Raw genomic sequence first — 110,297 nt, 5'->3', positions numbered from 1 at the left:
GGCGGCGGCCTTCGGCGCGGCTTTGCGCTGCGGCACGTCCTGCCAGATGCCGGCGGCGAAGCCGGTGCCGACGCCCTCGAAGAAGTCGCGCATGGCATCGAAGCGGGGCTTGTTGGCGAGCGCCGCGTTGATCACGCGGGCGAGCGAGCCGGCGCCCGCCACGCCCATCAAGGGCCGGGCCGAGATCAGGTTGGTGAAGTAGAGGGCCGGCGTGCCGCGCTCCTTGGCGTGCTGCACCACCGGCGTCGTGCCGACGGCGAGGTCCGGCCGGAACTCGTGGAAGGCGGCGAGATCGTCTTCGAGCGAGGCGCGGTAGCGGATCGTGACGCCGCGCTCCTCCAGCCACACCCGATCCGGCTCGGACCAGGGCGTGCGCGGACAGGCGGTGCCGACGTATGGAACCTCGGCTCCGCTCTCGACGAGCAGGCGGGCGACCAGAAGCTCCGAGCCCTCGTAGCCCGAAAGGGTGATGCGGCCCTCGATCGGCATCGCCGAGAGCGCGCCGCGGATCGCAGGCAGGATGCGGTTCTGTGCGGCGGCGATCGTCTCAGCCGGCACGTCGCAGGCGCGGCCGATGGCGGACAGCCACTCGGCGGTGCCGTCGTGGCCGACCGGGGCGGAGCCGACGATCGCGCGGCCAGCCGCCTCGAACTCGCGGATGCTGGCCGTGTAGAACGGATGGATCGCCGCGACCGCGGTGGCGTCCAGCGCCGCGTAGAGTTCGCGCCATTCGCGCGTCGGCACCACCGGGCCGGCCGACAGGCCGAGCGGCTCGAGCAGCGCGCCGATCACCACCGGATCGGCTGGGAACATCTCGCCGAGCAGCGCGACGCTCGGACGCTCGGAGCGGCCGCCGCGGGGCGCCTGGACCGGGCCCTGCTCGGCCTCGGAGCGGGCGAACTTGAGCATCGCGCCGGCCAGCACGTCCTTGGCTTCGGCATGGGTCGGCACGCCGAAGCCCGGCACGTCGATGCCGATGATGCGAACGCCGTCGATCTCCTTCGGCAGGAGGCGCAGCGGGACGCCGGAGGCGGTGGGCACGCAGAGATTGATGACGACGACGGCGTCGCAGTCTTCCGGCTTGGCGGAGGCGTGGACCGCCTCGCGAATGTCCTCGAACAGCTTGCCGGTGACCAGCGTCTCGGAATTGAACGGGACGTAGCCGACGGAGCGGCGCGCACCGTAGAAATGCGAGGTGAAGGTCAGCCCGTAGACGCAGCAGGCCGAGCCCGACAGGATCGTTGCGGTACGGCGCATCCGCAGGCCGACGCGCAAGCTACCGAAGGCCGGGCACATGCTCTGCGGCTGGTCGTGGGGACCGGCCGGATAGTCCTGGCGCAGCTGCTCCAGAGTCTCGGACATGCCGGCGGCCTCGGCGGCGGCCCGCATCGCGTCCTTGCCGGCGTGGCAGCCGAGGCCGTCACCCTTGGTGGCTTCGACGTTGACCGGTTCCGCCGGTTTGCGGGCGCGCAAGGCGCCGATGTCGAGGGAGACGGCCATGCCTCAGACCTCGTCGTAGACGACTTCGAGGGACGGCTTGGTGAGCGTCGAGACCCCGCACATGTCCTCGATGGTGGCGGGCACCAGCACGTAGTCCCGGCCGGTGGTCTCGCTGGAGAACAGGCCGAGCAGGCCGTCCTGGCTGAGCGGCGTCGGGCGGTGCGGCGCGGCGTCCGTCACGTTCTGCGCCAGCTCGGCGAAGAGCGAACCCCACTGCCCGTCCGGCTTGCCGATGATCTCGTAGTTCGCGCTCTTGCGGCGAATGTCCTCGTTGGCCGGGATCGAGGCCAGCACCGGGATGCCGGCTGCGTCGGCGAAGGCCTGCGCCTCGCCGGTGCCGTCGTCCTTGTTGATGACGAGGCCGCCGACGCCGACGTTGCCGCCCATCTTGCGGAAGTATTCGACCGCCGAGCAGACGTTGTTGGCGACGTAGAGCGATTGCAGGTCGTTCGAGCCGACGACGATGACCTTCTGGCACATGTCGCGGGCGATCGGCAGGCCGAAGCCGCCGCAGACCACGTCGCCGAGGAAGTCGAGCAGGACGTAGTCGAAGCCCCATTCGTGGAAGCCGAGCTTCTCCAACAGCTCGAAGCCGTGGATGATGCCGCGTCCGCCGCAGCCGCGCCCGACCTCGGGGCCACCGAGCTCCATCGCATAGACGCCGTCGCGCTTGAAGCAGACGTCGCCGATGGCGACCGCCTCGCCCGCGAGCTTCTTGCGGGTCGAAGTCTCGATGATGGTCGGGCAGGCCCGGCCGCCGAAGAGGAGCGAGGTGGTGTCGCTCTTCGGATCGCAGCCGATCAGCAGCACCTTCTTGCCCTGCTGGGCCATCATGTAGCTGAGGTTGGCCAGCGTGAACGACTTGCCGATGCCGCCCTTGCCGTAGATCGCGATGATCTGCGTCTCGCGGTTGACCGGGCCGGTGGCGACCGGATCCGGCTCGCGGGCCGCTTCCTCGCGCAGCTTCTCCGCGGCGTTCAGCGACGCCTTGTTGAGCTGGACATTCATGCGCAGGCCCTCCAGTCGAGGATCATCTTGAGGCAGGCCGGGTCCGTGAAGGCGGTGCGATAGGCCTCCTCGGCGCTCGCCGCGGGGAGGCGGTGAGTGACCAGCCCATCGAGCGACAGGCCGCCGCCGCGCACGAGCGCCGTCACCGCGGCGAGGTCGTCCGGTCGCCACTCGGCCGAGACCCGGATGCGGGCCTCGCGCAGGAAGGCGGGTGGGAAGGCGAAGGAGAGCGGCGCCTCGTAGAAGCCCGCGAGCACGATCTCGCCCTGGGGCGCGAGGCGGCCGATCAACGTGTCGAGGAGGTCCGCGCTCCCGCTCACGTCGGTGATGGTGGCGTAGCCGCGGGTGGTGTCGGCCTCGGGATCGATCACCGGATAGCCGAAGCTGCCGACCCGGCGGACGGGATCGCGCTCCCACACCACCGGCTGGCCGCCGGCCAGCACGGTCAGCCGGGCGAGCAGACGCCCGAGCACGCCGTGACCGACGATGAGGCTGACGGAGCCCGGCGTGACGCCGGACAGCGCGTGGTAGGCGGTGGCCGCGAGCGCGATCAGGCAGGCCCGGTCGCCGAGGGCGGCATCGACCGGCACGAGGCGCGCGGCCGGGACCACGAGATGGGAGGCGGCGCCGCCGAACAGGCCGCGCACCTCGCCGAAGCAGCGGGCGCCGGGCACGAACACGGTCTGGCCGATCTCGACCCCGCAGTCCGGACCGGCCTCGACGACGGTGCCGACGGACTCGTAGCCGGGAACGAGGGGGTAGCCCATGCCGGGAAAGCTCGGCATCCGGCCCGACCATAGCAGACGCTCGGTGCCGGTGCTGATGCCGCTCCACGAGACGGCGACCACGGCGTCGCAACTGGCGGCGGGCGTCAGCGCGAGGCGGCTGAGCGCCAAGTGCTCCGGTCGCTGGAGGACGACGGCCAAAGCGTCCATGTCCCTGCCTCCGCCCTTGTTGTTGCGACTCCCTCCGGTGGGGGAAGCCTTAAGTGTCATCCTAGACTGACACTCAGGTGCGTCAAGCGGAGTTTACACTTTAAGCCCGCTTTGCCGTGATCAGTCGTGCGAGAAGCGGTCTGCGGGTCCGGCGCTCGCGGATGTCGGAAAAGCCGGCGCTGGCGAGCATGGCGGAGAGTTCCGCGGCGGTGCGCGGACGCCCGCTGCCCATGGCCATGAGATAGAAGCCGAAATAGGCATCGCCGATGGGCTCGGCGGCCGGCGTGCCGGCCATGGGCTCGGCGATGGCGATGAGGCCGCCGGGGGGAAGCGCTGCGTGGACGGCGCGCAGCAGCGACTCGATCACGGTATCGTCATGGTCGTGGACGACCCGCACCAGCGAGATCGCGTCGGCGCCTTCGGGCAGAGCATCATCGCGAAAACTGCTGCCGTGACAGGTGACGCGGGCGCCCAGCCCGGCCGATTCGAAGCGGTCGCGGGCGCGCTCGGCCACCGGGGGAAGGTCGAGCAGGCGCAGCGACAGGTGCGAATGGCGCCGGGCGGCCTCCGAAAGGAACACGCCCTCCCCGCCCCCGATATCCATGAGGCAGGCGCGGTCGGAGAGCGGCAGCGCGTCGAGCACGTCGCCCGCGATCATCGCCTGGGAGGCGGCCATCAGCCCGCTATAGGCGGCGACCGAATCAGGGGCGACCGGCGCCCCACTTTCGGCATAGGGCCAGTAGCCCGAGAGCCGGGTGCGGTCGGGCTTTTCGCGTAGCAATGCGACCGGGTCGGCGAGGTCGGCGTAGAGCATGGCGTGGTGCTCGACCATGGCCGAGATCGACGGGTTGCCGATCATCGCGGCCCCGAGGTCGGCGAGGCCGAATCGCCCGTCGGGCAGGCGGGTCAGCAGGTCGAGCGAGGCGGCGGCCTTGAGAAGCGTGAGGGCGCGCTCGGACGGCAGGTCGAGCCGCCGCGCAATGGCCTCCGGCGCCAGCGGGCCGGTCTCGAGCAGGCGAAACAGTTCGAGCCGCACGCAGGCGAACAGAACCTGCGCGTAGACGAAGCCGGCGCAGAGATCGAAAAGAGCCCGGGTGTTGCGCCGGGCGATGCCGCGGGTGAGCGGGAAGCCGGCGGCCCAGCGCTGGAAGGCCGGGCTCGCCACCGTGCCGTTGCGGAAGGTGAGCCAGCGCTCGCGCCAGCCGCGGCGGCGGGGTGCCGTCCGCGGCTCGGTTTCCGTCATCGCGACCGGCACGGGGCGTCCTCAGACCAGGGCCGGGCGGAGCGAGGCTGGCAGAAACAACCGGCTCTGCGCCTCGATCTCGGCGCGGATCGTCTCCAGGCCCGGACAGCTCGGAATCACCTCGATCGCCTCGCGGGTGAGGCGCTTCAGCCGGTCGAGCGCGCCGCCCATGCCGAGCAGGGCCGCGGCGTTGGGGCGCCCGAGGGTGGCGTCGCGGCCGGCCGGCTTGCCGATCTCCTCCTGGCGGCAAGCGACGTCGCGCAGGTCGTCGGCGACCTGATAGGCCTCGCCGAGGCACTCGCCGAGCAGCCGCCACGGCAGCGGCGCGGCGCCCGCGGCAGCGGCCCCCGCCACGGTCGCGGCGGCGAAGAGCGCGCCGGTCTTGGCCTGCTGGTAGGCGCTCAGATCGACATGCGCCTCCGATTCCCAGGCCTGCCCGGCGACGATGCCCATCGGCGAGCCGGCGGCACGCGCCACGAGGCCGACCAAAGCCGCGAGCCGCTCCGGCCGGCGGGCGGCGCCGCGGGCCAGGGTCTCGAAGGCGGCGACGATCAGCGCGTCGCCGGTCAGCACCGCGAGCGGCACCCCGAAGGCGGCGTGAACCGACGGCTTCTGGCGGCGGGTCTCCGCGTCGTCGAAGCAGGGCAGGTCGTCGTGGACGAGGCTCGCGCAGTGGAGCAACTCGATCGCGGCCGCCGCCGCGTCGGACGCCGCCGGGTCGTCGTCGCCGCAGGCGAGCGCGACCGCGAGGCACAGGCGCGGGCGGATGCGGTGGCCCCCGGGGAAGACCGCGTAGCGGATCGCCTCCGCGAGTTGGGGCGGCGCGCCGGGCGCCTCCAGATGCGAGACCGCCACATCGAGCGCCGTTTCGATCCGCCTGCCGACATCCATGGCGCTCTCTCCCTATGTCAAGTCATGTTGTCTCTTGATCTGTCATTCCAGATTGACACTTTCCGTTTCCCGGATCAACGCTGATTGGGGCAGACATGAGGGTTTCGTGGCGGAGAAACGCGTCATCGTCGTCGGCGCCGGCATCGGCGGCCTCTCCGCCGCCCTGACGCTCGCCGCGCGCGGCCTCGACGTGACGGTGCTGGAGCGCGCCGACAGTGTGGGCGGCAAGATGCGGGCGTTGCCGGTGGGCGATGCTGCGATCGAGGCGGGCCCCACCGTCTTCACCATGCGCTGGGTATTCGACGAGCTTTTCTCCGACGCGGGCGCTTCGCTCGAATCGGAGGTGCGGCTGCGGGCGGCCTCGTTGCTGGCGCGCCATGCCTGGACGGCGAACGAACGGCTCGACCTGTTCGCCGACATCGATGCCTCGGCGCAGGCCATCGCCGCCTTCGCCGGCTTGCGCGAGGCCGACGGCTACCGGCGCTTCTGCGCGCGGGCCGCGGAGGTCTACCGCACGCTGGAAGGGCCGTTCATCCGCTCGGACCGGCCGAACCCGGTCGAACTCGGCAAGCGCGTCGGGCTCACCGGAATCGGCGATCTCTGGCGCATCCAGCCCTTCGCGACGCTGTGGTCGGCGCTCGGCGAGTATTTTCGCGATCCGCGGCTGCGCCAGCTGTTCGGGCGATACGCCACCTATTGCGGCGCCTCGCCCTTCGCCGCGCCCGCCACTCTGATGCTGGTGGCCCATGTCGAGCAGGCGGGCGTCTGGACCGTCGAGGGCGGCTTGAGCCGGCTCGCCCGCGCGGTGGCCGATCTGGCCGAGCGGCGCGGGGCACGCATCCGCACCGGCGCGCATGTCGACCGCATCCTGATCGAGCGGGGCCGCATCGCGGGCGTGCAACTCGCCGACGGCGAGCGGATCGCGGCGGATGCGGTGGTCGCGGGCGGCGACGTGGCGGCGCTGGGCGCAGGCCTCCTCGGACCGGACGCGGCGCGCGAGGGCGACCGGGTGCCGGCCCGCGAGCGCTCGCTCTCGGCGGTGACGTTCTGCCTGAACGCGCGGACGCGGGGCTTCCCGCTCGCCCATCACAGCGTGTTCTTCTCGTCCGACTACCGCGCCGAGTTCGACGCGATCCTGCGCGGGCGGCGGCTGCCGCCGGACCCGACCGTCTATGTCTGCGCGCAGGACCGGGACGATGCGGGCGCCGGCCCCGATGGCCCCGAGCGCCTGCTCGTCCTCGTCAACGCGCCCGCCGACGGCGAGCGCCGCTTCACGCCTCAGGAGATCGCCGCATGCGAGACGAGCTGGACGAAGAGACTCGCGGCCTGCGGGCTGACGCTGGAGCCGGCCTCACCGGCCGCGGTGACGACGCCGGAGGAGTTCGCAGGGTTGTTTCCGGGGACGGGGGGAGCGCTCTACGGCCGGGCCTCGCACGGTTGGACGGCGACCTTCAAGCGGCCGGGGGCGCGCACGCGGGTGCCGGGGCTCTACCTCGCGGGGGGGAGCGTGCATCCGGGGCCGGGGGTGCCGATGGCGGCGCAATCCGGCCGGCTCGCGGCGGCGGCACTGATCGCGGACCTCGCTTCGACGCCGACGTGGCGCGGGGCGGCTATGTCTGGTGGTACGTCGATGCGCTGAGCGAGGATGGGCGCCACGGGCTCACCGTCATCGCCTTCATCGGCAGCGTGTTTTCGCCTTACTACTTCTTGAACGCGAAGCAGGATCCGTTCAACCACTGCGCCGTCAACGTCGTGCTCTACGGCGCCGACAAGCGCTTCACCATGACGGAGCGCAACGCCCGCTCGCTGAGCCGCGACGCCACCTCCATCGCCATCGGCCCGTCCTCGCTCGACTGGGACGGCAGCGTAATGACGATCCGCCTCGACGAGCGCGGCGCGCCGATCCCGCGGGCGCTGCGCGGCACCGTCCGGGTGCGCATGCGCGCGATCACGGCCCAGCCCTTCACCCTCGATGCCCACGGCCTGCACCGCTGGTGGCCGATGGCGCCGTCCTGCGAGGTCGAGGCCGCCTTCACTGCCCCCGATCTGACGTGGCGCGGCAACGGCTATTTCGACACCAACGACGGCGACGGGCGCCTGGAGGATTCCTTTTCGGATTGGACGTGGTGCCGCGCCACGCTGAAACGCGGCTCGGCGATTCTTTACGACGTCCGCCGCAAGGACGGCAGCGGCCAGAACCTGACGCTCCGCTTCGATTCCGACGGCAGCCGTCGCGAGATGCGCCCGCCGCTCGCCGCCGAGCTGCCGAAGACGCGCTTCTGGAAGATGCCGCGCTCGACCCGCAGCGACGACGGGCGGGCCGAGGTGGTCGAGACCTTCGAGGACACGCCCTTCTACGCCCGCTCGCTGCTGGCCTCGACCCTCGACGGCGAGGCGGTGCGGCCGGTGCACGAGAGCCTGTCGCTCGGGCGGTTCCGCAATCCGGCGGTGCAGTTCATGCTGCCGTTCCGGATGCCGCGGCGGATCTAGAGCATCGTCCTAGATATAGGATTCAGAACGATGCTCGACTGCGGGGATTGAGGCCGGTTGGATCGATCGACACTCGACCCGTCAGACCGATAGTCCGGCCGGCTCAAACAAAAAATCGTCCACCGAGGGGATCGTCACGGCGAGGCTCGCGCCGCCGCCGTAGCTCGCCTTGGACAGGCGCCATGGGCGCTCGGAACGGGCGCGGATCGCCTCGGACGGGCGAAGGCGGCGTAAGCTCCCGTCCTCGTCCATCTCCTCGATGGTGAGGAAGCCGTAGACCTGGAGCCGGGAGGCGATCAATTTGGTCTCGCGGTCGCCCGCGGGCACCCGCAGGCTGCCGGTGGCGTAGACCGCGTCCATCAAGCTGCGCTGGTCCGCCCGCGAGCGGCTGCGCGGCCCGGCCTCGCCGCCGAAGGCCGCCGGGCGCACCGGCGCCGACCGGCGGAAGGGAATGACGTTGTCCGTGCCCGCAACGCTACGCATACGCGAAAAGCCTCTCGTCGCCGCAAACCCCCGGCCGGGGCGCTCTCGAGGCGCCTTGCCGGCCGGTGCGCAGCATTCGACGAAACGGCTTAATACCGGCTTAGCCATACCCAACCGGCGGATGGCCGGAAGCGTCCCGAAAAGGGCCGGGGTCAGCGCAGCGCGACGGCGAAGGCCCCCTCGGTCTTGGCGCGGACCTCGTCCTCGCTGACGCCGTCGGCGAGTTCCACCAGCGTCATGCCGCCCTCGCCCTTCTTGTCGATGGTGAAGACGCCGAGATCGGTGATCACCATGTCGACCACCTGCGTGCCGGTGAGCGGCAGGTCGCAGGCCTTGAGGAGTTTCGCGCTTTCGGTGCCGTCCTTGTTCTTGGCGACGTGCTCCATCACCACGACGACCTTCTTGACGCCGGCGACGAGGTCCATGGCGCCGCCCATGCCCTTCACCATCTTGCCGGGGATCATCCAGTTGGCGAGGTCGCCGTTCTCGGCCACCTGCATGGCGCCGAGGATCGACAGGTCGATGTGCCCGCCGCGGATCATCCCGAACGAGTCGGCCGAGGAGAAGTAGCTTGTGGTCGGCAGCGCCGTGATGGTCTGCTTGCCCGCGTTGATGAGGTCGGGGTCCTCCTCGCCCTCGTAGGGGAACGGGCCCATGCCGAGCATGCCGTTCTCGGACTGCAGCTGCACCGACATGCCGTCGGGGATGTAGTTCGACACCAGCGTCGGGATGCCGATGCCGAGATTCACATAGAAGCCGTCTTCCAGCTCCTTCGCGGCGCGCTCCGCCATCTGCTCGCGGGTCCAGGCCATTCTTTCGGTCTTTCCTCGTTGGCACCATCGGGGCGACGCGCCCGGCCATCAGGGGGCTTGCGTCGCGCTTCATGGCCTCGCGGCCGAATCCTCAAAAAGAATCAGATCTGGCCGCCGCCTGCGGCCGCCGCGGCTTCCGGCTCCTTGCGCTTGCGCACGGTGCGCTGCTCGATGCGCTTCTCGCGGGTCGGCACGTGGATGATGCGGCCGATGAAGATGCCCGGCGTGTGGATGTGGTCGGGGTCGATCTCGCTCGGCTGGACGAGGTGTTCGACCTGCGCGACCGTCACCTCGGCGGCGGTGGCCATCATCGGATTGAAGTTGCGGGCGGTCTTCCGGTAGACGAGATTGCCCTCGGTATCGCCCTTCCAGGCATGGACGATGGCCAGATCCGCGAACAGGCCGCGCTCCATCACGTAGTGCTCGCCGTCGAACTCGCGCACCTCCTTGCCCTCGGCGACCTTGGTGCCGACGCCGGTCTTGGTGAAGAAGGCCGGGATGCCCGCGCCCCCGGCGCGGATGCGCTCGGCCAGCGTCCCCTGCGGGTTGAACTCGATCTCCAGCTCGCCGCCGAGATACTGCCGGGCGAATTCCTTGTTCTCGCCGACATAGGACGAGATCATCTTGGCGACCTGACGGGTCTCGAGCAGCTTGCCGAGGCCCACGCCGTCGATGCCGGCATTGTTGGAGACGACGGTCAGGCCCTTCACGCCGGATTCCCGGATCGCGTCGATCAATTCGTCGGGGATGCCGCACAGGCCGAAGCCGCCGCACATGACCGTCATGTCGTCGCGCAGGAGGCCGGCCAGGGCCGCCTTCGGGTCCGGATGTACCTTCTTCATCGAAACCGTCCTTCCGTCGTCGCTCGGCGTGTTTCGCCCGCGTTCCGGAGGCGCTCGAACCCGCGCGGTCATGTCCCCGCAGCGGGTTGGGCCCCCGGTCGGTGCATATCGGGGGATGTGCACTGCAACAGGGCGTTCGTCAAACCGCCGACGCAATTGCCGGCAACAGACGGCGGCGGGGGCGCCCGAAGAGGTGTCAGGAAGCACTGCATATCGGTTCCGTGCCGTCGCACGGCGAGAGACAACCTGCTGACGAGCCGCTAGAAGTTCGTCCCTGATGCATTGTCCGCGAGGGCGCGGCGGGTGCAATTCGGGAGACGCCTTCGGGCGGGCGACAGCCCACTCGCCGATCCGGTCCAGGCCGCTTCCGATTCGTTTCCTCCCCAACCGGAGTGCCATGTCGCCGCGCCGCACCCTCTCCGCTCTCGGCCTTGGCTTCGTCGCCGCGGGGCTGATCGCCGCCTGCCTGCCCTGGACCGTCGAGGCGCCGGGCGTGGCCCGGTTCGTCGGACGCGGCCTCCAAGAAAGCTGGGGCGTGTCGCTGAGCGCGGGCGGCGCCACCGAGATCGTGCTGCTGCCGCTGCCCCGGATCACCTTCGCCGACGTGCGCCTGACCGAGGGCGCACCCTCCGGCCCCGTCCTCGCGACGGGCGGGCGGCTCGCGTTGCAACTCGACACCGCCGCCCTTCTCACCGGCCGCGTCGCGGTCGAGTCGCTGATTCTCGACGGCGCCGAGATTCGGCTGCCCGAGAATGCCGACGACACCCGTTGGAGCACCGCCGCCGAGCGGCTGGCCGGGGGACTCGCCGAGAACGGCGCCCATCCCCGCCGCCTCGTCCTGACCCGTGCCACCGTGACCGGGCGCGATCCCCGCGACGGCACCCGGCAGACCGCCCGCGACGTCGAGCTGACGGTGGCGTGGCGCACCAACCTCGCTTTTTCCGGCGGCCTGACGTGGAACGGGGCGCGGATGCAGTTCGCGCTCTCCGAGCTTCAGCCGCGGGCGCTGGTCGCCGGGCAGACCAGCCCGTTCTCGGCCCATCTCTCCTGGCCCGTCGGCTCGTTCACGGCCGAGGGCAGCGGCAGCCTCGGTGAGGACGGTCTCAAGGCGATCGGCAGCGGGGCCCTGCGCATCCGCTCGCTCGCCCGGACCCTGGCGTGGATCGGCGGCGACGTCGCCCTGGCGCCGCTTGCCGAGGACCTCACGGTGGAGGGCGCCTTCGAGGCCGCCTCTCGCGAGGTGCAGTTCCCGCGGGTCAGGGTGACGACCGGCGGCAACGTGCTCGAAGGCGCGGGCTCGGCGGATTTCGGTCCCGGCCGCAACGCCGTGCAGGCGACACTGGCCGCCGACAACCTCAACCTCTCGCCGCTGCTGGCCGGCCTCATGCGGCTGACCGGCTTCGACAATGGTGCCGACCCGCAGGCGTGGCGTGCCCAGTCGATCGCGCTGGCTCCGCTCACCAGCGGCGACCTCGACCTACGCATCTCCGCCGCCAACGCCCGAATCGGCCCGCTTCCGATCGCCGACCTCGCCTGCGGCGTGATGGTGCGCGAGAGCGGGATCGAGGCTTCGCTCGGCCGGGCGTCCGTCCGCGGCGGCACGGTGAAGGGCCGGGTCGTGCTCGTTTCCGACGAGGGCGACCGCGCCACCACCCGCGTGAAGGCGCAGGGACAGGTCGAGGGCGTCGATCTCGGCGCCCTGATGAGCGATCTCGGCGGCGACCCCTGGGTCCAGGGCGCCACCCGCGGCAGCCTCGTGCTGGAGGGGACGGGCCGCGACGCCGGCAGCCTCGCCGGCAGCGTGGCCGGCCGCGTCGCGCTGCGCAGCGAGGACGGCGCCATCACCGGGCTCGACCTCGCCGATATGCTCCAGCGCAGCGGCGCCGTCACGCAAGGGACCCTCGCCCGCCGCAACGGCCGCACGCCCTACGAGCACGCCGCCCTGTCGCTGCTGTTCTCCGACGGCATCGGCGAGGTGGTGGAGGGCAGCTTCGCCGGCCGCGGCCTGACCGCCTCGCTCAGCGGCCGCCTCGACCTCGCCCGCCGCCGCGTCGAGGCCCAGGCGGAGGTGGCGCCACGGGCCGGGACCGAGGGCGCGGCGCGCAACGCCGCCTCCTTCGCGCTGACCGGCCCATGGGACGCGGTCAGCGTCGGCCCCGCCATGCTGGCCCGCGCCGCCGAGAACGCCGACCGCTTCCGCCGCCCCGGCGCCGACCTGCCGCTCGGGATCAGGGCCTACGCGCCGGCTACGGCGCAGTGATTGTTTGGTATTCGGCTCAGACGGCCTGACTGATCGCCCTGTCATTGCGAGGCGTCGGACGGCCATCGCCTTCAGCAAGCCGTTGACGGGTTTATGAATTCCCGTTCGCCGTCCCGGTCTGCGACCCACCCTTGGCCTTGTCGAACGCCTTGCGGATCAGGTCGCTGCCGACTTCCATCGCGGCGTCCATCGCCCGCTGGGTCAACGTGCCCGCGGCCACCGATTCGCCCGCGTAGAGCGGCTGTTCCAGCGCCAGCGTGTCGCCGCGGGTGACGCGCAGGCGGGCGACCTCGCGGCCCTGCTCCACGGGGGCCGCGAGCGGGCCCTGGTAGACGACGCGGGCCGAGACCTTTTCGGATGAACCGCGCGGCAGCAAGAGCCGCACCGGCCTGTTGGCGACGACCGGCACCGAGCCCTTCTCGCCGCCGAAGACGGAAACCTCGGCCACCGTCTCGCCCTGCGCGAAAACCTGGCGCGGCTCGAAGGCGCGGAAGCCCCACTCCATCAGCTTGCGGGTCTCCGCCGCGCGGTCGCGGGCAGTCTTGAGGCCTGAGACCACCATGATCAGGCGCTGGCCGTTCTGCACCGCCGAGCCGGTCAGGGCGTAGCCGGATTCCTCCAAATAGCCGGTCTTGAGGCCGTCGGCGCCGATGTCCAGCGTGAGCAGCGGGTTGCGGTTCTGCTGCTTGATCTTGTTCCAGGTGAATTCGCGCTCGGAATAGATCTTGTAGTATTCCGGGTAGGTGTCGATCAGGTGCTGGGCGAGCTTCGCCATGTCGCGGGCGGTGACCTTCTGGTCCGGCGCCGAGTATCCGGTGGCGTTGCGGAAGGTCGAGCGCACCATGCCGATCTCCTTGGCGCGGCGGTTCATGATGCCGGCAAACGCCTCCTCGGTGCCGGCCATGTTCTCCGCGATGGTGATCGCCGCGTCGTTGCCCGACTGGACGACGAGGCCGCGCAGCAGGTCCGACAGCTTGATGCGGCTGTTAACCTGGGCGAACATCGACGAGCCGCCGCCGCCCGCGCCGCCGCGGCGCCACGCGTCCTCGGTCACCGTGAATTCGGTGTCCATGGTGAGCCGGCCCTCCTTGAGGGCGCCGAACACGATCTCCGCCGTCATCAGCTTGGCCATGCTGGCTGGGGAGAAGAGTTCGTCGGCGGACTTCTCGAACAGGACCGAGCCGGATTCGGCATCGACCAGGATCGCGTGCGGCGCCGCCGTCTGGAAGCTCTGGGCACGGGCCGCCTGCGTGGCGAAGACGCCCGCCAGAACCAGGGCCAGCAGGGCCGGCACCGCGCGAAACGCCGTCCGGATTTCTCGCCTACGCATGTTCGCCTCTCACGGACCCGTCCCGGATGCACCGGAACCGGACCCTTTCAACAAGCGTGACCATACCTTGGTTCGATGACGATTTCGAAGGGCAAAAGCGCGCGCCGACCCGACCGGGAACCCGGCTGTCCTCAGCTCCTGCCTCGCCTGTTCGCAGAACCCCGCGATCCGCTATGAAGCTCGTGGATTTCCACAGCTTTTCTCGACAGCCCGCGCCGCTCCCGGCGTGGCGGATCGTGCCGCTCGCCGGCACGTTCGACGTCGTCTGCGAAGACGCCCGCAGCGCCTGGACGACCCGCACGCTCGACGCGCGCGCGTTGAAGCTCGGGCCCGGCCGCACGCTGTCGGGCGGCACCGATCGGCGCCCGGGCTCTGCCGGGGCCTGTGCACCGACCGCATCCGTCGCCTCACCGACGTCCGGAGCGGCCAGCGCATCGAGGCCGGCATCCCCGACTGGCTGCCGGCCCGCGCCGAGGCGCGACGGCGGTTGAGCCAGCTCCGCGGCGCCCGCCGGGCGGCCCGAGACCCCCGCTCTCCACCGAAAATCGGCCCCGGCTCGGCTCGCAGGCGAGGCGGAGGTTCGGTATAGCCGTGCGATGGAACTGATCGCCACCACCCAGGCCCTCGCCGAGACCTGCACCCGCCTCGCCGCTCAGCCGTTCGTCACGGTCGATACGGAATTCATGCGGGAGACGACCTATTACCCGAAACTCTGCCTGATCCAGATGGCGGGGCCGGACGGCACGGCCTGCCTCGTCGATCCGCTGGCCCAGGGCCTCGACCTCAAGCCCTTCCTCGACCTGATGGCCGACGAGGGCGTGGTGAAGGTGTTCCACTCGGCCCGCCAGGACCTCGAAATCATCTGGCTGATGGGCGGGCTGCTGCCGCATCCGTTCTTCGACACGCAGGTCGCCGCGATGGTCTGCGGCTACGGCGATTCCGTCTCCTACGAGCAACTCGTCAACGACGTCGCCAAGGCCCGCATCGACAAGTCGTCCCGCTTCACCGACTGGTCGCGCCGCCCGCTCTCGGAGGCGCAGCTCGCCTACGCGCTCTCCGACGTGACCCACCTCGTCACGATCTATCAGGTGCTCGCCGCCGAGCTGCTGCGCACCGACCGCGGCCTGTGGCTCGACGAGGAGATGGCGGTGCTGACCTCGCCGGAGACCTACCGGGCCGATCCGGCCTTCGCCTGGAAGCGCCTGTCAGGCCGCATGCGCAAGCCGCGGGAGATCGCGGTGCTGATGGAGGTGGCGGAATGGCGCGAGGCCGAGGCGCAGAGCCGCAACGTGCCGCGCGGGCGCATCCTCAAGGACGAGGCGGTGATCGACATCGCCACCGCCGGCCCCCGCAACGTCGAGGCGCTGGGGCGGCTCCGAACGATCCCCGCGGGCTTCGAGCGCTCGCGCACCGGCGGCGAGATCCTGGCCGCGGTCGAGCGGGCCTTTGCCCGCGACCCGTCGCAGATCGCGGCGCCCGATCGCGCCCGGACGCGGGGCGGCAACAACGGCGCGCTCGTCGATCTGCTCAAGGTGCTCTTGAAGGCGGTGGCCGAGGCCGAGGGCGTGGCTCCGAAGATCATCGCCACCGTCGATGACCTCGAAGCGCTGGCCGAAGACGGCGCCGACGACCTCGCGGTGCTCCAGGGTTGGCGCCGCGGCCTGTTCGGCGAGAAGGCGCTGGCGCTGAAGGCCGGACGCATGGCGCTCTCGGTCGAGCGCGGGCGCGTCGTGGTGCGGGACGTGCCTGCCGCCTAGGCCTCGCCCCGTCACGGAGGTGTCAACGGCGCAGGACATTCACCGAAAAGCCCTCGGGCAGCCCCCCAACCCCTTGGCGGGGCTGGTTCGATGCCGTAACTCGGGATCAAGAGGCAATCTTCCTTGCCTCTTGATCCCGTTTTGCGTAGCGGCACGCACCCATGTTCGAGCCGAACGAAGTCCTGCAGGTCGCAAGCGGACGCGGTACGGTCTCGGCCGAGGGCGTGGCGACGGCAAAAGTGCGCTACAAGCTGGTGATCGAGCGCCGGTCCGGCGCGGTGACCGCGCACGGCACGCTCACCGGCACCTATGCGGGCCTGCGCCCGATCTGGCTCGTGCCGGACTCGGTGCTGACCCTCAAGAACGGGCGCACGGTGGCGATCTCGGTCACCGACCTCGTCGGCGACACCGCCGAGTTCGAGGCGACGGAGCCGGTGCCGCTCGGTTGAGTTTCTGTCGACGACCCCATCCCATCCTACCCATCCCCTCAGGATGAGGGGATGGGTAGGATGGGCCGGTGAAACAGCCTCCGAGCCTTTGCGAGGGAGCCGTCCTCCACCGATGACGGACTACGCCCTACCCTACCGCCCGCCCTACGACTGGCCGCGCCTCGCGGCCTTTCTGGCGGACCACGCGAGCCCCGGCGTCGAGATGGTGGCGGGCGGCGTCTACAGCCGGACGTTCCGGTTCGGTGACAGGCTCGGCACCTTGAGCGTCGCCCCTTCCCGTCAGGACCCATCGTTACACGTCCGCCTCCGCGCGCCGGAGCTGGATGACGCCGCGCGCGATGCGGTGCTGGCGCGGCTTGGAGCGATGTTCGACACCGATGCCGACCCGGCCACCGTCTCCGCCGGCCTGAGCGACGACCGCTTCATGGCCGACCTCGTTCGGCGGCGGCCGGGGCTGCGGATGCCCGGCGCGTTCGATCCGTTTGAACTCACGGTGCGGGCGATCCTCGGGCAGCAGGTCTCGGTCGCGGCGGCGACCCGGCTCGCCGGACGCCTCGTCGCCGCCTTCGGCATGCCGCTGCCCGAGGATGCGACCGCGCCCGGCCTCACCCACGCCTTCCCCGAGCCGGCCCAACTCGTCGAGGCGGACGTGTCGCTGATCCTCAACATGCCGCGCGCCCGCGGCCGGGCGATCCAGGGCCTCGCCGCCGCTGTCCTCGCTGCGCCCGACCTGTTCGCGCCGGGGCCCGACCTCGAGACGAGCGTGGCGCGGCTGACGGCGGTGCCCGGCATCGGCCCGTGGACCGCGCATTACGTCGCCATGCGGGCGCTGGGGCAAGCGGACGCCTTCCCGCCCGCCGACATCGGCCTGATGCGCGCCCTCGATTCCGGCACCGGTCGCCCGAGTCGTGCCGGGCTGCTGGCGCGCGCCGAGGCGTGGCGCCCGTGGCGGGCCTACGCCGCGCTCCATCTGTGGGCCGAGGATGCGGATCGCCGCGGTGTAACGGCCCCGCCGATCTGATGTTTTTGAATGGTTTAGCGTGAATGGCGCGTCCTCGCGCCCGATCGGGAACGGCCCCGGTTAACGCGCCGTTTACCATGGACCGGGCATATTCTGCCGAGTGCAGGAGGAGCCATGACCCGACGAGCCGGCCGTAGTTTCGATGTCCTCAGCGAGGCGCAACTGGTGGCGGGTCGCACCGCCGGCCGCCGCGTCACGCCGCAACTGCTCACCCCCGCGGAAAATCCGCGGCCGATCGCGCAACTCCTCGACACGATCCAGCACGTCGCCGAGGCGGCGACCGGGGAGCGCAGCTTCCTGCACGTCCCGCCGACCGGGCGGCGCTGAGCCGATTCCCGTGGCGGTCCTCGTCTTCACCCGGCTACAGGACCACCCGCGGGAGACCTATTTCGCCACCAGCGGCGCGCTCATCGTCGGGCGCATCGACTGCATCAGCGCCACGCCCGGCGCCGAGCAATGGTCCTGGGGGATGAACCTCGACATCGGCGGCCTGCCGTTCCGCCGCGGCGGCGTCGCCGCGGATCGACCGAGCGCGGTCGCGGCGCTGAACGAGGCCTGGGGCGACTGGAAGACCTGGGCGGGCCTGCGCGACCTCGACGCCCTGGAGCCGTGACCACCGCTCAGTCCAGCCCGAGCATCAGCCCCAGGTTCTGCACCGCCGCGCCGGAGGCACCCTTGCCGAGGTTGTCGAGTCTGGCGACGAGTACGGCCTGGCGGTGGCTGTCGGAGCCGAACACCCGCAGTTCCAGACGGTCGGTATCGTTCAGCGCCTCGGGCTCGATCCGCTCGCGGTGGGCGCCGTCCTCGGCGCCGGGCACCACCCGCACCTGATCGGAGCCGGCGTACCACGCGCTCAGCGCGGCCTCCAGGTCGCCCAGCGCCGGATGGGCGGGGAGCGCGTCGAGGTGGAGCGGGATGCTGACCAGCATGCCCTGGCGGAAATTGCCGACGGAGGGGATGAAGATCGGCCGACACGTCAGGCCGGCATAGGTCTGCAACTCGGGCAGATGCTTGTGACTGAGGCCGAGGCCGTACAGCTCGAAGGCCGGGGCGCGGCCGGCCTCGTAGGCCTCGATCATGCCTTTGCCGCCGCCGCTATAGCCGCTCACCGCGTTGACGCTGATCGCCGTATCCGGCGCGATCAGCCCGGCCTCGACCAGCGGGCGTAAGAGGGCGATGGCCCCGGTCGGGTAGCAACCGGGGTTGGCGACCCGGCGGGCGGCACGGATGAGGCCGGCCTGATCGCGGGTCAGCTCGGCGAAGCCGTAGGCCCAGCCCTCGGCGACGCGGTGGGCCGTGCTGGCATCGAGCAGCTTCGGGCCACCATTGGGGAGCGAGTCGGCGAGCCGCGCGGTCTCGCGCGAGGCGTCGTCGGGCAGGCACAAGACGGCCAGATCGACCGCTTCGAGGATCGCCCGCTTGGCGTTCGGGTCTTTCCGCTGCTCGTGTGGGATGCTGACGAGGGCGACGCGGCCGTCGCGCTCCAGGCGCTCGCGGATGCCGAGACCGGTCGTGCCGGCCTCGCCGTCGATGAACACCTTCGGCTTGCTCGCCTGCGACATCGCGATCCTCGCTCGGCCGGAGGTCCGGCCGCCTCATCTACTGGCCGCGCAGGTGGAAGCTCTGCGCGTGCCTGTCAACGCCTGTGATGTCCGGCCTGTCCACTGCCGCGGAGGGGCGGACCCGGAACCGTCCCTACGGCCTCCTGTTGACAGCCGAATGTCGATGATCCGACCCGGAGACCGAAGATGGCCGAGAGCGCGAAGAAAACCGACCCGAAGCTGTGGGACAAGGTGAAGAAGGAGGTCACGAAATCCTCCAAGGGCGGCAAGCCCGGCCAGTGGTCGGCCCGCAAGGCGCAGATGGCGACTTCCGAATACAAGAAGGAGGGCGGCGGCTACGAGGGCAAGAAGGCCGACGACAACAGCCTCAAGCAGTGGACCGACGAGGAGTGGGGCACGAAGTCGGGCAAGGAATCGGGCAAGACCGGCGAGCGCTACCTGCCCAAGAAGGCTCGCGAGAAGCTCACCGATTCCGAATACAAGCGATCGACCGAGAAGAAGCGCGCCGACGGCGCCAAGGGCCAGCAGCACTCGAAGCAGCCGGCGGACGTTGCCAAGAAGGCAGCCTCGGCACGCAAGACCGGCGGCAAGTCCGGGAACACAGCCGACCGCGGCGGAACGACCAAGGCGGAGCTGATGGAGCGGGCGCGCAAGCAGGACATCGCCGGTCGCTCGAAGATGAGCAAGGACGAACTGGAGCGCGCTCTGTCGGCTTGATGCCTTAAAGGCCCGCGGCTGCCTTCAGGGCGGCGTTGATGCGCTCCTGCCAGCCCGGGCCATCCTTCTGGAAATGCTCCAGCACGGCCCGATCAACGCGCAGGGTCACGGACTCGCGAGCGCCGGGGATCGCCGCCGGTGCGGCGGGGGCCGGGGGCGCCTCCGGGGTTTTGCGGGTCACGGCCTTGAACGCCGCCTCGGCGGCCTGACGCGGGTCGCTCGGGCGGCGGCTGCGGTCCATCGCCATGGCTCTAGCTCGCAACCTTCTTGCGGCTGCGCTTGGGCGGCGGCGGCGGCTCGGCGGCCTTGGCGGCGGCCTCCTCGGCCTCCTTGGCGAGGCGAAGCGCCCGAAGGCGCACGGTGCGTTCGTCCACAGCCTTGACGGAAGCGAGGTGCTCGGCCATCGCCTGCGCCCCTTCGCGCGCCATGCGCTCGGACCGCTCCGCGCGCTCGGCGGCGCGGGTCTTGGCGTCTGTGTCGTCGCTCATGAAAGGGTCTTTCGATGAGGGTCGTGCCGCGTGAAGCATCGGCAGGCGGCGGCCCGGCGGGAGTCACCACGCCACGGGCGGCAGCGGTCCGCGGACAGGATCGTCGGGACGCTCAACGGATTAGCACGAAAGCAGCGGGGAAGACCAATTCGCCCGGCGCGGGGCGGGTTATCCCCTGAAGATCGGCCCGCGGCGGTAGCGGATACGCAGAACAGAGGGGTGAGCGATGCCTCAGCGCGACTGGACAAGTGCCGACATCCCCCCGCAGGCGGGTCGCGTCGCACTGGTGACGGGGGCGAGTTCCGGCATCGGCTACGAGACCGCCCTGGCGCTGGCCGGCGCGGGCGCGCGGGTGCTGCTGGCGGTGCGCGACCCCGCCAAGGGCGCGCGCGTCGCGGCGGCGATCGTCCGGATTCATCCCGGCGCCGACCTCACGGTCCGCGAAATCGACACCGCCCGGCTCGCCAGCGTGCGGGCCTGCGCCGAGGCCCTGCGTGACGACGGCGAGACCATCGACCTCCTGGTCCTCAACGCCGGCATCGCTGCGGTGCCGACGCGCGAGGAGAGCGTGGACGGCTTCGAGCGCCAGCTCGCCACGAATTATCTCGGCCACTTCGCCCTCACCGGCCTGCTGCTGCCGGCACTTGGCCTCTCCCCCGAGACCCGCATCGTCGCGGTGGCGAGCCTCGCCCACCGCAGCGGAACGATCCGCTTCGACGACCCGCATTGGCGCGAGGGCTACGGCCCGCAGAAGGCCTACCGCCAGACCAAGCTCGCGATGCTGATGTTCGCCCTCGAAATGGAGCGGCGCCTGCGCCGCGCGGGCCGGCCGGAGCGGGCGCTCGCTGCCCATCCGGGGTTGGCGCTCACCGACGTGTTTCGCCGCGGCGACCGGGCCGGAACGATCCAGCGGATGGCGGGGCGAGTGCTGTTCTCCCTCGTCGGCCAGCCGGCGGCGCGCGGCGCCCTTCCGACGCTCTACGCCGCCACCGCGCCGGAGGCCCGCGGCGGCGGTTACTACGGTCCCGACGGACTCTGGGAGGCGCGCGGCGCCCCGAAGCCCGCCCGCATCTTACCGCATGCCAGCGACGAAACGGATGCCGCGCGGCTCTGGGCGATGTCGGAGGCGATGACGGGGATGCGGTTCGAGCTGTGAGTTCGGCGGCGATGTCGCGATTACGCCGCAAAATTGAATTGGGCGCTATTTAATTGCCCGCACATGACGCGCGCGGGCACCCGTTGCGTCGGCCAGGATGCGCTCGCAGGGATCGCCCATGCCCCGATACTTCTTCAACGTTCAGGACGGCACGAACCTCCACGACGACGATGGCACCGACCTGCCCGATCTCGAAACGGCCCGGTGCATGGCGATCCGCTATGCCGGCGCCCTGCTGGAGGAATGCGGCCACCGCCTCGGCTTCGGCGAATCCTGGCACCTGGAAGCGACCGACGAGGCCCGGCGCGTGCTGTTCCACCTCGATTTCCGTGTCCGCACGACGACATGATCCGGTGCCGCCTGTGGGCGCTGTCCGATCCGGCTTCTCAAGGCTGAGGCGATCGCGCAATCTGATGACGGATCAAGGCCTGCGCCGCGATCCTGCAGTCGAGTATCCTCCTTCAAACGCTTCATGTCCGTGACCTCCGACCGAATCGTGCAGCCCCTCATCCGCAGATTGAAGAGCACGGCAGAACCCTCGGACGAGGTGATCCGTGCGTTGAGCGAGTTGCCGTTCACGCTGAAGAGCTACGAGCCGGGCCAGGACATCATCCGCGACGGCGACCGGCCCGGGCACTGCGCCGCTTTGGTCGAGGGGTGGCTGTGCCGCTTCAAGCTCCTGCCCGGCGGCGGGCGCCAGATCATCGCCTTCCACGTCGCGGGCGACATGCCGGACCTGCAGAGCCTCCATCTCGGGGTGATGGATCACAGCCTCGCCGCTGTGACGCCCTGCACGGTGGCGATGATCCCGCACGAGGCCCTGCGCGATCAGACCGCCCGCCTGCCCGACCTCGCCGCCGTGCTGTGGCGCGAGACGATGATCGACGCGGCTCTTTTTCGCGGCTGGGTCACCGCCATGGGCCGGCGATCGGCCTATGGCCGGACCGCGCACCTGTTCTGCGAGCTGCATCTGCGCCAGCGCGCGGTGGGGCTGGCGGAATCGAGACACTCGCCGATGCCGCTGCGGCAGACCGACCTCGCCGACGCGATGGGCCTCACCTCGGTCCATATCACCCGGACGCTCGGCGCCCTGCGCCGGGCCGGCCTCATCACCCTCCAGAACCGTACGCTGACGATCCATGACTGGGACGGCCTGTGCGCGGCGGCGGAGTTCGACCCGAGTTATCTGCATTTGGGGGAGGCGGCCGGCTGAGGCTCGGCCGCCCTCCGGGAGGTCTACAGCGGCTCCGAACCGCGGGCCATGGCGGCGATGCCGGTGCGGGAGATCTCGACGAGGCCGATCACCGTAAGGAGCCGGATGAACCGGTCGATCTCCTCGGTCGAGCCGGTCAGCTCGAACACGAAGGAATTGAGCGTCGCGTCGAGCGTCCGGGCGCCGAAGGCGGCGGCTAGGCGCAGCGCCTCGCTGCGGTGCTCGCCGAGGCCGACGACCTTCACGAGGCATAGCTCGCGCTCCAGCGCCTGACCCTGAAGCGTCAGATCGACGACGCGGTGGACCGGCACGAGCCGGTCGAGCTGCGCCTTGATCTGATCGATCACCGCATTCGTGCCGGTGGTCACGATGGTGATGCGCGAGATGTGGCGCGCCTCCTCCGTCTCGGAGACGGTGAGGCTCTCGATGTTGTAGCCGCGGCCCGAGAACAGGCCGGCGATGCGGGCGAGCGCGCCGGGCTCGTTGTCCACGATCACCGCGAGCGTGTGGCGGTTGACCGGCTCGATCCGGGTGGGCTCGGGGTAATGGGTGTTCATGGCGTTCATCGGGGCGTTCCTCGTCTTCTCTCTTTGCTCCGGCCTCAAGCGCCGGCGGCCGCCCCCGCGGCCTTGATGCTGGACCCGCCTCCCGGCGGCGTGATACCGGCCCCGCCATGGATCGGCGCCAGCGTGTCTTGAACCTCGTCCTGCCGCGCGGACGAACCGGCGTCGAGATCGGCCCCCTCGCCCACCCGCTCATCCTCAAGAGCGACGGCGACGTGCTCTATGCCGATCACATGCCGACCGATGCCCTGCGGCACCACTACCGCCAGCACCCGACCCTCGGCCCGTCGGGCATCGACGGCATCGTCCCCGTGGACATCGTGCTCGGCGAGGGCGGCCTGCCGCGGGCGTTGGGGAACCGCGGCCCGGTCGATTACATCGTCGCCTCGCACGTCGTCGAGCACATCCCCGACCCACTCGGCTGGTTGGCGGAGGCCGCGACCACCCTGCGCGAGGGCGGCGTGTTCTGCCTGGTCGTGCCGGACAAGCGCTTCACCTTCGACCACTTCCGCACCCCCACCAGCGTCGGCGCGCTCATCGCCGCGCGTCTGGCGGGCCTGCGCCAGCCGCCGCTGTCGATCGTCTACGAGCACTTCGCCCGCGCCTGCGCGATCGATCGCACGGCGGTGTGGCAGGGGCGTCCGGTCGCGATGCGGCCGCTGACCGGCGGCCCGGCCGCGGCGTTCGAGGCCGTGGAACGGATCGCGCGGGACGGCAGCTACACCGACGTCCACTGCTCGGTCTTCACGCCGTTCGGCTTCGCCGCCGTGCTGGAAGAGGTGCTGAGCCTCGGCCTGCTGCCGTTCGAATGCGCGGCTTTGGAGCCGACGCGGGCGCGGGAGGACGAGTTCTTCGTGCTCCTGCGCAAGCGCTCCGAGATGGCGCCGATGGAGCGCGCGGCTTCCGTGCCGCGGCTCGACCCGCGCCGGCACGACGCGCTGCCGAAGCCGCGGCTCGGCGCCCGCCTCGCCGCGGCCCTCGGGCGGCGCGGGACGCCCTGAGGCGTCCCGCCGGGACAAGCCGTGCATGGCCGGCGCCCTCGTACGCGAGGGACCGGATCAGACCAGCATCTTGCCCTCGGCCGAGATGACGTCGCCGAGCTCGACCCCGGTCTCGCCGAGGTAGTCCGACAGCAGCATCTCGTTGTGCGCCTTGCCCGACGGGATCATCGGGAAGCAGTTCTCGGTCTTGTCCACGACGCAGTCGAAGATGACCGGCCCGTCGTAGTCGAGCATCTCCTTGATCGCCGCGTCGAGCTCGCCCGGCTTCTCGCAGCGGATGCCCTTGGCGCCGTAGGCCTCGGCCAGCTTGACGAAGTCCGGCAGGCTCTCCGAGTAGCTCTGCGAGTAGCGCGAGCCGTGCAGCAGCTCCTGCCACTGCCGCACCATGCCCATGTACTCGTTGTTCAGGATGAAGATCTTGACCGGCAGGCGGTACTGAACGGCCGTGGACATCTCCTGCATGTTCATCAGGATCGACGCCTCGCCCGCGATGTCGATCACGAGCCCGTCCGGGTTGGCGAGCTGCGTGCCGATGGCGGCGGGCAGGCCGTAGCCCATGGTGCCGAGGCCGCCGGAGGTCATCCAACGGTTCGGCTCCTCGAACTTGAAGTACTGCGCCGCCCACATCTGATGCTGGCCGACTTCCGTCGTGACGAAGGTCTTGCGACCCTTGCACGCCTCGTAGAGCCGCTGCACCGCGTATTGCGGCTTGATGATCGTGCCCGACGGCCAGTAGGCGAGGCAGTCGCGCGACTTCCAGCGGCTGATCTTGTTGAACCAGTCCTCCATGCGGCCCTTTTCGGGCTGCCTGGGCAGGGCACGCCACTGCGTCAGCATCTCCTCCAGCACCGCGGCGCAATCGCCGAGGATGCCGACATCGACCTTGACGACCTTGTTGATCGAGGAGGCATCGACGTCGATGTGGATCTTCTTCGAGTGCGGCGAGAAGGCGTCGAGGCGGCCGGTGATGCGGTCGTCGAAGCGGGCGCCGACGCAGATCATCACGTCGCAATCGTGCATCGCGAGGTTGGCCTCGTAGGTGCCGTGCATGCCCAGCATCCCGAGGAACTTGTCGTCGGAGGCCGGGAAGGCACCGAGACCCATCAGGGTCGAGGTGACGGGGAAGCCCGTCTCGGCGACCAGCTCGCGCAGCAGCTTCGAGGCGTGCGGCCCCGAATTGATGACGCCGCCGCCGGTGTAGAAGACCGGACGGCGCGCCGACGCCATCAGCTCGACCGCGGCGCGGATCTTTTCCGCGTCACCCTTCACGGGCGGGTTGTAGGTCTTGTGGCCGTTGTCGCTCGGGCGGCTGTAGACGCCCTTGGCGAACTGGATGTCCTTGGGAAGGTCGACGACGACCGGGCCCGGCCGACCGTGGCTCGCGACGTAGAACGCCTCGTGCAGGATGCGCGGCAGGTCCTCGATCGATTTGACGAGGTAATTGTGCTTCGTGCAGTGCCGGGTGATGCCGACCGTGTCGCATTCCTGGAACGCGTCGGAGCCGATCAGGTGCGTCGGCACCTGACCCGTGACGGCGACGAGCGGGATCGAATCCAGCATCGCGTCGGTGAGGCCGGTGACGATGTTGGTGGCGCCCGGCCCTGACGTGACGAGGACGACGCCGACCTTGCCCGACGAGCGGGCATAGCCTTCGGCGGCGTGGACCGCGCCCTGCTCGTGCCGCACGAGCACGTGGTTGATCGTGGTCTCGTCGAAGAGCGCGTCGTAGATCGGGAGCACCGCGCCGCCCGGATAGCCGAACAGGGTGTCCACACCCTGATCCTGGAACGCCCGGATGACCATCTGGGCTCCGGTCATGACCTCGCCGCTCATCGACTCCTCCATCAATCCGTTTTTTGTGACGCTGTCTGCATGTCTCGGGGCGTAAGGGTTTCGGCAACAAAAAAGGGCCCCGAAGGGACCCTGCATGCGCCACCGACCGGGTCTTCCGGGCCTGCGATCAGGCCCGCCCGTTCCGTGGCGCTTCCGTTACGATAAGACCCGTGCGCATCGTCGATTCCGTTGCCGGTTGTCTCGCGAAGTGAGGCGGGCGGATTAAGCGATGTGGGCGTCCGCGTCAATCGACTTCATCTGTTTTTGGATGAGATCAATTCGACTCCTCACCGTCATTCCGGGGCCGCGAAGCGGAAACCGGAATCCACCCGTGATGCGCGGCACTACACAGCGTCGCAGCCAGTCGTGGATTGCACGCCTCCGACGCGCCCCTTCGGATTCGGGTTCGCTTCGCGCCCCGGAATGACGGCAGTGAAATGTGGAACAGGCACAGCATGACGCGTCGCTTGCCCTACGGCGCCGTCCTTGCGAGCGTTTCCCGCATGACGACGTTCCGCCCTACCCTCTCGGCCTTCCAGGCCTTCGTCCTGTCGCTGGCGATCATCGCGCCGACGCTCGCCATGGCCTTCAACGTGCCGCTGGCCGCGCAGGCCGCGGGGCAGGCCGCACCGCTCGCCTTCCTCGTCGGCGGGGCCGCGATGGCGCTGATCGGGCTGTCCTTCGTCGCCTTCAGCCGGCGCATCGCCAGCGCGGGCTCGGCCGCCGCCTATGTGAGCGCGGTGCTCGGCGACCGGCTCGGCTTCCTCGCCGGCTGGGGGCTGCTGCTGGCCTACCTCGCCTTCCTAGCCTCGGCGACGGCGCTGGTCGGCGGCTTCCTGTCGGTGGCGCTGGCGCATCTCGGCCTCGACCATCCCCGCCTCTGGCTCGTCCTCGCCTTCCTCGGCGGGCTTGGCGTTATCGGGCTCGGCGGGCGCGAGATCCGGCTCGCCACCACGGTGTTGCTCGTCATCGAGGCGCTGGCCGTGCTGGCGATCGTGGCGCTCGCCGTCGTCATCCTCGCCCAAGTGCCGCTCGACACCGCGCCGCTGCGGCCCGATCCGGAGCGGGGCCTGTCGGGGCTCGGCTACGGCATGGTCTTCGCCGTGCTCTCGCTCGCGGGCTTCGAGGGTGCGGCGACCGTCGCCGAGGAGACGCGCGACCCGCACCGGGCGATCCCCGTCGCGATCCTCGGCTCGCTGGCGGTGGCGACGCTGCTCTACGGCCTCGTCTCCTACGCGCAGGTTCTCGGCTACGGCCTCGACCGGACCGCGGAGCTGGCCCGCGACCCGGCGCCGCTCGACACGCTCGCGATCCGCTACGTCTCGCGCGGCTACGGCATCTTCCTCGATGTGGCTGCCGGCATCAGCTCGCTCGCCTGCGCGCTCGGCACCGCGGCGGCGGCCGCCCGCGTCCTCTACGCGCTGGGCTCGCGCGGGATCGGCACCACCTTCGCCCGGCTCGATCCGGCGCACGGCGTCCCGGCCCGCGCGCTCCGCTTCGTCGGCGGGCTGACGCTGGCCGTGCTCGTCGGTTTCGGCGCCTGGACGAGCCCGCGCGCCTTCAGCGAGGCTTTCGCCACCGTCGCGACGCTGGCGCTGATCCTCGTCTATATGGGGGTCGGCCTCGCCCAAGCGGTGTTCGCCGCCCGGACTAAGGCCTGGGGCTGGTGTGTGATCGGACTCAGTGGGAGCCTGATGCTCGCGTGGCCGCTGTTCAACAGCCTCTATCCCCTCCCCGGCTGGCCCGGCCCGCTCTGGCCGCTCGTCGTGCTCGCCTGGATGGCCATGGGCGTCGCGCTGCTGCGCTTCCATCCGGCCCTGGCTCGGAAATCGCTTCGGCGTCCCTGACGGCGAAGTTTTCCAGCCTTTTCGGGAACGGGCCGGTCCCACCCCCGTTCTGCCGGTCAAGTTCGTCCGACCCTCCACCCCGACGAGGACCACCCACCGGCATGTGCGGAATCTGCGGAGAGATCAGCCTCGGTGGCGCGGCCGATGCCGGCGCGGTGCGGGCGATGATGGCGGTTCTGAGCCCGCGCGGGCCGGACGCCTCCGGCATCCACGGCCAGGGCGCGGTGGTGTTCGGCCATTGCAGGCTCAAGATCATCGACCTGTCGGAGGCCGGTCAGCAGCCGATGGTCGATCCGGAACTCGGGCTCACGGTCGTCTTCAACGGCTGCATCTACAATTACAAGGATCTGCGCGCCGAGCTGGAGGGGAAGGGCTACCGCTTCTTCTCCACCAGCGACACCGAAGTCGTGCTGAAATCCTACCATGCCTGGGGCAAGGATTGCGTGAAGCGCTTCCTCGGCATGTTCGCCTTCGCGGTGCACGAGCGCGATTCCGGCCGCGTCGTGCTCGCCCGCGACCGGCTCGGCATCAAGCCGCTCTACTACGCGGAGAAGGGCAAGCGCTTCCGCTTCGCCTCCTCGCTCCCCGCCCTGCTCGCGGCGGGCGACGTGGACACCTCGATCGATGGCGAGGCTCTGCATCACTACATGAGCTGGCACGCGGGCGTGCCGGCGCCTCTGACGATCCTCAAAGGCATCCGAAAGATTCACCCGGCGACGATTCTGACGCTGGAGCCGGACGGAACGCGTAAGAAGGAGACCTACTGGTCGCTCGTCATCGGCCCGCGCGACGACGATCGCGGCATGAGCGAGGCCGATTGGCGCGAGGCCGTTCTCGATTCGCTGGGTCAGGCGGTTGCCCGCCGCCAGATCGCCGACGTGCCGACCGGCGTGCTGCTTTCGGGCGGCCTCGATTCCTCGGTCATCGTCGCGCTGCTCGCCCGCAACGGTCAGAAGGGCCTCAAAACCTTCTCGGTCGGGTTCGACGCGGTGAACGGCGTCGAGGGCGACGAGTTCAAGTATTCCGACATCATCGCCGAGGAGTTCGAGACCGACCACGCCAAGCTCGTGGTCGACGGCTCGAAGACGTTGGAGGCCCTGCCGCTCGCCATCCACGCCATGGCCGAGCCGCAGATGAGCCACGACGCGGTGGCCTTCCTGCTGCTGTCGCAGGAGGTTGCCAAGCACGTGAAGGTGATCCAGAGCGGCCAGGGCGCCGACGAGGTGTTCGGCGGCTATCACTGGTATCCCAAGTTGATGGGCTCGACCGATCCGGTCGCCGACTACGCCCGTGCCTACCACGACCGCGACCATGCGGAGATGCGGGAGGCGCTCGCGCCCGACCTGATCGGCGCCGATTACAGCCGCGACTACCTCGCCCGCTTCTTCGGCGATTCGAAGAGCGCCAGCGCCATCGACAAGACGCTGGAACTCGACCAGCAGATCATGCTGGTGGACGACCCCGTGAAGCGCGTGGACAACATGACCATGGCCTGCGGCTTGGAAGCGCGCGTGCCGTTCCTCGACCACGAACTGGTCGAACTCGCCGCCCGCATCCCGGCCGAGCTGAAGGTGCGCAATGGCGGAAAGTACATCCTCAAGGAAGCCGCCCGTCAGGTCGTACCGGCGGCGGTGATCGACCGGCCGAAGGGGTACTTCCCGGTCCCGGCGCTCAAGCACATCCGCGGCCCGTTCATGGATTTCGTGCGCGACGTGCTCGACAAGCCGGTGGCGCGCGAGCGGGGGCTGTTCAACCGCGCTTACGTCGACAAGCTGCTCGCCGATCCCGACGGGACGCTGACGCCGAAGGGCAATTCCAAGCTGTGGCAGGTGGCGCTGCTGGAGGCGTGGCTTCAGTCGCACGGGGTCTGACGGCGGCTGGAACGACATCACGTCCACCCACCCCCTGGTCCCGAGGTGCCCGCGCAGCGGGCCTCGAAGGAGGGCTCCATCCGGGCGCGCGATCCCTGGAGCCTTCCTTCGAGACCTCCGCTCCGCTGCCGCACCTCAGGATGAGTCGAGTGGGTAGGACGAGGTGGGGTGCCATAAGGCATCCCGCCGCCACCGAATTGCGCTCAAGGTGACGCGGATTCTCCACGATCATCGTCGATGCGCCGGTGACGAGAAACGCTCACGGGCTGGAGCACCGAATCGATGTGTCGCTGGATCGCCTATCGAGGCCGCACGATCCCGCTGGAGCACTACATCACCGAGCCGGCGCATTCGCTGGTCTCGCAGAGCATCAAGGCGCTCGAATCGACCGCCGCGACCAACGGCGACGGCTTCGGCCTCGGCTGGTACGGCGACCATCCCGAGCCCGGCCGGTTCCGCGAGGTCCAGCCGGCGTGGTCGGACGAGAACCTGCGCTACCTCTGCCGCCACCTCCACTCGCACCTGTTCTTCGCCCATGTGCGGGCGGCGACCGGCACGCCGATCACCCGGCCGAACTGCCATCCCTTCGCCTGCGGCCCGTGGCTGTTCATGCACAACGGCTATATCGGCGACTGGGCGCGGCTGCGCCGCCCGATCGAGGCGCTGATCCCGGACGAGCTGTACCCGTCCCGCTCCGGCACCACCGATTCCGAGGCTCTTTTTCTGGCGATCCTCGGGCAGGGGCTGATGGCGTCGCCCAAGCCCCGCGACCCCATCACCGCCACCGCCCGCGCCCTGGCACGGGTCACCGACCTCGTCGGCGGCATTGATGACGGCCATCCGTTCCGCTTTACCGCGGCGCTGGCCGACGGGCGCGACCTCTACGCCTTCCGCTATGCGGCCAACGATGCGGCCAACAGCATGTACTACCGCCAGTCGGCGGACGGCGTGGTCGTGGTCTCCGAGCCCCTCGACAAGGAGCACGAGAGCTGGACCCCGGTGCCCGACAACAGCGTCGTCGTCGCGCGCCGGGACGAGCCGGTGGAGGTGATTTCGCTGAAGGAGTTCGGGCTGGCCCGACGCTCCGGCCTGCCGCGGCTGCAATTGCCGATGAGCGCCTGACAGGCTCGACGCCCGTCATTCCGGGCCGCCGCAGGCGGACCCGGAATGACGGTTGGAGTTGTCCGAGGCTACGTTACGAAACCCAGGCCTGATTGCCCACCGCCGACAGCGTCATGCTGTCGGAGCCGATATCGGCGGCACTGTAGCCGAGGATCTGCGCGAGTTGTTCGCGGGCGCGCCAGACCCGGCTCTTCACCGTGCCGATCCGGCAGTTCATCACCGTCGCGGCCTCCTCGTAGCTGAGGTTCTCGATGGCCACGAGAATCAGTGCCTGCCGCATCGGAAGCGGCAGCTTGGTCAGCGCCATCTGCGCATCGAGGAGATCGACGTGGCCGGACTGCTCGGGGGCCGCCGCCAGCCGGTCGGCGTAATCGCCGTCGCTGTCGGCGATCTCGCGCACCTCCTTGCGGTGGCGCGAGTAGAACGCGTTGCGCATGATGGTGAACAGCCACGCGCCGAGATTGGTGCCGACGGTGAAGCGCGCCCGACTGCGCCACGCCCGCAGGAAGGTGTCCTGCACGAGATCGTCGGCGGCGGACGGGTTCTTGGTCAGCGACATCGCGAAGTTGTAGAGCCGCGGCGTCATCGCGATGATTTCGCCGCGGAACGATTCCTCGTCGCGGCCCTCCTGCGCGACCAGCACGGTCTCGAGCTTGGCAAGCAACTCGTCGAACCGGCTCGGACCGGCCGCCGGGCTGCCCGGCATTCGGGCATAGGCTTCGGCGAGCAGGGTGCCGAGTCGGTGCTGGACGTCGAGGGCGATGACGGGCGGCTCGCCCATCGAAAGGGTGGCTTCGGCCAGGGCAGTCTTAGGCATCAGGTCCTGTGGCAGTCACGGACATGTGCAAGGGCGCACGCCCCCGCTGCCACTTTTGTCCTGCGAATGCTCTGAGCCTGCGCCAACATAGATTATGGTTTCAACGCTTCCGCCCCACGTTCCCGGCGGTCTTCGCTGAGTCCTGCGACATCGCGTACCAAGATAATCTCTTCCGCGCTGCTTGATCCGATCCGAATTGAGGCCAGCCTAATATTTGTTAGTCGTGGTCGAACGATTTTCGCACCGCACCGTTGTCGGCGGACGGCCGGACCGTCGCGAGTCTGGAGTCGCTGAAAACCCATGAGCTGGCCGCTGCGCGTCGTCGTCATGTCCGGAATCGCGGCCGGAGCCGTCCTCGCCGTCGGAGCGCTCAGCCGCTTCAGCTACGCGCCGATGCCGGACGAAGCCGACGTGCTCAACCGCGATCGCTACGCCCTCACCACCGCCTACGACGTGCTCGGACGCCGCGTCCTGACGGAGGAAGCCGAGCGGATGAAGGCGACGCCGGAGGGCCGGGCCGCGCTCTCGCCCGAGAAGGGCGCCGTCGCCATCGATGCGGCGCTGGTGAAGCGCGGGCGCGAGGCCTTCTACAAGGAGACCTTCGGCAACGAGGTGTTTCTATCGGACGTGATGGGCATGCTCGACGGTGGCGTGGGCCCGTTCGAGGTCGCCCGCGCGGTGATCGCACTGGGCGGCGGCGCGACGACCAACCTCAAGGTCCGCATGAGCCGCGACATGACCGTCGGCGATCGGACATGGCGCAAGGGCGAGGAGGTGCCGACCGGCCTCGACGTCGCCAAGGGCTCGCCCGCGATCATCGGCATCCGCACCTTCTACGACCGCGGAAGCTTGCGGATGGGCATCACCTGCGCGCTCTGCCACGCGGCGGTCGATCCGGCGTCCGGCAAGGTGGTGGAGGGCGCGCCCAACACCGACCTCAACGCCGGCCTCCTGATGGCGCTATCGAAGAACGCCGGCGCCTACTTCATGCACGGCACCATGGACCTCGCGGCCCATCCGGGCGACCCGGCCCGCACGGTGACGCAAACCGACGACGCGAAGGCTGCGCTGCCCGACCCCCAAACCTTCGAGGCGGCCGCCAAGGTGCAGGTGGCGAGCTGGCCGCCGGGCAGCTTCGATTCGTCGGCCGACCGCATCACCAATCCGACCTCGATCCCGTCGAGCTTTTCCGCCTATGGGGAGCCCTATAGCTGGAGCGGGCGCGAGGCGGTCGGGCCGTTCAAGGGCCTGTCCTCGCTCAACAACAACGTCCACGCCGCCAATTCCGACACGACGCAGCAGGCGGCCGCCGCCAGGACGCTGTTCGGGCTCGATCCGGAACTCTACCTCGGCATCATCCTCCAGGGCGCGGCGCGCGACGCCTTCCGCTACGACCCCGCCGGCGGCAAGCGCCCGACCGAGGTGCTGGCGGCCTCCGACCCGACGCCGGAATCGCCCGGCCTCAACCGTTACGCGGTGCTCCCGAGCTTCCCCGCCACCAACTACATGACCGACAATGGCCTGTTCGCCTCGGTCCTCGGCGAGCCGGCCAACCACGCCAACAACGCCATGTCGGCCTTCCAGAATCTTTTGCGCGCGCCCGACGCCACGCCCGCCGATGCCGCGATCCTGAAGACCGGACGAGCGGTATTCGAGCGCGCGGGCTGCGCCGGCTGCCATGCGGGCCCGGCACTCACCAACAACCGCATCGTGCCGGCCGAAGAGATCGGCACGGAGCCGACGCGGGCCAAGGCGGGCGCGAAGATGGAGGCGCGACTCGCACGGCCCGCGATGTTCGCCACCGACACGCCGTTCCCGCTGCCCACCGACCGGAAGATCGTGCCGATCCCGATCGAAGGCGATGCGCTCGCGCAGGTGAAACTCGGCTGGGCGCATGCCGGCACCAATGGCGGCTACAAGGTGCCGAACCTCGTCGGGCTGGCCTGGACCGCGCCCTACCTGCATGATTCCGGCGTTGCGGTCGGCGCGGATGCATCCCGTCAACTCGGCGTGCCCGGCACCGTCGATGCCGGCGTCGCGCCCGATCCGGGCAACAGCCTGCGCGCCTTGGTGGACCGCGATCTCCGCACCAAGGTGGTCGCGGCCAATGCCGGCTCCGACAAGACCCGCACCGCCCGCGTGACCGGCGAGGGCCACGCCGTCTGGGCCGATCGGCAGGCCGGATTCTCCGATGCGGACCAGACGGCGCTCGTCGCCTACCTGCTCTCGGTCGATCGCCTGACCGAATCCGTGCCGACACCCTGACCGCGCCGCGCCCGCAGCATCAGCACCCGCGCGGCCTCCGCGAAGGCAGCGACCCAGACTTCCGGGTCGTGATGCAGGCGACCCGCTCGCACGGGGCGCTTCGTCCGCGGCGGCATCGGGATGTGCAGGAACACGACCGGACGATTTTGGGCCAGCGCGCGGAAATACGACGCGTTGCACAGGTAGCGCCCGGCATCGCGCGAGGCGGCGACGGCGAGCCCGGCCCGCTCCAGCGCCACCCACACAGGCTCCGCCGCCGGGCTGCATCGCAGGGCCGGCGCCCCCGGCTCGAAGGCGAGGCGGCGTGAGACCTTTCCGGTCGCATCGGGAAACAGCCGGCTGACGCGGTTCACCGCGCGCGTCTCGACGCAGACCTGTCGCCGGCTCGCTGCGACGCCAATCATCAGCAAAGCCGGCGGATTCTTTGCCAGCGCCGGAGCCAGCTGCGTGTCGAGGGCAGCGTAGCGGGTGTCGAGCACGAGGCAGTCCGGCGCATGCCCGAGAATGCGCCGCAGGTGCGGCGACGCCGCGAGCCGCCGCGCCACGCGGGCGCTCGGGTTGTCGGGGACGCGGGGGAAAGGGCCGAAGCCGGTGATCAGCAGGCGGGCCAACCGCGGCTCCTCTGACGATCACCGAGACGACAATCCGAAGTCCGCTCGACCCCACCCCTCCCCCTCATCCTGAGGTGCCGGAGCGCAGCGAAGGCCTCGAAGGAGGGTTCCAGAAATTGCGCGATCCGCTGGAGCCCTCCTTCGAGGCTGCTTCGCAGCACCTCAGGATGAGGGGCGTGGATGGGAGGGGCGTCGCTGACGCCTCAGTGCATCGTCAACGTCGTGAGCCGCTTCGCGCCCGCATGCTGGTGCAGGAAGGCGCTCATCTCGGCGAGCACAGGCGCCTTGCGGCGGAAGGTGACCGAGAGGGAGAGCAGCGTGTCCGAATGGTCGAGGCCGGGATAGACCCGCTCCTGCACCGGCACGCGGGCGGTGCGCAGGCGGGCCGCGAGGCTCTCGGTGTTGCGCGGGCGGACCACGGTGTCGGCATCGCCGGTCGCCAGGAAGGTCGGCGGCGAGTGCGGGCCGGCGTAGTTGACCGGCTGGGTCGCGGGCGCGTCGGGGGCCTGCCCGAACACGTCGATCGAGGTCTTCTGGTCGAAGGGCAGGAAGTCGTAGGGGCCGGACAGGCCTGCCACCGCCCGGATCGAGCGCGGATCGACGCCGGCCCGGCGCAGGTATTCGGGGTTCAGCCCGAGCATGGCGGCGTTGTAGGCGCCCGCCGAGTGGCCCGCGAGCACGATGCGGTGCGCGTCGCCGCCGTAGCCCGCGATGTTGTTGCGCACCCAGGCGATGGCCGCCGCGCCGTCTTCCAAGAAGTCGGGGAAGCGCACCTTCGGATAGAGCCGGTAATCCGGCAGCACCGTCACGAAGCCCTGCGCGGCGAGCGCCTGGGCGGCGAAGGCGTAATCCGCCTTGCTGCCGCTGTCCCACGAGCCGCCGTAGAAGAACACCAGCACCGGCGCCCGGTCGTGGGGGACGCTCGGCACGAACACGTCGAGGCGCTGGCGCGGGTCCTCGCCGTAGGCGGCGTCTTTGAGGACGAGCCGCCCGCCCTTGTCGCGCGGGCCCAGCGCATCGAACAGCGCCAGCGGCGAGCAGCCGCTCAGGCCCACTATGGTGAGCCCCAGGCAGATCAGCGAGACGAGGGAGACGAACGCTTTGATCATGTCGTCCTTGGATTGACGTGTCGCACGCGGCGGATTCATGGCGCGTTGGCGGCGAAAGACGATTGGCGCGAAAAAGTGGAGCCTCACGTGCGCAACACGATGCAGGCCCCGCCGACGCTGCGGATCTTCTGGCAGACGGCGTCGGCCGCCCCGCGGCTCTCGGCGGGGATGCGCACGCGGTAGAAGGCGCGGGTGCCGCGGAAGCGCAGGCGCGTTCCGATGATCATCGGCCGCACCTCGCCGATCACGCCGGCATAGCTGGAACGGGCCCGCTGAAAGCTCGCCAGCGCCAGCGACTTGGAGAAGTTGCCGGCGAGCTGGATGCCCCACGGGGCCGCCGGGCCGCCCTCGACGGGCAGCGCGAAGCGGTCGCCGCGCGACGGAATGCGAAGCGCCGCCGTGACCTGAAGGCAGTTCTGGGTCTCGGCCTCCGGCGCGGGCGGTTTTTCCGTTTTCTTCTCGTCCTTCTTGGCGTCGCTATCCGGCAGTTCGACCGTGGCGTTGGGGCGCCAATCCTCCGCCGGGCGGCCGGTGATGGCGATGACGTAGGCCCGCGTCTCGGCCGGCAAGCCGCCGGAGCCCGCGAGCCAATTCGTGACCCGCCCCGGCCCGCCATTGTAGGCGGCGGCTGCCAGCCCGAGATTGCCGAATTGGCGCTTCAGGTCGGACAGGAAATGCGCGGCATGCGGAATGGCCTGCTCGGGATCGAACGGATCGGTCAGCCCGCGCTCCCGGGCCGTACCCGGCATGAACTGCGCTACGCCCTGAGCCCCCGCGGGGCTGACGACACCGACGCGAAAACTGCTCTCGCGCCAGATCAGCCGGGTCAGGAACGGCACCGGCAGGTTCTGCGCCTTGGCCGAGCCTTCGATCAGACGGCACAGCGCCTGCTCCACCGTCTCGCTCTCCGGCGAGGCCACGGCGAAGGCGGGGCCGGCGAGCGCGAGAAGCGCGACGAAGGCCGATAAGAGGGGGGTGAGGACGCGGGACACGCGGGCCCATGTAGGACAGCGCGGGCCCATGCGTAGCCGATCGCGGTGCATTGCACACAAGCTTCGCCGCGCTTGCGGCGTCCCGCGCGATTCGCGTGTCCGGCCTCGCGCGCTATAACCCCTCCCGACACGCACCTACGCCAGAGGCAAAGGGGCGGTCCGCCTGTTTCCGCCGGGGCCCGATGAGCGACACCCTTCTGACCGTCGAGGACCTCTCGGTCGCCTTCCGCACCCGCGAGGGCGAGACGCTGGCCGTGGACCGCGTGTCGTTTTCCATTGGTAAAAGCGAGACGCTGGCGCTGGTCGGCGAATCCGGCTCGGGCAAGTCGGTCACGGCGTTGTCGATCCTGCGCCTCCTCGACGGGGCGGCGCATCATCCGGGTGGACGGATCGTCTTCAAGGGCCGCGACCTCCTGACCCTGCCCGAGAAGGAACTCCGAAAAGTGCGCGGCGCGGACATCACCATGGTGTTCCAGGAGCCGATGACCTCGCTCAACCCGCTCCACACCATTCAGCGGCAGATCGGCGAGGTGCTGGAGATTCACCGGGGGTTGAGAGGCAAACCAGCGCGCAAAAGAATCCTCGAATTGCTCGATCTCGTCGGCATCCGCGACGCCGAGCGGCGGCTCGGCGCCTATCCGCACGAACTCTCCGGCGGCCAGCGCCAGCGCGTCATGATCGCCATGGCGCTCGCCTGCGAGCCCGACCTGCTGGTCGCCGACGAGCCGACGACGGCGCTCGACGTGACGGTGCAGGCCCAGATCCTGGCGCTGCTCGCCGACCTGCAGAAGCGCCTCGGGATGGCGATCCTGTTCATCACCCACGATCTCGGCATCGTGCGGCGGCTCGCGGGCGAGGTCTGCGTGATGCTGCGCGGGCGCATCGTCGAGGCGGGGCCGGTGGCGACGGTCTTCACCCGGCCGCAGCACGAATACACCCGCCGGCTTCTCGATTCCGAGCCCTCGGGCCGGGCCAACCCGGTCGATCCGAAGGCCGAATGGATGGTCGAGGCTGGGCCGCTCAAGGTGTGGTTCCCGCTGAAGGAGGGCCTGCTCCGGCGCACGGTCGGCCACGTCAAGGCGGTCGATGGCGTCAAGCTCCTGGTGCGGGCGGGCGAGACGGTCGGCGTCGTCGGCGAGTCGGGCTCGGGCAAGACCACCCTCGGCCTCGCCCTGCTGCGCCTGACCTCGTCGGAGGGGCCAATCGTCTTCCTCGGCAAGCGAATCGAGGAATACGGCGCGGCGGCGATGCGCCCCCTGCGCAAGGACATGCAGGTGGTCTTCCAGGACCCCTACGGCTCGCTCTCGCCGCGGATGTCGGTGGGCGACATCGTCGCCGAGGGGCTGGAGGTGCAGGGGCAGGTGAAATCGGCGGCCGAGCGCCGCAGCTTGGTCGCCAAGGCGCTCACCGATGTCGGGCTCGATCCGGCGGCGATGGACCGCTACCCGCACGAATTCTCCGGCGGCCAGCGCCAGCGCATCGCCATCGCCCGCGCCATCGTGCTGAACCCGCGCTTCGTCGTCCTCGACGAGCCGACCTCGGCGCTCGACCGCTCGGTGCAGGCGCAGATCGTGACGCTGCTGCGCGACCTCCAGCGCGAGCGGGGTCTGGCCTACCTGTTCATCAGCCACGACCTGAAGGTGGTTCGCGCCCTGTCGAACTACGTGCTTGTCATGCAGCACGGGCAGGTGGTGGAGGAGGGGCCCGCCGACCGGATCTTCGAGGCGCCCCAGACCGAATACACCCGCACCCTGTTCGCGGCGGCGTTCGAACTGGACGCCGCGACGACGGCCGAGCCGGTCCCGGCCTGAGCATGGCCCGGGCCCTCCTCATCGTCCTCGATTCCGTCGGCATCGGCGGCGCCCCGGACGCCGCCCGCTACGGTGACACCGGTTCCGACACCGTCGGCCACATCGCCGAAGCCTGCGCCGACGGACGCGGCGACCGGCCGGGCCTGCGCGCCGGACGTTTACGCCTGCCGAACCTCACGGCTTTGGGCCTCGGACTCGCCTGCGAAGGCGCCACCGGCCGGGTGCCGCCGGGTCTCGCGCCAGTCGGCGCAGTGCGGGCGCTCTGGGGCCATGCCGTCGAGACCGCCGCCGGCAAGGACACGCCGTCCGGCCATTGGGAGATCGCGGGCGTGCCGGTGCGGGAGGCTTGGGGCCACTTCCCCGACACCCGACCGGCCTTCCCGCCGGAATTGGTCGCGGCGCTCGTCGCGGAAGCCGGCCTTCCCGGCTTCCTCGGCGACCGGCACGCATCCGGCACCACCGTCATCGACGAACTCGGCGCCGAGCATGTCCGCACGGGCAAGCCGATCGCCTACACCTCCGCCGACAGCGTCTTTCAGATCGCCGCCCACGAGGAGGTTTTCGGGCTGGGGCGTCTCTACGAGACCTGCCGCATCGCCCGCCGGCTCTGCGACCCGTACCGGATCGGCCGCGTCATTGCCCGGCCCTTCCTCGGTGACGCCAAGACCGGTTTCCGCCGCACGGGACGCCGCAAGGATTTTTCCGTCGCGCCCCCGGCCGACACCCTGCTGGATGTCGCACTAGCCGCGGGTCGAAAAGTCGCCAGCGTCGGCAAGATCGGCGACATCTTCGCCCACCGCGCGACCGGTGAAGAGATCATGCCCGGCGGTAACGCCGCCTGCCTCGACGCGGCGCTCGCGGCCTTCGCTGCGTTGCCCGCGGGTGGCCTCGTCTTCCTCAACCTCGTGGATTTCGACACCGAGCACGGCCACCGCCGCGACGTGCCGGGCTACGCCGCCGAGTTGGAAGCCTTCGACGCCCGCCTTCCCGACATCCACGCGGCGCTCGAACCCGGCGATCTCGCCATCGTCACCGCCGACCACGGCAACGACCCCACTTGGCACGGCACCGAGCATACCCGCGAGCAGGTGCCGGTCTTAGGCTTCGGGCCTGGGATCGCGCCGGGCTCGCTCGGCCGACGCGAGACGTTTGCGGATATCGGCGCCTCGGTCGCGGCGCATCTCGGGCTGCCGCCGCTCCGGGCCGGCAAGGCTTGGTGGTGAGCGATCTCCGCTGAAGTGATCGCGTCGGTCGCCAACTCGCCTCTCCTCCCCCTCGTGGGGAGGAGCCGGAGGTGGGGGTGGTTCAGGATGGATCGCCGAGCTTCATCCGGCACCACCCCCACCCCGGACCCCTCCCCACGAGGGGGAGGGGACAGGCGCTCTCAGGCCTCGTCCTGATCCTCGTCCTCGTCGTCGATATCGACGAGGAACACGATGTCGGCCTCGTCCTCTTCGTCGTCGGACTCGTCGTTCGCGTGCTGCGGATCGGGCTCGAACTCGCCCTCACCCTGGTCGGCGGCGATGGCCTCGTCGAACTCCTCGATCTCGTCCTGGCTCGCCGCGCGCACCTTCAGTTCCGAGGTGCCGTTCCAGATCGGCTTGCTGTCGACGGTGAGGGTGCGGATGTCCTCCTTGAAGCCGTCGCAGGTGAAGAGGTCGCGGGCGGTCGCCTCGTCGCCGTTGATGACCGCGATCGCCGTGCCGTCGATCTCGAGCGTGAACATGGGCTTGCCTCTCTGGATGGAGCCGCCGGCTTGTAGGCCGAGCGCACCGGATTCGTCGATTGGCGGAAGCGCGTTTTATTGGTTGCTTCCCCGGCCGATGGCGCGCTTCACGACGGCCTGAACGTCCTTGTTCGTCAAGAAGAGGTCGTGGTTGAACAGGCCGCCGCCGTAATCGGAGGCGTCGGCGACGCGTACGCCGAGCGCCTCCAACCGCTCGCGGTCGGCCGCGCCCGCGCGCACGATGCCGCCCGCGATGGCGCCGGAGAGTTCGAGCGCCCGGTCGTTGGTGGCCGAGATCACGGTGATGCGCTTGGCGTCGGGGCCGAGCCGCTCGACGCCGTTGGTGAAGAGGTCGATGTCGATGTCGGGCGCCGCCAGCACCACAGCGCCGATCCGCGCGACCGCCGCCTCGCCGGCCTCGGCGCGCAGCATCCTGAGGGTCTCCAAGGTCAGCAGCGTGCCCATGGAATGGGCGACGATGTGGATGCGCCCGCCGCTCGGCGAGGTGGCGAAGGCCTTGAGCAGGTCCTGGAACGCATCGCGCGACCACAACGCGCTCTCGCGGTCGTAGCCGTAATCGAAGGTCGCAGCGGCCGAGGGCCACGTGAACAGAGCCGAGGCGCCGGAAAAGCGCACGCCGTCGGACAGCCGCGCGGCGCTGATCGCCGCCGACTCGAAGGTCTCGCGGTAGCCGTGGACGTAGATCAGCACGTCGCGGCCGAAGGTGGCCTGGGCGAAGGCCCCGGCCGCCGCCGGACCGGTCGTCACGTCGCCGACCGAGCGCACGCCCCAATCGCCCGAGACGACCGCCGAGACCTTGCCGATCAGCGAGCGGTCGGGCGCCGACATGCGGGCTTCGGTGAAGCTCAAGCCCCGACCGCGGTCGGAGCCGAAGAACGGCGCCCGCGGCGGGTTGCCGACCGGCTTGCGGGTGGTGGCGACCAGCAGCACCGGGCTGACGTCGAGCGCCGATTGCGTCTCCGCGACCGTGCCGGTGGCGAGCCCGTCCATCACGCATCCCGACAGGGCAGGCGCGAGGCCCGCGGCTGTCGCGAGGCTCAGGAAGGAACGGCGGGTCGCGTCGGATGTCATTGCGTGGTTCGTCCCCGGCAAGGCGGCGGGTTTCGCGCACGATCTTGGCCTTGGCGGGGCAGGAACGCGCTTCCCCTCTCGACGCCCGCTCGCGCGCCCGGCATGAAAGACGGCATGAGCGCCGTCCTTCCCGATATCGAGAAACTCCGCGAACGCCTGCTCGCGGGCGACCGCGCCGCGCTCGCCCGTTCGATCACGCTCGCCGAATCCCGCCGGGCCGATCACCGCGCGGCGGTGCGCGACCTGATCGACGCGGTGCTGCCGCAGACCGGCCGGGCGATCCGCGTCGGCATCACCGGCGTGCCCGGCGTCGGCAAGTCCACCACCATCGACGCGCTCGGCTCGCTGCTGACGGAGGCCGGGCACAAGGTGGCGGTGCTCGCCGTTGATCCGTCCTCGACCCGCACCGGCGGCTCGATCCTCGGCGACAAGACCCGGATGGCGCGGCTCTCGCACGACCGCAACGCCTTCATCCGGCCCTCGCCCTCCTCGGGCACGCTGGGCGGCGTCGCCGCCAAGACCCGCGAGACGATGCTGTTGTGCGAGGCGGCGGGCTTCGACGTGATCCTCGTCGAGACCGTCGGCGTCGGCCAGTCGGAGACGGCGGTGGCCGACCTCACCGATTTCTTCCTCGTGCTGATGCTGCCGGGCGCCGGCGACGAGTTGCAGGGCATCAAGAAGGGCATTTTGGAACTCGCCGACATGATCGCGGTCAACAAGGCCGACGACGGCGAGGGCGAGCGCCGGGCGAGCGCCGCGGCCTCCGAGTACCGTGCCGCGCTCCACATCCTGACGCCGGCCTCGTCCACGTGGACGCCGCCGGTGGTCACGATCTCAGGGCTTCACGGCAAGGGGCTCGACGCCCTGTGGTCGAAGATCGAGGACCACCGCCAGAAACTCACCGCGACCGGCGAGATCGAGAAGAAGCGCCGCGAGCAGGACGTGAAATGGATGTGGGCGCTCGTCCACGAGCGCCTGCACCAGCGCCTCGTCGGCACCGCGGAGGTGCGCAGGGCGACCGCGGAGGCCGAGAAATCGGTGGCCTCGGGCGAGCACTCGCCCGCCGCCGGGGCGCAGGCGATTGCGGAATTGATCGGGTTGTGACGGCGGCGGGCGGTCTCACGCCTCCGGGATCGGCCGCGGTCGCCGGTCCAGCCCGATGGCCACGAAGGTGAACAGGCCCTCCGTCACCTTCATCGTGGTCTCGCCCTCGCGCTCGCGCCGCCAGACCTCGACCTGGATCGCCATGGAGCTGCGCCCGGTGCGCACGATCCAGGCGTAGAGGCTCACCTCGTCGCCGACGAAGACCGGGCGGTGGAACGTCATCGCCTCCACCGAGATCGTGGCGCAGCGCCCCCGTGCCCGGCGGGCCGCGACGTTGCCCGCCGCCAGATCCATCTGCGCCATCAGCCAGCCGCCGAAGATGTCGCCCGCCGGATTGGTGTCGGCGGGCATCGCGATGGTGCGGATCACCGGCGGGCCGTGCTCGGTCGGCGGGTTGAGCGTATCGTTCGTCATCACAGGCTCTGGACGGGAGCATCGGCCCGAAAGGTGGGAACCGGCTTTCGGTAAAAGCCGATGCGGCACAAGAACCTATCGCACCATGCTGGATACGATATCCAGCATGGTGCGATAGGCGTCGTCGGGAAAAGCGTAGCAGTTCCTGTGCCTTCCATCATCCGCCCCGTCGATCGCTCGAATGCGAGCGAAGCCGTTAACCGATCTTTAACCTTCCGATTGCCCCTGCCCGCCGCCTGTGAGAGCTTATTAACGTGAGCTTAAGAGTTCGGGTCGGGTCATGCGTAACGAGTTCGCCCAGCGCCGCTTTTCCACCCTCCGCCGCGCCGTGATGGCCGGCCTCGCCCTGGCGGCGGGCCTCGGGGCCACCGGGGCCATGGCCCAGGCGCTGCCGGCGATGGGCCTCTCGGCGGTGACCACGGGCGCGGCCCGTCCGATCGCCGCCTGGGCCGAGTTCTGCGAGCGCTACCCCGGCGAATGCACCGTCGATCGCACCGAGGGCGCCTCGCTCACCCTCACCCCGGCGATCTGGCAGACGATCAACACGGTCAACCGCCGCATCAACCGGGCCGTCGAGGCGGTGACCGATCAGGAGCATTGGCGCTCCGCCGACCGTTGGGACCTCGCCGAGGACGGCCGGGGCGATTGCGAGGACTTCCAGCTCCTCAAGCGCCGCCTGCTGGTCCAGGCCGGCCTGCCCCGCCGGGCCCTGCGGATGACCGTCGTCATCGACGAGAAGGGCGAGGGTCACGCCGTCCTGACCGTCGTGACCAACCGCGGCGACCTCATCCTCGACAACAAGACGAGCGCGGTCCTGCCCTGGACCCAGACCGGCTACACCTTCGTCAAGCGCGAGAGCCAGGACGCCGTGGGCTGGGTGGCGCTGGGCCGCGACGCCTCGCCGGTCACCGCCGCCAACCGCTGAAAATTTATAGTCCCGCTTCGGGACCGGTTGGCCGGCACGCGCGTTATCCGGTCTTAACGGGTCGGCGGCGAAGGTTGACGGAAGGTTTTCGCCCTCGCCGCATGGCGCCGAAAACCCTGGTCCCGCCTACGGTTCGCCTATGCGTCGCGTCCTCCCCCTGATCGCCCTCGCCCTCCTTGCCGCCCCCGCCCGGGCCGACGAGAGCGCCGGCACGCGCCACACCGCCTGGCAAGCCTGCCTCGACGAGGCCTTCGCCGAGCAGGCCCGGACGACGAGCCGCAGCTACGCCGCGACCAAGGCGGTCTCGCACTGCCGCGAACCGGAGGCGGCCTATCTCGCCGCCCTGTCCACCTCGCCGATGCTCGACGGCGAGGATGTCTCCCGGATGCGCCCGGCCTTGATCGCGCGGGCGCGCGAACGGCTGATCGGGTTGCCGCGTCTGAGCGCCCTGTAGGCTTTTCAGGCGCCGATCCATCCTTCTCCCTCATCCTGAGGCGCGGAGCGAAGCGGAGCCTCGAAGGAGGCCCCCAGGAATCGTGCGGGTTCTGGAGCCATCCTTCGAGGCTGCTGCGCAGCATCTCAGGATGAGGGGATTGGGTGGGACGACGGTCCCCCCGAAAAGAATTCAGGCGAGCATGTACGCCAGGAGCGAGCGCAGCTGCGCCGGCTTGATCGGCTTGTGGACCAGTTCCGCCCCGTGCGAGCGTGCGTGCCGCTCGATGTCGGCGCTGTGGTCGGCGGTAGTGAGGATGACGGGGGTGACCCAGCCCTTGTTGCGGCGCAGGTAATCGACCACGTCGAAGCCGCAGGCGCCGTGGTCGAGATGGTAGTCGATCACCATCACGTCGGGCCGCCCCAGCCCCTCCCCCAGTGCCGTCACGACGCCCGCGAGGTCGGCGAAGGTGCGTACCTCAGCGTCCCAGTTGCGCAGGAGGCGTTGCAGGGCTTCCGCGGTCGAGGCGTCGTTCTCGATCACCAGCACGCGGGCGCCGGTCAGCGTCGTGGCGAGCGGCGCGAGGCGGGGCTGCACGTCGGGGCGCCCCGCCGCCACCGGCAGGGTCAGGCTGACGCGGGTTCCGTGGCCGGTGCGGGATTCGAGCGCCACGGTATGGCCCAGCGTCGAGGCCATGCGCTGGACGATCGACAGGCCGAGCCCGAGGCCGACGCCGCCATCCTCCCCCTCGCGCGTGCCGCGGTAGAATTCCTCGAACACAAGCGCGCGCTCATGCTCGGGGATGCCGCGACCGGTATCGACCACGTCGATGCGGCAGAGTTTCGGCCCGCGGCGGCGAGCGGCGATCAGCACGCCGCCGCGCTCGGTGTAGCGGATCGCGTTGGAGACGAGGTTCTGCAGGATGCGCTGCATCAGCACGCCGTCGGTCTCGACCCCGAGGTCGTCGCAGCGGGTGACGAGGCGCAGTTCCTTTCGCTCGGCGAAGGGGCGGAAGCTCGCCTCGATTCCGGCCACGAGGTCGGAGAGCCGCACCGGCTTGACCACGGGGCGGACCACCCCGGCATCGAGCTTCGAGATGTCGATCAGCGCCTTGATCAGGTCCTCGATCGTCTCCAGCCCGCGCTCGACCTGTCGGGCAATGGTCTGCGCCTCGGGGCCGGCGGCGAGGTCGGTGAGCGCCGAGAGCGAGAGCCGGGCGGCGTTGAGGGGCTGGAGCAGGTCGTGGCTCGCGGCGGCCAGGAAACGCGTCTTCGAGCGGTTGGCGGTCTCTGCCTCCTCTTTCGCCCCCTGCAACGCCTCGTTCGAGCGTTCCAGGCTGTGCATCAGCGCGGTCAGCTCCTCGGTGCGGGCGCGGACGCGGCCTTCCAGCATGATCGCGGTCTGGAACAGCGAGTAGGCGCCGCCCTGCTGGTCCATGGTCCGCTCGACATGGGCCATCAGCGCGGCGTTGATGCGCTCGAGCTTGGCCACCCGCCGGCTCAGCGACTCGACGGTGTCGGGCTCCGAGGGCGGCTCCATCCAGAGCGTCGGCCGGTTCATGCTCCGACTCTCATGGGGTCTCGGCCCGGCCGATCGCGATGCCTGTAAACGTCTGGTTGAGATGCATCGAGCGGTACTGCTCGCCGTAGGTCTCGAACCCGACGACGCCGTAGCGGCGATAGAGGTCGGCGATGCGGTGGCGCACCTGCCGGCTCTCGGCATCGAGGCGGCGAAACACGCAGTCGAAGCCGATGACGAGATCGAGCCCACCGAGCGCCACGTCGAGGGCGTCGAGTTCGGCCCGCGTCGCCTCGACGATGTCGCGGGGTTGCGCGAGCGTCATCACCACGCCCTCGCCGATGGCGCAGAAGAAGGTCAGCGAGCCGTCCGGCTCGACCCGGCTGATCGAGCGGCAGTAATACTCGCCGCCGATCTTCACCGCGAGCGGGTAGGCCGCGAAGCTCATCGGCGTCAGGCGCTCGGGATCGAGCCCGACCGCCATGGCGTATTCCCGCGCCGCCGGTTCGGCGTTGAGTTCGTAGACGCGCCGCTCCTCCTCGCGGGCGGCGGTGACGACGAAGCGGCGGCTCGTCGGCTCGAAGTTGTCGCTCTTGAAGATGCGGATCGGGAAATCGGTCTCGACCAGCAAGATGATCGCGGCATCGCGATGCGCCTGGCCGTCGTGGATCAGCACCGTCGAGGCGAAGGCGAGGTCGTCGCCGGCCGAGCCGCCGATCAGCGGAATGCCGTCGAGCGCCCAGGCCACCGCCGAGACCACGGTCTCCTCGGCGTTCGACAGCGCGTCGATCATCGAGATCGCGAAGCGGTGGCCGGTGCCGCCGTCCGTGCGCCCCTGGTCGAGCAGGCGGCGAAGGCCCCGCACGGTCGAGGCCGCGCCCTCGACGTCGAGCCGGGCGATCCGGGTCAGCACTCCGGCGACGATGCGAAACCCCCGGCGGGGAAAGGCGATGGCGACGAGGCCGCGGTCGATCGGACCGGCGGGGCTGATCCCGCCCGAGGTGGTGCAGCCGCTCACCCCCACGCCGGGGAAACTCGCCGCGAGTGCCGCCGTCAGCATGTCGGTGTCGTAGGCCGGCGAGAAGAACACGATGATGTGACCGACGCCGTCGCGCTCGATCGCGCCGGCGAGCGCCGCTACGGCCTCCTCGGCCCCGGCCGCATCGGTCCAGGCGGTCTGTATTCCGCACAGATGCCGACGCATCTGCGTGCCCTGCACCACCGCGTCCCTCCCTCGAACGGGTCTGTTCCGGTGGCCCGGCCGCCCTTGCTCTTGAGGAAACAACTATGTGCGCGACGTCCCGCGCCTGCAATGGGACATCTCGGCAAAACTGGGGGCCCGCCCGGCCAATCGAAGGATCGGTCGGAGAATACGCTGGCGGCGGCGTTACCGCGCCGGTCACCATAGATGTCCGGCGCCTGTACCGGTCAGGGCCGGATTAAGTCCGTCTTAGGACCTTTGACGATTGGTTATGGGCTGGGCAGGAGCAGCGCATGGCTGACAAACGCAAGGCCAGTTGGGGCAGCGGGGAGCTGTACGACCTCCTGTGCCTGATGATGCTCGGCACCTGCGTCTGGGTGCTCGGCGTGCAGCTCGGCGCCTTCCGCTGGGTCGATCGCATCATCCTCGACCACAATCTCTCCGACGTGTTCAAGCTCGGCTTCTTCATGGGGATGGGCGCCGTCGCGGCGAGCGTCTCGAAGTCGATCCGGCTGTTGAAGGCGATGCGCGAGCGCGACGCCGCCGAGGCGCAGGCCGCCGAGACCGCCCGGCACGATCCGCTCACGGGATTGGCCAACCGCCGCCTGTTCACCGAGCGCCTGGAGGAACGCCGCGCGGCGGGCTCGACCGGGCGCCTCGCGGTGCTCGTGATCGATCTCGACCGGTTCAAGCCGGTCAACGAACTCTACGGTTACGAGGCCGGCAACGCCGTGCTGCGCGCGGTCGGCGAGCGGTTGGGCCGTACGCTGCCCGAAGGCAGCACCGTGGCGCGCCTCGACGGCGACGAGTTCGCCGCCCTGGTCGAGACCGGCACCGGCGGCGAGGGTCTGGCCCGCCTCGCGCAGGGCGTGATCACGGCGCTCTCCGCCCCGGTCGCGTGGCACGGCCACGAGATCAAGGTCGGCGCCACCGTCGGCATCGCCGCCGCCGACGCCGACGACGGCACTGCGGGAGCGGTGCTGCACGCCGCCGACCTCGCCATGGTCCAGGGCAAGCGCGACGGGCGCGGCACCTACCGGGTGTTCGAGTCCGCCATGGACGAGGCGCTCAAGGCCCGCGCCCGGCTGGAGGCGGATCTGCGCGTTGCGATCGATACCGGGCAGATCGAGCCCTACTACCAGCCGGTCGTGGCGCTGCCCGGCCAGACCGTCACCGGGTTCGAGGTCCTGGCCCGCTGGCGCCATCCCGAGCAGGGCCTGTTGATGCCCTCGACCTTCATCCCGGTCGCGGAAGAGACCGGGATGATCGGCGACCTCAGCTACCTGATCCTGCGCCGCGCTTGCCTCGACGCCCGCGCGTGGCCGGCTCACCTGCAACTCGCCGTCAACATCGCGCCCCAGCAGTTCCAGGATTCCGATCTGGCGCTGCGCATCCTGGCGATCCTGACCGAGACCGGCTTCCAGGCCCACCGCTTGGAGGTCGAGATCACCGAGACCGCGATCGTGCAGGATCTGGAGGCGACCCGCGCGACGCTCGGGGCGTTGCAGACGCTCGGCGTGCGCGTCGCCCTCGACGATTTCGGCACGGGCTATTCCAGCCTCTACCACCTGCGGGAACTCCGCTTCGACAAGCTGAAGATCGACCGCTCCTACGTGAACTCCATCGCCGAGGGCGACGAGCGGGCCAAGTTGGTCGACGCGATCATCAAGCTCGGCTCCAGCCTCGGCCTCGTCACCACGGCGGAGGGCATCGAGACCGAGACCAGCGTCGATTGGCTGGCGAGCCAGGGCTGCGATTACGGCCAGGGCTACCTGTTCGGGAAGCCGATGCCGCGGGCCGAGATCGAGCGCCGGCTCGTGGAAGGTCTGCTCGACACCGGCCCGGCCGCGCCGAAGCCGGAGATCGGCCCGCGCACGGTCCTCACCGAGAAGGCCGCCTAAACGGATCGGATTTTTTTAGCCGATCCCGTCGAATCGCTTCGGCTTGCCGCCCCTCCCCGTCGCCGCCAGGCGAAGACGAAGCGATCCAGGGCGCGACCTTTTAGAGAGAAGCGAGAGCGCGCCGACGACGCGGTTCCCCGCGTCTCTGTCGGACACTGCGGGACGGCTCGAGCGCTCACGCCGCTCCATGACCGGATGGAGCGAAGACCGATCGCATGCCGCTCACACCGGCCCGAGATCGCGAGCGAGCCGGTCGTGCGCCTGATCGAGGCGATCCCGCACCGTCTCCACCGCGCAATCGACGATCGCCGCCGCGGCTTCTAGGGACAGGCCCTCGACGGTCACCAGCAGCAGCGTCTCGCGTTGGGCGTGGCTGAGCCGGTCCACCGCGTCCCGCACCGCGCTCCGCTCGGGTGAGCCGCCCTCCCCCGCATCCGCGTCGCCGGACTCCGGTGTGGGCTCGGCGGCGCCGCGCCGCCGCTCGTGCAGGTAGGTCCGGCGGAGCACCGCGAACAGCCACGCGGCGAGCGCCGGGCCGCCGGGCAGATGCTCCCGCTTCTCCCAGGCCTTGAGCAGGGTGGTCTGGACGAGGTCGTCCGCCTCGATCCGATCGCAGGAGAGCGAGGCGGCGTAGCGGCGCAGTCGCGGCACGAGGTCGATCAGGTCAGCCCGGATGGTGGCCCGGACCGGACGTTCGACCGCGGCGGCGTCGAGGGCCGCCGTGAGCCGCGCCAGCATCCGCCCGAGGCGGGTGTCCAGGGCTGGTGCGACCGTGGCGGGGTAGCCGTCGCGCAACCGATCGACCAGCCGGGCCCGATCGTCCGCTTCGTCCGAAGTCTGAAATGACGGCATCCGTCGCCTCGTAGGAAGGCGTTTTGCTGGAACGGTTGGCAGGATCGGCAAGCCCCCGCTTTATCATTGATCGATCACGAGCACGTCAATGATACGAATATACCAGTGAGGGATCCGAAAATGATGGAACCGGCTCGTGCGCAACCCGTTTTTGCACCGCCATCAAAGGGATGGCATGTGACGCGAAAGGGTGGTTCCGGCCGTGACCGCGGGTGTCGACAGGCATGAACTGAGGCAGATCATCGCCGGATTGAGCGAGGGTGTGATCCTGGTCGAGCCCGACCAGTCCATCGCCTACGCCAACGCGGCGGCGCTCGCCATGCACGGAGCCGAGAGCCTGGAAGAGCTCGGGCCGACGGTCGATGCCTACCGCGAGCGCTTCGCCCTGCGCTACCGCAACAACAAGACGCCCAACCACTACCCGATCGAGCGGGTGGTCGATGGCGAGAGCTTCCACGACGTCATCGTCGAGGTGAGCCGCACCGACCGGCCCGACGTCGAGTTCGTCCATTCCCTGCGCAGCATCGTGGCGACCGATCGCGAGGGCAAGCCGAGCTGCCTCGCGCTGATCCTCAAAGACGTGTCCGACCAGTTCGAGGCCGAGGAGCGCTTCGAGGCGACCTTCAACGCCAACCCGGCCCCCGCCGTCATCACCCGGCTGTCGGACCTGCGCCACGTCAAGGTCAATATCGGCTTCCTCGAGATGACCGGCTTCACCCGCGACGCGGTGCTGGGGCGCAGCGTCTACGAGGTCGACGTGCTGGCGGGCGCCCGCAGCCGCGAGCTGGCGATTTCCCGGCTCAACGAGGGCGGCACCATCCCGCAGATGGAGGCCTGCCTCGAAACGCCCGACGGAGGCACCCGCTTCGTCATCGTCGCCGGCCAGCCCATGGCGATGGGCGACGAACCCTGCATGCTCTTCACCTTCGCCGACCTCGAACTGCGCAAGAAGGCCGAGACGGCGCTCCGCCAGAGCGAGGAGCGGTTCGCCAAGGCGTTCCGCCTCACCCCCGTGCCGACCCTGCTGGTGAGGGCCGACGGCCACGCCATCACCGGAATCAACGAGGCCTTCGCGCGCGTCTTCGGCTTCGAGGAGGAGCAGGTGGTCGGTCGTACGCTGGACGAGACCGGCCTCTGGGTCTCGGCCGAGCAGCGCGAGCGGTTCGAGACGGCGCTGGCGCGCAACGGCTGCGTCCTCGGCATCGAAGCCTGCCTGCGCCACGCCCGGGCGTCGAACCTCGACTGCATGGTTTCCGCCGAGCGCGTGAGCATCAACGACGACGCGTTCGTGTTGCTCGTTCTGCAGGACATCACCGAGCGCAAGCATACCGAGCGCGAGCTGTTCGACGCGATCGAGGCGGTGATGGCCGACACCTCGTGGTTCAGCCGCGGCCTGATCGAGAAGCTGGCCAACCTCCGCCGCCCCGGCCGCGACGACGGCGACGGCTCGGTGCCGAACCTGACCGTCCGCGAGCGCCAGATCCTCAACCTAATCTGCGCCGGGCTCGACGACGACGCCATCGCGAAGAAGCTCGGCTTGTCGCGCAACACCGTGCGCAACCACGGCGCCGCGCTCTACCGCAAGCTCGGCGTCCATCGCCGCACCGAGGCGGTGGTCTGGGGCCGCGAGAACGGCTTTCCGATCACCGCATCCGGTCCATAAATACCGACATACCGGTACTTTTGAACTATTGATCCGGCGAAGCTGGTGCACATCTCGAAGTCGGTTCGAGGGCTTTCCAAGCCGAGGGATGTCCAGAAAACGGAGATCTCCGACCCAGACTTCGCATTCCACTTCCGCCGACGCCCTCAAGGGCTCGACGAAGGAGGCCATCGGCAAACTCACCGGTAAGGACCGGGTCGAGGCCGAGGGCCGGCGTCAGACGCGCAAGGCGACACCGCCCAAGGGCTTCAAGCCCCGCGCCGACTGAGCGAACCCGGCGCCCCCTGGCGCCGGTCCATCCCAAAGATCATCCGAGGAGATTCACATGGTCGATACCGACAGGATCACGGGCGCCGCGCAGGAGCTCGGCGGCAAGATTCAGGGCGCCGTCGGCGACCTGACCGGCCGCAAGGGCGAATCGGTCGAGGGCCGCGTGCGCGAGGCCCAGGGCACCGCCGAGAACCTCTACGGCCAGGCCAAGGACGGTGTCCGCCACGCCGCCGACCGGGCCCACGACTACGCCGACGACGCCTACGACTACGCTGAGGACGCCTACGGGCGCGGCGCGCGCTCCCTGCGCCGGGGCACCCGCGAGGTCAGCCAGCAGGTCGCCGAGTACCCGCTCGCCTCGCTGCTGATCGCCGGCTTCGTCGGCTTCGGCATCAGCCTGCTCGTCAACGCCAACCGCGACTGAGCGGCCTCTTCACCTTCCCACCACCGACGACCAACCCACCGGAGTGACAGCGTGACCACCATCAAACCCGCAACCGCACCCCTCGCGGCGGACGCACAGGCCGACACCCGTGCCGTCCTTCTCAACACCGTGTCGTGGGGCGCCATCTTCGCGGGCGCCGTCACGGCCCTCGTGACGCAGGTCGTCGTCAACCTGATCGGCGTCGGCACCGGCCTTTCCGCGGTCGGTCCCGTCGCCGCCGACAACCCCTCCGCCTCGACCGTCTCCCTCGGGGCCGGGCTGTGGTTCGTCGGCTCCGGCATCGTCGCCTCGCTCGTCGGCGGCCTCATTGCCGGCCGCCTCTCCGGCAAGCCGCTGCCCGGCGCGGCCGCTCTGCACGGCCTCGTCTCCTGGGCGGTGACGACCCTCGTCGTGCTCTACCTGCTGACCTCCGCGGCGACCGGGCTCGTCGGCGGCGCGCTCGGTACGGTCTCGGGCGCGCTCGGCGGCGCGGGCAACCTCGTCGGCGGCACGATCCAGACGGCGGCGCAGGCCGCGGCCCCGTCGCTGTCGAAGATCTCCAACCCGCTCGACGGCATCGAGCAGAAGGTCCGCGAGCAGTCCGCCGGCCAGGACCCGCAGGCCGCCCGTGACGCCGCGGTGGCGGCGGTGCGCGCCGTGCTGACCGGTGATGCCGCCCAGAAGGAACAGGCCAAGAACCGCGCCGCCGACGCGCTGGCCAAGGCGCAGGGCATCTCGCCGGATCAGGCCAAGGCCCAGATCGACGACTACCAGAAGCAGTACGAGCAGGCCGTCGCCACTGCCAAGAAGAAGGCCGAGGAGACCGCCGTCACCGCCAAGTCGGCCGCGACCCAGGGCGCCTTCTACGCTGCCCTGGCCCTCGTCCTCGGCGCGCTCGCCGGCTTCCTCGGCGGTCGCCTCGGCGCCCCGAAGCCCGTCACGTTGGTCGGCGCCTACGACGCCCGCCGCACCTAAAACCGCCTCTCGGCTCCCGCCTCCGGGCGGGGGCCTCACCCGACCGGCGACAGCCGGCCATCGACGACAAAGGAGACCATCAGATGAGCAGCACCACCGACAAGCTGAAGGGTCTGGCGAACGAGACCGTGGGCAACATCAAGCAGGGCGTGGGCAACGTCACCGGCAACGACAAGCTCGTCGCCGAGGGCAAGGCCCAGGAGTTGAAGGGCGAGACCCAGAAGACGGTCGGCGAGGCCAAGGACGGCGTGAAGAACGTCGCCGACAAGATCACCGGCCGCTGAGCGACCTCGAACGCGACGGCGGGGCCGTGCGGCCCCGTCCCTCTCACTTTCGACAGGAGTCCCTCATGAACCGCGACCATTTCCGCGGCGCCTCCCGCCACATCAAGGGCCGTGCCCAGACCACTGTGGGCGGCCTCACCGGAGACCCCGCCCGCCAGATCCGCGGCGCCGTCAACCAGATCGCCGGCGGCGCGCAATACGCTTACGGCCGTGCCCGCGACCGGGCCGAGGACATCGCCGACGACGGGCGCCACTTCGTCCACGCCGCCCGCGACCACGCGGACGGGCTCATCGACGACGGTCGCCGCCTCGCACGCGAGACCGCCCGCCGCGGCGAGATTTTGGGCCGCACCGCGCTGCGCCGCGCCGATGCCAACCGCACCGGCAACCTGCTCGGCCTCGCCGCCCTCGCCTTCTCAGCCGGCTGGCTCGCCCGCCGGGCCCGCTGATTTTTTAGATATTTCGGCGCGTGAGAGGGTGTGGCGTGGGGGAAACCCGCCACGCCCTTTCTTCTGCGCAAGCCGGGTCGGGAGAACCGACGCAGCCCAACGTCCGAGGGGCGGCGCGCAAAAGCTTCACAGGCGGCGGGGGCGAAGCGGAACGATAAGCTTGGCCTCACGTTCTGCAAGCATGGAACACTACAAGTCCACCCTCGGCGTGACCGCCGCTGCAATATCCGCGCTGGTCCTGGCCGCCCAGATCATGCACGCGGGCCCGTTCGCCGCTTCTCCGCCGCGGGTGGAGCGGGTGGTCGCCGTTGTCGATGCCGTCGAGGACACCGCCTGGGTCAACCCTCCGGCCCGTCCGCAAATCGAGGCGGCGGCGCAACGTGTGCAGGCCGAGCCCGAAGCGAAGCCAGTCGAGACGCCGGTCTCGCCGGTGGCCCAGGCCATCGCCCCGGTCGCGGCGCAGACGCTGGCGCGCGAGGCGGCTTCTGCGCCGCGCAAGGTAGCGTCGGCCCAGCGCCGCAAGGCCGCCCAGCGCGCGGCCCGCACCCGGCACGCCACGCTGGAGACGCGCCTGGCCGCAGAGGCCGCCGTCGCGCAGCCCGCGCCGGCGCAGACGCCCGCCGAGCCGAAGCGGATCGATCCCATCGGCGACATCATCCGCGGCCTCGGCTTCGGCGGTCAGGGCTGAGTTTTTCCAGCGCTTGGTCACGGGGCACCCTACCCAATCCCCTCATCCTGATGTGCGAAGCGTCGAAGGAAGGCTCCGGGGATATCGCTGGGCCAACGGGCATCCTCCTCCGAGGCCCGCCGAGGCAGGAAGGAATGAGGGGGAGCGGTAGGATAAAAAAGGCGACCCGACGCTGTCTGACGCATCCGCGCAACAGCCCTGGCGTGTTCGGTCGCTGCGGCGGAACGCTCCGTGGCCGGGCGGGTCCAGGGCGGCTAAGCGCCGGGCATGGATATCATCGCCCTCACCGTCATGGCCTCCGCCACCGTCTTTTCCGGCTTCGTCGTACTCGTCGGCTGGCGCTGAAACGGCGCGTCGCCCCAGCGGCAGGGCGCCGGGGCGTCGATTCTTCGCTTCCGCTCAGCTGAACGAGCCGAAACCCTCGAAATCGCTCGACGGCGCGACGACACGGGTGCCCTCCGGCACGGTGTCGGGCGCCTTCGCGTTCGCCGCCGGCGCCTTGGCGAGGCCCGCGAGGCGGTGGCCCGAGGCGGCGGGCCGGCCGGTCCGCTTCGGTGCGGATGGGGAGAAGCGGCCGATCGTGTGGCTGTGGTCGCGCAAGTCCTTCTCCCTGTTTCGTTGGCCCTCGCGAAGATAAAACTTCGGGGCGTATGCTTCGGATCGTGCAGGCAACGCGGCATATCTGCCTCCGTTCCGGGCACAGAGCCGCCGAATCGGTCACGATCCGCCGCGTTGCTGGCTGGTGGTCCTCGACCCTGGTACCCCTCGGGACGGATCGCAGAGGAGAACCACGATGCGGCCCGCGCCGGTCGAATTGCATGCGGAAGCGGTCGCACGTCTCCTGCGGGCGGCGCTCGCCGATCCGGGGACTGCCTGGAGCCTCGGCAGCTTCGGCGCCATCGCCGAGTTCGTGCGCGATCCCGACGAGGCGGTGACGGCCCTGCCCGACGCGCGTCTGGGCCTCGCTACCGCCCGCGGCGCCATCGCCCTCGACGTGCTGCCCGAACTGCGCCCGCTGGCCTACGAAACCGCCTTCGCCTCCGGCTGGAACCACGCCGTCGCCCTGTGCCTGCCGGCTGGATCCTGCGCCATGGGCCGCCGCACCGTCGTGACCGAACTTGGCCCCGACACGCAGGCCGCCCGCGCCGAGGACCGGGACGCGGTGCTGTTCGATCTCGGTCTTGGTCTCTCGGCGGTCGATGCCTGCGTGCGCACGCGCGATCCGGCATCCCTCGCCTGCCTGCGGGCGGGCGTCGGCCGGCCGCTGTTCGACCACGCCAACCCGATCGGCCCGCAACTCGTGGCGATGAGCCCGCACCGGGTTTTCGTCGCCCGCTTCGGCCGGATCGAGGTGTTTTCCGCGATCCCCGGCGCCGGCGGCACCAGCCCCGAAGGACCGCACACCCACGTCCTGCCGAAACTCCTGAAGGGCGGGCGCACGCATGCTGCGACGACGCCGATCCCGGCCGGCCTCGTGCCCTGCGGCGCGATCCATCCGCCGCATCCCTACAAGGATGGGATGGGAATGCGCATCCCGTTCGAGCCGGCCCGGCTCGCGGCTTTCCAGACGTTGCTGGAGCGCTGGGCCGATCCCGACTGGCTGGCGATCAAGCGCGGGGCTGATCCGGGTCCCGGCGGGCCGATCTCGCCGAAGCACGCGCAATCGGCCCGCCGGGCGGCGGCGTTGCAGGCGCAATACCTGCACGGTGAGAGCGTCGAGGAGGTACCGGGCGAGGCGGATGAGGAGGCGTAACGGCTTCTCCTACCCACCCCCCTCATCCTGAGGTGCCCGCGCAGCGGGCCTCTAAGGAGGGCTCCAGCGAGCCGCGCGACTTCTGGAGCCCTCCTTCGAGGCTTCGCTACGCTCCGCACCTCAGGATGAGGGGGATGGGTGGGACGGGCCGATGGGCGGCCGAGCCCCTCAGTCCGGCAGCGCGAACACCACCAGCGCGTCGCCCGTGCCGAAGCCCGAGGCCTTGGTGAAGGAGGCGCCGCCGGCCGCTACCGCCACGTACTGGCGGCCATCGACCGCATAGGTGACCGGCGGCCCGCCGATGCCGGCGCCGCATTGGAAGCGCCAGAGGATGTCGCCGGTGGCGGCGTCGTGCGCGTCGAGATGCCCGTCCTCCTCGCCGGAGAAGACGAGGCCGCCCGCGGTCGAGAGCGTGCCGCCGGAGAGCCGGCTGCCGGCCTTTCTCGACCACGCGGCCTTGCCGCTGGCGAGATCCACCGCCGTCAGCGTCGAGAAGGTCGGCTCCCCCCTCGCCTCGCTGGTCTCGGTGTAGCGGATCTCCGGGCGGTTACCGGCGGCCGGGACGGTCTTGACCGTGTAGGTCGCCGCCCCGTGGCGCACCTGGGCGAAGGCGCGGTTCGAGACCGCGTCGTAGGCGACCGGATGCCATGAGATCGCGCCGAGCGGGCCGGGGCTCACCACCGTTCCCTCCGGGCTCGGCGGGGCGAACAGGTTCTTATGCGTGATCAGCGGCTCGGAGCGGGAGATGAGGCGCCCGGTCGCGCGGTCGTGCAGGTAGATGAAGCCGGTCTTGCTCGCCTGGGCCACCGCCTTCACCGGGCCGTCCGGGGTCCGGGCGTCGAGGAGGAAGGGCGGGCTCGCGACGTCGTAGCCCCACTGCTCGTGCGGCACCTGCTGGAAATGCCAGCGGAGCTTTCCGGTCCGCACGTCGAGGGCGACGAGGCTCATGGTGTAGAGGTTGTCGCCGGGCCGGGTCAGCCCGAAGTTCTGCGGCGCCGGGTTGCCGGTACCGAGGAAGATCAGGCCCGAATCGGAATCGTAGGCCGGCGTCATCCACAGCGAGCCGCCGCCGACCTTCCAGGCCTCGCGGTTCTTATCAGTTGCCGCCTTCTCCGCCGCAATGTCGCGGTTGAGCGGGATGCCGTCCGGCGTGGTCTCGGCGAAGACGCCCTCCCAGCCGTCCTCCTTGGTGACGTACCAGCGCCAGCGTTCCTCGCCGGTCTTGGCGTCGTAGGCGGCGAGCCACCCGCGGCGGCCGTAGCCGCCCTCGATGCCGACCACCGAGCCGCCGTCGAGCCCGCCCTTCTCGTCCTCGACATGCAGGCCGTAGCCCGCGCCGGTCACGCCGACCACGACGAGCCCTTCGGCCACCAGCGGCGGCATCTTGAAGCCGAGCCGGCTCGATCCCTGGACCGGCTTGTCGCCGAGACTGGTCGCGAGCGCGGACACCGTCTCGGTCTCGCCCTCCTCCGGGCGCACCGCCTCGAGGTCCCAGACGAGGCGGCCGGTCTTGGCGTCGAGGGCGATCACCCGCCCGTCCATGGTCGCCTCGAACACGAGGCCGCCCGCGACCGCCACGCCCCGGTTCGAGGGCGGCCCGAAGATCTTTTCGGTGCGGGCCTTGTGGGTATAGGTCCACAAGACCTTGCCCGACTTGGCTTCGAGCGCGGCGACATGATTGCCGGTGGTCGAGACGTACATCACGCCCCCGACGATCACCGGCTCGGCCTGGAAATAGCCGGTGATGCCGGTCTGGAAGATCCAGGCGGGCCGCAGCCGCGCGACGTTGCCGCGATCGATGGCCTTCAGCGGCGAGTGGTGGGCGTTGGAGGCGTCGCGCCCGAAGGCCGGCCAGTCCGGGCTCTCGTCCGCCGCCTGGGCGTTTATGGGCAGCAGGAGGAGCAGGGCCGCCCCGAGGGCCCGTACCGGATTCGTCGCGTCTCGCCTCACGTCGCCGTTCCTCCCGCACTTTGTCCCCTGGTTACGGCGGCGCGGGCGGCCTGTCGAACGATCATCCAATGGATACATCCGCCCGTCGGCGCGGTTGCCCAAGCAAATCGAACCGGCAGCCCCCAGGCCGTCGGGCGTCCCCACGACGGAAGGTTCTTCGATGCGTCTCTCGCTTTTCGCCGGCACCCTGGCGCTCACGGTGGCCGGTCTCTCTTCGACGCTCGCCCAGACTCCGGCGGCACCGCCGCAGGCGGCGCCCAGCGCTCCCGTGATCGGCGGCCAGAACAACACCGGCAACGACGGCAATGTCACGATCCCCCGCGGCGCCACCGGCGCCGACACGGTGCAGACGGATTCGGCCGCAGGCGGCAATGCCGGCCAGCCCTCCCGCGCGGTGCCGCAGGGCAGCGCGGGCGGCGGCAGCGGCGGCGGCGGCGGGAACTGAGATCCACGCGCCGCTTCCCCACGGAAGCGGCGCGCCCGACAGCGGTCAGACGATGTGGAAGTCGTCCGCCGTGAGCTTCAGGTGCGGTTTCAGGATCGCGAACTGCACCGCCGCCGCATCGCCCGAGCCGTCGGCGTCGTAGCTGAGGGCACCAGACTTGGCGTCGTAGAGGATGCGGTCGTCCGCATCGTGCGCGACGCTGCCGAGGAAGAAGGCGTCGGCGTCGAGAGCGCCCGCGGCGAGGCCGGCAAAGCCGGTGTGATCGAGTTCGATCGTGTCCTGACCATGCCGGAAATCGGTGATGCGGTCGATTCCGTCGCTGCTCGAATGGGCGAAGACGAAAGTGTCGTCGCCGCTACCGCCGGTCAGCATGTCCTTGCCGGTCCCGCCCTCCAGCCGGTCCCCGCCGTCGCCGCCGGTCAGCACGTCGTTGCCGGCGTCGCCATGCAGGCGGTCGTCGCCTTTGCCGCCCGCTTCGGTGTCGTTGCCGTCACCGCCGTGCAGGTCGTTGTGGCCGGCATTGCCTGTCAGCCGGTCGCCGTGATGCGAGCCCGCGACGTTCTCGATGTTCTTCAGGGTGTCGGCGCCGTCTCCGCTCGCCCGGCCCGTGCCGAGATCGACCGAGATGCCCTTGGCCGCATCGTCGAAATGCGCCGTGTCGATTCCGACGCCGCCGTCGAGGCTGTCGTTGCCCGCGCCGCCCGCGAGGTCGTCGTCGCCGAGGCCCCCGTCGAGGCTATCGTCGCCCGTGCCGCCGTCGAGATCGTCGTGGCCGCCGCCGCCATGCAGGTGATCCGAGCCGCGGCCGCCGTGGATGTGGTCGTCACCGCTGCCGCCGGTGAGGTCGTCACGACCGTCGCCGCCCTTCAGGTCCCGGCCGGCATGATCGTCGCCGAGGAGATGCAGGCCCTTCGAGACCGCGATGGCGGGAAGTGTGAGATCACCGTAGCTCTTTACCGTTCCGTCGGCGAGCGTGACGCTCACGCCCGTCACCGTCCCGGTTTTCGGGTAGGCCCCCTCCGTGCCGAGGCCGGTGCCGATCAGGCTGACGTGACGCACGCCCGCGCCCGTGCCGAGATCGAACGACCATTCGGTCGCGGTGTGATCGGACAGCGTAAACGGACCCTCGAACAGATCTTTCAAATCGTTCAGTTCGAATCTCAGAGACGGCGACTTCTTGGACACGACGGATCTCCTCTGGCGCCGGACTTGTGCGTCCGGTCGTTGATCGGAGGATTATTGCATCGGGAGAACCGTGCAACGATGTCGTGATAAAGTGGCAAACGCGGGCTTAAGTGAAAAGCTCAGTTCGGGGCGCCATCCGCAGCTCGAAGCGGGCGCCCTTCCCCGGCACCAGCACGAGTTCGCCGTCGAGCTGGCGGGCGAGGTTGTTGATCACGCGCATGCCGAGGCTGGTGCGGGCCTTGGTCGGATCGAAGCCGAGGGGCAAGCCGACGCCGTCGTCGGCGACGGCGACGGTGAGGCCGCCGTCGTCGCGGGGATAAGCCTCGACGCGGATTTCGCCCTGTCCATCGGGATAGGCGTACTTCATCGCATTGGTGACGAGTTCGTTGACGAAGAGACCCAGCGGGATCGCGAGGTCGGCCAGGATCGTCACGGCCTCGGCATGACAACGCAGGGCGTTGGCGCCCGCGCTGTCGGAGAGCTTTTCACACAGGGCGGCGAGGAAGCCGGCCAGATCGATCCGGGTGATGTCCGGCTGGCGCCAGAGCTGGTCGTGGACCTGCGCCACCGCCTCGACCCGGGCGCGGGCGTCGGAGAGCGCGCTCTTCACGTCCGCATTGTCAGTGCCGCGCACCTGCAGCGCCAGCAGTCCCGCCACCACCGCGAGGCTGTTCTTGACCCGGTGGCTCATCTCGCGGGTCAGCAGGTCCTGCCGTTCCAGCGCGACCTTGAGCTTGGCCTCCGAGCGCAGCCGCTCGATCGCGCTGCCGAGCAGGCTGGCGAAGCCCTGCATGAAGGCGATGTCGGCCTCGCCGAACACGCCCTCGCGGGTGTCGTCCACCTCCAGCACGCCGTAATGGCCGTCGCGGTTGGTGATCAGCACGTTCACCGCCCGGCGGATGCCGTGGTCGGCCATCAGGGCCGGCGTGCGGAAGCGAGTCTCGTTCTCCAGGTGGTTCGAGATCACCGGTCGGCCGGTCTTCAGCGCGTAGCCCGCGGGCGAGGCGAGGTCGGCGCCGACCACCGCCTTGCCGACGTTGTCCGGCTCCCATCCGACGCCGGCGCAGACGAGGAGCATGTCCTGCGCCGGCTTGTATTCGAGCGCCTTGCAGAACTGCGCCCCCATGCCCGCGGCGCAGAGTTCGGTCGCCCGCTGGAGCAGCGGCAACAGCTCGCTCGCCCGCAGCGCCTCGACGCCGAATTCGGAGAGGAGCACCTGCTGGCGCAGGCGGAGGTCGAGCGCTTCCGGCGGGGTCACGGTCATCGACAAATCGGCTCGGCCTCGGCGGTCAACGGACTTGCGCCCTCGCAAGGCGAGCGTGTCCGCATCCGGGCATACTCGCCTTAACCTACGATATCCCGCCGCAGGTCAAGCCGATTTGCCTGCGCGCCGATCAGGGCTTGGCGTCGACGAGCTTTTCCGCCCGCGCGGTCGCGGCTTCGCAGCCCTTGGCGTCGCCCTTGCCGTCGGCGGTGCGGGCCTCCTCCAGCGCGACCCTCGCCTGCTGGGCCTGATCACCCCCCTTGCCGGCCTCCGCCGACTTCTCGGGCGGGGCCTCGCGCTTGTCGGTCTGGCCGCCGGTGCCGGTCTGGCCCTCGCCCTCGCGATGGGCCGCGATGGTCTTGCTGCCGGTGGAGGCCGAGATCGCCTCGGTGGCCTGCGCCTTCACCCGCCCGTCGAGGGAGGCGATCTTGTCCGAGCAGGGCGAGGCGAGCGCCGGGCCGGCAAAGCTGAGCGCGAGGAACGGGAGGAGGCGGGCGGCGCGTGCGGCCTGCATCATGGAAACGGCTTCCTTAATCGCTGAAGACGATGGGGAAAGCCGCGAGCGGGCGTCCGGGTTGCGAGCCGAATCCGCCTTCAGGCCGCCTTGATGGTCGCCAGGAAGCCCGCGACCGTGGCGCCGAGCCGGTCGGACCGCCGCGAGAGTTCGGAGGCCGAGACCAGGACCTGCGCCGAGGCCGCCCCGGTCTGCCCGGCGATGTCGCGGACGGCGACGACGTTGCCGGCGACCGATTGCGTGGCGAGCGCCGCTTGGTTGACGTTGCGGACGATCTCGTTCGTGGCCGCGCCCTGCTCCTCCATCGCCGCCGCGACGCCGGTCGCGATGGTGCGCAACTCGACGATGGTCTGGCCGATCGCCCGGATGGCGGCCACCGCCTGATGGGTCTGGTCCTGGATGGCGCCGATCTGCTGCGAGATCGTCTGAGTGGCGCGGCTGGTTTGATCGGCCAGCGCCTTGACCTCCCCGGCCACCACGGCGAAGCCCCGTCCCGCCTCGCCCGCGCGGGCCGCCTCGATGGTGGCGTTCAGCGCCAGCAGGTTGGTCTGCCCGGCGATGGCCGAAATCATGCCGACCACGGCGCCGATGCGCTCGGTGCCCTCCGACAGGCTGCGGATGATCCCGTCGGTGCGCGCGGCGTCGGCGGCGGCCCGGTCCGAGATGCCCGACGAATGGGCGACCTGGGCGGCGATCTCCATGATCGAGGAGGCCATTTCCTCGCTGGCAGAGGCGACCGTCTGGACGTTGGCCGACATCTGCTCCGCCGCGCTCGCCACGCTCGCCGATTGCTCGGTCGTGACGGAGGCCGAGGCCGACATGCCGCGGGCGGTCGCCTCCATCTCGGCGGCGGCCGCCGTCAGCGCCCGGGTCAGGCCGGAGACCTCGCCCTCGAAGTCCCGCGTCGCCCGGTCGAGGGTCTGGGCGCGGCGCGTCTTGGCCTCGGTCGCGTCCGCGGCGGCGGCGGTGGCGTCGCGCTCCGCGACCATCGCCTCCTTGAACACCGACACGGCGCGCGCCATGGCGCCGATCTCGTCGCGGCGGCCGGCGCCGTCGATCGGCGCCGTGAGGTCGCCGCCCGCGAGCCGGCCCATCGTCGCGGTGATCCGGTCGAGGGGCCGCACCACGCCGCCCATCACGGTCACGACGCCGAGGCCGAGGCCGCCGCAGGCGAGCAGCAGACAGACGAGCAGCGCCACGCCCAGCCGGTCGGCCTTGACCTGCGAGCGGGTATGTTCCGCGCGAGCCTCGTCGAGCTGGAGCGTGGTGAGCTTCGACATGGCCTCGGTGATCTGCGGCATCCGCATCGTCAGGGTCTCGTGCGCCTCGGCGTGGGCGTCGAGCCGGCCGGCGGACAGATGCCCGGCGAGGTCGGCGACGATCTTGCCGTTGCGCGCGAGATGGCCGCCCATCACGTCGGCGAGCTTCCGTTCGTCCTCGGTCAGCGTCGTCGCAAGGAAGTCGCTCCAGGTCCGGCGCAGGTCGGCAAGGGCGCGCTCGATCGTCTGCGCCGCCGCCTTCGGGGCGCTCTGGCCCTCGACCGCGCCGCGGGACGTCTCGAGGATCTTGTCGGAAAGGTCGCGCATCGTCAGGAACTGGCTCAGCGGCACGAGCCGGTCGTCGTAGGTCGTCTTGAGGCTCGCATTGCTCCAGGCCAGGGCGAGGCCGCCGACGCCTGTGGAGACCAAGAGCAGCAGACCCATGAACGACAGCATGACGATCAGGCGGCTCTTGATCGTGACGGGCAACATCGAGGCGTTTCCTCGTTCTCGCGGGGCGGCGCTGCAATTTCGGATTTCGGTCGAAATCGAATCGAACCGGCGATGCGGTGGCCGCCCTTGCAATAAATTGCCAAACTTGAGGGCCCGTTAACGCAGTTACGCTCCCGCCTCCCCTGTCATCGCTTCGACCCGCTTTCGTATTCGCGAGCGGGTGCAGCGGGCGATGAATACAAGAACGCCCTCGGAAGCGGTCCGCCGAACCTCGTGCAAGGTTCGGCGGACCGCTTCCGAGGGCGCCTGTCGGGCTTACCCGACGAATCGGATGGGCCGATCCCGGCGGCGAGGTCGGGATCGGGGGGACGGATCAGCTGCTGAGCTGATCGCGCAGCGGCAGCTCGCGCACCCGGCGGCCGGTCGCGGCAAAGACCGCGTTGGCGATGGCCGGCGCCACCGGCGGCACGCCCGGCTCGCCGACGCCGCCGAGCGGGCCGTCGAAGGTTCCGGTCGGGACGAGATGCACGCGCACCACCTTCGGGGCGGCGTCGATGCGGGTGATCTCGTAGGTGTCGTAGTTCGACTGCTCGGTGCGGCCGTTCTTGAAGGTGATCTTGGAGGTGAGCGCGAGGCCCATCCCCATGATGACGGCGCCCTCCATCTGCGAGCGGATGCGCTCCGGGTTCACCTGCGGCCCGCAATCGACGGCGATGTCGATGGCGTGGACCTTCACCTGACCCCGGGCATCGACCTCCACCTCGGCCGCGACCGCGGTGTAGGTGACGAAGCTGTAATGGCCGGCGATGCCGAGGCCCCGGCCCTTCTCCAGCTTGCGGCCCCAGCCGGCGCCCTTGGCCACCGTCTCGATCACGTTGCGCAGGCGCCCGGTATCGACGGGGTAGCGCTTCGGGTCCTCGCCGTAGTTCCACACGTCGCCCATCTCGGTCGGATCGATCTTGCGGGCCGGGCCGATCAGGTCGAGCAGGTAATCCTTCGGGTCGCGGCCCGCCGCATGGGCGAGTTCGGCCACGAAGGATTGGATCGCGAAGGCGTGCGGGATGTTCGAGACCGAGCGGAACCAGCCGATCCGGGTGTGGGCGGCGGCTTCCGGGTTCTCCAGACGCACGTTCTTCAGGTCGAACGGGTTGTTGACGAGGCCCATGCCGAGCTCGAACGGCAGCTCGTGCTTGGGATCCGGCGCGAAGATCGAGCCGATCGTCGGTGCCACCGAGCGGTGCAGCCACGCCACCGGCATGCCCTTGTCGTCGAGGCCGGCTTCCAGACGCTCCACCGAGATGGTGTGGAAGTAGCTGTGCTGGATGTCGTCCTCGCGGGTCCAGACGAGCTTGACCGGCGCGCCGTCCACCGCCTGCGAGCAGAGTGCCGCCTCGACCACGTAATCGGGCTTCGACTTGCGACCGAAACCGCCGCCGAGCAGCGTCACGTTCACCCGCACCTTGTCGGCCGGGAGATTGAGGCGCTTCACGAGGCGGTCATGCGCCGCCTGCGGCCCTTGCGTGCAGGCCCAGGCCTCGCAGGCGCCGTCCTTGACGCAGGCGACCGCGGCCGGGTTCTCCATCGGCGCCTGGACGAGGTGGGGGACGAAGTACTCCGCCTCGATCTTGGTCTTGGCGGTCTTCATCGCCGCATCCACGTCACCAGAGACGCGGACCACCTTGCCGGGCTTGCGCGCGGCGGCCTCCAGCTCCTTGCGGAAGGCGTCGGTGTCGTAGTTCGCGTTCGGGCCGTCGTGCCAGGTGATCTTGAGCGCCTCGCGGCCCTTCATCGCCGCCCAGGTGTTCTTCGCCACCACCGCAATGCCGCCGAGCGGCATGAACTCGGAGGGGATCTCACCACCTTCGATTTTTACGGTTTTCACGACGCCGGGGACCTTGAGGGTCGCGGAGTCGTCATAGGACACGACTTTTCCGCCGTAGACCGCCGGACGGGCGACGACGGCGTACAGCATCCCGTCGAGCTTCACGTCGAGGGCGTAGATCGCCTTGCCCGTCGTGATGTCGTGGTTGTCGATGAGGCCGATCTTGCCCTTGCCGATATAGCGGAAGGCTTCCGGCTTCTTGAGCGACACGGTCTCGCGGGCCGGCACCGGCAGGGCGGCGGCGGCCTCGGCGACATCGCCGTAGCCGAGTGTGCGGCCCGACTTGGCGTGGGTGATGACGTGGTTCTCGGCCGTCACCTCGCCCGCCGGCACGCCCCACTGCTTGGCGGCGGCCTGGATCAGCATGAGCTTCGCCGCCGCGCCGACATGGCGGAAGTGCTGGAAGAAGTGGCGGAGCGAGCGCGAGCCGTCGGTGTCCTGGTTGCCGAAGCGCTGCTCGTCGCCCCAGGCCTGAACCACCTTCACCTTCGACCAGTCGGCCTCAAGCTCGTCGGCGACCGTGAAGGCGATCGAGGTGCGCACGCCGGTGCCCATCTCGGAGCGGTGGTTGGTCACCGTCACCGTGCCGTCCTTGGCGATGGCCACAAAAATCTTCGGGTCGTCCCGCCAGCCGTTCGGCATGCCGTCGGCGCCGAATTTCTTGGCCTTCTGCTCCTCGGTCTGGCCCTCGTCGGCCTTGGCCCGGTCGGAGAGCGAGAGGGCAAGCACGAGGGCGCCCATGCCGCCGAGGATGCCGCGGCGGCTGAAATTGTCGATGGCGACGGGGCCGGCGGCGTCCTTGGATGCGGCGCGTTCGGCCATCAGCTTCGCTTCGTGAATCACAGGCGCTCTCCCTTGTTGGCGGGCGCGTTACCGGCGGCCTGATGGATCGCGGCGCGGATGCGCGGATAGGTGCCGCAGCGGCAGATGTTGCCGCTCATGGTCTCGTCGATCTGCTGATCGGTGGGCTTGGGCGTGTCCTTCAGGAGCGCCGCCGCCTGCATGATCTGGCCGGTCTGGCAGTAACCGCACTGGGCGACGTTGAGATCGCGCCACGCCGACTGCACCGGGTGGTTGCCGTCGGGCGAGAGCCCTTCGATCGTAACGATCTCCTGGCCTTCGGCGCCGGAGACCGGGGTGATGCAGGCCCGCGCGGCGGTGCCGCCGATATGGACCGTGCAGGCGCCGCACTGGGCGATGCCGCAGCCGAACTTCGTGCCGGTGAGGCCGAGTTCGTCGCGCAGGTACCACAGCAACGGCATCTCGGGATCGCCGTCGAAGCTGCGTTCGGCTCCGTTGACCGTCAGTTTTATCATCGCTGCCATCTGCCGTTTCAGGATGAGGCGGCTCAGGCGGATGGGAATCCGCCCGAAGACCGATCGTGACTGTCCGTCCCCATGGGGTGCCGTAGCCGGACCGGTCCGGGCGCCGCTGAGCGGGCGGGCCGATGCCGTGGCGACCGGTTTGGCGCGGACCTCAGGAGGCGTCCGCCCGGCTCTTGATGTCAGGCTGCACCGGGACGAGCCCGGCCAGGGACCACGAACGGCCCCGCCTGCATGCATTATCTGGAATTAGTCAGAAGTAGCGCCCCTGACAATCGCGCACGACCGGTCTGCCGCGGCGGATCGGGCCCTTGAACGGTCTCGGGTGGTTCCGGAAGAGCGGTCTGTGCGATCGCGCACATGCGGGCGTGGTGGAGGAGCACCGGCCTCGCCGCAGCGCTCAGCTCCGGCGCCGGTCGGGATCGGCCTTGGCGGCTTCGGGAAGGTCGGCGTACCACTCGGCATAGGGCGTGTTGGCGATCATGCGGCGGTTGAGGTCGGGCGCGCCGTCGGTCCACCAGACCGGGCCGCGCTCGCCGAGCCCGTGCTTGGCGGCATCGACCGCGTCGCGGGCCGCGCGCAACGCCTCCGCCTCGCCGGAACGCTTGGCGGCGCGGACCCCGCGGCGGGCGTCCATCAGTTCCCGGATCAGCCGGTCGCGCCTCACGGGCTCCAAGTCCGGCCGGTGGCGCCGCCACAGCCGGCCGTGGACGACGATGTAGCGCCCGTCCGGGGTCTCCAGCACGCGCATGGCGCTCCCCATCAGGCGAAGTCGGCGAGGTCGTCGGCGATGGCGTCGGGGGCGGTGACCGAGGCGTGACCATCGGCCCAGCGACGGTACTCCGCCGAGCCGGCCGAGTGGGGATTCCTGTCCGCGCCCTCGTGGCGCTCGGCCGCCGCGCGGCCCTCGGCATAGACGGGGTCCTGCGTGACGTCCTGCGCGGTTCCCGGTCCCTCTTCGTTGGCGTCCATGGCCTGCCCTCCCGTTTGACCCGTCTCATCTACCGCTCGGCAGGGCCTCGGCGAGGGGCGCACAAACAAGGCTTTTGGGCCGGGCGGTGGAACCGGTGGGAGCGCGACGATTTCGTTCGGACGGAGTTCACCTGACACGCCGCACAGCTCGACGTGACGCCGACCCCACCAAGACACGGCCCCGAGGACGCCCGATGAGTCGCCTGGACGAACTGAAGAACGACCCCGCCTTCCGCCAAGCCGTCCTCGCGGTGCGCGGCGCGGCCAGCACGCTCAGCGGCCGGGCCATGACCCACGAGGAGGCCGAACTCCTCGTGAGTTTCGCGCTTGCGACCTTCGCCAATGCCGGAGGTTTGGGCGAGCCGAGCCTGTCGCGCCTGTCGCGCTTCGCCGGCAAGGTCGAGCCCGATGCCGGCATCGAGAGCATGATGCGGCACTGAACGGCGTGCGGCTCGCGTCGGCGCGTCGGCCTCACCCGAACGCGCCGACCTCGTGCTGGATGATCCCCGAAATCTCCCGCACCCGCTCGAACATCCGGCGGATCGGCCCGAACAGGGTGGTGTGCTCGGCCTCGTAGGTGCCGACATCGCGCGGGCCCGGCGGCTCGCCGAAGTTCAGGCCGAGCGTCGGGTCGGGCGCCACGGGATAGATCTCGTCCAGAATCTTCAGGCAGCCGTCGATGTCGAGGCGCAGGAAGCGCTCCATCAGCATCTCGCGGGTCAGCCCCGCCTGCGGCCGGAAGGCCGGGATGTGGGCGGCCAGGAACCAGATGCGGTGGACGAGCGCGAGGCGGATGGCGTGGAGCAGCGTCAGCCGCGCCGACATCACGGTCAGGTCCGGGGCCGCGGCCTGGAGGTGGAGCCAGTCGCGGGTCAGTCGGCCGAACAGGCGGCGCAGGTCGGGCGCGAGGCTCAGGCGTTCCAATGAGGCCGCCACCGTCATCAGCTCTTCGCGCCGTCCCTCGCGGCGGGTGCGGCGGGCGCGTTCCAGCCACACCGCCGGATCGAGGGTGTCGATATAGGCGCGCAGCACGTCGAGATCGCCGACGCTCGCCGCATGCTGCACCAGCCGGAAGGCGCGGGCGAAGCGGACCGAGCTGCCGCGCATGTGCCGGAAGGTCTCGGGCGCGCGGTGCGCCGCGCGGCCGACGCCGTGCAGCGAGTTCGCCAGGAAGCCGAGCTGCTGCAGGATCGCGTTGTTGGGGATCGCCCGCATCTGCCGCGGATGGGTGATCGTCGCGGGGCCGCCGGAATCCGACTGGCGGGCGACGGGCCGAGAGCCGGTGCGGTCGATCAGGCTCGGGCCGAAGGTGCCGAGCATCGCCGCGTAGCCGCGGTCGTCGACGAGCGCCTCCATGTCCTGGCGCACGGTGCGGAAGAACTCGGCGGCGAAGTCGCTCTCGTCGTAGATCGGGTCGGCGGCCGGGTTGGCGGCCTTGCCGTCGCTGAGCGCGTAACCTTCGAAGGCGTCGTCCTCGGTCAGCGCGTCGGCAAAGAGGTGCTCGGCGATGCGCGCCACCGAAGCGTCGGCGAGCGTGGGCGTGCCGAACATCAGGTAGCCGTCCGAGCCCTGGAAGCTCGATTCGAGCCGCACCTTGATCCCGGCCTCGGCATCGCGGCGGCGGGCATCCTCGGGCGCGAGGTAGGCGAGGCGGTCGCGCAAGCTCGTCGGATGGGCGCCGCGGCCGATCGACTCGCCGTGGGTGTCGAAGATGACGAGTTCGATGTCGGACAGCCCGTTCTGGGTCATCAGCTCGGTGATGCGCAGGCGCAGCCGCTCGATCCAGAAAGTCGCGGCGAGCTGGCCGACATAGCGCCCGGAATCCGAGTAGCCGAACTGCACCGAGAGCCGCCCGAGCCGCTTCAGGTGGGCACGCCAATGCGAATTGCGCAGCGCGTCGTCGAGGACGCGGATGCCCTGTTCGAGCGCGCTCGCGGTCTCGAACAGCGGGGTGATCTCCACCTTGTCCGAGATGCCATAATGGCGCGCGAGCCAGAGCGCGGCCAGCAACGTGTAGCCGGTCTCGGTCTCGGCGATGAGGAAGCGCACCGGATGGGTGCCGTCGACATGCTTGAGGATCTGCGTGATCGTCATCATCAACCGCGCGGCCGAGGCCCGCTCGGCGGCGAGCGCGCCGAAATCGACCGGCACCGGGCGCACGTCGTTCAGGAGCGTGTTGATCGCGGCCAGATGCGAGCGGCGCTGCGCGGCGTCGGTCGGCTCGCCTTCGAGATCGATGACGCGGCGCACGGCGTTGTGGATCTGGCTGGCGTTGAGCCGGAAATGCGGCAGCGCGTTCGACAGGCCGTGCGCGGCGACGCCGGAGCGCAGCACCGCGATGGCGCGGCGATCCACGTCGGAGGTCGCGGAACCGATGGCCGAGGCGAGCCCGGCCAGCAGCGGCCCGGCATCGGTCTGCGCCCGCTCGCGCTCGATGATGAGGGCGAGCGCGAAGCGGTGGACGGTTTCGAGCGAGGGTTTGGTGCCGAGCAGCGGCGCACCCGCGAGCTGGCGCTCGACCGCGGCGCGGGCGCCCTGGACGAGGTCGCGCACCACGCCGGTCGCGGGCACCTCGGGCAGGTCGCGCAGGATGCGGTCGAACTGCATCCGCTTCGAGATGAGGCGGTAGCGCAACGTGTCCCACCAGCCGATATCGGTGCGCCCGTCGGTGTCGCAGCCGACCCAGCTCGCGATGGCGAGCGGCTTCGGGACCAGCTCGGTCCAGCGATCGGGCCAGCGCCCTCGTGCGGCCTCCAGCAGGGCGTCGTTGAAGGCGTCGATGGCCGCGCGGCCGTTGTTGGCGGCGACGCAGGCCTGCTCGAACTCGTCGTCCAGGCTGATGCCCGGATCGGGCCGGCTGGAACGGGCGGCGGCCTCGCCGAGGATCGGCGCGCGGGCGCCCTCTTCCGGCAGCGAGGCGGCGCGCGCGATCATCTCGGCGACCGCGCGCGGCATGCCGAAGGTCGGGTGCGCGGTGAACACCGCGGCGAAGCCCGTGCGGCCGACGCGCTCGCGAAACACGTCGAAATCGGAGGCGCCGCGGGGCACCGCCGCGACGAGCCGCCCGGCGAGGTCGGCGAGCGTGCCCGCCTCCTCGCCCTTCTCTTCGCCGTCGAGCCCGACATAGCGGCGCAGCCGCGCCGTCCGCTCGGTGAGGGCCCGGCGGCGGAGCGTGGCGAGCAGCGCGTCGAGATCGCTCTCGCCGATCTCCTCGCGGTCGAGGCGGCGGGTGATCGCCAGCGTCACCGCGAGCACGGGATTGCGAAAAGGATCCTCGCTCGCCTGCTCGCGGCTCCTGGCCACGAGGTCGAGGAGCGTGCGTTCGAGGTCGGCGCCGGGTAGGCCGAGGGTCTGCGGCGCCCCCTCCTTCGCGTCGAGCGCGGACGAGCCGGAATGGTGGTCTTCGAGCGGCATCGAGCATCCCTGACGTGAGCGGCCGGCGACGTTAAGCCCGCGCAGCCGGTTCTCACCGATCGGGTCGGCGACGCAAGGACCGTTCCCGAGTTTTCGGGCGGCGTTCTCGGCGCGCGGCATTGAGCGGGGTGCATGGCGGGCCGATCCGGTCTAGGGTCGGCTGCGTATGGAAAATCTGGTTGTCCTGGCCGCTGTCGCGGCGACCTTGATCGGCTGCGTCCTCATGGCGGGGCTGTTCTGGGCTGGGCGCCGCACGCGGCTGATGCTGCCGCAGGAAGAGGACTGGGCCGACGACGAGGCGGGCACGATCCGCAAGCTGACGCCCGACAGCCAGAGCCCGATCGACCGCAACGCGGCGGTGCTGGATGTGAAGGCACTCGACCAAGCCCCGGAGCTCGCGGCGATCGACTTCAAGACCATCGACGCCCGCACGCTCGACGCCGAACTGAACCGCCTGATGGACCGCGCCCGCTCGGCCGAGCCGGAGCAGGCCGGTCCCCGGAGACAGGCCGGATGAGGATGCGCCGTCTCGTTTCCGCCGCCGGCCTGATGCTGCTGGCAGTTTGGGCTTGCCCGGCTGCGGCGCAGGACGCCGAGCCCGCCCCGGAGGCGCCCGCCGAGGCCGCGCCCGCGCCGCGAAAGGTGAAGCCGCGCCCGAAGCCGAAGCCCAAACCCGCTGAAAAGGCCGCCGAGAAGCCGGTGGAGGAGAAGCCCGCCACTGATGCCGCGCCGTCGAACCCGGCCGTCCCGCTGGCGCCGGCCCCGTCTGGGCTGGCGCTCTCCGCCGCGCCGTCGGTCGTCTGCGAGAAGGGCGAGGCGGTGCGCTTTGAGGGCAACGCGAATACCGGCAAGGCTCCGGGCGCCATCGAGCTGTGGGTGACGCGCTCGGGCCTCATCACCATCGACAACCCCCTGCGCCCGCTCACCCCGGACACGACCCGCGTGCTGCAGGTGGTGATCGGCGGGAAGGTCGCCACCGCCTACGGGCCGGACCTCGGGTCGCTGCGCCGCGGTGCCGGGCCGGCGGTGCTGGAGGGCGTGATCGGCGGCGCGATCCGCTGGGACGCGTCGCTGATCGCTCTGCCCGACGCGTTGCCGATCCTGTCGGATTCCGGCGACATCCTGGCGGCCTTCAGCTTCCGCGCCTGCGGCACGGCGCCGGCGGCCAGGACCCTAGCTGCGCCGAAACCCCGCCGCACCGCGCCCCCGGCCGACGCACCCGCACCCGAGGCGTCCAAGGAGACGGCAAAAGACATCCGCCCGGCGCGTCGGGCCGAGCCGCGCCCCGAGGCCGTGCCCCGGCCAGCCGTTCCCCTGCCGCAGGGGGCGATTCCCTGACGAAGGACGAGACATGGCCGACAGCCTGACCGCGACCCAGGTGATCGACGCGTTGGGGCTGACGCCTCACCCCGAAGGCGGCCATTACCGCGAGACCTTTCGCGATCCCCGCGCGGTCGAGGGCCGCTCGGTCGGCACCGCGATCTACTACCTGCTCGGGGTCGGCGAGACTTCGGCGTGGCACCGCGTCGATGCTGCCGAGATCTGGCTGTGGCACGCGGGCGCGCCGATGGTGATCACGCTCAGCCCCAACGGCCACGACGCCTCGGCCCACCATCTCGGCCCCGACCTGCTGCGCGGCCAGCGCCCGCAGATCGTGGTGCCGGCCGGTCACTGGCAGACCGCCACCAGCCTCGGCGCTTGGACGCTGGTGAGCTGCACCGTCTCCCCCGGCTTCGACTTTTCCGGCTTCGAGATGGCCCCGCCGGACTGGCGCCCGACGCCGCGGCGGTGAGGTTCCATCGGGAGCGGCACGCCGGAGCGGGTCACCCCGAGATCGGCGAGTAGCGTATCGTCGAGTTGCGTCAGGGCACCGTCGGCACAGGTCTGAACGCGTTCGCCACGGCGTCGCGCAAGGCCGGCTGCCAAAAGCCGCGCCATCGTCTCGATCCATCCGATCATGTTTGTCTCCTTCTCCGTCGGAGAAGGATGGCCGCCGTCATGCGTTGAGTCGAACGAATTGATCTCAACGAAGCGATGAGCGATGCTCACAGCAATCCATGAGGATCGCGCCGTGAGCACGCCACACCCTGCCCCGCTCGACCTCGATCTGGTCCGCACCTTCGTGACGATCTGCGAGACCGGTAACTTCTCGCGTGCCGCCGAGCGGGTCGGGCGCACACCCTCGGCGGTCAGCCTTCAGGTGAAGCGGCTGGAGGAACGTCTGGGTCGCGCCCTGTTCCTGCGCCGCCCCCGCACCATCGTACCGACCGCGGACGGCGAGGCGCTGCTGGGGCTCGGCCGGCGCCTGCTCGCGGTGAACGACGAGGTAGTGGCCTTCTTCGATGCGCCGCCGATGGAGGGACGCGTCCGCTTCGGCGCGCCCAACGATTCCGGCCTGTTCGCCCTGCCGACGATGCTGCGCCGCTTCGCCGTCACCCATCCGCAGGTTCAGGTGGATGTGCGGCTCGACGCCAGCGCGGCGTTGCGGGAGGCCTGCCGGGAGGGCGCCCTCGACCTCATCCTCTATACCGGCACCGCCGGAGCGAACCGCGAGGCCACCGTGGTCCAGGCGGAGGATCTGGTCTGGGTCGGCCTCGAAGGCGGGCTGGCCGAGGCGCGCCGGCCCCTGCCGCTGGCGCTCTGCAACAGCGGCTGCGCGTGGCGGGCGGCGGCGCTCGACGCTCTCGACGGGGCGGGCATCCCCTACCGGATCGCCTATTCGAGCGAGCATTGCCAGGGCCAGATCGCGGCGGTGGAGGCCGACCTCGCCGTCGCCCCCCTGCCGATGAACGTCGCGCGCCGACCGTTCCGCCGCCTGACCGATCTGCCGCCCCTCGGCGGTTACGACGTGCTGCTGCGCCTGAGGGACGGCGCCGGCCCGGCGGCCAAGGCGCTCGCCGGCCATGTGGCCGCAAGTGTCCGCGAGGTGTCGGGCAGCGGCGGGCGCCTGTTCGCCTGACGTGACCCTTACGGCGTCACGCTCTTCAGATCGTCACGATGATCTTCCCGAAGACCTTTCGCGATTCCAGCCGCTCCAGTCCCTGGGCGAAATCCGCCAGCGGCAGCACCGTGTCGATCACCGGCGTCAGGCCAGTCGCCATCTTGTCGAGGCTGTCGCGCATGTTGGCCAGCCGGCAGCCGAACGAGCCGAAGATGCGGTATTGCTGCTGGAACAGCTGCATCAGGTTCATCTGGGTCGAGACGCCCGAGGTCGAGCCGCAGGTGACGAGGCGCCCGCCGCGCTTGAGACAGAGCAGCGAGCCGTTCCACGTCTCGGCGCCGACATGCTCGAACACCACGTCCACGCCCTTGCGCTTGGTCAGCCGCCGCACCTCGCCCTCGAACCGCTCCTCGCGGTAGTTGACGACGTGGTCGGCGCCGAGTGCGCGGGCCTTCTCGCCCTTCGCGTCGTCGCCCACCGTCGTGTAGACGGTGCAGCCGATGGCCTTCGCCATCTTGATCGCCGCGGTGCCGATGCCGGAGCCGCCGGCATGGACGAGGATCGACTCGCCGGGCTCCAGCCGCGCGTTGTCGAACAGCATGTGCTGGACGGTGCCGAAGGCGATGCCGGCACACGCCGCCTGCACCGCCTCGACGTTCGGGGGCACCTTCACCACGAGCCGGGCCGGCATGTTGACCAGTTCCCGGCTGAACCCGTCGAGATGGAAGCCCATCACGCCGGAGACGTCCTCGCAGAGGTTGTCGCGGCCTTGCGAGCAGGCGCGGCATTTTCCGCAGGTCATGGCGCCGTAGGGCACGACCGGATCGCCGACCTTCAGGCCCTCGACGCCGTCGCCCAGAGCGGCGATCTCGCCCGCGGCCTCGGCGCCGACGGTGAGCGGCAGCTTGCGCTTGGCGAACGCCATGCCGCGAAAGCCCCACACGTCGATGAAGTTCAGGCCGACCGCGCGGATGCGGATCTGCACCTCGCCGGGGCCCGGCGCGGGCGGCGGCTCGACCTCGGTCAGGCGCAAGTCGCGGTCGCCGAACAGCTGGAGGGCTTGCATCAGGGTCGATCTCGTCTGCCGTCGATGGTCCCGGCGGACCGGTCGGTGGGCTTATCCTTCGAAACCGGTCCCGGCTCAATCCGTTGGGCTCCGGCCGTTCGACCGGTCGCCGACGACAACGACGGGCCTCCCAGCCGGACGCGCCTCTATTGCAGCGCAAAAGTGGATCGCACGCAGATTGTACGTTTGCGTACATTATCGCTGGACTTGAAACATCGATCCGAAAGTAACGTCAGCGCGGAAACGAAACAGAGCACGGCCGGTTTTCCGTGCGATCTTCACGTCGGTTCGATAAAAGCGGCTGGGTCCGATTTCTTTGAGGTTGACACCGAAGCGATTCGGGAAAGCGACGGATACGGCATGTCGGCGGGGCGATGTGAGACGAGATGACGGGCTGGCCTCACGGCTCCGGCGAGATGGCCGAGCGCATCCGTACGTTTGACTGGTCGTCCACACCCCTCGGGCCGTCCGCGCATTGGCCGCAGAGCCTGAAGACGACCATCGATCTGATGATCGGCTCGCCGCAATTCACGATCCTCGTCTGGGGCTCGGCCCTGACGATGTTCTACAACGACACCGGCGCCTTCTTCCTGGGCAAGCGCCATCCGGCGCTCGGGCGCAGCTTCCCCGAGATCTGGCAGGGCCAGGGGATCGAGGCCATGATCGCCGCCACGCTGGGCGGCCGCCCGATCCACTACACCGACCAGTATTTCGAAACGCCCAGCCGGCCCGGCCATCCGTTCGGCTGGTTCACCGGAAGCTGGACGCCGCTCAGGGACGAGAGCGGCGGCGTCGTCGGCGTCTACATCACCGGCTTCGAGACGACCGAACGCGTCCTCGCCGAGCGGGCGTTGCACGGTCGCGAGACGCAACAGGCCTTTCTCCTGAAGCTGTCCGACGGGTTGCGCCCCCTCGACGATCCGGGCTCGATCCTAGGCGAAGCCTGTCGGCTCCTCGGCGACCATCTGGGGGCGGACCACACCTATTTCCTCGAAATCCGCGAGTCCGACGGCGTCTCGGTCGTCGAGCAGGACCATGTCCGCGGCGCCCTGCCGTCCTTCGTCGGCACCCACGCCCTGTCGGTCCTGCCGTCGCTCGTCCCGCTCTACCGGACGGGGCGGCCGGTCGTCGTGGCCGACACGACATCCGCGGAGCTGATCCCGGAATGCGAGCGCGCCATCCTCGCCGCCGCCGGACGGGGCGCCTGGATCGCGATACCTTTGGTCAAGCGCGGCGAACTCGTGGGAGCCCTGACCGTCGTCCAGACCCGGCCCCGTGCCTGGAGCGAGGCGGAGATCGCCCTCGTCGCCGAGACCGGGGAGCGCATCTGGGCGGCGATCGAGTGTTCGCGGGCGGAGCGGCAGGCCCGCGAGGCGGAGGCCCGGCTCCGCACGATGGCCGATACCGCGCCGGTGCTGATCTGGGATACGGATCCGACCGGCAACGTCTACGTCAACGAGTTCTACCTTGTCTTCTTCGGCACCACCCTCGAGAGCGTGGTGAAGGATGGCTGGGAACGCTTCGTCCATCCCGACGACCGCGAAGGGTATGCCGCAGCCTACCGCGATGCCTTCGCTCGGCGCCGGGCCCTTCTCTACGAGGCGCGGGTGATCCGGGCCGACGGACAGCCGCGCTGGATGACGCATTCCGGGCGGCCACTCGGCAAGGATCGGTTCGTCGGCATCTCGATCGACATCACCGAGCGGCGCGAGGCGGAGGAAAGCCTGACGCGCAACAACAGGGTCCTGCGGGGGATCAACCGGATCTTCAGCGCCACCCTGGGCGCTGCGTCCGTCGAGGAACTCGCCCACATCGCCCTCGACGTGGCGGCCGACCTCACCGAGAGCCCCGCCGGCCTCATTGCAACGCTCGACGCCCACACCGACCGGCTCACGACCCTCGCGACGGTCGACAGGGCGGAGCCGGGCGAGGCAGCGGCCCTCGAACGCGCCGTCCGCCGCGAGCACGATCCGGCGATGCGTGGGCTCGAACCCGGAGTCGGCTCGGCCCCCGATGCGATCCTCAGCGTGCCGCTGGCGGAGGGCGAGACGGTGGTCGGCGTGATCGGGCTCGCGGGCCGTCCCGGCGGCTACCGGCCAGAGGACCGGGAGGCGGCCGAAGCGCTCGCTCCGGCGATCCGCCACGCGCTCCTGAGCAAGCGCGGCGACTTACGCCTGCGCGAGAGCGAGGCGCGCTTCCGCCAGTTCGCGCAGGCCTCCTCCGACGTCCTGTGGATCACCGACGCGGAGACCTTCGCCTCCGAATTCGTCAGCCCGGCGCTGCGGGCGATCTACGGCATGTCCGAGACGGAGGTCCTGGGCGATGCCCGGCTCTGGGCCGCCCACATCGTGCCCGAGGACCGGGCGCGGACCTTCGCCGAGATGGAGCGGGTGCGCGGCGGCGAGGCGGTGGTCTACGAGTTCCGCATCCTGCGGCCCTCGGACGGGTCGTTCCGCTGCATCCGCAACCACGGCTTCCCGCTGTTCGACGAGGACGGCCGGGTGCGGCGCATCGGCGGCATCACCAGCGACGTGACCGAGATGCGCCAGGCCGAGCACCATCAGCGGGTGCTCCTGGCCGAGTTGCAGCACCGGGTGCGCAACATCATGGCATTGATCCGCTCCATCGTGATGCGCTCCGGCGAGCGGGCCGAGAGCGTGGCCGCCTATGCCGACCTCGTCGGTGCGCGCCTCGTGACGCTCGCCCGCGTCCAGAGCCGCCTCACCCGCGCGGCCGATGCGGGCGTGGCGATCGCGGCGATCCTGCGCGACGAGCTCGGTGCCCAGGCCGAGAACGACGACCAGTACGATCTCGCCGGCCCCGCGATCGAGCTGGCGCCCAAGGCCGCCGAGGTGCTGACGCTCGCGGTCCACGAACTCACCACCAACGCTATCAAACACGGGGCGCTCTCGAACCGGCGCGGCCGGGTCTCGGTGCGCTGGCGCCGGACCGACCGCCGGGACGGCCCGTGGCTGAGCTTCCTCTGGATCGAGTGCGGCGGCCCGGCCCCGGCCCCGGACGCGCAGAGCCGCCGCGGCTTCGGCAGCGAGTTGATCGAGGGGATGATCCCGTACGAGCTGAGCGGGCGCGGCCGGATCGAGCTGACGCCCGGCGGCGCCCGCTGCCTCCTCGACTTCCCGCTCACGGCCGGCGCCAGCATCCTGGAGACGCAGGCGCCGCAGCTCTCGACCGTGTTCGGCGGCAGCCTCGACCTGCGCGGCCAGGCCGATCTCGGCGGCCAGCGCATTCTGGTCGCCGAGGACGAGTTCTACCTCGCGGGCGACACCGCGCGGGCGTTCGAGGCCGTCGGCGCCACGGTGCTCGGACCCTATGCCGGTGAGGCGGCGGCCCTCGACGGCCTCGGCCACGCGGCGCCGACCGGCGCGGTCGTCGACATCGATCTCGGCGGCCGGGTCTCCTTCGCCCTGCCCCGCGCACTCGCCGCCCGCGGCGTGCCGTTCGCGTTCGTCACGGGCCACGAGGCTCTGGCGCTGCCGCCGGACCTCGCCGAGGTGCCGCGGCTGGTGAAGCCGGTGGAGCTGCGCCGGGTCGTCGCCACCCTGGCGCAGTTGATTGGCGTCGCCTCGGCCAGAGCGCTTTCCGACGAAGTGGATACCGGTTCGTCGAAAGAAGGCGCGGCAAAACAGGAACCTGAAGACGTGATCCGACCCAACGCGGTCGGGCACGGCTTTAGAGCATCGTCCTAGATATGGGATCCAGGACGATGCTCTATGCTTTTGTGCCGCATCGTCTTTTTCCGAAAGCCGGAAACCACCTTTCGGGACGATGCTCTAATCCGGCGTGAGGTAGCGCCGCCGCGCCCAGCCGACGGTGCGGCCGAACTTGACGCGGCACCATGTCAGCCCGCTCGGCGTGTCGTTGGTGCAGCCGAAGCCGACGACGCGGCGGCCGACCGGGATCTGGCCGAGGGCCGGGGCGGCGCCGTCCGGCGTCTCGCGGATCGTCAGGCTGTCGTCCCGTGGCAGCCCCTCGACGCGGAACGGCTCGGCGGCTCCCGCCGGATGCGCCGCGGCGAGGAGAACGAGCCCGGCGAGGGCGGACGGCGGACGAAAGCGCATGATCAGGTTCGGTGGATGCCCATCATCGCGGTCAGGCCGCCATCGACGGGCAGCACCGCCCCGGTGATGTAGGCACCCCCCTCCCCGATCAGGAAGGCCGCGAGCGCCGCAACCTCGTCCGGCGCGGCGAAACGCCCGAGGGGGATCTGGCGCTCGATGCCTGCGCGGTGGGCGGCGTAGGCGGCCAGCATCTCGGTGTCGATGAAGCCCGGCGCGATCACGTTGACCGTCACACCGCGCTTGGCCGATTCGATCGCCAGCGTGCGGCAATAGGCGATCAGGGCGCCCTTGGTGGCGGCGTAGGCCGCGTTGCCGGCATTCGCCTGGAGCGCGGCGACGGAGCCGATGGCGACGATGCGCCCGGCACGCGCCCGGATCATGCCGCGCACCAGCGCCTTGGCGATCCGGGTCAGCGACCAGAAGTTGACCTGCATCGCCTCCTCGGCGCGGTCCCGGTCGAGCATCGCCGCGAGCGCGTCCGCCGACTGGCCGGCATTGTGGACGTAGCCGTAGAAGCCCTCCCCCTCGACCGCATCGCAGAAGGCCTCGATCGCCGTCCGGTCGGACAGGTCGAGGGAACGCGCGGCGAAGGTGCGCTCGGGATGCGCCTGCGCCAGCTCGGCGGCCAACGCCTCGGCCTTCGCGGCGGACGTGCGGTAGGTGAAGGTGACGTCGTGGCCGGCGCGGGCGAGCGCGCGGACGGTCGCGGCGCCGAGGCCGGAGGCGCCGCCGACGACGAGGACGGGGCGGCTCACGGCTCGTCTCCCAGAACCAGGCAGGTGTTCTGACCGCCGAAGCCGAACGAGTTCGACAGCACCCGCGACACCCGAACGTCGCGGGTCCGATCGACCACGTCGAGCATCAGCGCCGGGTCCGGCACGGCGTAGTTGATCGTCGGCGGGATGCGCCCGTTCTGGATCGTCAGGAGCGAGACCACCGCCTCGATGGCGCCCGCCGCCGTCAGGGTGTGGCCGATCATCGACTTGTTCGACGAGATCGGCAGCCGCGCCACCCGCTCGCCGAACACGGCAGAGCAGCCCAGCGCCTCCATCTTGTCGTTCTCCGGCGTCGACGTGCCGTGGGCGTTGACGTGATCGATCGCCTCCGGCTCGACGCCCGCGTCGTCGAGCGCCGCGCGCATCGCCGCGATCACCGGCGCGCCGTCGGGGCTGGAGCGGGTGCGGTGGAAGCCGTCGCCCTTCTCGCCGCAGCCGAGTACGTAGCCGAGGATGTTTGCCCCACGCGCCCTCGCAGATTCCGCGCTTTCCAGCACCAAGGCGGCGGCGCCCTCGCCCATGACGAAGCCGTCGCGATTCTTCGAGAACGGCTTGGAGGCGGTCTCCGGCGAGTCGTTCTGGGTCGAGAGCGCGGAGAGCAGCGAGAAGCGGATCAGCGATTCCGGGTTCACCGAGCCGTCGGTGCCGATGCAGAGCGCGGCCTCCATTTCGCCCCGGCGGATCGCCTCGACGCCGAGTTGGATCGCGGTGGCGCCCGACGAGCAGGCGGTCGAGAGCGAGATCGGCGAGCCCTTCGTGCCGAAGCGGTCGGCGAGCCGGTCGGCGACGGTGCCGAAGATGAACAGGTCGTGCCACGCGTCGAACCGGCGGCTCGCCGCCGCCCGCTGCAGCTCGGAATAGGTGATCGCCCCCTCGTTCGAGCCCGCGGCGGCCGCCAGCGCCTCGCGTTGGGGCCACTCCATCTCGACCGGCGGAACCGCCACGAACAGCGCGCCGGGGAACGACGCGCCGATCCCGGACTGCGCCACGGCTTCTTCGGCCGCGACGGTGGCGAAGCGCTCGGACAGCAGCGGGGCCACCAGCGGATCGGTGTCGAGGAAATCGACGGTGCCGGCGATGCGGGTGCGCAGGCCCTCCGTCGGGAAGCGGCGGATGGCCCGGATGCCGGAGCGGCCGGCGGTGAGCGCGTCCCAGTTCTCGGACGCCCCCTGCCCGAGCGAGGTGACGATGCCGAGGCCGGTCACCGCGACGAGGGGGCGGCCTTGCGCGTCATGGGTGGACGAGGAGCGGGATTCTGCCATCCGGGCCTTCAATCAGATTTTCGCCGCGTCGGCATCCCCGCCATTCAGGCGGCCAGCACGCGGATCACGCCCTCGCCCCGGCGATGGCCGACCGAGGTCACCGCGACCTCACCCGCCGAACCGGCGGCGCAGAGGGCCGCGGCGAGCGCCGCGCCGAACGGCGCCACCACCTCCATCGGATGGCCGACGAGGTCGCCGGTGGCGCGGATGTCCGCACTGGGAAACGCCGCACGGATGCCGGCCAACTCTTCTGCCGCGAGGTCGGCGATGCCGGTGGCGCCGGACAGCACCACGTCCGGCCGCGCGACGCCCGCCTCGCCGATCAGCCGGGTCAGGCTCGCGGAGACGGTGCCGGGCGCACGCGCCACGCGGTCGTTGGCGACCGGCATCAGCCGGGCGAGCGCCTTGGCGCCGCGGGCCGCCGCATGCTCGGCCGCCTCCAGCACGAGGAAGGCCGCGGCACTCCCCAGCACGAAGCCGCCGTTGTCCTCGTTGCGCTCGAAGACCGGGCGGTAGACCGGCTTCGCGAGAAAGCCGCCCAATTCGTGGACGACCATCACGTCCGGCCGCTCGGCGTTGTAGGACGAGCCGACCATGATCGTGTCGATCTGCCCCGAGGCGACGCGGGCGTGGGCGATGCGCAGGGCATCGACCCCGCAGGCCTCCTCGCCCATGAAGGTGCGCGAGGCCCCCGTGACGCCGTGGACGATGCTGATGTTGCCGGCGAGTAGGTTCGAGAGCTGCGCCAGGAACAGCGTCGGCCGCAGGTCGTTCAGCAGCCGCTCGTTGAGGAAGGCGCCCGGATTGCCGGCGCCGCGCAGTCCCGACAGGATCGCCCCGTCGACCGCGTAGTCGCGCTCGCCCCCGCCCGCCGCGACGACGAGTTGGAGCGCGGCCTTGAACGCCGCATCCCCCTTCACCCCCGCCGAGTCGAGCGCGAGCCCGGCGGCGTAGACGCCGAGCCGCTGCCACGGCTCCATCTGCCGCTGATCGGATTTCTTCGGGATCTGCGTGTCGAGCGTCAGCGGCGCGACCGGGTGCACCGGGTACGGCGCGAAGGTCTCGGCATCGGTCCGCGGCGGCGCCCCGGAGGCGAAGGCGGACAGATGCGCCTCGATCCCCTCGCCCGCGCAGGAGACGAGGCCGATGCCGGTGACGACGACGTCACGCTTCATTCCGCGGTCCCGTCGATGAGGCCGATCTTCCGGGCGCGCTCGCGCATCGGCGCGTCGAGCCCGGCCGGGAACGGCATGGTGCGGAAGCGCAGTTCCGCGTCGCAGAGCGCCTTGCCCTCGTGGCGGATGGCGGCCCTGGTCACGGCGTAGCCCGAGCCGTCGTGCTCCAGGCTCGCCGTGATGTCGAGGGCGGCGCCGGGGCCGACGAAGGAGCGGAACCGCGCCTTGTCCACCGCCATCAGGAACGGCATCTGCGCGAAATCGAGATGCGCTAGCACGAGATAGCCCGAGGCTTGCGCCATGGTCTCGGTCAGCAGCACGCCCGGCACCAGCGGGTGGCCGGGGAAATGCCCCTCGAAGACGGGGCTTGCGTCGGGCACCAGGGCCCGCGCCTCGATGCGACCGGCGGCGCGGTCGAGCCGCACCACGGAATCGATCATCTCGAAATATTCGAGCCGCATGGCGGGCGTCCCGCGCTCAGGCCTTGGCGGCCTTCTCGGCGACGAGACCGTCGATGCGCGCGCAGAGGTTCTTGAGGACGAAGTACTCCTCGGCCGGCACCTTCCCCTCGTTCACTTCCTGGGTCCAACGCTCCAGCGGCAGCTTGATGCCGAACGCCTTGTCGACCGCGAACGCGATGTCGAGGAAGGCGAGCGAGTCGATGCCGAGATCGTCGATGGCGTGGCTCTCGGGCGTGATCTTGTCGCGCGGGATGTCCGCCGTCTCGGCGATGATGTCCGCGACGCGGTCGAAGGTGGCGGTCTCGTTCGACATGGAGGCTGGCCGCTTTCTCGTTCTCGTGTCCGGCGTCGCCGACCCATCGCGCGGCACGCCCCCACGGCGCCCGACCCGGTCGGCGGCTTCACGCGTCGCCGCCGGTTCCCGATGACGCTCTTGAAAAGATCGCGACCCTTTACACGAACCAGCCGAGGCCGGGCAACCTTGGTGTCTTCGAAGCTTGGCCTCAAGCGCCGGCGGCCGCGTCCGCGACCTCAGGCTTCTCGCTCCGCTGTGCGCCTCGGCTCCTGCCGAGGCCCACTCCGCGGGGCGCTCTTCGCGCCCGGCCATGCGGCCGTTCCTTCTGCAAGCGACGGTCTCAGGCAATGAGCTAACTCGCCGGCATCGAGTCACTCCAACCCGTCATCGCGAGGCGATCGGCCGGAAACGGCGTCAGGTCGCGTGCGCCAGCGCCCGCGGCTCGGTGCGGGGGCGTTCGCGCGTGGGGCGGCGGGGTTCGGCGGCCATGGCGCGCTTGCGCTCGGGGCTGCGGGGCCGCACCAGATCGCCCAGCGCGACGAAGCCGTCGTTCTTGCGCTGGCCGGGATCGTAGAGGCCGAAGCCGACGGCGAAGGAGCGGGCTAACTCCGCGTCGGGGGCGATGCCGTAGCGGTCGAGCGCGGCGAGGAACGAGCGGCGGAAGCCGGTCGGCGCGCACCATGCCTTCTCGGCGAGCTGCATCGGCCACGTCCACAGCCCGTCGCCCCGGCGGTAATCGATCTCCTCGCGGGCGATGAGATAACCGGTGCCCTTGTGCTCCAGCCCGTCCTCGCGCAGGCGCCAATCGGGATCGACGCTCGGGCGCGCAGGGGCGGGCCGCACCGCATCCTCGGTCCGCTCAAAGGTATCGTCGTCGAAGCCGATCTCGAGCATGGGAACCTCCTGCCTGGGCGCCGCCGCTAAGGGGGCGAATCGGGTCTGGAACGTTCCATGAACAGTGGCCCCGCGCACCGACGCGGTCAAGGGCTTGTTCGCAATTTGTTCCAATTGTCCGCTCGACAGGCACGCCGGGATCGGGGCAGCCGCGCACAGGAATGCCGGGCCGGCGCGGAAGAAAAACGATCGAAGTCCCCTTGCCGAAGCGCCGGGCGATCGGTTTCGTCCTACCGTATCGGCATGACGAACCCATCCTCGGGCGGCCCATCGGACATGATTGCGGCCGAACGATCGCCTCAATCATGGGATTTGCCTCGTCGGATCTTTTAAGGCCTCGGGCCTACGCTGCCGTATCGCCCGATTCGGCGACGGTCCCCGCAGGTTTCCCGCCCTGGTCCCATGCCCGATCTGCCGGACACCCAGACCCTGCGCCTGTGCAGCATGCTGGCGAGCTTCGCCTTCTTCGGCGTGTTTTCCGGGCTTTGGCTGGGACGGCGCGAGGCGACGTACTTCCTGCATTGGGCGGCCAGCTCGCTGCTCTACAGTTTCGTCCTCCTGAGCTTCGACGATTCGGCTCACACGCCGCTCATCGGTGGCGTCCTCTTTGCCCTGCTCTCGGCGAGCAATCTGCTGGTGGCGACGGGCGCACGCCGCTTCGACGGACAGGCGCCGTTTCCGGCCTGGCTGCTCTGGCCGATGCTGGTTTCCGGCGTCGGCTACGGCGGGCTCGCCCAGCTGTTCGGCCCCGAGAGCGCTGCCGCCCGGATCGGCGGCACCTGCGGCAGCATGGTGACGATGAGCGTCGTCGGCGGCCTCTTCCTCTTCGGGGCTCGGCGGGGGCCGTATCTGGGGCGTCGCATCGCCGGGGCCGCGCTCCTGGGCTACCTCCCCTGTCTCGCGGCGGCGATCGTGGCGGAAGCCTTCGGCCACGCCGCCGTGAACATGGCGGCGCTGATCCCGATGGTCGCCGACCAAGTTCTGCTCCCCGTGCTCAATCTCGGCCTCCTCGCCATGCCGGGCGAGCGGGCACAGGCGCATCTCCGCGAGGCGGCTCTGCGCGATCCGCTGACCGGCGCCTGGAACCGGGCCGGTCTCGGGGCGCTGGCGCCCCGCCTCTTGCGGCCGGGGAATGCCGTGATCGTCCTCGACGTCGATCACTTCAAGGCGATCAACGACCAGCACGGCCACGGCGTCGGCGACCGCATCCTGACCGCTCTGGTCGAGAGCGCCGGCACCCTCCTGCCCGCTTCCGGTGCCGAGATCGCCCGCCTCGGCGGTGACGAGTTCGTCATGGTGCTGCCGGAGAAGAGCCGGGCCGAGGCGAGCTGGCTCGCCGACGAGGTCCGCCATGCGCTACGACGCACGCTCCTCCGCATGCCCGATCTGCCACCCTGCACGATCAGCCTCGGCGTCGGCGGGGTCGAGACCGGCGACCGTGATTTTTCCCCGGCGATCGAGCGGGCCGATGCTGCGCTCTATCAAGCCAAGGCGGAGGGGCGCGACCGCGCCGCGTAAGAAGCGGGACTGGTCCGGCAAGGGCTGCCGCCATACTTGCGCCCCGCGCCGCCCGAGCGGCGACCAGCCGAGCGAGGCGGCGAGAATGCCACCCAAAAGCCAATCCTCGAACCCAGCAGGGCCGCGGCCCTTCACCCCGGCCGCCCCCGAGGGCGAGCGGACCCAAGGCTTTTTCCGCGCCGCCCTGGCCATCGGGCTCCTAGGGCTCGGCCTCTACATCCTGTCGGACTTTTTGCGCGCGCTGGTCTGGGCCGTGGTGCTCGCGGTGGCCCTATGGCCGCTCTACGAGCGGGCTTTGCGGTTCTCGCCGCCGGGGCGGCACAACATCCTGTGGCCGGCGCTCTTCACCGGGCTCGTGGCGCTGGCCCTGCTGCTGCCGGTGCTGGCGCTGGCGGTCGAGGCCCTGCGCGAGGCGCACGACGTGCTGGCCTATGCCCGCGAGGCCGAGCGCAACGGCATCCCGGTTCCGGATGTCGTCGCCCACCTGCCCTACGGCGCGCAAGCCGTGACCGACTGGTGGAACGCGCATCTGGCGCATGCCGGCTGGGCGCAGGAGTTGAGCGAGCGGCTCAACACCGCCTCGAACCGCGATCTCGGCCGCAACGTCGGCAAGGGCGTCGTCCACCGGCTGGTGCTCGTGGCGTTCTGCCTGCTCGCCCTGTTCTTCCTGTTCCGCGACGGCCGGATGCTGGTGGGCCAAGTCCTCACCGCGAGCCGGCGCCTGTTCGGTCCCCACGGCGAGCGCGTCGCCCGGCAGATGGCGGCCTCGGTCCACGGCACCGTCGACGGGCTCGTGCTGGTCGGGCTCGGCGAGGGCGTGCTGCTCGGGATCGTCTACTATTTCGCCGGCGTGCCGCACCCTGTGCTGTTCGGAGCGTTCACCGCGGTCGCCGCGATGATCCCGTTCGGCGCGCCCCTGGCCTTCGGGCTCGCGGCTCTGCTGCTGGTGGCGAAGGGGGCCGTGGTGCCGGCGGTCGTCGTCGTGGCGGCGGGCTTCGTCATCACCTTCGTCGCCGACCACTTCGTGCGGCCGGCGCTCATCGGCGGCACCACCCGCCTACCGTTCCTGTGGGTGCTGCTCGGCATCCTAGGCGGCGTCGAGACCTTCGGCCTCGTCGGCCTGTTCGTCGGGCCGGCGGTGATGGCGGCGCTGATCCTGCTGTGGCGGGATTTCACCGGCACCAGCGACGCGCCCGCGGCACGGGGCTGACCTCGTGACCGCTCAGTGCCTGAGCGGGCGCCCGAGTTTCTTCGCGAGAATCCGCTGCGGCGCCTTGTCCGGGTCGGCCTGATCGGCCACCGCGATGTAGCCGGTCTGCTCCAGCATGTAGCGGCCGCCCATGGCGCCGTGCATCACGAGGTCTGAGAACGTCACCCAGGTCTCGCCGGGCTGGAAATGCACGTCCGCCTGCGGGGCGCGGGCCTGATAGTCGAGGTCGCGCTTCAGGGCGTCGTGCAGATGCAGCATCAGGTGGTCGTATTCCGAGCGCTTGGCCTTGGTGATCTTGAGCGCGGCGAGCAGGCTCGCCGAGAGGCCGGAATAGCCCGGCAGCTTCGGCAGGAATTTCTCCGCCATGTCGCCGAACGCCTCGCCGACGCGCCAGTGGCGCGTCTGCCCCTCGGCGTTGATGTTGCGGAAGATGCGCAGGATGCGCCGCTCGCCGATCGGGTTCGAGGGGAAGGCATCGACATGCATGCGGGTGTCGTCGCGCCGCCAGCTCAGCTTGCGCTTGTCGACGTCGAACGGCCGGTAGGACGTGCCGGCGAGGCTCACCTTGCCGGCATAGGCCGGGAGGTAGGTGGCGATCAGCTCTTGCGCGAAGTGGCGATAGCGCACCAGCAGGGCGCGCAGCCGCGCCTGCTCCTCGTCGCTGCCCGCCGCGCCCCGCAACTCGGCGCTCTCGCTGCGGATCGCCACGTTCTTGGCCTTGCCGTCGGCGAACGGGCGCTCGACGAAGCGCTGCTCGAACGCGTCCAGGGGAAAGTCGAGATCGCGGAACACCAGCACCGAGCCGCTCTCCAACGCCTCGACCAGGCCGGGCGCCCCTGGATTGGCCTCGCTGCGGGAGACCGGGAGGATGGGGCTGATCATGTCGAAACGGCTCTCGCGCGATCCACTCGGGGAAGCGGTGTAGCCGAGCCGGTCGGCGGGTGCCAAGCCGGCAGGGTCGCAGACGGCATCCCTGGTGGAAAGACGCCTCTGTTCGCGTTTTACCCCTTGCCACGCCCGTCGCGCGCGCGTCTCCTGCCCGGCAACTTCGGGTCTTAACACGGCGTTTCGCCGACGGGCCCGTTTCGGGATCGGGCGAGGAGCCGGACATGGCGACGCTGAAGGAGTTCGAGGAGGCCCTGCGCGAGCACGGCATGCACATGGCGCTCGCCCTGTTGGAGCGCCTGCGCGAGCGCGACCGGCAGACCCGCACCATCCGCCCGGCCCGCCGCCTCACGGGCCAGAAGATGACGCCCGAACTCGCCCGCCAGATTCAGGAAATGCACGCCGCCACCGGCATGACCCAGCAGGAGATCGCCTTCAAGGTCGGGGTCAACCAGGGGCGGGTCAACGAGGTGTTGAAGCGTGGCAAGTGGCTGGACGACGATCCGCACGCCCCCGAGGCGGTCGCCCGCGACCGGGCCAAGGCGCGGATGCGCGCTGACCCGAAGCCGCGCCCGACGCGGGTCATCGGCAAGTCGGCGGGGCAGACCGCGGCGAAGTCGGGCGCCAGAGCCGGGACGAAGGCCGCTCCGCGGAAGCCCACGCCGCAGGGCCAGTTCGCCTTCGGGGACCTGTGAACCGATGAGCGAACTCGTCTGCCGGGTGGTGCGGCCGGGCCAGGCGTTCACCGGCAAGCAGGATCTGCTTTACGCCCCCGGCATCTCGGCGGAATCGGCCGGCGCGACCGGCCTCCACCTGCAGATGGTGACGATCCCGCCCGGCGCGCGGGCCAAGGCGCACAAGCACGAGGGCCACGAGACCGCGCTCTATGCGCTTTCGGGCACGTCCGGAATGTGGTGGGGCGAGCGGCTGGAGCATCACGCCGAGGTGAAGCCCGGCGACTATCTCTACATCCCGGCGGGCGTGCCGCACCTGCCCTACAATCCGAGTTCGAGCGAGCCCTGCACGGCGCTCATCGCCCGCACCGATCCGAACGAGCAGGAGAGCGTCGTTCTGCTGCCCCATCTCGACGGGATACATCCGTGAGTATTGCCCGTTGAGAGAGCAATTCGCTCTCTCCGGACTCCGCCGATGCGCTTCGCCCTCGCCACCGCCCTGCTCGCCGCCGGCCTCGTCCCCGCCGCCGCGCAGCGCCCCTCGACCGTCGACATGACCTGCGCCCAGGCCCGCAACGTGGTGCTGCGCCAAGGGGCGGCCGTGCTCGGCACCGGCGGCCAGACCTACGACCGGTTCGTGCGCGACCGCAATTTCTGCGAGCCCACCGAGATCGGCCGCCGCGCCTTCGTACCCGCCCGCGACACCCCGGCCTGCTTCGTCGGCTTCACCTGCTACGAGCCGAGCCGCAACGACCGCTTCGGGGATTTTTGATCGCATATAGACAAGACTGACCAAGCAGGGCTTTCTGTGAGTGCATTCAATACGTGCGAGCGCGATATTTAAATTTGATTGGGAGCGCTATTATGTTTCGCCAATTTTGGATAGTTATATCTTTCGTATTGATTTTATGGCTCACTTGGGTTTTTCAGGAAGTGATTATAACAAAAATTTTTGGCCATGAGTGGGAATCCGAAAAGATCGGTCAGTTGAGAGATTCATTTGGAATACTAAGTTCTTTATTTGCGTCCATCGGTGCTGCTGCAGCTCTGTATACACTTCGTATGCAGCAAAGACAAATATCTAAAGACCAGTTTGACCGAACATTTTTCGAGCTATTGAGAATGTTTGGTGAAGCCAGGGATCGGGTTCAATTTTCACATAGCCCGTCTTATCTGGGACGACGAAGTGTCGTTTTCCCGATTGGACCTTTTAATAGACCACAGGCGAACAAGCCTCTGACATCGGGGAACGGCGTTCAGGCCTTTCAACTAGCGTGGGTCGAAATTCGACACTGGATGCCAGACACACTGTTAACAACGAAAGAACTGACAACAATATACGAAAAGACGATACACGCAAGATCAGAAAATACGCTTGGTCCGTATTTCAGGCTTTTTTTACAATACTTTACAGGATAAAAAACGAGCCCAACATTACAGAAGAAGAGAAATTTTCTTACGGAAATTTGGTAAGAGGACAGCTATCACAATACGAGGTAGCTCTTGCGGGATTGAATGGGCTTTCAAATGTATCAAAAGATTTCAGAGACCTTATAACTTACTTCATAATACTGAAATATACAACCGGAACAAGACGGAAAGTGCTTTTACCACATTATAAAGAAAGTGCTTTTTCGGGTAGATCGAAGTAAGATCAGATACGTTGATCTAATTTCACTATTAGACATCCTGCGAACGAAAACGCCCCGGCCTTTCGGCCGAGGCGCTCCCCTGAACGGGTGACCGCTGAGATTACGCGGCCTGCTGGTGGACCTTGCCCTCGATCACCGGCTGGCTCGACGCGCGGCCGGCGATCTCGATGCGGCGCGGCTTCTTCGCCTCCGGGACCTCGCGGACGAGATCGACGTGGAGGAGGCCGTTCTCCAGGCTCGCCCCGGTCACTTGGACGTGGTCGGCGAGTTGGAAGCGGCGCTCGAAGGCGCGGGCGGCGATGCCCTGGTGCAGGATTTCGGCCTTGTTGTCGGCCGGCTGGCGCTCGCCCTTGATGGTGAGGGCGTTCTCCTTCACCTCGATCGAGAGGTCGGACTCGGTGAAGCCAGCCACGGCCACCGTCACGCGGTAGACGTTCTCGGCGGTGCGCTCGATGTTGTAGGGCGGGTAGGTCGGGGCGGCTTCCGCGCTCACGAACCCGTCGAGGGCCGCGAACAGGCGGTCGAAGCCGACGGTGGAACGGTACAGGGGAGCCAAGTCGAACTGACGCATCACATATCCTCCAAGAGAAGCAACATGCTGTGTATGGTCGGGTCCGCCCGAGGGCCGAACCTTCGCGCCGCCGTATCGGCCGGCGCATCCGTGATATTGGTGGGTCTCGAAAACCGCGCAAGAGCGCGGCTTCGAAGATTTTGCGGTTGCTACGCGGGGATGATCTGCACGTGCTGACGCTGCGACCCATCCCCGGCCTGCCCGTCCCGCCGGGCGCCCGGCTCGTGCCGGTCGAGACCGCCGACGGCGTTCCCTTGCGCGCCGCGACGTGGCGCCCGACCGCGCGGACCGTGAAGGGCACGGTCTGCCTGCTCCAGGGTCGGGCCGAGTTCATCGAGAAGTACTACGAGACGATCCAGGAGCTGCGCGCCCGCGGCTTCTGCGTCGTCGCCTTCGATTGGCGCGGCCAGGGCGATTCCGGTCGGCAGGTGCGCGACGCGCACAAGGGCCATGTCCGCCACTTCGACGACTATCGGCTCGATCTTCTAGCGGTGGCGGAGCAGGTGATGGTGCCCTCCATGCCCGAGCCGCATTTCGGGCTTGCCCATTCCATGGGCGGCGCGGTGGCGCTCAACGGCGCGGCGGAGGGCTGGCTGCCGTTCCGCCGCCTCGTCACCGTCGCGCCGATGCTGGCGATCCGCATGGTGCGCTGGCCTGCTTGCGTTTCGGTGCTGGCGCGCGGGCTTCACCGGCTCGGTCTCGGGCGCTGCTACATCCCGTTCGGCAAGCCGCATTCGCTCGCGACGAAGCCGTTTACTGGCAACCGCCTCTCGACCGATCCGAACCGCTACGCGCGCAATGCGGCGGCCGCCCGCGTCGTCGGCGCGGGCGCGGTCGGCGATCCGTCCATCGCGTGGCTCGCCTCGGCCTTCCGGGCGATGCGGACGCTCGCCAAGCCCGCCACGGTCCGGCGCATCCGCACGCCCTGCCTGATCGTGGCCGCGGGCGCCGACCCCGTGTGCAGCACCCCGGCCATCGAGCGCTTCGCCGCGCGCCTCAAGACCGGCCACCTCATCGTCCTGCCCGGCGCCCGGCATGAAATCCTGACCGAGTGCGACACGGTGCGGGCCGACTTCTGGGCGGCGTTCGACGCATTCGTGCCGGGGCACGCGCTCCCGGCGCAAGGGATATCCGGCCAGGCGCGGGCCGTCGCCTGAAGGTGATTTCGCGCCTGCGGCAGATATTCGATCGAAAATTCAGAACAGAACATTCGAAACGTTCTGTTGGAGTGATTTCATTCGGTGGGTGAAGATAGGCCAGCCCTATCCTCGCCGTGAGAGCGACATGCCCCACCCCCTGCCGGAGAGACGCGCGACCGCCCTGCGCCGCATCCTGCCGGGCCTCGTCCTCTGCCTGACCGTGACCGGCGCCGCCATCGGGCTGGAGGTGGTGGAGATGCGGCTGTTCGGCCGGGCTTGGCTGGAGGCGCTGGTCCTGGCCATCGTGCTCGGCACGGCCCTGCGCACGCTCTGGAATCCCGGTGCGCGTTGCGCCCCCGGCATCGCCTTCGGCGCCAAGACCGTCCTTGAGATCGCCGTCGTCCTGCTCGGCGCCTCGCTCAGCCTCGGAACGTTGCTCGCGGCCGGTCCCGGCCTGCTCGTCGGCATCGCGGCGGTCGTGGCCTCAGCCATCGCGGCAAGCTACGGCATCGGCCGCGCCCTCGGGCTGGCCCCGCGGCTCGCGATCCTCGTGGCCTGCGGCAACTCCATCTGCGGCAACTCGGCCATCGCCGCCACGGCGCCGGTCATCCACGCCGATGGCGAGGACGTCGCCTCGTCCATCGCCTTCACGGCGGTGCTCGGCGTGCTCGTGGTGCTCGGCCTGCCGCTGCTGGTGCCGCTGCTCGGCCTCTCGCCGATGCAGTACGGCGTGCTCGCCGGGCTGACGGTCTATGCCGTGCCGCAGGTTCTGGCCGCGACTGCGCCCGTCGCCGCGCTCAGCGTCCAGGTCGGCACGCTGGTCAAGCTGGTGCGCGTCCTGATGCTCGGCCCGGTCGTGCTGGCGCTCTCTCTCGGCGGACGCCGCCTTTGCGAAGGCCGAGGCGCGGCCGGGCGGCAGCCGGCTGCGGGCGACCTCGCGCTCCACCACTTGGTGCCCTGGTTCATCCTCGCCTTCCTGGCGCTGGCGGGCTTGCGCTCGGCGAATCTCATCCCTGCCGCCGCGCTGGCGCCGATGGCCGGGGCGGCCAACGTGCTGACCGTGGTCTCGATGGCGGCGTTGGGCCTCGGGGTCGATGTGCGCAGCGTCGCCAAGGCGGGTCCGCGCGTCACCCTCGCGGTCGTCGCCTCGCTCGTCGCCCTCACGGCCATCAGCCTCGGCCTGATCCACCTCCTCGGCATCGCCTGACGCCGGAAAAGTTCAGCCGTCCGCCTGACCCATCAGGGCCAGGAGCGCGTCCGCGGCGCGGCTGCGGTAGCGCTCCTTGTGGCGCAGCGCCCGGAAGGTGCGGGTCGGCAGCGCGAACGGAACGGCCACCAGCGTGCCGGCCGCGACCGCGCCGGCCACCACCGCCTCCGATAGCACGCTCGCCCCGGCCCCCGCCGCGACGGCGGCGAGCACCGCCTCGTTGGAGGGCAGCTCCAGCGCCACGGCGAGTCGATCCGGCGCGAGGCCGGCGTCGGCGAGCGCCGCCTCGAAGGCGGAGCGCGTGCCCGAGCCGGGCTCACGCAGCACCCAGGCGCTCGCCGCGAGGTCCGACGGCCCCGGCCGCGGGCAACCGGCGAGCGGATGGCCGGGCGGCACGACGAGGACGAGGCGATCCTGCGCGACCACGTGGCTGGAAAGGCTCGCATCCTCGACCGCGCCCTCCACGAAGCCGAGTTCCGCTGTTCCCGTCCGGACCGCCTCGGCGGCCTCCGCGGTGTTGCCGATCCCCAGCCGCAGGACGATGTCCGGATAGGCCGCGCGGAAGGCGACGAGGTGGCGGGGCAGCCAATGGCCGGCGATGGTCTGGCTCGCTCGCAGCGCGAGCGTGCCGCGGCGCAGGCCGCTGAGGTCGGCAAGCACCTGTTCGGCCGCCTCGGCGCGGGCCAGCACCGCGCGAGCCTCGGGCAGGAAATGCCGGCCGGCCTCGGTCAGCTCGATGCCCCGGCCGACTCGATGGAACAGCTTGACGGCGTGCCGGCCCTCCAGAGCGGTGACGGCCGAACTCACCGCCGACTGGACGAGGTTGAGCGATTCGGCGGCCCGCGTGACGTGCTGGCGCTCGGCCACCGCCACGAAGATGCGCAACTGGTCGAGTGTCATGGTCGATCGGGACCGTCGAGGGCCGCGTCCGAACTGTCTTTACGGGTTGAGCCGCTTCAGCGCCGCCTCGTGCAGGCGCGGGCTGCCCGCCGCCACGATCCGGCCGCCGCCGGTGGCCGGGCCGCCGTCCCAGGCGGTGACGACGCCGCCCGCGCCCTCGACGATCGGGATCAGCGCGACGATGTCGTAGGGCTTGAGTCCGGCTTCCACCACAAGGTCGATCTGGCCCGCCGCCAGCATGCAATAGGCGTAGCAATCGGCCCCGTAGCGGGACATCTTCACCGCGCCCTCGACCGCGCGGTAGCGCTCGGCCTCTTCGCCGTCCGCAAACAGGCGCGGATCGGTGGTGGCGAGGATGGCGCTCGACAGCGCGTCGCAGCGGCGGGTGTGGAGCGGGCGCTCGCCCTTGGGGCTGCGCACGCTCGCGGTCTTGCCGTCGCCGAGGAAGCGCTCACCCAGGTAAGGCTGGTGCATCAGCCCGCGCACCGCCGCGCCATGATGGGTCAGGCCGATCAGCGTGCCCCAGGTCGGCAGGCCAGCGATGAAGGCGCGGGTGCCGTCGATCGGATCGAGCACCCAGACGCATTCGGCATCCGTCCGCTCGGCGCCGAACTCCTCGCCCAAAATGCCATGACCGGGAAACCGGTCCTGGATCATCCGCCGCATCACGACTTCCGCGGCGCGGTCGGCCTCTGTCACGGGGTCGAAGGCGCGGCCGGTGCCGTGGGATTTGTCGTCCAGGCCGAAATGCGCCCGGAAGAACGGCAGGATCGCCGCTCCGGACTGGGTGGCGAGGTCTTCCATGAACCGGGCGAGATCGACGACGCTCATCGAAGGGGCGGCCTCCTGCTGCCCGGTGATCGAAGCCGCCGCGAGGCCGCCGCGTCAACCCGGTTGAGCCCGCCGATCCTCCGATTGCGGGCTCAGACCGCCTCCGGGAGCGCCTGACGCGGCGGGACGGCGGCCTCGCGACGCTCGGGTTCCCGCGCGGTACCGTTGCGAGCGAGCGTCAGCACGGTCTCGACGAGGTCGCGCAGCGAGGTGACGTGGTCGTCGGCGCCGAGCTTGGCCCGCAGGCTTTCGTCCGACAGCATCGGCTCGTCGAGGCGCCACAGGCCGGCGACCAGCGGCACCGCGTCGAGCTTGCGCCGCAGGCGGCTGACAAGGCGGCTCAGATGCGTCGGCTCGCCCGACAGCGCCAGCGAGATCACGCAGACCGCCTGCGGCGTGCCGGGATCCCAGTCGTCGAGGCGCACCCGCGCCACCTCGGCAAACGGCACCTGCCGCGTGCCGAATCCGCGCTTGCGCAGGAGCTGGTCGGCGATGGCCGTGGCCGCGCCGTCGAGGAAGCCTCTCCCCGAGACGAGCAGCACCGCCCCCTCCCGCCGCCACGCCTCGGACAGGTCGTCGGGGGACGGGTCGGGGATCGGCTCGGACGAGCAGGCGATGTCGTCATCCTTCGCCGGGATCAGCTTGGCCGACTTGTCGGGCTCGGGCAGCCCGTCCTCGCGCGCCTCCAGATCCTCGACGAGCGCGGTGATCGAGGTGCGGATGTCGGCCTTCTGGTCCGGGGTCAGCACGCCGCGCGCCGCGTCGCGGGCGGCGAGTTCGAGGCCTTTCAGCACGACGTCGTCGTAATAGGCCGAGAGCGAGCATTCCTGCAGGATCATCTCCGCATGCTCCTGCGCCTCCTCGGGGTCGTCGGCGAGCATGCGCTGATAGAAATTCTCGACCGGGGTCAGCGCCGGGCGGTTGCTGAACAGCACGTCTAGGAATTCGAGCCGGTCGACGTGGCGCCCAAGCACGACGAGGCAGACGGTGAGCGGCGTCGAGAGCAGCAGGCCGACCGGCCCCCACAGCCACGTCCAGAACAGGGCCGAGATCAGCACCGAGAACGGCGAGAGCCCGGTCGAGTGACCGTAGACCAGGGGCTCGATCACGTGCCCGACCAGCGGCTCGATCACCGCGAACAGGATCAGGGTGGCCAGCACCATGCCCCAGCCGGGATCGACCGCGGCGGCGAGCGCCAGCGGCAGGATCGCCGAGAGGACGGCGCCGATATACGGCACGAACCGCATGGTCGCGGAAAAGATCGCCCACAGCACGGGGTTGGGCACGCCGATGATCCAGAGGCCGAGGCCGATCACGACGCCGAAGGCGGTGTTGAGGGCGAGCTGGCCGAGGAAGTAGCGCGACAGGCGCCGCGCCGCGTCGTCCATCGCCACGGTCGTGCGGTGGAGGTCGCTGGAGCCGGCGAGGCGGATCAGCCGGTCGCGCAGGTCCTCGCGCTGCATCAGCACGAACAGCAGCACGATCACGACGATGCCCGCGGTAGCGAGGGGCTGCATGACGGGTGAGAGCACGGTGGTGGCGAGTTCCAGCGGGCTCGGGCGGCGCTCCTCCACTTGGACCAGCATCGGCTTGGCGGGTTCCGGCTCGGGCTTGGCGCTGCGGGCCGAGGGATCCTTGCGCGCCTGTTCCCGAGCCTGCTGCTCCTTGGCCTGCTGCTCGCGCTTGGCCCGCTCGGCCTCCTCCTTGCCGTCCTCGGCGCCACCTTGGTGGATCGCCCGGTTCATGTTGGCGATGTAGTCCATGGTGCGGCCGAGCGAGCCCTCGCGCAGGCCCTGGATCTTCTTCTCGATCGTGACCTGATAGCGCGGCACGTCCTGGACGAGTTCGGCGACCTGCACGCCGATCACCGTCGTGAGGGCGCCGATGATGCCGGTCGCGAACAGAACCGCCGCCAGCACCGCGACGAAGCGGCCGAGCCGCAGACGGCGCAGCAGGTTCACCAGCGGTCCGAGCACGAAGGACAGCAGCGCCGCGATGGCGATCGGGATCAGCACCTCGCGGCCGAGATAGAGGCCCGCGACGATGATCGCGAACACGACCATGGAGGAGGCGAACGGGGCGCCCGGCGTCTCGGCTGCGGCGATCCGGGTAGGACGGGGCGGGACGACGAAGCCGTCGCCGGTGGTGAACTTTTTCATATCGGCCCGGATGTCCCGACGCTGCCACGCTCGGCACCGTCCCGTGGGGCGCCGCCGCTCAAGAAACCGTGAGCCGAGCTTTTTCGATCCCTCGTATCATGCCGCATTGCGGCATGAGCCGTCACGGCTCCGCGAAGGGTCGGATGGACAAACCGGCGGCTTCCAATTTGGTGCGCACCGCGCGCGCCATCGTGAGCGCCGCCGGGTTGTCGCCGTGGACGCAGACGGTGTCGATCGCGACCGGAATCCTCCGGCCGTCGCCCGTGAAGACGGCGCTCTCGCCGACCATGCGGACGACACGGCTCGCCGCCTCCTCGGCCTCGTGGATCACTGCGCCCGCCATGGCGCGCGGCATCAAGGTGCCGTCGGCGGAGTAACCCCGGTCGGCGTAGACCTCGCGCATCAGCCGCAGGCCCGCGCGCTCGCCCGCCCGCTCGGCGGGGAGCCCCGGCATGACCATGAGGACGAGATCACGATCGACGCCTGCCACCGCGCGGGCGAGGGCTTCGGCGATGGCGTCGTCCTCGTTCGAGAGGTTGGCCAGCGCCCCGTGCGCCTTGACGTGGGTGACGCGGGCGCCCGCGAGCGCCGCGCAGGCCTGGAGCGCGCCGATCTGGTAGGCGACGTCGCGCTCGATCTTTTTGGGGCTTTCCCCGACGCGCAGGCGGCCGAAGCCGCGCAGATCGAAGAAACCCGGATGCGCCCCGATGGCGACGCCCCGCGCCTTCGCAGCAGTCGCGGTCTCGACCATGATGTCGGGGTCCCCCGCGTGGAAGCCGCAGGCGACGTTGGCCGAGGTGACGATGTCGAGCAGCCCCGCATCGTCGCCCATGCGCCAGGGCCCGAAACCCTCGCCGAGATCGGCGTTGAGATCGATGCGGGCGCTCACTCGGCCGCCCGCATGGAACTCGACGTCGTTTTTTTGGGAGCTTTGGGACTCGGACCTCGGGACGCTTCTTCCTGACCGGACCTCGGCCGCATCATCACCCCGAAACCTTCGCTCTCGCTGCCGATGAAGCGGATGCCCTCCCCTTCCAGCACCGAGCGGATCGAGGCCAGCGTCCGGATCCGCGGTGCGACCTGATCGCTCTCGATCATGTTGAGCGTCACCACGGAGACGCTGGCGCGACTGGCCAGCACCCCTTGCGTCCATTTGAGCAGGCCGCGGCCGGCGCGGATCTGGGCGGGGGTGATCGGATGGGACAGGTCCATGGCCACGAGATGGTCGAAACTGAAAGAATTTTCAAGTTTCCGGTTGACGCAGGCGGGGCGTGGCCGTACTCACCCCGCCATCGGCCTGCCGGGCCGGTGATCCGAGATTATCGCTCCAACCGGACGTTCGTGGCACGCGAGCCGCGAGGGTGAAATGCCCAGTCCACCTCGATCGTTCATGACCGGCAGTTCGACTTGTTTTCACCGGCGCGGGCCGGTGGGTGATCGGTTCTCCGTTCTGCAAAACGAAAACCCCGATCGCCTCGTTTCACGCCCGCGTCCCCTTTCGGCCCCGCCTCGACGGAGCATGGCATGTATAGAAGCGATCTCAGCGTCGCCGCCTGCACCCGTCCGGGTCATGAGCGGCCACGATCCGGTAGTCCAATCGGCCGCGCGGGCCGATAGCGGACGGTGATCTGTTAAATCGGTCTCCTACGTCTTTGGATGTCAGGCCCGGTGTCCGCAAGGACACGATCGTCCGTTGCCCCATGCCTGCGTGACCGCCGCATCGCCTTTCCCTTGGCGACGAGCCGGATTCACCCCTCCCCTCCCATGATCCCGACGGCCCTGCGGGCCGATCGGGGACGGTCATCGGTAGAGCGCCGCGCGTCTTTCTCGCGGAGGTCGCGGATTCGAATTCCGCCGGGCCGCACGGCCCGTAGCTCAGTCTTCCCGTCCCCGGCACCCACGCCCGCAGAGCCGATTGCAATCGCACATTAGAAAAATGGTCAGGCCGCGCGGGCCGAAGGGCGAGGGTTAACTGGCCTCCAGGGTTCGACTCCCGAGGGCGCCGCGAGGCGTCCGGAATCCCTCTCCCATCCCACGACCGCGCGGCCGCAACGAAGCACGGGTCGCCCATCGGCGCCCCGTTGCAGAGAAGGAGCGAGTGATGTTGAACTACGGCAAGCTGTTCTCGCTCCGGCGCAATCCGCAGTCGGAGCCGATTCCCCGCACCGTGCCGAATTCGGCCGGCGGCCATGCCTTCGCGATCAGCGACTGGACGCGGCTCGACCGCTTCCTCGTGCTCGGCAGCGAGGGCGGCTCGTACTATGCGGGCGAGCGGGCGCTGACGCGGGAGAATGCCGCGGCCGTGATGCGCTGCATCGCCGAGGACGGTGCGCGGGCGGTCGCCACGATCGTCGCGGTGAGCGAGGCGGGCCGGGCGCCGAAGCAGGACCCGGCGATCTTCGCCCTCGCGCTCGCGGCCTCCGCGGAAGCGGATGCGACGCGCCGCCTCGCGCTCGCCGCCCTGCCCCGTGTCTGCCGCACCGGCACGCACCTGTTTCAGTTCGCCGACGCCGTCGAGGCGATGCGCGGCTGGGGCCGGGGCCTGCGCCGCGCGGTCGGCGAGTGGTACCGGGCGCGACCGGTGGAGGCGCTCGCCTACCAGGCGGTCAAGTACCGGCAGCGGGGTGGCTGGTCGCACCGCGACCTGCTGCGGCTGGCTCACCCGGAGACGGACGAGCCCGCCCGCAAGGCGCTGTTCGACTGGATCTGCCGCGGCACACTTGCCGAGGACGCGCCTGCGCTGATCCACGCCTTCGCCGCCGTCCAGTCGGAAGGCGTCGACGGCGCCTTCGCGGCGGCGCAGGTGCGCTCGCACGGGCTGCCCTGGGAGGCTTTGCCGACCGGGCTGATGACGAGCCGCGCGGTGAACGAGGCCCTGATCGAGCGCATGCCGGTCGGCGCCCTCGTGCGCCAGCTCGGCCGGCTCACCGCGTCGGGGGCGCTTGCGCCCTTCTCGGCGGGGACCGGGCACGTCGTGTCCGTTCTCGCGGACCGGGAGCGCCTGTTGAAGGCGCGCCTGCACCCGATGGCGCTGCTGGTGGCGCTCAAGACCTACGCGTCGGGGTGCGGCCAGCGCGGCCGGCTCTCCTGGGAGCCAGTCGGTGCCATCGTCGAGGCACTGAACGCCGCGTTCTACACCGCCTTCGCGGCGGTTGAGCCGACGGGCCAGCGCCTCGTCCTGGCGCTCGACGTGTCGGGCTCGATGGCGTCCGGCTCGGTCGCGGGCTCGGCCCTGACGCCGCGGGAGGCGGCCGCCGCGATGGCGCTCGTCACCGCGGCGACCGAGGAAAGCTGGCAGGTGGTCGGCTTCACCGGCGGCCGGCGCGTGGCCGACGGTCTGACCGCCCTGCCGCTCGGGCCGTCGATGCGGCTCGATCAGGCGGTGGCGGTGACGGAGGGCCTGCCCTTCAGCACCACCGACTGCGCGCTGCCGATGCGTTGGTCGCTGGAGCGGGGCGTGCAGGCCGACGCGTTCGTGATCTACACGGACTCGGAGACCTGGGCCGGCCCGGTCCACCCGGTCGAGGCCCTGCGCGAATACCGGGAGAAGACCGGGATTCCGGCGAGGCTCGTGGTCGTGGGGCTCGTCTCCAACGGCTTCAGCATCGCCGACCCGGACGATCCCGGCATGCTCGACGTGGTCGGCTTCGACACGGCCGCCCCCGCGCTGATCGCGGATTTCTTGCGAGGCGGATGAGCCGAACCGCGTCGAAAGGCTGAAAACGAAAGCGGCGCCGGGCGAAAACCCGGCGCCGCATAATCCCAAAAGAAAAAAATCAGGCCGCCGCGATGGTGGCCTTCACGATCCGGTCGGGCTCGCGCACGGGCTCGCCGCGCTTGATCGTGTCGACCACGTCCATGCCCTCGATCACCTTGCCCCACACCGTGTACTGGCGGTCGAGGAAGCGGGCGTCCGAGAAGCAGATGAAGAACTGCGAGTTGGCCGAGTGCGGGAAGTTGGTGCGGGCCATCGAGCAGGTGCCGCGCACGTGCGGCTCGGCGTTGAACTCGGCGTTCAGGTCCGGCAGCTCCGAGCCGCCCGAGCCGGTGCCGGTCGGGTCACCGGTCTGGGCCATGAAGCCGTCGATGACGCGGTGGAACGGCACGCCGTCGTAGAAGCCCTGGCCCGCCAGCGTCTTGATGCGCTCGACATGGTTCGGGGCGAGGTCGGGGCGCAGCGCGATGACGACGCGGCCCTTGGTCGTCTCGAGGACGAACGTCTCGTTGGTGTCTGCCATGGGTTAGATTCCCTGTCCTCTGGGTCCGTCGTAGATGAAGCGCAGCGCCAGGGGGCGCCCCGCGATGGCACCGCCCAGGCCCGGCGTGAGCCGGACCGGTGTGCAGCGGGCGATCGCGTCGAGCGTCGCCCGGATCAGGATGTCCCGGGCCTTATCGTCGCCCGGCGTCTTCGAGAAGGTGATCCGCGGCGTGCCGATCACCGAGCCGTCCCGGCGAAGGCTCAGGCGCGCCGTGATCTCGGTGCGCTCGAACTTGGCCAGCCCCTCGGGCGCCTCCCAGCAGGCAGCGAGCGCCGGAAACAGCGCCTTCAACGTGTCGATCGGGCCCGGCTCGGTCTCGCCCGCGAGCAGCGGCACCCGCAGCGTGCCCCGCAGGGTTTGCGGCAGCGTGCGCCAGGGTTCAAGCGTGCCGAGCGCATCGGCCCCGCCCGGCCAGAGCAGGGCGATGGCCAGGACGGCAGCCCGATGCGCCGGGACGCTTATCGCTCGCCTCCAAGCTGGATCATTTCGCCAGCGTCATCTTCACGATCTTGTCCGGGTCCTGCACCGAGCCGTTGTTGCCCTTGGAGCCCTTCTTGATCTTGTCGACCACGTCCATGCCCGAGGTGACCACGCCGACCACGGTGTAGTTGTTGTTCAGGAAGTCCGCGTCGCCGAGGCAGATGAAGAACTGGGAATTGGCCGAGTTCGGCTCGCCCGAGCGGGCCATGCCCACGGTGCCGCGCTTGAACGGAGCCGAGGAGAATTCCGCCGGGATGTTGGGCAGCGAGGAGCCGCCGGTGCCGTTGCCCTTCGGGTCGCCGGTCTGGGCCATGAAGCCGTCGATGACGCGGTGGAACTTCAGGCCGTCGTAGAAGCCCTGGGAGATCAGCGTCTTGAGCTGCTTGACGTGCTTCGGGGCGATCTCGGGCCGCAGCTCGATCGTGATCTTCCCGTCCTTCGTCTCGAGGTTGACGGTGTTCTCGCCGGCGAGCGCGGGGGCGGCGAAGGCGAGGGTCGCGCTGAGGGCGAGGCCGAGGACGGCGTGGCGGCGGTTCATGCGGATGATGGCTCCGTAAGTTCAGGCTTTGGCAAAGCGCGCCGAGAGCCGCGCGGCGACGGCCGGCGGCACGAAGGGGGTGACGTCGCCGCCCATGGCGGCGATCTGGCGGACCAGGGTGGCGGTGATCGGCCGCACGCCGGTGGAAGCCGGCAGGAACACGGTCTGGACCTCGGGCGCCATCGCGCTGTTCATGCCGGCGAGCTGCATCTCGTAATCGAGATCGGTGCCGTCGCGCAGGCCCCGGATGAACAGCTTGGCGCCGCAGCGGCGCGCGGCCGAGACGGCGAGATCGTCGAAGGTGACGACCTCCAGTTCGGCGCTCTCGGCGGAGGCGAGCGGCCCGCAGGTCTCGCGCAGGAGGCTCGCGCGCTCCTCGGCCGAGAACAGCGGCGCCTTGCCCGGATGCACGCCGATGGCCAGCACCAGCCGCGGCACGAGGCGACAGGCTTGGCGGACCACGTCGAGGTGGCCGTTGGTGACCGGATCGAACGATCCGGCGTAGAGCGCGGTGCGGGTCGTCACGGGAAGGGGCCTAGAGCATTTCGGCCGCGAACGGAACCGCCGGGTGGCCGAGGCTTCAGACCGAGACCGGCAGAGGGGCCTGTTCGCCGACGCCGAAGACGCGCTTGTAGCGGGCGACCTCGGCCTCCAGCCCCTGCGCCTTGCTCGGGTTGTCCGAGAGCTTCACGGTCGCGCGCACCTCGGCCGAAACGACCTTGCAGACCACCGAGATCGGATCGAGCCGCCCGTCCGGCACGAGCCCGCGGAAATCGTTGGTGAGCCGGGTGCCCCAGCCGTAGCCGATCCGCATCCGCCCGTGGAAATGGGCGTGGATGCGCTCGATGTCCTCGATATCGAGCCCGTCGGAGAAGATCGCGAGTTTTTCGCGCGGGTCGCAGCCTCTGGCGCGCCAGAAGGCGAGCGCCTCCTCGCCGCCCTCGATCGGGTCCTTCGAATCGATGCGGATGCCGGTCCAGGCGGTGAGCCAGTCGGGGGCGTTCTCCAAAAATCCGGTGGTGCCGTAGGTGTCGGGCAGGATCACTAGCAGGTTGCCCTCGTAATCCTGCTGCCAATCGGCCAGCACGGCGTAGGGCGCCTGCGCCAACGCCGCGTCGTCGTCGCCCGCCAGCGCCGCATAGACCATCGGCAATTCGTGGGCATTGGTGCCGACCGCCTCGACCTCCCGGCGCTGGGCGATGAGGCAGTTCGAGGTGCCGAGGAATCGTTGAGGGCCCAGGCCCTCGTTCATCGCCTGCACGCACCAATCCTGCCACAGGAAGCCGTGCCGCCGCCGCGTGCCGAAATCCGCGATGGAGAGATCGGGCAGGCGCTTCAGCCGCTCGATCTTCTCCCACACGCGGGTCATGGCGCGGGCATAGAGCACCTGCAGCTCGAACTTTCCCATGTCCCGCAGCACCGTGCGCGAGCGCAACTCGTTGAGGATCGCGAGCGCGGGCACCTCCCACATCGTGGTCTCAACCCAGGGGCCGTGGAAGGTGAGCGCCACCTGCCCCTCGCGGGTCTCCAGCTTGTAATCGGGCAGCCGGAAATCCTCGAACCACGCCATGAAGTCCGAGGAGAGGATCTGGCGCTTGCCGTAGAAGGTGTTGCCCCGCAGCCATGTCGATTCGCCGCGGCTCAGGCGCAGGGTGCGGGCGTGGTCGAGCTGCTCGCGCAACGCCCCGAGATCGATCTCGTCGCCGACGCGCACCCGCACCGAACGGTTCTGGATGGCGAAGCTCGCCCGCACGTCGCGATGACGGCGGAAGATCATCTGCGCCATCAATAGCTTGTAGAAATCCGTATCGAGCAGCGAGCGGACGATCGGATCGATGCGGAAGTTGTGGTTGTAGACCCGTGTCGCGAGGTCGGGCATGGGCCTTCGGCGCTTCCTTGCGGTCGATGCGTTCGGCCGAGCTTGGGGCGGATCGCCGCCGCGATCAACGGCGGCCCGGCTCCGAACATGCAAACGCCCCCGCCCTGGGGCGGAGGCGCTTCGAAAAGACTCCCGAACAGATCAGGCGAGATCGACCTTCTTGGTCTCGGTCTTCGGGCTTTCGCCGGTCAGCGTGGCCTTCACGTAGCCGTAGAGGTGGACCATCGTCGAGGACGGGCTGTCCCAGTATTCGCCCTGCTCCGGGTGGATGCGGATCAGGCCGACCTCCGGGTCTTCCTTGCCGTTGGGGAACCACGTCTTGAGGCTCTCCTGCCACTTGGCGTCGATCAGCGCCTGATCGCGGATCACCTCGGCCTTGCCGGCGATCGAGACGTAGGTCTGGCTCGACGGATCCGAATAGGCGAGGTTCACCTGATTGTCGCGGCCGATCTCGGCGGTCTTGGGGCTGTGCAGCTTGGTGAAGAACCAGATGTCGCCGTTCTCGTCGATGTCGTTGTTCCACATCGGGCGGCTGTTGAGCGTCCCGTCCGTGTCGGCGGTGGTCAGCATCGCGACCTTGACGTCCTTGGTCAGCTCGAAGAGCTTCTTCGCGCCCTCGTGGTCGCGGTGGTTGCCCTGGTGCATGGGGGGCCTTCTCCAACTCAGACAATTGCGTACGCATCAGGACGGCGCGCGCTTCGCGTCGGTCCCGGCGAGATTGCCTCGACAACGAGCGAGGCCGGTGTTGGTTCAGGGGGATAAGACGCGGATGAGGCCTACGGCGGCGGCCTTCGCCCTGGCGATGATGGTGGGGCCGGCCTGCGCCGAGGTGCGCTTCGGCCCCGGCGTGCGGATCGGCGGGCACGATTTCTCCAACCGGCGCGACCGCAGCGTCCATATCGAACGGGTGAAGCGGCTGCGCGGCCCCCTCGGCTGCCGGCACGTCCGCCACGGCTTCTACCGGCGCGGGGACGGCACGGCGGTGCGCGGGCCGATGGAAGCGTGCAACCTGATTGCCGTGCCGCCGGGGCAGCGCCGTTGAAGCCGTCTTCGGGCTGGCGTTTCCGCCACGCGCGGTTAGATGGACGAAAGGTCCGAAAAAACCGCTCGATGGAGCTTGTCCCTTGGCCATCACCCGCGACGACGTGCTGAAGGCGCTCTCGACCGTCACGGTCGATCGTGGCGGCACCAAGCTGCCCGGCTCCGGCCGCCTGTCGCAGGTGGTGATCGATGCGGGCGGGCGCGTGATGTTCTCGATCTCGGTCGATCCGAGCGAGGCCGAGCGCTTCGAGCCGATCCGTCGCGAGGCGGAGGGTCGGGTGCTGGCGCTGCCCGGCGTGTCGAGCGTGCTGGCGAGCCTCACCTCCGAGCGGCCCAACGCGCCGGCCCCCGCCGCGCCGCGCCAGTCCGGCGCCGCTCCCGTACCGCCGCGCCAGGGCAATGCGCTGCCGGGCGTGCGCCACATCGTGGCGGTGGCCTCGGGCAAAGGCGGCGTCGGCAAGTCCACCACCGCCTGCAACCTCGCCCTCGCCTTGCGCGCCCAGGGCCTCAAGGTCGGGCTCTTGGATGCCGACATCTACGGTCCCTCGGTGCCGAAGCTCTTGGGGTTGTCGGGCAAGCCGCGGGTGATCGAGGGCCGGACTCTGGAGCCGATGGAGGCCTACGGTCTGAAGGCGATGTCGATCGGCTTCCTGATCGAGCCGGAATCGGCGATGATCTGGCGCGGCCCGATGGTGCAGTCGGCCATCACCCAGATGCTGCGCGATGTCGCCTGGGGCGACCTCGACGTGCTCGTCGTCGACATGCCGCCGGGCACGGGCGACGCGCAGCTCACCATGGCCCAGGCGACGCCCTTGTCCGGCGCTGTGATCGTCTCGACGCCGCAGGACCTCGCGCTGATCGACGCACGCCGCGGCGTGACGATGTTCCGCAAGGTCTCCGTGCCGATCCTCGGCGTGATCGAGAACATGGCGACCTTCATCTGCCCGAAGTGCGGGCACGCCTCCGACATCTTCGGCCATGGGGGCGCCCGCCAGGAGGCGCAGCGCCTGGAGGTGCCGTTCCTCGGCGAGATCCCGCTGACCATGGCGATCCGCGAGACCTCAGATGCCGGCCGCCCCGTGGTGGCGACCGATCCGGACGGGCCGCAGGCCAAGATCTACCGGGGGATCGCCGAGAAGCTCTGGAGCAATCTCAACGGCGCGCCCGCGGGCCGGGCGGCGCCCAAGATCGTCATAGAATGACCCATCGTCATCGAGTGATGTTTTGCTGATTCTCGGACTGATCCTGGCAGGCGGCCTGTCGCGGCGCATGGGCGGCGGCGACAAGCCGCTCAGGGTCCTGGGCGGCCGCACCCTTCTGGAGCGCGTCGCCGAGCGGCTCGGGCCGCAATGCGGGGGTCGGCTCGCGCTGAGCGCCAACGGCGACCCGGAGCGGTTCCGCGCGGTGTTCGCCGGCCCGATCCTGCCCGACACGGTGCCGGACCATCCCGGCCCGCTCGCCGGCCTCCTCGCCGGTCTCGACGCTGCGGCGGCGATGGGCGTCACCCACGTCGTCAGCGTGCCGGGCGACGCGCCGTTCCTACCGAGGGATTTCGTGGCGCGCCTGTCCGCCGCCGGCGAAAAGCCCATCGCGCTCGCGGCCTCGGGCGAGCGGCGCCACTTCACCTCCGCGCTCTGGCCGGTCTCACTTCGCGACGACCTGCGGGCGTGGCTGACGGCCGGAGAGCGCCGCGTCGGCGGCTTCATCGAGCGCCACGGGGCGGATGTCGTGTCCTGGCCGGTGACGCCGGTCGACCCGTTCCTGAACCTCAACGCGCCGGAGGATCTGGCGGCGGCGGAGGCGATGCTGGAGCTTGAGCCTGCCGTCAGGGCGACAGGGGCTTGAGCAATTCCAGGGCGTCCTCGGTGTACTCGATGGCGCCATCCCAGTAGCCGACGAGGGTGTCGAGGTTGAGCGCGACCCACGCCTGAAGCAGCCCCTCCTCCCGCGGGCTCAACTGGAGCCCGGCCACGTGCCGATAGGGGCGCAGGGACTAGGAGCCCATCTGCGCGCTCTGCACCTTGGGATTGGGCGAGACCTTCACCCGAACGTCGTGCTGGGCGCCGTCCTTCTGCGAGATGAAGACGATGAACGGCAGGCCGGTCCGGCTGCTGCGGAGGTTCGCCATGCCGAAACCCGCCTGCCCCTGAGGCTGGTCCGCCACCGGGGTCTGATGAAACGTCATGCCGACCTCCGTCGTCCCCGGCAGAGTCCCCATCCGTCGATCGTATGAGGCTGCCACATCGCAGGACGAAACGACAGCGGTCGCGCGACCCTCGCTTCAAACCGGGGATCGCGGGCGCTCCGCTGTTGTGCGCAAGCCCCGCACTTCATATTTAAGTAACTGAAACGACGGCCTTTGGTCGTGTGTTCTATCCCCCACTCCCCCTCATCCCGAGGTGCTGCGGAGCAGCCTCGAAGGAGGGCTCCATGGATCGCCTGAGTCTTCTGGAGCCCTCCTTCGAGGCCTTCGCTGCGCTCCGGCACCTCAGGATGAGGGAGAGGGTGGGATAGGCTGGAGGCTGGGCCTCGCATCCTAGCGGTCTTTCCTGTCTGCCGGTGCCGTGCCGGGGTATGGAAAAACACGAAGAACTGAGAGAGCGACGTTGGCAGACGACAACGATCCGACCGGCGCGGGCGCGCCGCCGCCGGCCACCGACATCAAGCCCGTCTCCATCACCGACGAGATGCGCCGCTCGTATCTCGATTACGCCATGAGCGTGATCGTGAGCCGGGCGCTGCCGGACGCGCGCGACGGCCTCAAGCCGGTGCATCGGCGCATCCTGTTCGCGGCGCACGAGAGCGGGCACCTGCCCGAGCGCCGCTACGTCAAATCGGCCCGCATCGTCGGCGACGTGATCGGTAAGTACCATCCGCACGGCGACCAATCGATCTACGACGCCTTGGTCCGCATGGCCCAGGACTTCTCGATGCGCCTGATGCTCATCGACGGGCAGGGCAATTTCGGTTCGGTCGACGGCGATCCGGCCGCGGCCATGCGCTACACCGAATCGCGCCTCGCCAAGCCCGCCAGCGCGCTCCTCTCGGACATCGACAAGAACACCGTCGACTTCCAGGCCAACTACGACGGGGAGCACGAGGAGCCGACCGTCCTGCCGGCCCGCTTCCCGAACCTGCTGGTCAACGGCGCGGGCGGCATCGCGGTGGGCATGGCCACCAACATCCCGCCGCACAATCTCGGCGAACTGATCGATGCCTGCATCGCTCTCATCGACGATCCGAGCCTGACCATCGAGGCGCTCAACGAGATCGTCCCCGGCCCCGACTTCCCGACCGGCGGACTGATCCTCGGCCGCGCGGGCACGCGGCAGGCCTACGCCACGGGCCGCGGCTCGATCATCATGCGGGCGAAGTCCCATGTCGAGGAACTGCGCAAGGAGCGCGAGGCGCTGATCTTCACCGAGATTCCGTATCAGGTGAACAAGGCCACGCTCGTTGAGAAGATCGCCGAACTCGTGAAGGAGAAGCGCGTCGAGGGCATCTCCGACCTGCGCGACGAATCCGACCGCGACGGCATGCGCATCGTGGTCGAGATCAAGCGCGACGCCATCGCCGACGTGGTGCTGAATCAGCTCTACCGCTACACCCCGCTCCAGTCCTCGTTCGGCGCCAACATGGTGGCGCTGAACGGCGGGCGCCCCGAACTGATGAACCTGAAGGACCTGCTGCTGGCCTTCAACGACTTCCGCGAGGAGGTCGTCTCCCGGCGCACCAAGTTCCTGCTCAACAAGGCGCGCGAGCGCGCCCACGTCCTGTGCGGCCTCGCCATCGCGGTCGCCAACATCGACGAGGTGATCCGCCTGATCCGCACCTCGCCGGACCCGAACACGGCGCGTGAGGCCCTGATGGCCCGCGACTGGCCGGCCCACGACATCGCGCCGCTGATCGCGCTGGTGGACGATCCGCGCTACCGCGTCGCCGAGGACGGCACCTACCGGCTCTCGGAAATCCAGGCCCGCGCGATTCTCGACCTGCGCCTGCAGCGCCTCACCGCTCTCGGCCGCGACGAAGTCGGCGACGAGTTGAAGAAGCTCGCCGACGAGATCGCCGACTATCTCGACATCCTGCGCTCGCGCGCCCGCATCCAGGCGATCGTCAAGACCGAGCTCGCCGAGGTGCGCGCCCTGTTCGCCACGCCGCGCCGGACCGAGATCGTCGATTACGATTCCAGCGTCGACGACGAGGACCTCATCGCCCGCGAGGACATGGTCGTCACCGTGTCCCATGCCGGCTACGTCAAGCGCGTGCCCCTCTCGACCTACCGGTCGCAGAAGCGCGGCGGCAAGGGCCGCTCCGGCATGGCGACCCGCGACGAGGATTTCGTCACCCGCCTGTTCGTGGCCTCGACGCACACGCCGGTGCTGTTTTTCTCCGACCAGGGTCAGGCCTACAAGGAGAAGGTCTGGCGCCTCCCCGTCGCCGCGCCGAACGCTCGCGGAAAGGCGCTCGTCAACATCCTGCACCTGCAGAACCAGGGCGAGCGCATCTCCACCATCATGCCGCTGCCGGAGGACGAGACGTCCTGGGACAGCCTCGACGTGATGTTCGCGACCGCTTCCGGCAACGTCCGCCGCAACAAGCTGTCGGACTTCACCGTGGTGAACCGCAACGGCAAGATCGCGATGAAGCTCGATCCGGGCGACCACATCGTCCATGTCGAGATCTGCCGGCCGGAGCAGAACGTGCTGCTGACGACCGCGCTCGGCCAGTGCATCCGCTTCCCCGTCGAGGACGTGCGCGTCTTCAAGGGCCGCGATTCCACCGGCGTGCGCGGCATCAACCTCGCCAAGGACGACACGGTCATCTCGATGGCGATCCTCAACGCCTTCGAGGCGAGCCCGGAGGAGCGGGCTGGCTACCTGAAGATGCGCCGCGCTATCATCGGCAGCGAGGGCGAGGCCGAGGAGGCGGGCGACGCCGAGGAGACCACGGCCGAGGCCGCGATCTCGCAGGAGCGCTACGCCGAGATGGGCGGGGCCGAGCAGTTCGTGCTGACGCTCTCGGAGCGCGGCTACGGCAAGCGCTCGTCCTCCTTCGAGTACCGGACCTCGGGCCGCGGTGGAAAGGGCATCACGGCGATGCGGGTCAACGCCCGCAACGGCAACCTCGTCGCCTCCTTCCCCGTGGAGGCCTCCGACCAGATCATGCTGGTGACCAATGCCGGCCAGCTCATCCGCGTGCCCGTGGACGACATCCGCATCGTCGGTCGCGCCTCGCAGGGCGTAACGGTGTTCAACACCGACAAGGCCGAGAAGGTGGTCTCGGTCGAGCATATCGAGGGCGAGGAAGAGAGCGGCGAGGACGCGGCCTCAGGGGTGGCGTCGGACTCGTAACCATGATGGCGCAGGGGCTTGGACGGCCCCTGCGCTCTCCCTGAAAATCTCCGCCGTCATTGCGAGGCGGAGCCGAAGCAATCCAGCGCTCCGCAGGGTCCAGAGGAATCGCGCCGCGACCGTTGCGTCGGCACGCCCTCGCGTCATCCGGTGATGTCGCGCCCTGGATCGCTTCGGCTCCGCCTCGCGATGACGGTGCGAAGTGAAATCCAAAGCGACCGACCGACTACGCGCTCAAGACTCGCGCAGACCCGCGGCCTCTTCCAGCCACGTCAGAATCTCCGGCGCGCGCCAGGGTTTCGGCATGAAGGTCGCGGTGACGCGCAGGTCGCTCGGCTGGTCGCCCGCGTCGCCCGAGGTCAGCAGCATGCGGATGCGCGGCCACGTCACGCCGATGATCCGGGCAAGCTCGAACCCGCCGATCGTGCCCGGCGTGCGGACATCGGAAAACACCACGTCGATCCGGTCGCCGCGCTGGCGCAGGATCTCGAGCGCGCGCTCGGCCGTCTCGGCCTCGATCACCTCGAAGCCCTTCTCCTCGAGGAGTTCGGCCGCGAGGTAGCGCTCGTCGGGCTCATCCTCGACGACGAGAATGACGGGCTTGCGGCCCGTGGGTCGTGCGTCACTCATGGCCCTGGCACAGTTGCGAGCCCGAACCGGGGAATGCGGGCATCGAGCCCGCGTGAGACGATAGACCCCGATCAAGTCTCTGGCACTGAG

The 110,297-nt window shown here is 69.9% G+C and carries 111 protein-coding genes and 1 tRNA gene (1 of these 112 running past the window's edge); 53 read left to right on the top strand and 59 right to left on the bottom strand.

Translation table 11 applies throughout. From position 1 onward, the window contains the following. From bchY to ASG52_RS11255, 5 genes are all read right to left on the bottom strand, one after another. Nucleotides 1–1,500 carry the 5' portion of a chlorophyllide a reductase subunit Y gene (gene bchY / locus ASG52_RS11275; RefSeq protein ID WP_056242941.1) on the bottom strand. 30 nt of this gene lie to the left of the window's left edge, so the window shows 1,500 of its 1,530 coding nt (coding positions 1–1,500); it begins with the start codon at nt 1,498–1,500; its stop codon lies beyond the left edge, outside the window. A gap of 3 nt (nt 1,501–1,503) precedes the next feature. Next, nucleotides 1,504–2,508, bottom strand: coding sequence for a chlorophyllide a reductase iron protein subunit X (locus tag ASG52_RS11270; RefSeq protein ID WP_056242939.1), 1,005 nt, complete (start codon nt 2,506–2,508; stop codon nt 1,504–1,506). Continuing rightward, entirely contained in the window at nt 2,505–3,443 is a 939-nt protein-coding gene (gene bchC / locus ASG52_RS11265) for a chlorophyll synthesis pathway protein BchC (protein ID WP_056242936.1), read from the bottom strand. The genes ASG52_RS11270 and bchC overlap by 4 nt, the downstream gene beginning before the upstream one ends. A 100-nt stretch (nt 3,444–3,543) precedes the next feature. After that, nucleotides 3,544–4,686, bottom strand: a complete 1,143-nt coding sequence (locus ASG52_RS11260) for a methyltransferase (protein WP_056243227.1) — start codon at nt 4,684–4,686, stop codon at nt 3,544–3,546. A gap of 21 nt (nt 4,687–4,707) precedes the next feature. Further along, nucleotides 4,708–5,577 carry a polyprenyl synthetase family protein gene (locus tag ASG52_RS11255; RefSeq protein ID WP_056242934.1) on the bottom strand — a complete coding sequence of 290 codons (870 nt, stop codon included), beginning with the start codon at nt 5,575–5,577 and terminating at the stop codon, nt 4,708–4,710. Between the two features lie 106 nt (nt 5,578–5,683). Here ASG52_RS11255 and crtD point away from each other — a divergent pair, with 106 nt between their 5' ends. Then, complete coding sequence (crtD, locus tag ASG52_RS11250; RefSeq protein WP_056242932.1) at nt 5,684–7,216, top strand: 1-hydroxycarotenoid 3,4-desaturase CrtD; 1,533 nt, start codon at nt 5,684–5,686, stop codon at nt 7,214–7,216. After that, entirely contained in the window at nt 7,174–8,067 is an 894-nt protein-coding gene (locus ASG52_RS11245) for a carotenoid 1,2-hydratase family protein (RefSeq protein WP_200945595.1), read from the top strand. The genes crtD and ASG52_RS11245 overlap by 43 nt, the downstream gene beginning before the upstream one ends. Nucleotides 8,068–8,148: 81 nt before the next feature. On the opposite strand, the gene ASG52_RS11240 is transcribed toward ASG52_RS11245, so the two are convergent. The 3 genes from ASG52_RS11240 to ASG52_RS11230 all read right to left on the bottom strand — a co-directional run bounded on the left by ASG52_RS11240 (nt 8,149) and on the right by ASG52_RS11230 (nt 10,204). Next, nucleotides 8,149–8,550, bottom strand: a complete 402-nt coding sequence (locus tag ASG52_RS11240; RefSeq protein WP_056242930.1) for a hypothetical protein — start codon at nt 8,548–8,550, stop codon at nt 8,149–8,151. Between the two features lie 152 nt (nt 8,551–8,702). After that, the gene (locus ASG52_RS11235) at nt 8,703–9,362 is read right to left on the bottom strand and encodes a 3-oxoacid CoA-transferase subunit B (RefSeq protein ID WP_056242928.1); all 660 of its coding nucleotides are present in this window, start codon (nt 9,360–9,362) and stop codon (nt 8,703–8,705) included. Between the two features lie 101 nt (nt 9,363–9,463). Next, nucleotides 9,464–10,204, bottom strand: a complete 741-nt coding sequence (locus ASG52_RS11230; protein WP_056242926.1) for a CoA transferase subunit A — start codon at nt 10,202–10,204, stop codon at nt 9,464–9,466. 397 nt (nt 10,205–10,601) lie between these two features. Here ASG52_RS11230 and ASG52_RS11225 point away from each other — a divergent pair, with 397 nt between their 5' ends. After that, nucleotides 10,602–12,464, top strand: a complete 1,863-nt coding sequence (locus ASG52_RS11225) for an AsmA family protein (RefSeq protein WP_056242924.1) — start codon at nt 10,602–10,604, stop codon at nt 12,462–12,464. A gap of 91 nt (nt 12,465–12,555) precedes the next feature. Here the strand turns inward: ASG52_RS11225 and ASG52_RS11220 are convergent, their stop codons facing one another. Further along, on the bottom strand, nt 12,556–13,794 hold the full coding sequence (locus tag ASG52_RS11220) for a D-alanyl-D-alanine carboxypeptidase family protein (protein WP_056242922.1): 1,239 nt from the start codon (nt 13,792–13,794) through the stop codon (nt 12,556–12,558). Nucleotides 13,795–13,967: 173 nt separating this feature from the next. Here ASG52_RS11220 and ASG52_RS26240 point away from each other — a divergent pair, with 173 nt between their 5' ends. From ASG52_RS26240 to ASG52_RS11195, 6 genes are all read left to right on the top strand, one after another. Next, entirely contained in the window at nt 13,968–14,285 is a 318-nt protein-coding gene (locus ASG52_RS26240) for a hypothetical protein (RefSeq protein WP_353612475.1), read from the top strand. Between the two features lie 105 nt (nt 14,286–14,390). Beyond that, on the top strand, nt 14,391–15,551 hold the full coding sequence (gene rnd / locus ASG52_RS11215) for a ribonuclease D (protein ID WP_056242919.1): 1,161 nt from the start codon (nt 14,391–14,393) through the stop codon (nt 15,549–15,551). Between the two features lie 161 nt (nt 15,552–15,712). Next, a complete protein-coding gene (locus ASG52_RS11210; RefSeq protein WP_056242917.1) occupies nt 15,713–16,000 on the top strand; it encodes a hypothetical protein in 288 nt (95 codons plus the stop codon). Between the two features lie 112 nt (nt 16,001–16,112). Next, the gene (locus tag ASG52_RS11205) at nt 16,113–17,021 is read left to right on the top strand and encodes a DNA-3-methyladenine glycosylase family protein (protein ID WP_056242915.1); all 909 of its coding nucleotides are present in this window, start codon (nt 16,113–16,115) and stop codon (nt 17,019–17,021) included. A 114-nt stretch (nt 17,022–17,135) separates the two neighbouring features. Next, complete coding sequence (locus ASG52_RS11200; RefSeq protein ID WP_056242914.1) at nt 17,136–17,348, top strand: hypothetical protein; 213 nt, start codon at nt 17,136–17,138, stop codon at nt 17,346–17,348. A 10-nt stretch (nt 17,349–17,358) separates the two neighbouring features. Next, a complete protein-coding gene (locus ASG52_RS11195) occupies nt 17,359–17,634 on the top strand; it encodes a hypothetical protein (RefSeq protein ID WP_056242912.1) in 276 nt (91 codons plus the stop codon). A gap of 7 nt (nt 17,635–17,641) precedes the next feature. Here the strand turns inward: ASG52_RS11195 and argC are convergent, their stop codons facing one another. Beyond that, nucleotides 17,642–18,583, bottom strand: a complete 942-nt coding sequence (argC, locus tag ASG52_RS11190) for an N-acetyl-gamma-glutamyl-phosphate reductase (RefSeq protein ID WP_056242910.1) — start codon at nt 18,581–18,583, stop codon at nt 17,642–17,644. A 186-nt stretch (nt 18,584–18,769) separates the two neighbouring features. On the opposite strand from argC, the gene ASG52_RS11185 reads away from it, so the two are divergent. Continuing rightward, on the top strand, nt 18,770–19,300 hold the full coding sequence (locus ASG52_RS11185; RefSeq protein WP_056242908.1) for a hypothetical protein: 531 nt from the start codon (nt 18,770–18,772) through the stop codon (nt 19,298–19,300). 4 nt (nt 19,301–19,304) lie between these two features. Here ASG52_RS11185 and ASG52_RS11180 read toward each other — a convergent pair whose 3' ends face one another. Together ASG52_RS11180 and ASG52_RS11175 are read right to left on the bottom strand one after the other, a co-directional pair. Further along, complete coding sequence (locus ASG52_RS11180) at nt 19,305–19,547, bottom strand: BrnA antitoxin family protein (RefSeq protein ID WP_056242906.1); 243 nt, start codon at nt 19,545–19,547, stop codon at nt 19,305–19,307. A 4-nt stretch (nt 19,548–19,551) separates the two neighbouring features. Beyond that, complete coding sequence (locus tag ASG52_RS11175) at nt 19,552–19,788, bottom strand: hypothetical protein (RefSeq protein WP_056242904.1); 237 nt, start codon at nt 19,786–19,788, stop codon at nt 19,552–19,554. 226 nt (nt 19,789–20,014) lie between these two features. Here ASG52_RS11175 and ASG52_RS11170 point away from each other — a divergent pair, with 226 nt between their 5' ends. The 3 genes from ASG52_RS11170 to ASG52_RS11160 all read left to right on the top strand — a co-directional run bounded on the left by ASG52_RS11170 (nt 20,015) and on the right by ASG52_RS11160 (nt 22,157). Continuing rightward, nucleotides 20,015–20,944 carry an oxidoreductase gene (locus tag ASG52_RS11170; RefSeq protein ID WP_056242902.1) on the top strand — a complete coding sequence of 310 codons (930 nt, stop codon included), beginning with the start codon at nt 20,015–20,017 and terminating at the stop codon, nt 20,942–20,944. A 118-nt stretch (nt 20,945–21,062) separates the two neighbouring features. Continuing rightward, nucleotides 21,063–21,293, top strand: coding sequence for a DUF6894 family protein (locus tag ASG52_RS11165; protein ID WP_056242900.1), 231 nt, complete (start codon nt 21,063–21,065; stop codon nt 21,291–21,293). 147 nt (nt 21,294–21,440) lie between these two features. Next, on the top strand, nt 21,441–22,157 hold the full coding sequence (locus ASG52_RS11160; protein WP_353612474.1) for a Crp/Fnr family transcriptional regulator: 717 nt from the start codon (nt 21,441–21,443) through the stop codon (nt 22,155–22,157). A 23-nt stretch (nt 22,158–22,180) separates the two neighbouring features. On the opposite strand, the gene ilvN is transcribed toward ASG52_RS11160, so the two are convergent. Further along, the gene (ilvN, locus tag ASG52_RS11155; protein ID WP_056242896.1) at nt 22,181–22,723 is read right to left on the bottom strand and encodes an acetolactate synthase small subunit; all 543 of its coding nucleotides are present in this window, start codon (nt 22,721–22,723) and stop codon (nt 22,181–22,183) included. Between the two features lie 128 nt (nt 22,724–22,851). Between ilvN and ASG52_RS11150 the strand changes: the two genes are divergently transcribed. Further along, nucleotides 22,852–23,721 carry a methyltransferase domain-containing protein gene (locus tag ASG52_RS11150; protein WP_286159016.1) on the top strand — a complete coding sequence of 290 codons (870 nt, stop codon included), beginning with the start codon at nt 22,852–22,854 and terminating at the stop codon, nt 23,719–23,721. A 57-nt stretch (nt 23,722–23,778) separates the two neighbouring features. Here ASG52_RS11150 and ASG52_RS11145 read toward each other — a convergent pair whose 3' ends face one another. Further along, entirely contained in the window at nt 23,779–25,554 is a 1,776-nt protein-coding gene (locus ASG52_RS11145; RefSeq protein WP_056243222.1) for an acetolactate synthase 3 large subunit, read from the bottom strand. A 503-nt stretch (nt 25,555–26,057) separates the two neighbouring features. Between ASG52_RS11145 and ASG52_RS11140 the strand changes: the two genes are divergently transcribed. From ASG52_RS11140 to ASG52_RS11130, 3 genes are all read left to right on the top strand, one after another. Beyond that, nucleotides 26,058–27,401, top strand: coding sequence for an APC family permease (locus ASG52_RS11140; protein WP_162249993.1), 1,344 nt, complete (start codon nt 26,058–26,060; stop codon nt 27,399–27,401). A 101-nt stretch (nt 27,402–27,502) separates the two neighbouring features. Further along, nucleotides 27,503–29,272, top strand: a complete 1,770-nt coding sequence (locus tag ASG52_RS11135; RefSeq protein WP_056242891.1) for an N-acetylglutaminylglutamine amidotransferase — start codon at nt 27,503–27,505, stop codon at nt 29,270–29,272. A 282-nt stretch (nt 29,273–29,554) separates the two neighbouring features. Then, nucleotides 29,555–30,394: a class II glutamine amidotransferase gene (locus ASG52_RS11130; RefSeq protein ID WP_056242889.1), complete on the top strand. Its 840-nt coding sequence runs from the start codon at nt 29,555–29,557 to the stop codon at nt 30,392–30,394. A gap of 73 nt (nt 30,395–30,467) precedes the next feature. Here the strand turns inward: ASG52_RS11130 and ASG52_RS11125 are convergent, their stop codons facing one another. Beyond that, nucleotides 30,468–31,211 carry a sigma-70 family RNA polymerase sigma factor gene (locus tag ASG52_RS11125; RefSeq protein WP_056242887.1) on the bottom strand — a complete coding sequence of 248 codons (744 nt, stop codon included), beginning with the start codon at nt 31,209–31,211 and terminating at the stop codon, nt 30,468–30,470. A gap of 300 nt (nt 31,212–31,511) precedes the next feature. On the opposite strand from ASG52_RS11125, the gene ASG52_RS11120 reads away from it, so the two are divergent. Beyond that, nucleotides 31,512–33,476 (top strand): hypothetical protein, encoded by a 1,965-nt coding sequence (locus ASG52_RS11120; protein WP_056242886.1) that lies wholly within the window; start codon nt 31,512–31,514, stop codon nt 33,474–33,476. Here the strand turns inward: ASG52_RS11120 and ASG52_RS11115 are convergent. From ASG52_RS11115 to ASG52_RS11105, 3 genes are all read right to left on the bottom strand, one after another. Continuing rightward, entirely contained in the window at nt 33,428–34,087 is a 660-nt protein-coding gene (locus ASG52_RS11115; RefSeq protein WP_056242881.1) for a pyroglutamyl-peptidase I, read from the bottom strand. The two genes, ASG52_RS11120 and ASG52_RS11115, sit on opposite strands and share 49 nt — an antisense overlap. A gap of 203 nt (nt 34,088–34,290) precedes the next feature. Then, nucleotides 34,291–35,196 (bottom strand): alpha/beta hydrolase, encoded by a 906-nt coding sequence (locus ASG52_RS11110; RefSeq protein ID WP_056242875.1) that lies wholly within the window; start codon nt 35,194–35,196, stop codon nt 34,291–34,293. A gap of 83 nt (nt 35,197–35,279) precedes the next feature. Next, the gene (locus ASG52_RS11105; protein WP_200945594.1) at nt 35,280–36,218 is read right to left on the bottom strand and encodes a lytic transglycosylase domain-containing protein; all 939 of its coding nucleotides are present in this window, start codon (nt 36,216–36,218) and stop codon (nt 35,280–35,282) included. Nucleotides 36,219–36,370: 152 nt separating this feature from the next. Between ASG52_RS11105 and ASG52_RS11100 the strand changes: the two genes are divergently transcribed. Together ASG52_RS11100 and ASG52_RS11095 are read left to right on the top strand one after the other, a co-directional pair. Next, nucleotides 36,371–37,999, top strand: coding sequence for an ABC transporter ATP-binding protein (locus ASG52_RS11100; protein WP_056242873.1), 1,629 nt, complete (start codon nt 36,371–36,373; stop codon nt 37,997–37,999). 2 nt (nt 38,000–38,001) lie between these two features. After that, nucleotides 38,002–39,222 (top strand): phosphopentomutase, encoded by a 1,221-nt coding sequence (locus ASG52_RS11095; protein WP_056242871.1) that lies wholly within the window; start codon nt 38,002–38,004, stop codon nt 39,220–39,222. A 161-nt stretch (nt 39,223–39,383) separates the two neighbouring features. Here the strand turns inward: ASG52_RS11095 and ASG52_RS11090 are convergent, their stop codons facing one another. Both ASG52_RS11090 and ASG52_RS11085 read right to left on the bottom strand, forming a co-directional pair. After that, the gene (locus ASG52_RS11090) at nt 39,384–39,725 is read right to left on the bottom strand and encodes a hypothetical protein (protein ID WP_056242869.1); all 342 of its coding nucleotides are present in this window, start codon (nt 39,723–39,725) and stop codon (nt 39,384–39,386) included. A 75-nt stretch (nt 39,726–39,800) separates the two neighbouring features. Next, nucleotides 39,801–40,817 (bottom strand): alpha/beta hydrolase, encoded by a 1,017-nt coding sequence (locus tag ASG52_RS11085; RefSeq protein ID WP_056242867.1) that lies wholly within the window; start codon nt 40,815–40,817, stop codon nt 39,801–39,803. Between the two features lie 114 nt (nt 40,818–40,931). Here ASG52_RS11085 and meaB point away from each other — a divergent pair, with 114 nt between their 5' ends. Next, nucleotides 40,932–41,921, top strand: coding sequence for a methylmalonyl Co-A mutase-associated GTPase MeaB (gene meaB / locus ASG52_RS11080; protein ID WP_056242866.1), 990 nt, complete (start codon nt 40,932–40,934; stop codon nt 41,919–41,921). 15 nt (nt 41,922–41,936) lie between these two features. Here the strand turns inward: meaB and ASG52_RS11075 are convergent, their stop codons facing one another. Then, on the bottom strand, nt 41,937–42,335 hold the full coding sequence (locus ASG52_RS11075; RefSeq protein WP_056242863.1) for an acyl-CoA thioesterase: 399 nt from the start codon (nt 42,333–42,335) through the stop codon (nt 41,937–41,939). Nucleotides 42,336–42,615: 280 nt separating this feature from the next. Between ASG52_RS11075 and ASG52_RS11070 the strand changes: the two genes are divergently transcribed. After that, on the top strand, nt 42,616–43,260 hold the full coding sequence (locus ASG52_RS11070; protein WP_056242862.1) for a transglutaminase-like cysteine peptidase: 645 nt from the start codon (nt 42,616–42,618) through the stop codon (nt 43,258–43,260). A gap of 139 nt (nt 43,261–43,399) precedes the next feature. Beyond that, nucleotides 43,400–43,714 (top strand): hypothetical protein, encoded by a 315-nt coding sequence (locus ASG52_RS11065; protein WP_056242860.1) that lies wholly within the window; start codon nt 43,400–43,402, stop codon nt 43,712–43,714. 171 nt (nt 43,715–43,885) lie between these two features. Here ASG52_RS11065 and ASG52_RS11060 read toward each other — a convergent pair whose 3' ends face one another. Both ASG52_RS11060 and ASG52_RS11055 read right to left on the bottom strand, forming a co-directional pair. Beyond that, nucleotides 43,886–45,253, bottom strand: a complete 1,368-nt coding sequence (locus ASG52_RS11060) for an ATP-binding response regulator (RefSeq protein ID WP_056242858.1) — start codon at nt 45,251–45,253, stop codon at nt 43,886–43,888. Nucleotides 45,254–45,263: 10 nt separating this feature from the next. Beyond that, nucleotides 45,264–46,433, bottom strand: coding sequence for an FIST N-terminal domain-containing protein (locus ASG52_RS11055; RefSeq protein ID WP_156383886.1), 1,170 nt, complete (start codon nt 46,431–46,433; stop codon nt 45,264–45,266). A gap of 272 nt (nt 46,434–46,705) precedes the next feature. On the opposite strand from ASG52_RS11055, the gene ASG52_RS11050 reads away from it, so the two are divergent. Next, nucleotides 46,706–48,313, top strand: coding sequence for a putative bifunctional diguanylate cyclase/phosphodiesterase (locus tag ASG52_RS11050; protein WP_082552497.1), 1,608 nt, complete (start codon nt 46,706–46,708; stop codon nt 48,311–48,313). 222 nt (nt 48,314–48,535) lie between these two features. Here ASG52_RS11050 and ASG52_RS11045 read toward each other — a convergent pair whose 3' ends face one another. Further along, a complete protein-coding gene (locus ASG52_RS11045; RefSeq protein ID WP_056242857.1) occupies nt 48,536–49,165 on the bottom strand; it encodes a sigma-70 family RNA polymerase sigma factor in 630 nt (209 codons plus the stop codon). A 202-nt stretch (nt 49,166–49,367) separates the two neighbouring features. Here ASG52_RS11045 and ASG52_RS11040 point away from each other — a divergent pair, with 202 nt between their 5' ends. The 7 genes from ASG52_RS11040 (at nt 49,368) to ASG52_RS11010 (ending at nt 53,918) form a co-directional block, all read left to right on the top strand. Continuing rightward, the gene (locus tag ASG52_RS11040; protein WP_056243218.1) at nt 49,368–50,828 is read left to right on the top strand and encodes a helix-turn-helix transcriptional regulator; all 1,461 of its coding nucleotides are present in this window, start codon (nt 49,368–49,370) and stop codon (nt 50,826–50,828) included. A gap of 88 nt (nt 50,829–50,916) precedes the next feature. Then, nucleotides 50,917–51,096, top strand: a complete 180-nt coding sequence (locus ASG52_RS11035; RefSeq protein ID WP_056242855.1) for a CsbD family protein — start codon at nt 50,917–50,919, stop codon at nt 51,094–51,096. A 57-nt stretch (nt 51,097–51,153) separates the two neighbouring features. Further along, nucleotides 51,154–51,522 carry a CsbD family protein gene (locus ASG52_RS11030; RefSeq protein WP_056242853.1) on the top strand — a complete coding sequence of 123 codons (369 nt, stop codon included), beginning with the start codon at nt 51,154–51,156 and terminating at the stop codon, nt 51,520–51,522. Nucleotides 51,523–51,573: 51 nt separating this feature from the next. Further along, nucleotides 51,574–52,497, top strand: coding sequence for a hypothetical protein (locus tag ASG52_RS11025; protein ID WP_056242851.1), 924 nt, complete (start codon nt 51,574–51,576; stop codon nt 52,495–52,497). A gap of 83 nt (nt 52,498–52,580) precedes the next feature. Further along, nucleotides 52,581–52,781 (top strand): CsbD family protein, encoded by a 201-nt coding sequence (locus ASG52_RS11020; protein ID WP_056242849.1) that lies wholly within the window; start codon nt 52,581–52,583, stop codon nt 52,779–52,781. A 65-nt stretch (nt 52,782–52,846) separates the two neighbouring features. Beyond that, entirely contained in the window at nt 52,847–53,230 is a 384-nt protein-coding gene (locus ASG52_RS11015) for a CsbD family protein (RefSeq protein WP_056242847.1), read from the top strand. A gap of 181 nt (nt 53,231–53,411) precedes the next feature. Then, a complete protein-coding gene (locus ASG52_RS11010; protein WP_056242845.1) occupies nt 53,412–53,918 on the top strand; it encodes a hypothetical protein in 507 nt (168 codons plus the stop codon). Between the two features lie 399 nt (nt 53,919–54,317). On the opposite strand, the gene ASG52_RS11005 is transcribed toward ASG52_RS11010, so the two are convergent. Beyond that, the gene (locus tag ASG52_RS11005; RefSeq protein WP_056242843.1) at nt 54,318–54,518 is read right to left on the bottom strand and encodes a hypothetical protein; all 201 of its coding nucleotides are present in this window, start codon (nt 54,516–54,518) and stop codon (nt 54,318–54,320) included. Between the two features lie 193 nt (nt 54,519–54,711). Here ASG52_RS11005 and ASG52_RS11000 point away from each other — a divergent pair, with 193 nt between their 5' ends. Next, nucleotides 54,712–55,671, top strand: coding sequence for a DUF6925 family protein (locus ASG52_RS11000; protein ID WP_056242840.1), 960 nt, complete (start codon nt 54,712–54,714; stop codon nt 55,669–55,671). A gap of 168 nt (nt 55,672–55,839) precedes the next feature. Here ASG52_RS11000 and ASG52_RS10995 read toward each other — a convergent pair whose 3' ends face one another. Continuing rightward, the gene (locus ASG52_RS10995) at nt 55,840–57,699 is read right to left on the bottom strand and encodes an outer membrane protein assembly factor BamB family protein (RefSeq protein ID WP_082552496.1); all 1,860 of its coding nucleotides are present in this window, start codon (nt 57,697–57,699) and stop codon (nt 55,840–55,842) included. A gap of 82 nt (nt 57,700–57,781) precedes the next feature. Here ASG52_RS10995 and ASG52_RS10990 point away from each other — a divergent pair, with 82 nt between their 5' ends. Beyond that, nucleotides 57,782–58,066, top strand: coding sequence for a hypothetical protein (locus ASG52_RS10990; RefSeq protein ID WP_056242836.1), 285 nt, complete (start codon nt 57,782–57,784; stop codon nt 58,064–58,066). A 45-nt stretch (nt 58,067–58,111) separates the two neighbouring features. Here ASG52_RS10990 and ASG52_RS10985 read toward each other — a convergent pair whose 3' ends face one another. From ASG52_RS10985 to ASG52_RS10950, 8 genes are all read right to left on the bottom strand, one after another. Then, entirely contained in the window at nt 58,112–59,209 is a 1,098-nt protein-coding gene (locus tag ASG52_RS10985) for a calcium-binding protein (protein ID WP_200945593.1), read from the bottom strand. Nucleotides 59,210–59,357: 148 nt separating this feature from the next. Then, on the bottom strand, nt 59,358–60,515 hold the full coding sequence (locus ASG52_RS10980) for a sensor histidine kinase (RefSeq protein WP_056242833.1): 1,158 nt from the start codon (nt 60,513–60,515) through the stop codon (nt 59,358–59,360). 130 nt (nt 60,516–60,645) lie between these two features. Continuing rightward, complete coding sequence (locus ASG52_RS10975; RefSeq protein WP_056242830.1) at nt 60,646–61,032, bottom strand: hypothetical protein; 387 nt, start codon at nt 61,030–61,032, stop codon at nt 60,646–60,648. A gap of 77 nt (nt 61,033–61,109) precedes the next feature. Next, nucleotides 61,110–62,780 (bottom strand): methyl-accepting chemotaxis protein, encoded by a 1,671-nt coding sequence (locus tag ASG52_RS10970; RefSeq protein WP_082552495.1) that lies wholly within the window; start codon nt 62,778–62,780, stop codon nt 61,110–61,112. Nucleotides 62,781–63,114: 334 nt separating this feature from the next. Further along, complete coding sequence (locus ASG52_RS10965; protein ID WP_056242829.1) at nt 63,115–65,466, bottom strand: xanthine dehydrogenase family protein molybdopterin-binding subunit; 2,352 nt, start codon at nt 65,464–65,466, stop codon at nt 63,115–63,117. Continuing rightward, on the bottom strand, nt 65,463–65,939 hold the full coding sequence (locus tag ASG52_RS10960; protein ID WP_056243214.1) for a (2Fe-2S)-binding protein: 477 nt from the start codon (nt 65,937–65,939) through the stop codon (nt 65,463–65,465). Before ASG52_RS10960 ends, ASG52_RS10965 begins: the two co-directional genes overlap by 4 nt. Before the next feature lie 406 nt (nt 65,940–66,345). Beyond that, on the bottom strand, nt 66,346–66,696 hold the full coding sequence (locus tag ASG52_RS10955) for a hypothetical protein (protein WP_056242825.1): 351 nt from the start codon (nt 66,694–66,696) through the stop codon (nt 66,346–66,348). A gap of 11 nt (nt 66,697–66,707) precedes the next feature. After that, nucleotides 66,708–66,917 carry a hypothetical protein gene (locus ASG52_RS10950; protein ID WP_056242823.1) on the bottom strand — a complete coding sequence of 70 codons (210 nt, stop codon included), beginning with the start codon at nt 66,915–66,917 and terminating at the stop codon, nt 66,708–66,710. 194 nt (nt 66,918–67,111) lie between these two features. On the opposite strand from ASG52_RS10950, the gene ASG52_RS10945 reads away from it, so the two are divergent. Continuing rightward, the gene (locus ASG52_RS10945; RefSeq protein ID WP_056242822.1) at nt 67,112–67,357 is read left to right on the top strand and encodes a hypothetical protein; all 246 of its coding nucleotides are present in this window, start codon (nt 67,112–67,114) and stop codon (nt 67,355–67,357) included. 31 nt (nt 67,358–67,388) lie between these two features. Here the strand turns inward: ASG52_RS10945 and ASG52_RS10940 are convergent, their stop codons facing one another. Then, on the bottom strand, nt 67,389–70,331 hold the full coding sequence (locus tag ASG52_RS10940; RefSeq protein WP_056243212.1) for a phosphoenolpyruvate carboxylase: 2,943 nt from the start codon (nt 70,329–70,331) through the stop codon (nt 67,389–67,391). A 166-nt stretch (nt 70,332–70,497) separates the two neighbouring features. Here ASG52_RS10940 and ASG52_RS10935 point away from each other — a divergent pair, with 166 nt between their 5' ends. The 4 genes from ASG52_RS10935 to ASG52_RS10920 all read left to right on the top strand — a co-directional run bounded on the left by ASG52_RS10935 (nt 70,498) and on the right by ASG52_RS10920 (nt 73,290). Continuing rightward, complete coding sequence (locus tag ASG52_RS10935; protein ID WP_056242820.1) at nt 70,498–70,848, top strand: hypothetical protein; 351 nt, start codon at nt 70,498–70,500, stop codon at nt 70,846–70,848. A 2-nt stretch (nt 70,849–70,850) separates the two neighbouring features. Further along, on the top strand, nt 70,851–71,669 hold the full coding sequence (locus ASG52_RS10930) for a hypothetical protein (protein WP_056242818.1): 819 nt from the start codon (nt 70,851–70,853) through the stop codon (nt 71,667–71,669). 13 nt (nt 71,670–71,682) lie between these two features. Next, nucleotides 71,683–72,123 carry a cupin domain-containing protein gene (locus ASG52_RS10925; protein WP_056242817.1) on the top strand — a complete coding sequence of 147 codons (441 nt, stop codon included), beginning with the start codon at nt 71,683–71,685 and terminating at the stop codon, nt 72,121–72,123. Nucleotides 72,124–72,402: 279 nt separating this feature from the next. Further along, nucleotides 72,403–73,290, top strand: a complete 888-nt coding sequence (locus ASG52_RS10920; protein ID WP_056243211.1) for a LysR family transcriptional regulator — start codon at nt 72,403–72,405, stop codon at nt 73,288–73,290. A gap of 25 nt (nt 73,291–73,315) precedes the next feature. Here the strand turns inward: ASG52_RS10920 and ASG52_RS10915 are convergent, their stop codons facing one another. After that, nucleotides 73,316–74,338 (bottom strand): zinc-binding dehydrogenase, encoded by a 1,023-nt coding sequence (locus ASG52_RS10915; protein ID WP_056242815.1) that lies wholly within the window; start codon nt 74,336–74,338, stop codon nt 73,316–73,318. 386 nt (nt 74,339–74,724) lie between these two features. Here ASG52_RS10915 and ASG52_RS10910 point away from each other — a divergent pair, with 386 nt between their 5' ends. Beyond that, on the top strand, nt 74,725–78,045 hold the full coding sequence (locus ASG52_RS10910; protein WP_286159014.1) for a PAS domain S-box protein: 3,321 nt from the start codon (nt 74,725–74,727) through the stop codon (nt 78,043–78,045). Nucleotides 78,046–78,129: 84 nt separating this feature from the next. On the opposite strand, the gene ASG52_RS10905 is transcribed toward ASG52_RS10910, so the two are convergent. The 7 genes from ASG52_RS10905 to ASG52_RS10875 all read right to left on the bottom strand — a co-directional run bounded on the left by ASG52_RS10905 (nt 78,130) and on the right by ASG52_RS10875 (nt 83,280). Continuing rightward, nucleotides 78,130–78,417 carry an SH3 domain-containing protein gene (locus ASG52_RS10905; protein WP_056242813.1) on the bottom strand — a complete coding sequence of 96 codons (288 nt, stop codon included), beginning with the start codon at nt 78,415–78,417 and terminating at the stop codon, nt 78,130–78,132. Between the two features lie 2 nt (nt 78,418–78,419). Then, the gene (locus tag ASG52_RS10900; protein WP_056242811.1) at nt 78,420–79,172 is read right to left on the bottom strand and encodes an SDR family NAD(P)-dependent oxidoreductase; all 753 of its coding nucleotides are present in this window, start codon (nt 79,170–79,172) and stop codon (nt 78,420–78,422) included. Next, nucleotides 79,169–80,455: a beta-ketoacyl-ACP synthase gene (locus ASG52_RS10895; RefSeq protein WP_056242810.1), complete on the bottom strand. Its 1,287-nt coding sequence runs from the start codon at nt 80,453–80,455 to the stop codon at nt 79,169–79,171. Before ASG52_RS10895 ends, ASG52_RS10900 begins: the two co-directional genes overlap by 4 nt. 44 nt (nt 80,456–80,499) lie before the next feature. Next, nucleotides 80,500–81,630: a beta-ketoacyl-ACP synthase gene (locus ASG52_RS10890; RefSeq protein ID WP_056242808.1), complete on the bottom strand. Its 1,131-nt coding sequence runs from the start codon at nt 81,628–81,630 to the stop codon at nt 80,500–80,502. Next, entirely contained in the window at nt 81,627–82,091 is a 465-nt protein-coding gene (locus ASG52_RS10885; protein ID WP_056242806.1) for a 3-hydroxyacyl-ACP dehydratase FabZ family protein, read from the bottom strand. Before ASG52_RS10885 ends, ASG52_RS10890 begins: the two co-directional genes overlap by 4 nt. Nucleotides 82,092–82,107: 16 nt before the next feature. After that, complete coding sequence (locus tag ASG52_RS10880) at nt 82,108–82,404, bottom strand: acyl carrier protein (RefSeq protein WP_056242804.1); 297 nt, start codon at nt 82,402–82,404, stop codon at nt 82,108–82,110. A gap of 396 nt (nt 82,405–82,800) precedes the next feature. Further along, on the bottom strand, nt 82,801–83,280 hold the full coding sequence (locus ASG52_RS10875) for a hypothetical protein (protein WP_056242803.1): 480 nt from the start codon (nt 83,278–83,280) through the stop codon (nt 82,801–82,803). 402 nt (nt 83,281–83,682) lie between these two features. Here ASG52_RS10875 and ASG52_RS10870 point away from each other — a divergent pair, with 402 nt between their 5' ends. Further along, nucleotides 83,683–84,798: a GGDEF domain-containing protein gene (locus ASG52_RS10870; protein WP_056242801.1), complete on the top strand. Its 1,116-nt coding sequence runs from the start codon at nt 83,683–83,685 to the stop codon at nt 84,796–84,798. Nucleotides 84,799–84,883: 85 nt separating this feature from the next. After that, complete coding sequence (locus tag ASG52_RS10865; RefSeq protein WP_056242798.1) at nt 84,884–86,008, top strand: AI-2E family transporter; 1,125 nt, start codon at nt 84,884–84,886, stop codon at nt 86,006–86,008. Between the two features lie 12 nt (nt 86,009–86,020). Here the strand turns inward: ASG52_RS10865 and kdoO are convergent, their stop codons facing one another. Then, nucleotides 86,021–86,890: a Kdo hydroxylase KdoO gene (kdoO, locus tag ASG52_RS10860; protein WP_056242796.1), complete on the bottom strand. Its 870-nt coding sequence runs from the start codon at nt 86,888–86,890 to the stop codon at nt 86,021–86,023. A gap of 227 nt (nt 86,891–87,117) precedes the next feature. Between kdoO and ASG52_RS10855 the strand changes: the two genes are divergently transcribed. The 4 genes from ASG52_RS10855 to ASG52_RS28635 all read left to right on the top strand — a co-directional run bounded on the left by ASG52_RS10855 (nt 87,118) and on the right by ASG52_RS28635 (nt 89,219). Further along, nucleotides 87,118–87,588, top strand: coding sequence for a hypothetical protein (locus tag ASG52_RS10855; RefSeq protein WP_056242795.1), 471 nt, complete (start codon nt 87,118–87,120; stop codon nt 87,586–87,588). A 4-nt stretch (nt 87,589–87,592) separates the two neighbouring features. Next, nucleotides 87,593–87,997 carry a cupin domain-containing protein gene (locus ASG52_RS10850; RefSeq protein ID WP_056242793.1) on the top strand — a complete coding sequence of 135 codons (405 nt, stop codon included), beginning with the start codon at nt 87,593–87,595 and terminating at the stop codon, nt 87,995–87,997. A gap of 45 nt (nt 87,998–88,042) precedes the next feature. Continuing rightward, nucleotides 88,043–88,339 (top strand): hypothetical protein, encoded by a 297-nt coding sequence (locus ASG52_RS10845; protein ID WP_056242792.1) that lies wholly within the window; start codon nt 88,043–88,045, stop codon nt 88,337–88,339. Nucleotides 88,340–88,841: 502 nt separating this feature from the next. Next, on the top strand, nt 88,842–89,219 hold the full coding sequence (locus ASG52_RS28635; protein WP_162249992.1) for a putative phage abortive infection protein: 378 nt from the start codon (nt 88,842–88,844) through the stop codon (nt 89,217–89,219). A gap of 100 nt (nt 89,220–89,319) precedes the next feature. Here ASG52_RS28635 and ASG52_RS10840 read toward each other — a convergent pair whose 3' ends face one another. After that, on the bottom strand, nt 89,320–89,790 hold the full coding sequence (locus ASG52_RS10840) for an Hsp20 family protein (protein ID WP_056242790.1): 471 nt from the start codon (nt 89,788–89,790) through the stop codon (nt 89,320–89,322). 170 nt (nt 89,791–89,960) lie between these two features. Between ASG52_RS10840 and ASG52_RS10835 the strand changes: the two genes are divergently transcribed. Then, on the top strand, nt 89,961–90,947 hold the full coding sequence (locus tag ASG52_RS10835; protein ID WP_056242788.1) for an alpha/beta fold hydrolase: 987 nt from the start codon (nt 89,961–89,963) through the stop codon (nt 90,945–90,947). Nucleotides 90,948–91,074: 127 nt separating this feature from the next. Beyond that, a complete protein-coding gene (locus tag ASG52_RS10830; RefSeq protein ID WP_056242786.1) occupies nt 91,075–92,136 on the top strand; it encodes a YeiH family protein in 1,062 nt (353 codons plus the stop codon). A gap of 12 nt (nt 92,137–92,148) precedes the next feature. Here the strand turns inward: ASG52_RS10830 and ASG52_RS10825 are convergent, their stop codons facing one another. The 5 genes from ASG52_RS10825 to ASG52_RS10805 all read right to left on the bottom strand — a co-directional run bounded on the left by ASG52_RS10825 (nt 92,149) and on the right by ASG52_RS10805 (nt 97,238). Continuing rightward, nucleotides 92,149–93,036, bottom strand: coding sequence for a LysR substrate-binding domain-containing protein (locus tag ASG52_RS10825; protein ID WP_056242785.1), 888 nt, complete (start codon nt 93,034–93,036; stop codon nt 92,149–92,151). A 39-nt stretch (nt 93,037–93,075) separates the two neighbouring features. Beyond that, nucleotides 93,076–93,867 (bottom strand): histidinol-phosphatase, encoded by a 792-nt coding sequence (hisN, locus tag ASG52_RS10820; RefSeq protein ID WP_056242783.1) that lies wholly within the window; start codon nt 93,865–93,867, stop codon nt 93,076–93,078. Nucleotides 93,868–93,959: 92 nt separating this feature from the next. Then, the gene (locus ASG52_RS10815; RefSeq protein WP_056242781.1) at nt 93,960–96,026 is read right to left on the bottom strand and encodes an AI-2E family transporter; all 2,067 of its coding nucleotides are present in this window, start codon (nt 96,024–96,026) and stop codon (nt 93,960–93,962) included. Nucleotides 96,027–96,147: 121 nt separating this feature from the next. Continuing rightward, the gene (locus ASG52_RS10810) at nt 96,148–96,915 is read right to left on the bottom strand and encodes a LamB/YcsF family protein (RefSeq protein ID WP_082552493.1); all 768 of its coding nucleotides are present in this window, start codon (nt 96,913–96,915) and stop codon (nt 96,148–96,150) included. After that, on the bottom strand, nt 96,912–97,238 hold the full coding sequence (locus tag ASG52_RS10805) for a helix-turn-helix domain-containing protein (protein WP_056242780.1): 327 nt from the start codon (nt 97,236–97,238) through the stop codon (nt 96,912–96,914). Before ASG52_RS10805 ends, ASG52_RS10810 begins: the two co-directional genes overlap by 4 nt. Before the next feature lie 569 nt (nt 97,239–97,807). On the opposite strand from ASG52_RS10805, the gene ASG52_RS27100 reads away from it, so the two are divergent. Together ASG52_RS27100 and ASG52_RS10800 are read left to right on the top strand one after the other, a co-directional pair. Beyond that, nucleotides 97,808–97,890 (top strand) — tRNA-OTHER (locus tag ASG52_RS27100). A gap of 237 nt (nt 97,891–98,127) precedes the next feature. After that, complete coding sequence (locus ASG52_RS10800; RefSeq protein ID WP_056242778.1) at nt 98,128–99,723, top strand: TROVE domain-containing protein; 1,596 nt, start codon at nt 98,128–98,130, stop codon at nt 99,721–99,723. Between the two features lie 79 nt (nt 99,724–99,802). On the opposite strand, the gene ASG52_RS10795 is transcribed toward ASG52_RS10800, so the two are convergent. The 6 genes from ASG52_RS10795 to ASG52_RS10770 form a co-directional block, all read right to left on the bottom strand. Beyond that, complete coding sequence (locus ASG52_RS10795) at nt 99,803–100,264, bottom strand: peptidylprolyl isomerase (RefSeq protein WP_056242776.1); 462 nt, start codon at nt 100,262–100,264, stop codon at nt 99,803–99,805. A 3-nt stretch (nt 100,265–100,267) separates the two neighbouring features. After that, nucleotides 100,268–100,621, bottom strand: coding sequence for a UCP034077 family protein (locus ASG52_RS10790; RefSeq protein WP_502691045.1), 354 nt, complete (start codon nt 100,619–100,621; stop codon nt 100,268–100,270). Nucleotides 100,622–100,766: 145 nt separating this feature from the next. Continuing rightward, on the bottom strand, nt 100,767–101,303 hold the full coding sequence (locus ASG52_RS10785) for a peptidylprolyl isomerase (RefSeq protein ID WP_056242773.1): 537 nt from the start codon (nt 101,301–101,303) through the stop codon (nt 100,767–100,769). A 21-nt stretch (nt 101,304–101,324) separates the two neighbouring features. Continuing rightward, nucleotides 101,325–101,828: a pantetheine-phosphate adenylyltransferase gene (coaD, locus tag ASG52_RS10780; RefSeq protein WP_056242771.1), complete on the bottom strand. Its 504-nt coding sequence runs from the start codon at nt 101,826–101,828 to the stop codon at nt 101,325–101,327. Nucleotides 101,829–101,883: 55 nt separating this feature from the next. Continuing rightward, a complete protein-coding gene (locus ASG52_RS10775; protein WP_056242767.1) occupies nt 101,884–103,182 on the bottom strand; it encodes a nicotinate phosphoribosyltransferase in 1,299 nt (432 codons plus the stop codon). Between the two features lie 141 nt (nt 103,183–103,323). Next, nucleotides 103,324–103,827 (bottom strand): pyridoxamine 5'-phosphate oxidase family protein, encoded by a 504-nt coding sequence (locus ASG52_RS10770; RefSeq protein WP_056242765.1) that lies wholly within the window; start codon nt 103,825–103,827, stop codon nt 103,324–103,326. A 124-nt stretch (nt 103,828–103,951) separates the two neighbouring features. Between ASG52_RS10770 and ASG52_RS10765 the strand changes: the two genes are divergently transcribed. The 3 genes from ASG52_RS10765 (at nt 103,952) to mobA (ending at nt 106,068) form a co-directional block, all read left to right on the top strand. Continuing rightward, complete coding sequence (locus tag ASG52_RS10765; protein ID WP_056242763.1) at nt 103,952–104,224, top strand: hypothetical protein; 273 nt, start codon at nt 103,952–103,954, stop codon at nt 104,222–104,224. Between the two features lie 82 nt (nt 104,225–104,306). After that, the gene (locus tag ASG52_RS10760; RefSeq protein WP_056242761.1) at nt 104,307–105,425 is read left to right on the top strand and encodes an Mrp/NBP35 family ATP-binding protein; all 1,119 of its coding nucleotides are present in this window, start codon (nt 104,307–104,309) and stop codon (nt 105,423–105,425) included. Between the two features lie 22 nt (nt 105,426–105,447). After that, complete coding sequence (gene mobA, locus ASG52_RS10755; protein ID WP_286159013.1) at nt 105,448–106,068, top strand: molybdenum cofactor guanylyltransferase MobA; 621 nt, start codon at nt 105,448–105,450, stop codon at nt 106,066–106,068. Here mobA and ASG52_RS27665 read toward each other — a convergent pair. Further along, on the bottom strand, nt 106,049–106,195 hold the full coding sequence (locus ASG52_RS27665; protein WP_162249991.1) for a hypothetical protein: 147 nt from the start codon (nt 106,193–106,195) through the stop codon (nt 106,049–106,051). The two genes, mobA and ASG52_RS27665, sit on opposite strands and share 20 nt — an antisense overlap. A gap of 21 nt (nt 106,196–106,216) precedes the next feature. Then, nucleotides 106,217–106,408, bottom strand: coding sequence for a hypothetical protein (locus ASG52_RS10750; protein WP_156383885.1), 192 nt, complete (start codon nt 106,406–106,408; stop codon nt 106,217–106,219). Between the two features lie 421 nt (nt 106,409–106,829). On the opposite strand from ASG52_RS10750, the gene gyrA reads away from it, so the two are divergent. Continuing rightward, complete coding sequence (gene gyrA, locus ASG52_RS10745; protein ID WP_056242758.1) at nt 106,830–109,577, top strand: DNA gyrase subunit A; 2,748 nt, start codon at nt 106,830–106,832, stop codon at nt 109,575–109,577. 234 nt (nt 109,578–109,811) lie between these two features. On the opposite strand, the gene ASG52_RS10740 is transcribed toward gyrA, so the two are convergent. Continuing rightward, entirely contained in the window at nt 109,812–110,207 is a 396-nt protein-coding gene (locus tag ASG52_RS10740; protein WP_056242755.1) for a response regulator, read from the bottom strand. Nucleotides 110,208–110,297 lie beyond the last annotated feature (90 nt).

The sequence above is a fragment of the Methylobacterium sp. Leaf456 genome, assembly GCF_001425465.1.
Classification (GTDB): Bacteria; Pseudomonadota; Alphaproteobacteria; order Rhizobiales; family Beijerinckiaceae; genus Methylobacterium.
The sequence above is the reverse complement of the archived record's forward strand: the minus strand, read 5'-3'. Positions and strand labels throughout refer to the sequence as shown.

Excerpts from the sequence above, each read along its gene's own strand:
- ASG52_RS11270 (WP_056242939.1), bottom strand. The coding sequence starts at position 2,508 with ATGAATGTCCAGCTCAACAAGGCGTCGCTGAACGCCGCGGAGAAGCTG.
- bchC (WP_056242936.1), bottom strand. The coding sequence starts at position 3,443 with ATGGACGCTTTGGCCGTCGTCCTCCAGCGACCGGAGCACTTGGCGCTC.
- ASG52_RS11260 (WP_056243227.1), bottom strand. The coding sequence starts at position 4,686 with ATGACGGAAACCGAGCCGCGGACGGCACCCCGCCGCCGCGGCTGGCGC.
- ASG52_RS11255 (WP_056242934.1), bottom strand. The coding sequence starts at position 5,577 with ATGGATGTCGGCAGGCGGATCGAAACGGCGCTCGATGTGGCGGTCTCG.
- ASG52_RS11240 (WP_056242930.1), bottom strand. The coding sequence starts at position 8,550 with ATGCGTAGCGTTGCGGGCACGGACAACGTCATTCCCTTCCGCCGGTCG.
- ASG52_RS11235 (WP_056242928.1), bottom strand. The coding sequence starts at position 9,362 with ATGGCCTGGACCCGCGAGCAGATGGCGGAGCGCGCCGCGAAGGAGCTG.
- ASG52_RS11230 (WP_056242926.1), bottom strand. The coding sequence starts at position 10,204 with ATGAAGAAGGTACATCCGGACCCGAAGGCGGCCCTGGCCGGCCTCCTG.
- ASG52_RS11225 (WP_056242924.1), top strand. The coding sequence starts at position 10,602 with ATGTCGCCGCGCCGCACCCTCTCCGCTCTCGGCCTTGGCTTCGTCGCC.
- ASG52_RS11220 (WP_056242922.1), bottom strand. The coding sequence starts at position 13,794 with ATGCGTAGGCGAGAAATCCGGACGGCGTTTCGCGCGGTGCCGGCCCTG.
- ASG52_RS26240 (WP_353612475.1), top strand. The coding sequence starts at position 13,968 with ATGAAGCTCGTGGATTTCCACAGCTTTTCTCGACAGCCCGCGCCGCTC.
- rnd (WP_056242919.1), top strand. The coding sequence starts at position 14,391 with ATGGAACTGATCGCCACCACCCAGGCCCTCGCCGAGACCTGCACCCGC.
- ASG52_RS11210 (WP_056242917.1), top strand. The coding sequence starts at position 15,713 with ATGTTCGAGCCGAACGAAGTCCTGCAGGTCGCAAGCGGACGCGGTACG.
- ASG52_RS11205 (WP_056242915.1), top strand. The coding sequence starts at position 16,113 with ATGACGGACTACGCCCTACCCTACCGCCCGCCCTACGACTGGCCGCGC.
- ASG52_RS11200 (WP_056242914.1), top strand. The coding sequence starts at position 17,136 with ATGACCCGACGAGCCGGCCGTAGTTTCGATGTCCTCAGCGAGGCGCAA.
- argC (WP_056242910.1), bottom strand. The coding sequence starts at position 18,583 with ATGTCGCAGGCGAGCAAGCCGAAGGTGTTCATCGACGGCGAGGCCGGC.
- ASG52_RS11185 (WP_056242908.1), top strand. The coding sequence starts at position 18,770 with ATGGCCGAGAGCGCGAAGAAAACCGACCCGAAGCTGTGGGACAAGGTG.
- ASG52_RS11180 (WP_056242906.1), bottom strand. The coding sequence starts at position 19,547 with ATGGCGATGGACCGCAGCCGCCGCCCGAGCGACCCGCGTCAGGCCGCC.
- ASG52_RS11175 (WP_056242904.1), bottom strand. The coding sequence starts at position 19,788 with ATGAGCGACGACACAGACGCCAAGACCCGCGCCGCCGAGCGCGCGGAG.
- ASG52_RS11170 (WP_056242902.1), top strand. The coding sequence starts at position 20,015 with ATGCCTCAGCGCGACTGGACAAGTGCCGACATCCCCCCGCAGGCGGGT.
- ASG52_RS11165 (WP_056242900.1), top strand. The coding sequence starts at position 21,063 with ATGCCCCGATACTTCTTCAACGTTCAGGACGGCACGAACCTCCACGAC.
- ilvN (WP_056242896.1), bottom strand. The coding sequence starts at position 22,723 with ATGAACGCCATGAACACCCATTACCCCGAGCCCACCCGGATCGAGCCG.
- ASG52_RS11145 (WP_056243222.1), bottom strand. The coding sequence starts at position 25,554 with ATGAGCGGCGAGGTCATGACCGGAGCCCAGATGGTCATCCGGGCGTTC.
- ASG52_RS11140 (WP_162249993.1), top strand. The coding sequence starts at position 26,058 with ATGACGACGTTCCGCCCTACCCTCTCGGCCTTCCAGGCCTTCGTCCTG.
- ASG52_RS11135 (WP_056242891.1), top strand. The coding sequence starts at position 27,503 with ATGTGCGGAATCTGCGGAGAGATCAGCCTCGGTGGCGCGGCCGATGCC.
- ASG52_RS11130 (WP_056242889.1), top strand. The coding sequence starts at position 29,555 with ATGTGTCGCTGGATCGCCTATCGAGGCCGCACGATCCCGCTGGAGCAC.
- ASG52_RS11125 (WP_056242887.1), bottom strand. The coding sequence starts at position 31,211 with ATGCCTAAGACTGCCCTGGCCGAAGCCACCCTTTCGATGGGCGAGCCG.
- ASG52_RS11120 (WP_056242886.1), top strand. The coding sequence starts at position 31,512 with ATGAGCTGGCCGCTGCGCGTCGTCGTCATGTCCGGAATCGCGGCCGGA.
- ASG52_RS11110 (WP_056242875.1), bottom strand. The coding sequence starts at position 35,196 with ATGATCAAAGCGTTCGTCTCCCTCGTCTCGCTGATCTGCCTGGGGCTC.
- ASG52_RS11105 (WP_200945594.1), bottom strand. The coding sequence starts at position 36,218 with ATGGGCCCGCGCTGTCCTACATGGGCCCGCGTGTCCCGCGTCCTCACC.
- ASG52_RS11100 (WP_056242873.1), top strand. The coding sequence starts at position 36,371 with ATGAGCGACACCCTTCTGACCGTCGAGGACCTCTCGGTCGCCTTCCGC.
- ASG52_RS11095 (WP_056242871.1), top strand. The coding sequence starts at position 38,002 with ATGGCCCGGGCCCTCCTCATCGTCCTCGATTCCGTCGGCATCGGCGGC.
- ASG52_RS11090 (WP_056242869.1), bottom strand. The coding sequence starts at position 39,725 with ATGTTCACGCTCGAGATCGACGGCACGGCGATCGCGGTCATCAACGGC.
- ASG52_RS11085 (WP_056242867.1), bottom strand. The coding sequence starts at position 40,817 with ATGACATCCGACGCGACCCGCCGTTCCTTCCTGAGCCTCGCGACAGCC.
- meaB (WP_056242866.1), top strand. The coding sequence starts at position 40,932 with ATGAGCGCCGTCCTTCCCGATATCGAGAAACTCCGCGAACGCCTGCTC.
- ASG52_RS11075 (WP_056242863.1), bottom strand. The coding sequence starts at position 42,335 with ATGACGAACGATACGCTCAACCCGCCGACCGAGCACGGCCCGCCGGTG.
- ASG52_RS11070 (WP_056242862.1), top strand. The coding sequence starts at position 42,616 with ATGCGTAACGAGTTCGCCCAGCGCCGCTTTTCCACCCTCCGCCGCGCC.
- ASG52_RS11065 (WP_056242860.1), top strand. The coding sequence starts at position 43,400 with ATGCGTCGCGTCCTCCCCCTGATCGCCCTCGCCCTCCTTGCCGCCCCC.
- ASG52_RS11060 (WP_056242858.1), bottom strand. The coding sequence starts at position 45,253 with ATGAACCGGCCGACGCTCTGGATGGAGCCGCCCTCGGAGCCCGACACC.
- ASG52_RS11050 (WP_082552497.1), top strand. The coding sequence starts at position 46,706 with ATGGCTGACAAACGCAAGGCCAGTTGGGGCAGCGGGGAGCTGTACGAC.
- ASG52_RS11045 (WP_056242857.1), bottom strand. The coding sequence starts at position 49,165 with ATGCCGTCATTTCAGACTTCGGACGAAGCGGACGATCGGGCCCGGCTG.
- ASG52_RS11035 (WP_056242855.1), top strand. The coding sequence starts at position 50,917 with ATGTCCAGAAAACGGAGATCTCCGACCCAGACTTCGCATTCCACTTCC.
- ASG52_RS11030 (WP_056242853.1), top strand. The coding sequence starts at position 51,154 with ATGGTCGATACCGACAGGATCACGGGCGCCGCGCAGGAGCTCGGCGGC.
- ASG52_RS11020 (WP_056242849.1), top strand. The coding sequence starts at position 52,581 with ATGAGCAGCACCACCGACAAGCTGAAGGGTCTGGCGAACGAGACCGTG.
- ASG52_RS11015 (WP_056242847.1), top strand. The coding sequence starts at position 52,847 with ATGAACCGCGACCATTTCCGCGGCGCCTCCCGCCACATCAAGGGCCGT.
- ASG52_RS11010 (WP_056242845.1), top strand. The coding sequence starts at position 53,412 with ATGGAACACTACAAGTCCACCCTCGGCGTGACCGCCGCTGCAATATCC.
- ASG52_RS11000 (WP_056242840.1), top strand. The coding sequence starts at position 54,712 with ATGCGGCCCGCGCCGGTCGAATTGCATGCGGAAGCGGTCGCACGTCTC.
- ASG52_RS10995 (WP_082552496.1), bottom strand. The coding sequence starts at position 57,699 with ATGTATCCATTGGATGATCGTTCGACAGGCCGCCCGCGCCGCCGTAAC.
- ASG52_RS10990 (WP_056242836.1), top strand. The coding sequence starts at position 57,782 with ATGCGTCTCTCGCTTTTCGCCGGCACCCTGGCGCTCACGGTGGCCGGT.
- ASG52_RS10980 (WP_056242833.1), bottom strand. The coding sequence starts at position 60,515 with ATGACCGTGACCCCGCCGGAAGCGCTCGACCTCCGCCTGCGCCAGCAG.
- ASG52_RS10975 (WP_056242830.1), bottom strand. The coding sequence starts at position 61,032 with ATGATGCAGGCCGCACGCGCCGCCCGCCTCCTCCCGTTCCTCGCGCTC.
- ASG52_RS10970 (WP_082552495.1), bottom strand. The coding sequence starts at position 62,780 with ATGTTGCCCGTCACGATCAAGAGCCGCCTGATCGTCATGCTGTCGTTC.
- ASG52_RS10960 (WP_056243214.1), bottom strand. The coding sequence starts at position 65,939 with ATGATAAAACTGACGGTCAACGGAGCCGAACGCAGCTTCGACGGCGAT.
- ASG52_RS10955 (WP_056242825.1), bottom strand. The coding sequence starts at position 66,696 with ATGCGCGTGCTGGAGACCCCGGACGGGCGCTACATCGTCGTCCACGGC.
- ASG52_RS10950 (WP_056242823.1), bottom strand. The coding sequence starts at position 66,917 with ATGGACGCCAACGAAGAGGGACCGGGAACCGCGCAGGACGTCACGCAG.
- ASG52_RS10945 (WP_056242822.1), top strand. The coding sequence starts at position 67,112 with ATGAGTCGCCTGGACGAACTGAAGAACGACCCCGCCTTCCGCCAAGCC.
- ASG52_RS10940 (WP_056243212.1), bottom strand. The coding sequence starts at position 70,331 with ATGCCGCTCGAAGACCACCATTCCGGCTCGTCCGCGCTCGACGCGAAG.
- ASG52_RS10935 (WP_056242820.1), top strand. The coding sequence starts at position 70,498 with ATGGAAAATCTGGTTGTCCTGGCCGCTGTCGCGGCGACCTTGATCGGC.
- ASG52_RS10930 (WP_056242818.1), top strand. The coding sequence starts at position 70,851 with ATGCGCCGTCTCGTTTCCGCCGCCGGCCTGATGCTGCTGGCAGTTTGG.
- ASG52_RS10925 (WP_056242817.1), top strand. The coding sequence starts at position 71,683 with ATGGCCGACAGCCTGACCGCGACCCAGGTGATCGACGCGTTGGGGCTG.
- ASG52_RS10915 (WP_056242815.1), bottom strand. The coding sequence starts at position 74,338 with ATGCAAGCCCTCCAGCTGTTCGGCGACCGCGACTTGCGCCTGACCGAG.
- ASG52_RS10910 (WP_286159014.1), top strand. The coding sequence starts at position 74,725 with ATGACGGGCTGGCCTCACGGCTCCGGCGAGATGGCCGAGCGCATCCGT.
- ASG52_RS10905 (WP_056242813.1), bottom strand. The coding sequence starts at position 78,417 with ATGCGCTTTCGTCCGCCGTCCGCCCTCGCCGGGCTCGTTCTCCTCGCC.
- ASG52_RS10895 (WP_056242810.1), bottom strand. The coding sequence starts at position 80,455 with ATGGCAGAATCCCGCTCCTCGTCCACCCATGACGCGCAAGGCCGCCCC.
- ASG52_RS10890 (WP_056242808.1), bottom strand. The coding sequence starts at position 81,630 with ATGAAGCGTGACGTCGTCGTCACCGGCATCGGCCTCGTCTCCTGCGCG.
- ASG52_RS10885 (WP_056242806.1), bottom strand. The coding sequence starts at position 82,091 with ATGCGGCTCGAATATTTCGAGATGATCGATTCCGTGGTGCGGCTCGAC.
- ASG52_RS10880 (WP_056242804.1), bottom strand. The coding sequence starts at position 82,404 with ATGTCGAACGAGACCGCCACCTTCGACCGCGTCGCGGACATCATCGCC.
- ASG52_RS10875 (WP_056242803.1), bottom strand. The coding sequence starts at position 83,280 with ATGCTCGAGATCGGCTTCGACGACGATACCTTTGAGCGGACCGAGGAT.
- ASG52_RS10870 (WP_056242801.1), top strand. The coding sequence starts at position 83,683 with ATGCCCGATCTGCCGGACACCCAGACCCTGCGCCTGTGCAGCATGCTG.
- ASG52_RS10865 (WP_056242798.1), top strand. The coding sequence starts at position 84,884 with ATGCCACCCAAAAGCCAATCCTCGAACCCAGCAGGGCCGCGGCCCTTC.
- kdoO (WP_056242796.1), bottom strand. The coding sequence starts at position 86,890 with ATGATCAGCCCCATCCTCCCGGTCTCCCGCAGCGAGGCCAATCCAGGG.
- ASG52_RS10855 (WP_056242795.1), top strand. The coding sequence starts at position 87,118 with ATGGCGACGCTGAAGGAGTTCGAGGAGGCCCTGCGCGAGCACGGCATG.
- ASG52_RS10850 (WP_056242793.1), top strand. The coding sequence starts at position 87,593 with ATGAGCGAACTCGTCTGCCGGGTGGTGCGGCCGGGCCAGGCGTTCACC.
- ASG52_RS10845 (WP_056242792.1), top strand. The coding sequence starts at position 88,043 with ATGCGCTTCGCCCTCGCCACCGCCCTGCTCGCCGCCGGCCTCGTCCCC.
- ASG52_RS10840 (WP_056242790.1), bottom strand. The coding sequence starts at position 89,790 with ATGCGTCAGTTCGACTTGGCTCCCCTGTACCGTTCCACCGTCGGCTTC.
- ASG52_RS10830 (WP_056242786.1), top strand. The coding sequence starts at position 91,075 with ATGCCCCACCCCCTGCCGGAGAGACGCGCGACCGCCCTGCGCCGCATC.
- ASG52_RS10825 (WP_056242785.1), bottom strand. The coding sequence starts at position 93,036 with ATGACACTCGACCAGTTGCGCATCTTCGTGGCGGTGGCCGAGCGCCAG.
- hisN (WP_056242783.1), bottom strand. The coding sequence starts at position 93,867 with ATGAGCGTCGTCGATCTCGCCCGGTTCATGGAAGACCTCGCCACCCAG.
- ASG52_RS10815 (WP_056242781.1), bottom strand. The coding sequence starts at position 96,026 with ATGAAAAAGTTCACCACCGGCGACGGCTTCGTCGTCCCGCCCCGTCCT.
- ASG52_RS10805 (WP_056242780.1), bottom strand. The coding sequence starts at position 97,238 with ATGGACCTGTCCCATCCGATCACCCCCGCCCAGATCCGCGCCGGCCGC.
- ASG52_RS10800 (WP_056242778.1), top strand. The coding sequence starts at position 98,128 with ATGTTGAACTACGGCAAGCTGTTCTCGCTCCGGCGCAATCCGCAGTCG.
- ASG52_RS10795 (WP_056242776.1), bottom strand. The coding sequence starts at position 100,264 with ATGGCAGACACCAACGAGACGTTCGTCCTCGAGACGACCAAGGGCCGC.
- ASG52_RS10785 (WP_056242773.1), bottom strand. The coding sequence starts at position 101,303 with ATGAACCGCCGCCACGCCGTCCTCGGCCTCGCCCTCAGCGCGACCCTC.
- ASG52_RS10775 (WP_056242767.1), bottom strand. The coding sequence starts at position 103,182 with ATGCCCGACCTCGCGACACGGGTCTACAACCACAACTTCCGCATCGAT.
- ASG52_RS10770 (WP_056242765.1), bottom strand. The coding sequence starts at position 103,827 with ATGCACCAGGGCAACCACCGCGACCACGAGGGCGCGAAGAAGCTCTTC.
- ASG52_RS10765 (WP_056242763.1), top strand. The coding sequence starts at position 103,952 with ATGAGGCCTACGGCGGCGGCCTTCGCCCTGGCGATGATGGTGGGGCCG.
- ASG52_RS10750 (WP_156383885.1), bottom strand. The coding sequence starts at position 106,408 with ATGACGTTTCATCAGACCCCGGTGGCGGACCAGCCTCAGGGGCAGGCG.
- ASG52_RS10740 (WP_056242755.1), bottom strand. The coding sequence starts at position 110,207 with ATGAGTGACGCACGACCCACGGGCCGCAAGCCCGTCATTCTCGTCGTC.